A 115,343-nucleotide genomic window follows, 5' to 3' on the forward strand; every position below is an offset into this window, starting at 1 on the left:
CAAAGAGTCCAAGGAGACCGAGCGTTTCTGGTGACAACCAAGCCCAATTTGTACCTACCTGTACAAACACGATAATCAGCGATGATATGGCTATAAAAAAGAAGCTTGTCCCAAGATAATCGATGGTTTTCTGTTCTTTATCCACTTTTTCATGAAAGAATAGGACAACTCCGGCCAAGCCGATAAGGCCAATCGGAATGTTCATCCAGAATATCCAAGCCCAATCAATGTATTGTACAATGACTCCTCCCAGAAGCGGGCCGGCAACAGAGGATATTCCCCAGACACTTGCTAAATAACCCTGTACTTTGGCGCGTTCTTCCAAATTATACATGTCTCCGACCATGGTAGTTACTATCGGATGAATGGCCCCGGCGCCCAGCCCCTGGATAAGCCGGAAGATAATAAGGGCAGTCATCGTTTCTGCTAATCCGCATAATAAAGAACCAATCAGAAAGATAACCACACCAATGACAAAGATTGGTTTGCGGCCAAATAAATCAGCTAATTTGCCATATATCATCGTGGTGACTGCCTGCATTAATAGGAAACTGGAAAAGACCCAGCTGTACAGCGTGAACCCGCCTAAATCGGATACAATGTTAGGCATGGCAGTGGCAATAATGGTTCCTTCAATTGCAGCCATAAACATAGATAATACGAGGGCAATAAGCACGATAGGCCGTTTGGTTTGTTTATGTACCATCTATAATTCCTTCCTTTACTCTAGCTATTTGTTTCTACCCACTGTGCAAGACTCTCTGGCCACAGGTGATTTTGCGAACTATCAAAAGTCTTTTCAAACCGCAGTACTAATCTATAATCCAATTAGCTTTATTGTAGCAGATGCTTTCTTATTTTGTAAGAAATGGAATGCCAGTTTCATAGTTCATTGTCCGAAATGCGTCAGCAGGGGAGGCTCGTTGAACAGATTTAATATTCCTTTGTTGGAAACCGGATAATCTATTCTTTGTTATGATATTTTCATAGAGGGTGAGGAACTATCAGTTAAAATGGATAGCTCCTATATTTTTCGCTTTCATTTTAAGTTGATTATAACTGCCTGCAATAATAAAGAAAACTTGGTTGTCACCTAGACTTTAAGTGACAACCTTAGTTACACTTATGCAGTAAGAAAGTGTAAACTTTCTTAACTGCCAAAAAAAGGCTATTGCAGCCTTTTTACCGTCATTTAAACTAACTCTATTTTATATACTCCACGATCCGTAGTAATAAAAAACTTCTGTCCATTAAATTCAAATAAAGAGTTATCCTCCAAAGGGATTTCATAATTGGATGACGGAAGCGGTTCATCGCTCATCGTTGGCAGCGCTTCGATTTGTCCGTCTCCGTTTAAAAGTAAGCTATGTTTTGGTACATAGTCATCAATTCTGCGGGTATTCTGGTCATAGGATATGCTTTGCAGATGGATTACTGTTTGATCGATATCGTTTATTTCATGCTTTGTAATTTTAATTGTTCTTCCGTTCCACTGTTGTATCAGCGTATTAAACTCCTCAATAGTTAAAAAACCATGCTCCATAGAACAACCCCTCCTGTGTATAATTTTCCTAAATACAACGGAAATATACAGGAAGAAAGTAAATAAAAAATCGTAATATTTGTACGCGGACTTTGAGAGGTAAGAGGTAGAAGTACTAAAGGATAACGTAACGGAGCGATTCGGTTATTGAACCGAATCGCTCCGTTGTACCAATTATTTTTCATGTGCCCGTTTATCAGCAGCGCGGCTTCTTGCTTGAGCTTTTCTGTCTTCTGCATCAGCAAACTCATCTGAAAATTCAACATCTATGCCGTCAGATATTTGATTTTTTGGAGTTTGTGACAAAAAATTATTTTTTCTTTTCTTATGCTCATCTCTGCCCATTGGGAACACTCCTTTTAGGTTGTATATAATTGGTTAGTCGAACATTCGGCCAGACAGATTGAAGATTGCAATACATCGAGCCGCTCTGTGAAGGCAGCTGCTGCACCGCCTTATCCCCTAGATAACATAAGGGAAAACTGTACTGACATATCTGTATTTTTAACAGGTTTACGATACTTATTCATTTTTTCCGCTGGTAAAATTAGAACATACTGTACCGCTTAAACTTGTGGCAGTAATCTGTGACGGTTATTAAAATTTGTTCAAGCAGAAATTTTCGTATAATAATGTTTAGTAATCTGTTTAGAAAGGAAAAGTATTAAAAAGACACAGAGAGGTGGATGAAAATGTCCAACAATGAAAAGCGTTCTTCAAAAAGCGGAAAACCGAATCGGAATGAAGAGCGAAGAACCATGCTGGATGAACATGAAGAGCAGATGTTTGTCGATGACGTTCCATTGGAAGATTTAAAAATAGAAGCTAAGGATGAGAAACGAAAGACGAAATCGAAGGATGATTCGCAAAGTGAAAAGAAGCATAAGGAGAAACAAAATAAAGACAACGACAGTAAAAAACCCTGAGCATTCTTGCTGAGGGTTTTTTTGATATGGAGAGAATCTCTTGAAATTCATTAGAAGCTGCCATCGCAATGGATTAAGTTCTCTATAAATAAATAGACGGGTTTAACTGTGTAGCCAGTTATTCAGTATAATTATTCGTTAAAATGCATAAATATTAGGTATTTTGTTTCATTTATTTTTATCTTTTCCGTGATAGAATAAGGAACATATATTAATTAGCAATAATTTTTATTTTCAATTTATCATGGAGAAAAGCAAAACGCCACTGAATGAAGTTTCGTTATCTTATGAGATGAAATAACTGATAAGGATGTATGTACATATCATTCATACTTCATTCATCAAAGCATCAAGAGAGAAGGAGAGGACAGATGGAGCATATGGGATGGCTATCGCTAGTTCCGCCAATTTTGGCAGTGATTTTAGCGATTCTAACGAAAAACGTTATTATTTCATTATTTTTAGGCGCCTTTGTCGGCGTACTTATTATTGTAGGAGGAAATCCATTAACTGCGACAACAGAAACGATAGGGAATTTTCTTTTTCCGCAACTGACGGACAGCTACAATGCGGCAGTGCTTGTCCTGCTATTTTTTATCGGAGGATTTGTAGCTTTAATTGAAAAATCAGGGGGAGGCGCTGCACTTGCAGCAAAAACCGTCAAATCGATTAATTCCAAAGTGAAAGCTCAATTATCTGCCTGGCTGGGCGGTTTGATTATTTTCTTCTCTGATTTGGGAACACCTTTAATTGTAGGCCCTATTTTTGAAAAAATATTTGATAAAGCAAGAATTTCCAGAGAGAAGCTGGCGTATATCATTGATTCCACGTCATCACCAGTTGCAGTACTGATTCCTTTCATTGGCTGGGGCGTCTATATTATGGGGCTGATAAGAAGTGAATTTGATGCACTGGGAATAACCACATCGGAGTTCGATACCTTTGTTCAAGTCATTCCATTTCAGTTCTACGCTATTTCCGCAGTGTTAATGATTCCATTAATGGCCGTATTTAAATTAGATTTTGGTCCGATGGCAAAGGCAGAACGGAGAGTGAGGGAAACTGGAGAACTGTACTGGAAGGATTCCAAGCCGCTGCGGAGACCGGATAAGGAAGCAGATAGTAATCAAGAAGGCAAGGCTATTTTAATTTGGCTGCCTTTATTGGTCTTATTCGTTACATTGTTTGGCTTGCTTTCCACAAAAGGATTTCCGTTTGAGCCGGTGGATGGAAATGACTTCCGCGTCTCACTGACAACAGCTTATTTATTTGCGGCTATTACTATTTTTATTTTATTAATCAGCTTCCGTCTGAAAAAGTTTGCGGAGATTTTTGATATTTATACTTCCGGGATGCAAAAGATGGTGTATGTTGCTGCGACGTTAGTGCTTGCATGGTCGCTTGGAACGGTTATCAGTGAGATGGGGACAGCGAATTATATTGTAGAATTGATGCAGGGAAGAGTGCCGGCGTTTATCATACCAGCATTGCTCTTTGTTATCGGGGCAATCGTTTCACTTGCTTCCGGCTCTTCCTGGGGAACCTTCGCCATTATGCTTCCAATCGCTATTCCGATGGCAGTTGCATTAGATGCCCAAGTGCTTGTCTGTATCGGCGCTGTATTGTCAGGTGGTATTTTCGGAGATCATAGCTCCCCGATATCTGATACAAGTATTCTGTCATCAACAGGAGCTGGTGCAGATCATATCGATCATGTGAAAACACAGTTCCCTTATGCATTGACGAATGCAATCATTGCGATAATCGGTTTTGTGATTGCAGGTGTGACTGGCAGTCCGTGGACCGTAGTATTGACAATTGTATTGCTTGTGTTAGCAGCTTTTGTTTTATCAAAGTTGACAAAAAATAAATATGAATCGAAAATGAATATATAACAGAAACATGCCTTGCTGGTGAAGTGAGGCATGTTTTATTTCAATTTTTTAAATGGAGGAAGTAATAATGCAATGGAAAAAGCCTGGTAGTGATGATTACGCTGCCTTAATTGAATTATGGGAGAAGTCTGTTTTGGCAACACATGATTTTTTAGCATCAGAGGATAGGGAGGCGCTCAAGAAGGAAATTCCTGCTTATTTTCCGCAATTAGATATGAAAATGTGGTTTGAAGATACTACATTCGTTGGATTTTCCGGTGTGAATGCGTCTCAGTTAGAAATGCTGTTCTTGGACCCGGAGCAAATAGGGAAGGGGCTTGGCAGCAGGATTTTAAATGATTTAATTGAAAAGGACGGTATTAAGACAGCAGATGTCAATAAAGATAATACATCGGCTCTTGCTTTTTACCTGAAAAACAACTTCCAAGTTACTGGAGAGTCAGAACAGGATGACCAGGGGAGGGATTATCCGATTCTGCATTTGTGTTTGAAAGCGGAGTAATATATGGAAGTGAAATTGCAAGGTGAGGAGAGCGAGTGTTCTTTTTAACAATAGCATAGGAAAAAGGACCATTAAATAAAGCCGCTTGCTTCTTCGTGAAGCAGCGGCTTTATCTTATAGTAAATTCTTTTCGTTAGGCAATTTGATGCTTTTTCACTGGTACTGCCTGGTCAAAGCTTGCATGTTTTTCTCTGACGGTAATAAAGCAGACAGCTCCAATCAAGCTTGGTACGGCAAATGCCATAAATGCATGCTGCGGGTCTAAATTGGTTGATAACAGAAGGGCGATGGCTACCGGCGCCATAATACCGCCAATCCGTCCAACGCCGACAGCGATACTTAACCCTGTTGTACGAATCTCCCGCGGGTAAAATTCTGAAATATACGGGTTCACTAAATTTTGTGTGCCTACTGTACAAGCGCCGGTTAAGGTAATGATTAAATACAGTAAGAGCGAGCTTGTAGTGATGCTTAATAAAACAAAGCAGAGTGAACCGATAAAAAACATCAGGATTAAGACAGAACGATGACCAAGACGATTCACTAACATCCCGCCGAATATGGAACCGGAAATTTGTCCGACAGCAAGCATCAGGTTAAAGGATAAGCTGGATGTTAGACCGTGACCGGCGTCCACCATAATTTGCGGCAGCCAGGTTGTCAGTCCGGAAATAACGAGCATGGAGCAGGTAACTGCAATCCAAAATGCAATGGTACTGCTGGTTCGCTTATTAGAGAAGACCTTTTTAATCGGAATTTCCTTCGTGCTTTCTTTAAATGATTCATATTCATAGTTATCAGACGCTTGATAGTTACCGCCAGGATCAACTTTATTGAGAATCTCTGCAATTTTATCGCCTTTTTTCTTGGTCAGATAATAAGAAACGGATTCCGGAAATTGCTTTAAAAACCATGGCAGAGCAAGAAGCGGAATAATACTAATCCAATATAAAAGTCTCCAGCCCATCATTTCCATCAAATACATACCAATCAAGGAGGCAATAATCGCGCCGATGGAATAACCGCAATACATCGTAGCAATGGTTAATGGCCGCTTCTTCACCGGAGAATATTCACCCATAATAGCTACGAGGATTGGCATAATTCCTCCCAAGCCCAGCGCCGCAATCACTCTCATTATCATAAAGAGGGTGGGGTTCTGTGCAAACCCGGCTAAAAAGGTGAAAAGGCTGAACAAGATTAAGCAAATTGCAATCGCTTTTTTACGCCCAATAAGATCCGAAATAGAACCCAGCAGGAAGGTGCCAACCATCGTACTAATCAGCGTATAGCTGCTGATTGCGCCAGCCTCGATTCTGCTGATATTAAAATCCTCCATCATCAATGGCAGCCCAATCCCATAGATCGCCACATCGAAGCCATCAAAGGCAATGGCGAAAAAGCACCAGAGAAAGATAAGTAAATGAAATTTATTAAACTTACTGTTACCTAAAACCTGTGTTGTCTGAACCGTCCGCATGTTTAAAAAACGTCCTTTCCTTTAAATAATCGAAGTGTAATGATTATTTAAAATACTACCATGAAACCATGGTTATAAGGTAATTGTAAAAAGGTATCGTTCGCTATAGGTAAAAGCTATATCAAAAAAGGAGAGGATAGAAGCAGTTGTTTGTAATAAATAAGGTACGTAAAAAAATCCTCTGATAGAAGCTATTCTTATCAGAGGATTTTAGAAAGTAATTTATTCTGTTAAAAGCGGATAATATCCTTCTTTATTATGCGTTTCTGTTCCAACTAACGGCGGGTTGAAGACACATACCATACGCATTTGGGTGCGTGCCCGCAGACGGTGCTTATCATTTTCATCTAGCAGATACATCGTGCCAGGCTTAAGCTGGTGTACCTCTCCGGTGGAGACCTTTTCGACTTCTCCTTCACCTTCAATGCAATAAACCGCTTCAATATGGTTCTTATACCAGAAGAAATTATCTGTCCCTGCTTTGATAATGGTATCATTCATGCTGAAGCCGACACCATCTTTATTTAAAATAAAGCGGCGGCTCTCCCAGTTTTCCGATTTTGTTTCATCTTCTGTTCCAATTAAATCTTCCAGTGATTTTACGATCATTTATAAATTCTCCTCTCCGTAAACCATATCTCTATTTTTTTAAAACATGCTTTATACTGTCTTCCAGAATGTCTAAACCTTTTACCAAACCTTCCTGATCAATAATCAAAGGCGGCAGGAATTTCACCACTTCATCATCTGGACCAGAGGTTTCTACAATAAGTCCGCGTTCAAATGCCTCCGCACAAATTTCACCTGCTAAACCTTCCTTCTCCACAGCAATGCCCTGCATTAAACCTCTGCCTCTAGCTTCTCCGTTTAACTCCGGATAGTGGTCAATCAATCTGTTGATTTCTGATTTAAGAAATGCGCCTTTTTCTTGTACAGCATTGGCAAAATCATCATTTTCCCAATTTTTCAGTGCTTCGGTTGCAGCAAGAAAGGCCATATTATTGCCGCGGAAGGTTCCATTATGCTCGCCCGGTCCCCATTGATCATATTCTGACTTGATTAACGTAATCGCCATCGGCAGACCAATTCCTCCAATGGATTTAGACAGGCAGACTACATCTGGTTTAATTCCCGCCGGCTCAAAGCTGAAGAAGGTGCCCGTCCGGCCATTTCCTGCCTGGACATCATCCACAATCAGGAGAATGTCCCAGCGTCTGCATAGTGCTTCTACTTTTTTCAGCCATTCCATGCGTGCAGCATTAATCCCGCCTTCTCCTTGAACGGTTTCCAGAATGATGGCAGCAGGGAGGGCAACACCGCTTCCGCTGTCTTCTAAAAAGCGATCCAGATAAGCAATCGAATCATTGTCCTCCACATAATTATCAAATGGCATCGAAACGGCATGATGCAATGGAACTCCGGCACCATGTCGCTTGAAGGAGTTTCCTGTCACAGAAAGGGAGCCAATCGTCATCCCGTGAAATGCATTGGTAAAGCTGATAACTGTTTCTCGTCCAGTTATTTTTCTGGCGATTTTCAGCGCGCTTTCTACGGTATTTGTACCGGTAGGGCCAGGGAACATAATTTTATAATCCAGATTTCGGGGCTTGAGAATGACATCAGTAAAGCGTTCCAGAAAATCTTTTCTGGGAATCGTAGCCATGTCCAGGCTGTGAATCACGCCGTCATTTTTAATATATTCAATTAATTTCTCCTGCATCGCATCGTCATTATGCCCGTAATTCAATGTACCTGCGCCTGCAAAGAAATCAATATATTCTTTTCCATCGGTATCCCACAGCTTATAGCCTTTTGATTTTTCAAAAACAGTCGGCCATCCTCTGCTGTAGCTTCTTACTTCAGATTCTAAATTTTCAAACGTTTTCATTTTCGCATCATTCCATGTTGCTGTTGTCAATGAAATCATTCCTTTAATTATTTATTTTCTGTAGCAATCGGTCCAATTGTAAACAGTAGCTCATCTTCATGTTCTTCCTCTTCATCCGGAAAATCATCCGTTACATAGCAGTCACTGATATGACACTCCGTATCAAGCTTTTTAGCGAGACCTTTAAATAAAGACTGAGAAGGTTGATTGGATGGAGAAACGGTTGCTTCTACATAATCAATCTTTTTACAAGCTTCGCGCTTTAATAATTGGCGCAGCATTTTCGTTGCTAATCCGTTACCTCGAGCGGAAGCATCTACAGCAACTTGCCAGATAAATAGTTTATTCGGATTATTCGGATTTTTATACCCGGAAATAAAACCGAGCGTTTTCCCGTTTTTTTCTGCAATGATGGAGGTTCCTGAAAAGATATCGCACCACATTAAGTAACTGTAGGAAGAATTGAGATCAAGCACCTTGGTAGCTTTAATCAGTTCCCAAACAGCTGCCCCGTCATCTTTTGCAGGTTCTCGAAAATAAAAATCGTTTTCTTTTTCAATAGTCATTGTCATATTATTTGTTGTGTTTGTATTAATGCTCTCACCTCCTGAGTGGATTTTTTACTTACCATATTAGATTAACATAAGGAAAAATAACGTCAAAACGCATATAACGGAGAATAACGCGATTATTCGTGATAAGAAGGGGTGAGGGTAAAATGATTGCCATTGGCTATAAATAGCTTTGAATATAACAGAAATAATCCGTTTTATAAACTTTTGGGGAAAATAAAATAATGAATTAAATAGATAAACCATATTGTGGGGATAGAAAAGGATAACTGTAAGCTAAAAATTTATTATTGAAGAACAAAACAGCTGTCCGCTCATTTTTAGGGGAGTAAATGATTAAGGGACAGCAATAATAAAGCTTGAATTGATTAATTTTCTTTTAATTTTTCATCCATTTCCATCATTTCAGATACTGTAATGGTTTTATATTGGTTTTCAGCTAAATAATCAAGAATAAGCGGGAGAGCTTTAACTGTTTGCTCTCTTTTTCCTCCTGCATCATGAAACAGTACGACATCCCCCGGGGAGATATTGCTGATGACGTTATCTGCAATGGTTTTATAATCTACTCCGTCCCAGTCTTTCGTATCTTGATCCCAAGACCACAGTGCAACATGTAATTGGTTTTCTCGGGCTTTCTTTACAATCGCATCATTATAACTGCCGCCGACCGGCCGGAAAAGCTTTGGCCGATTTCCTGTGATGGCGTAAAGGATATCAGAGGTTTCTTTCATTTCTTGACTAAGTCTGCTGAGTTTCATGGTGTGATCATAGGTGTGATTGCCGAGTTCATGCCCTTCCATTACTTGCCGATGGATGATATCTGGGAATTTTTCTGCGTGAGCTCCGAGCACAAAGAAGGTAGCTGCGGCTTCGTATTCAGCTAATATATTGAGAATGGCAGGAGTGTATTTTGAATGCGGACCATCATCAAATGTTAAAGCAATTACCTTTTCCTCCGTTTTTGCATCCCAGAAAATATCTCCGTCTTTCTCAAAATCAAATCTATCTTTCGCATATATCTGCTCTTGGATGAATAGAAAAGCACAAGAAGTCAGAAGCAGGTAACTAATCGCATAAAATATTTTTTTCTTCATTTCACACCTCTCATTTTCAAAAAATAAGTTAAACTTTAAGTATTTATGGACGTAATTAGTTATTAATTAAATCTATTATTTGCTAAGAAGCACGTTTTTATCATAAGCAAATTTTGGAGAAGAAAAGAGGAAGGCTAAACCAACTTCTTCATTTTAAATATACTGTAAGAAAAGCTGTATAAAATGGATGACTTAAAAACGCATGATGGAAAGATGCTTCCAAGAAAAGGTTTTGAAAAGCAGGAGCAGAAAGGTGAAAAAATTAATTACTAAAAAGGCAAAACTTAATTAATTTCTCCAAAAGTTTAGCTATAAAAAGATACCTGAATCAGGATTACTCTCCAAGGATTCAGGTATCTGACAAAAACAGGGCTTAACTATTTGCGGTTGCGGTTATTGCGTCGCTCGTTGTTGTGGTTGTTGTTATCTTCGAAAGCATTCTCGTCGATAAATTCATTTTCATTGGCAAATTCCACGTTATTGATTTCTTGATTATTGCGGTTCTCATTATTGCGGTTTTTGCGTTCATTTCGGTTAAAGTTACGTTTATTGTTATCCATGGAAAGCCCTCCCATTATTCTTTATGAGAAAAACATTCATTTTTGAAGCGTTACTTGAAGCAGAAGCTTCCAGTACAAATGTCGTCCTCGAATTATATTTTACCCCCTTATCAAAAATTCACTCGTTATTTCGAAAGCCATATTTTGTTATTTTTTACCGTCCAAACCCATTGGAACGGCAAGGCTCGGTGTGCCGGTTAAATTAACTGGAACAAATGGCAGACATCTTCTGATAACTTCCAGATTTTGCTCTACCCATTGTTCACTATAGATATGAGGCGTGATAGGTATGTTTGGACCGAGCAATATATCGACCTGTTTAAAAGCTTTCTCAAAACCTTTCACCAATTGTCTCCGGGCCTGCTGCGCCTGATATATTGCGGTGTTTCAGTTAAAGCGCCGGCCAGAAAGAAACTCCGTATGTCTGCAGAATATTCGTTTGAATGGGTCTGGAGCCATTGGTGGTGTAAAGCAGCTGCTTCGCCAGCCGCTATCGTATAGCCGGAAAAGGTTGATAAAGCTAATTCAGGAATTTCTACATCCACTATTTCAGCACCTAAATAGAGGAGTGTTTCCATGGCATGTTTGAAAAGGATTTCTATATCAGGGGCCAGGTCTTGGAGAAAGTATGCAGGGGTACCAATTTTGATTCCTTGGATTCCATTATTTAAATCGGATATATAATTTGGAACGGACACATCCAGACTTCCCGGATTATTTGCATCAAAACCCGCCATATAATAAAGCATACATACTAAATCAGAAACAGATCTTGCCATGGGACTGGCAGTATCTAAAGTCATAGCTGTAGGAAAAATACCATGCGTACTGACTAATCCATAAGTTGTCTTCAGACCGTAAATACCGCAGATGGAAGCGGGTAAGCGAATGTATTAAAATGTATCTGATCCAGCTGCAAGCTCATGCAAATTTTGCTTTCCGAGCATATTGCCGCTTGCTCTTACCAATTTATCTCCGGTTGTCGCATTTTTTTAGAAATAAAATCTATAAAAAGTCTGGAATGGAGTATATTCCGGCGTAAATGGAAGGTAGACAGAGACCGCGTCTCCCTTTGGACGTTCTCTTTAATCATGCTGAGATTTTCGAATATAACTTTCGATGCAGTAATCCAAAGGAATGATGTTTTTAGGAAGTACAAGGGATTTCTCATATTGTAGTAAAAATAGCGTTCTAATTTAAGAAAAATTACGTAAATATAGAAATGGTATGTATACTGAAAGGTTTGAAAGGGTGATTGTGTGGATGAGAAATCGTCAAGAAATCAACATTCTGATAATAGAGATGTTAAGCAGGACCAACTAGATCAGTTTCGCGTAAAGGATTCAGGGAAGCCGATGACAACACAGGAAGGGAAAAAGAGATCACAGGACCAGGACCAATTAAAGGCTGGTATACGCGGGCCTTCCTTACGTCAGGATTATGAGTTTTTTGAAAAAATGTCGCATTTTGTCCATGAAGAAATACCGGAAAGAGTAGTTCATGCAAGAGGCTACAGTGCTTATGGTGAGTTTGAATGTTATCAGTCCATGAAGCATGTGACAAAGGCAGTTTTTTTGCAGGAAGCCGGGAAAAAGACGCCAATAACTGTTCGTTTTTCTACGGTGCAAGGGGCTAAAGGATCGTATGACACCGCGAGAGACTTGCGCTGCAAAGGCGTTAAGCTGTATACGGAAGAAGGAAATGTTGACCTGACAACGATTGCCATGCCTGTATTAATTAATCAAGATGCGATGAAGTTTCCGGATGCGATGCATGCGTACCAATCTAAGCAATCTGATGATATCCCAACGGCAAGCGGAGCCCATGATCGCTTCTGGGATTACGTGGCTAATAACGATGAAGCCCTTCATATGGTGCTTTGGATAATGTCTGACCGCGGGATTTTAAGAAGCTATCGAATGATGGAATCATGGTCGATTAATACGTATTTATTTGTTAATGACCAGGATGTCGCATCCTTTGTGAGGTATGTTTGGAAACCTGTTCTTGGAGTGCACTCCCTGCTGCAGGATGAAGCACTGAAAATCGGCGGGCTTGACCCCGACTTCCATAGAAAGGACCTGCGAGAGGCCATTGATAAGGGGGCTTATCCTGAATATGAACTGGGTGTTCAATTAATTTCGATGGAAGATGAGTTTAAATTCGATTTCGATGTGCTTGACCCTGCAAAGTTTTGGCCGGAAGAGCTGGTTCCTGTTCAAATGATTGGTAAATTGACATTAAATCGAAATATTGATAACTACTTTACAGAATCAGAACAGGTTGCATTTAACCCCGGCAATGTTGTTCCGGGAATTGACTTTTCTAATGATCCTGTTTTACAAGGCAGATTGATGGCATATCGAGAAACCCAAAATCATCGGCTGGGCAGTTCCAATTATGCGGAATTACCAATTAACCGTTCTGTCTGTCCATTTCATAATAATCAGCGGCGGGGCTTTATGAGACAACGTATCGATGTTGACAAGGTAAATTATCATGAAAATTCACTGGCTGATAATACGCCATATACAGTGCCTCCAGAAGAGGGCGGCTACAAAGATTACCCTGGGAAAGTAGATGGCTATAAAATTAGAGCCAGGAGCGAATCGTTTAAAGATTATTATTCACAGCCGAGAATTTTTTGGAATAGTTTAACCCCGATTGAAAAGCAGCATACAATCGAAGGATTAAGTTATCAGGTTGGAAAAGTAAAAAGCGAATCTGTCCGGCAGCAGGTGGTTGATAAACAGCTTGTCCATGTTGATAAGGAAATGGCGTCCATTGTTGCTGATAACATTGGAGTGAATCGTCCAAGCGGATCCAATGTGTCTGTTTCTACAAGCTACCCTTCTCTTAGCCAGTCCAATACCCCTCGTTATGCATACACGCAGAAAGCAGGTGTATTGATTGGTGATGGTTTTGGAAATGAGGTCACTGAGACGCTTAACGTTTTAGAACAAAATGGCGTTTTTGTTGTCATCATCAGTGACAGACTCGGTACTGTTGCTGGTGCTGGAGGAAGAGAACTTAAAGTTGATGACACTTTTATTACGACAAGTCCCTATCTGGTAGACTCTCTTTATATTGTTGGCGGCCGCTCCAAGCATCAGGCAAAATTCGATTCCCAAGTTACAGAATATGTGCATACAGCTTATCAACACTATAAACCAATTGGTGTTGCTTCTACAGGGCAGCCATATATTCAAGCATCCAAAAATAATAATTTAGCTGGTGTTGTTTTTGCTGCGAATAATACAGACTTTGGAGAAGAATTTGTTTCTGCTATTGCAGAGCATCGTTTTTGGAATCGAACATAGTATGGAAAAAGAGCATTGTAAAAAGATGCTCTTTTTTATTCTTAAAATATTTCCTGGACTGAATCCAAAAGTCAGCATTTCCAACGAATATGAAAAGCATAGACCAAAGCAGTTTTGCCATTTGATAAATTGACTATTTGGGACGATTTATTTGTAATTATACGATACGCGTCGAGGTAATGGATTAGAAAATGCCATTACTAAAAGCGTTGATTTATTTAATTTTTATTATGCTCCGTTTCCTGCTGCCGTTCTTCTGAGCAGGTAAAACAATACAAGCGGCCCCGTTCGTTCACACCATCTAAAAAGCCGTCTTTACAGTAAATTTCTTTATTGCATGTTACACATGTACCTATATATTCCTTCATCCGTCTCCCTCATTTCTTCTTTGAATTTTATTTATTTGAACATGAAATCCACCGCTTTGTTTACATCGATATATCTCCATTGTATCTAAAAAGGGAACCAACATGGATAATTTTTAATTAATAGAAGCCTGACAATATGAAATGATTGATGAATGAAGGAGGCAGTTATAAAAACTGTTTCCTTATTAACTATAGATGGAATTTTTATTACGGTGCTCATGTGCCGTAATATGTATACATTCATAAAAAAACAAATACTACTTTTTAAATCGAACAATAAATATAGGGGGGCAACGCGCTAATGCCCAATAAACCAAAATGGCTTCCTCAGAACTCGGTGCTCTATGGATGACATACCAATAAAAAATATTGATTCTTCGATATTTGGAATATTTTATAGAAACAGCAGAGAATGAAAAATCCCGAAAACTCACGTCAGGGTTATGAGAAGCACTTCATCCCAAAGTCGAAGAAATGGAAATGATGATTCAAGCGGAAAGCGCAGCCCCCCAAAGGATTTACGCATGAAGATGTGTACCTGGATGCACCAAGGAACTTTCCAAAGAAATTTTAAATGAGACGGGGGAAATTCTTCTTCGGGATGATATTCAAGCGCCAGGTACCTCCGGGGGGCACTGTGACAAGTTCAACATCCGCACCTTTTTCAGATAAACTTATGATGATAACAACCTTCTTTTTTTGTAACGTATCTCTTGGCACTCAAAGCTTTGGTGCTAATTTCAGTATGCGTAATGATTTGAATGCGAGTCTTTGAATAATGGCTGGATGGAGGAGCCGCCGAGAATGGATGTTTGAACAGCTAAATCAAATTCTTTTTCTTTCCTGCTCTTTAGACTTTGTTTCGGAACAAAAGGTTCAGCAATAAAAAAAGAAATCGTATCATCCGTAATTTATCACGGAGAACCGTCCGTAAAACTCCCGCCTCAAAATAAAGCGTGAAAATAAATTTATTTAGGCGGGAGATAACGGACGCTAACTCTCTGAATCACTTAGGCTAACTCAGTGGGAGAAGAACGGCAGACTAAATTCGCGACATCCTGGGACTGGGGCTGCGATTACTCGTCCCATCGTAAAGAGCTGTGCGTCGAAAGCTCCCACTGAGTGAAGTTTCGTTTTATTGGAAGAAAATGACCCGTGCACCAATCATCTGAAGCGCGGGTCATTATTTTTACTATTAAGATTCTGATTGCTGGGTCATGATGGCACTTTGAACTTGACTTACCGTTGTTTGAGCTGAAGCAATTTCAGTAGAAGCTTGCTTAATCGCTTCTTGAGCCAGTGCTTGATCTGAGGTGCTTTTTTCGATAGCCTGTGTTAACAATTCCTGCGTTAATGTAACAATTGCTTTTGCTTGAGTTAATTGGTTTACATCGATTGGTTGCTGAGCCATTAGAATCTCCCCTTTGTAATAATTATTACTTGTATATCTTGTACATATTAAAAAAATTATAAGCCATCTTAAATCCAATTTTTTCAGCTGTTGTCACATTCGAATGATGTTCAGTTTTATTCTGTAATTATTTGCTTTTCTTTTGTTCCAGCAGGCATTTCCTTTACAATTTCTTTGATGATTTAAAAAAAGCGTATATTTGACCATTATTTTAGCACCATATTATTGAAGGAAAACGAACTAGGAGGATTTTTATGGAAAACAACCAAATGCAAAACGAGCAAATGAATACAAATGCTGTCCCGCCGCAAATGAACCATGGAGGCCATGAAATGTTTGATGTTCACGAGGTATTATCAGGAGCAATTAATACAATGAACACCTTTACAATGCTGAACGAGCATGTCAGGGATCCGGAGCTTCGCGATATTTTAGAACGTCAAAAAGCGTTCATGCAAGAAGAGTATAATATTACGCTGGAATCCTTTAAAACAGGACAAAAGCCTGCACAACCTACACAAACTTATGAAATGAAGCAGGATAATCATTTCACTTATGGGTTAAAAGCTTCGCAGCCGAAAAAGCCAATGCAAGCATCGACTGAAATCAATGATGAAACGATTGCCAACAGCATGTTAAATGCCGTTAAATCAACTGTGCCAGCCAAAGCAGGAGCAGCCCTGGAGGTTACGAATCCCGTAGTTCGCAGAGTGCTTGCAGATTCAGTACCCAATTGTATTGAAATGGCTTATGAAATTTCTCTATATCAAAACAAGCATGGATATTATCAGGTGCCGCAGCTGACACCACAAGACATGATGCAGATGCAGGAAGGGTATGCACCTGCTGCTGTACCATCGCAAAAACCCCCTTTACATTAAAGAACTGGCCCCTCCTTTTTTTGAGGGGCATATTGTTTAGCTGCGATTTTAATCAATTGTCAGCTCAAACAATAATATGACACGACATTTAGAAAGGGAGCTCGACCATATGATAAATGAAGATAAAAAAATAAATGCAAATAGTAAAAATGAACAATTAGAATATTTTCGAAGTGCGGATAGCGAGGATAAAAAGCTTACTACGAATCAAGGTGTGAAAGTATCGGAGGATGAGGAATCTTTAACAGCCGGAGAAAGAGGCCCAACTTTAATGGAAGATTTCCATTTCCGTGAAAAAATGACCCACTTCGATCATGAGCGAATCCCGGAACGTGTTGTGCATGCGCGCGGCTTCTCTGCTCATGGAGAATTCGAGTTATATGAATCGATGAAACCTTATACGAAAGCAAAATTCCTGCAAAATACGAATGTGAAAACACCAGTCTTCACCCGTTTTTCTACGGTTGTCGGTTCACGGGGTTCTAAGGATACCCCCAGAGATGTTAGAGGATTTGCAACGAAATTCTATACAGAAGAAGGAAACTTTGATTTAGTGGCCAATAATTTCCCTGTCTTTTTTATTCAAGACGGTATGAAATTTCCGGATGTTGTCCATGCCATCAAACCTGAGCCGCATAATGAAATGCCGCAAGCAAGCGGTGCACATGATACATTCTGGGATTGGGTTTCACAAAATCAGGAGAGTGCGCATATGGTTATGTGGCTGATGAGTGATCGGGCAATTCCCCGCAGCTTTCGAATGATGGAAGGCTTTGGTGTCCATGCGTTTCGATTTGTGAACGATGAGGGCAAAGCTCATTTTGTTAAGTTTCATTGGAAACCGGTATTAGGGACCCATTCCCTTGTATGGGATGAAGCGGAAAAACTAGGCGGTAAAGATCCTGATTTTAACCGCCGTGATCTGTGGGAATCCATTAATATGGGGAATTATGCAGAGTACGAGTTAGGTGTCCAAATTTTAGAAGAAAAAGATGAATTTAACTTTGATTTTGATATTCTTGATTCCACGAAACTTTGGCCGGAAGAGGATATTCCTGTACGTATTATTGGAAAAATGACCTTAAATCGAAATGTAGATAATGTTTTTGCGGAGAATGAACAAGTTGCTTTTCATGTGGGGAATGTTGTACCTGGAATCGACTTTACGAATGATCCGTTGCTGCAAACACGTTTATTTTCCTACACGGACACCCAGCTGCTTCGTCTTGGCGGTCCAAACTTTCATGAGATACCAATTAATCGCCCTGTTTGTCCGTTTCATAATAATCAACGGGATGGATTTCACAGACAAACAATTAATAAAGGGCAGGTCTCTTATCGAAATAATGCTTTAGCAGGTAATTCACCGCATACAGTAGATGAAAAGAATGGCGGGTTTGCCCACTATCAGGAAAAGGTTGAGGGAAGAAAAATTCAATCCCGGAGTAAAAGCTTTGAAGACCACTTCAGTCAAGCCAAATTATTTTGGAATAGCATGAGTAACGCGGAAAAGCAGCATATTATTGATGGATTTAGTTTTGAAGTTGGAAAAGTACAGTATAAGCCGGTGCAACAAAAGATTGTTGATATGTTTGGGAAAGTGGACCACGGGCTGGCTGCTGCGATTGCGCACAAACTTGATGTGAGCGTACCGCCTGCCAATATTCAAAGCAAGGTAACTAAAACGTCGCCTGCATTAAGTCAGGAGAACACACCAAAGTTGGCAGAAACGCGTAAAACAGCTGTTATTATTTCAGATGGATTTAATGGGGCGGAGGTAAAAAAAGTTATTGAGAATCTGCAAGCAGCCAAGGTTCAAGTTGCGATATTAAGTGACAGACTGGGTTCTATCACGGCCGATGACAACAGTACACTTAAAGCGAAGCATACGTTTCTTACCGATTCATCGGTTGTTTTTGATGCCGTGTATATTGCCGGAGGTATGAAAGCAGATAAAATGTTTGAAAAAAAGGCTAAAATGTTTATGCAGGAAGCATTTGATCATTTCAAACCGATTGCTGTCTCGAACGAAGGGGAACAGTGGTTTAAAGACAAACAATTACCAAGCAAAGCGGGTGTTGTTATCAATAAGCAGCAGCCAGATGATTTTTCCAAGCAATTCATTGATGCAATTGCAGCGCATCGCTTCTGGGACAGAAGTATATTATAAGGAAGAAAAAGGGTTCTCTGCATGTAAGAGAGGCCTTTTTTTCTTTAATAAGTGTCGTGTAGCTGTGTTGCCAATTTGAATTATAAGGAATAAATATCCTCCAAAAATGATCTGACAGTAGCAAGTTCAAGCCTGGTACTTGTTGAATCATTTTCCTTAGCTGCCGCGATAAGATTGTTAATACTTTCATGCAATCCTTCATACTCATCCTCATCACCTATTAATTGGATTTTCCATTTGTGATTTTTGAAAATAGTTTTTAATTCTTCCGCTAGAGTCGTAATTTCATCCCATTTTGGTTCGTCTAAAGATTGTTCCAGCTGATCAATGTGGTCAAAGAAATAATTTCCTCCGACTTGATTTTCGCATCCGGAAAGGACGATGAATAAAAGCGTAAAAATGATTATTTGCTTCTTCATTTCTCATTCTCCTTATTTAATGAATTGTTATCTATAGTTTGTCCGATAATACTAATATATTACGTATTTTAGAAAGGTGAGGGATAGGAGATGCCTGAAATTGTATTGGTACTAATCCGTTCCATAGCTGCTTTCTTTTTATTATTTTTAATGGCGCGGATGATGGGAAAAAAGCAAATTTCACAGCTCACTTTTTTTGATTATTGTGTGGGAATTACTATCGGTTCCATAGCTGCTACGTTGTCAGTGGACCAGAATGTAAAAATTATTAATGGATTAGTGTCACTGACTATTTGGGGGTTTTTCCCGATTATTCTAGCGTACCTTGGGATGAAATCAATTATTTTTTCAAAGATAACAGATGGCAAAGCAACGATATTAATTCGAAATGGCGAGGTATTAGATAAGAATATGAAGAAGAGTCTAGTAACAATTAATGAGTTATTAATGCTATTAAGGGAAAAAGGAACGTTTAAAGTTTCTGATGTAGAAATGGCTGTTTTAGAAACAAATGGAGAGCTGAGTGTTATGTTGAAGACCAATCAACAGCCGGTTACTCCGCAGACATTAGGCGTTCCATTAGAACAGGAGCATGGTCCTGCCATCTTAATTATGGACGGTAAAATAATGAAAAAGAGTTTGGAGAATCTTGGTTACTCGAAGGAATGGTTAATAGGAGAAATCCAAAAGCAAGGAGCTGAAGAGGTAAGAGATGTTTTTTTAGCTCAAATTGATTCTCGCGGCAGCTTGTATGTTGATTTATATGAGGACCAATATACAAAAACGGAGGTAGAAGAAAGACCACTGCTAGCAGCTTCGCTAAAAAAAATACAGGCTGATTTAGAGGGGTTTTCACTACAGACAGATGATTCGGAAGCTAAGAAATTATATACTGAGCAAGCAGCTGAGGTTCAAAAAGTGCTGGATACGATCTTGCCTTATTTGAAGTGAATGAAAAAGAATTTTGATTAAATTATGAATTACTTGTTATACTCTTCTAAGTCGTATAATAATGATTTATCTCTTACATGTTCGTGATAACTTGTCAGTGGAGACTGTAAAGGAGCGGTTAACAATAGAAGGGAGGAAACGGCTAATGTCTATTGCCGAAAAAATAAGAAATGAAGGTATGGAAGAAGAAAAAATAAAAGTAGCTAAAAAGTTACTTCTGTTAAAAATAGATGAAGAACAAATAAAGGAAGCAACAGAACTAACAGCACAAGAAATAGAACAAATTAAGAAAGACCTATAGTCAAGATATGACGAAAAAGACATGGCATTTACTCACGAATATTTAGGAGTAAATGCCATGTTTTTTTATTACACATTAAGAAGTATAAAGAATTCAAGGAATAAAGTATAAGGGCAGTGCTTTGGATGGGGCGAGTAATCGCAGTACTTGCCCCACCTCCAATCCCAACTAAGGCATTCGCAAAAGGCTTGCACTCCAGAGTATAAGGGATTCTAAGAAAGCAAAATACGCTTTCAAGACTCTCTTTAACGAATGCCAAGTTTTCTTTAAAGCCGATTCATTTCATTCGTCTATCGCAAATATCTGTAATCTTTCAGTTAAGACTTTTTCTCTCAATATCATTTCTATAATATTTACTTCAATGAATATGCGGATAAAAAGGTTCATATACAGGATCGGTATAATATGGCGGTCTGATTTTAATCGACGGTGTTTTCCAGCTATAGTTCAAATAGTGCATTTCCAGCTTTTCTGCTTTATTTTCTAATAAGCGTTTGACCTTAGGGTAAAATTCAAATTCCAACTTACTGCCTCCTTCTGTAAAATTCTATGTTGTTTTACGGGGCGTGTTTTACATATGCATGGGAAACGAAAGGGCCTAAATGCCGTATTGCTTCACATATGTAGCCGCCTAATCATAGCCTATGAAAAGGAGGGAGAGATCGTTATGAAAAACAAAAATAATGACCGGGATCTATCCTTATCAGAGGAAGCGCTAAAACAAATTCGGGCATACCAGCAATGGTTTGAAGAAAATAAAATAGAAGATCCTTATCCGTATTACCCGATATACGGTAAAATTACGCAATACGAAGAGGTGCCTCTTACACAACCGGAGCAAAGACAGTTGGTTCAGCCGGGCGTTGAAAAATTAATGGTGCCCAAACCGATTATTGAGAATCCCAATTATAAGGGCAGTGGGAAATTAAAAGGAAAGGTTGCGCTGATAACAGGTGGAGACAGCGGGATGGGCGCAGCGGCAGCAATTGCTTTTGCGAAAGAAGGCGCTGACGTTGCCATTGCCTATTTAAATGAGCACGAGGATGCTAACCGGACCAAAAGAAGGATCGAGGAGCTTGACCAGAAATGCTTATTATTACCAGGAGATTTACGTGAAAAAAAGCAGTGTGAACATATTGTTATGGAAACGATAAATCATTTTAATAAATTGGATGTACTATGTAACCATGTCGGGATTCAATTTCAGCAAAATGATGTGACTGAAATTACCGATGAACAATTTGATCAAACCTTCAAATTGAATATTTACTCGCATTTTTACACTACGAGAGCAGCACTGCCTCATTTAAAAGCGGGCAGCTCCATTATCGGAACGTCCTCTGTAGTTACTTATGCAGGAGAGCCTTTATTAATGGATTATGCGGCTACCAAAGGAGCTATTGTCGGATGGACACGTTCTTTAGCCAAAAACATTGCTAAACGACAGATTCGCGTCAATGCGATTGCCCCGGGACGAATTTGGACACCACTAATTCCAGCAAGCTTTTCTGCAGATGAAAATGCCTTGACTGGAGGGAATTTATTTGGCCGGATGGCTCAGCCTTTTGAAGTAGCGCCGACCTTTGTTTACCTGGCATCAGATGATTCCAGGCATGTCACTGGTCAAGTGCTTCATGTAGACGGGGGAGAATCCACCAATTCCTAAGCGTGGTGTATATAGAAGGAAGATATTAAAAATAAATTTAAAGGATATTGCGGTTTCGGATAATTTTTTCTTGAAAAAATGGAAAAACATAATCAAATTCCAAGTCCTTTAAAACGGTCAAGGTCCTGTAATCTCCAAGGTCTATGAACAATCACTTCAAATTAATGGGAGACATGAAATCTGTTTAGTTAAGAGCTCAAATAAGCTTACTTTCTAATTCATGAAGCCATCAAACCTTAAATGAGGCTTCATGAATATTCATTATTGATTTCCTTTACCGCCCCAATCGTCCCGCTGAGGATGTTCAAATGGTTTGTCTTGCTGCTGCTCATCTTGCGAAGTACCGCATCCAAACAACATTCCCGCAGAAAGGATGCAAGTAATCATACATATAGTCAGTTTTTTGAATTTCATTGCTATCACCTCACTTCAATGATAGGTATCCCATTTTAATGATTTCCTTTTTCTCTAATCTTATGCTTATAAAAATATCATGGAAAATAGAATGCAGTTTCGTTTTATGATTTTCGTCCAGCCCTTTGTGTACAGAAAACGATATTTTAATGAATGTGTACAATCTAACCGATTAAAAAGAACATAAATTATTTTATATCTAAATGAAAGGAGTGTTATTTATAACATGAAACAGACGTTGTTCTGAAAAAGTCCATTCCGCTTCCTATTAAGTAAGGGGAGAGGCTTAAAGAATGTTGCTCTGATATATAGCAATAACGACTCTAAATACTGGGACAAACACTCTGGTATAACTGCTGCATAAGAGGGGATACAGTCTAACCATGGCAAGTAAAGTTACAGCAGAATGGGGAATCATTCAATCTTCGGAATACGTCGAGATTTCATGCGTAGACGCACAAATAGCAAATTCCTTGCAAAGCAGTACCCAAATGGTGAGGACAGCCCGTCTGGGTGGTGACGCTAAAAGGAATAAATGAGGAGGGATATCAGCTGTAAGCAAGGAGCAGTTGATTTCTCAATTATGTTGTGGGTTTTCTAATTACTGAAAAGACGCCCCCAAAAACATCATGGAAAGGAATGAACAAGCTTGGCTAATTTAACAGAACGGCAAAGAAGGTTAGTAAATTTGTTAAACCAGTTATCACAAAATTTAGTTACGGCCAATAGCGCCAATGATAGCAATAATGACAGCACACTAAGTAATAGCTTTTCTCTAAATCTGCCCGGATTTAGTCTGGATTCTAATAATAATCTAAATTTGGGTTTTGGTAACTGGGGAGGAGGAAAACCGACACCGCCCAGCACGCCGACGAACATCAGAGAAGTTCTGCTGGGCTTAGTAAACGAACAAGTGCAGGTCACTACTCCTTTTGACACAATCTCTGGAACGCTGCTTTCCGTTCAGGATGATTATGTTGTAATTATTGAAGCTTCTGGTGCACAGGCGCTGGTCCGAATTGAAAAAATTGAATTTGTCAGTAATTCGTAAAGGAGGAGTTTAAATGTTTCAAGCGACGTTTGCTGCTGAATTGGCAAATCGAATTGGATCAAGGGTCGAAGTAGCTACGGATAATAATTTGATCGAAGGTATTCTTTCCACAGTTACTGCAGATTTAGCCCTGGTTATCGATGTGACAAGCGGTTATGGAGATAATGTCAAAATATATATTTCAGTAGATGCAATCAACTTCGTCCGTTTTCTTGTAGCGGCGTAAAAGATTATTTCACGAAGAATTATTGGTGGAATTTCCACTGAATAAAGTTTTTGTTTGATGAGCTTCCTATTTTAGGAGTATAGAGGGATAAAAAATACCCTGGCTTGCTTGACAGCCGGGGTATTCTATTCCGCTTCATTACTCCATGATATCTGAAAAATTTATTTGGCATCAATTGTTATTTGATATGATGTCATGCGTCAATTCAACCTATACTGTTGTTCAATATATTATTTTAATAAAACTGAAATTCGGAGGTTTTTTTATGGTCAACCAGCCACATGGCGGAAGGTTAGTCTGCCGGGAGTTAACAGGAAAGAAAAGGGAGGAAGCAACCGTAAATGCGAAAAAGCTTCCATTCATAACGGTGAATTCCTGGGTGCTTTCTGATATAGAACTGATTGGAACAGGGGGATTCAGTCCGCTGACCGGATTTATGGGGCAGGCTGATTATGAAAATGTTGTGGAGCATACACGTCTTGCGGACGGCACAATCTGGAGTATCCCGATTACATTGCCGGCAACAGAAGAGCAGGCTCGCCATTTTAACATTGGTGAACAAATTGCTCTTAAAGGGAAGGATGGCATCATTTATGGGACCATCACCTTGGAGGAGAAGTATGCCTACGATAAAAAGAAGGAAGCACTCCATATCTATGGGACAACGGATGCAGCACATCCAGGTGTGAAGAAAGTGTATGAAAAAGGAGCAGTTTATCTTAGCGGACCGATCACACTGCTTCAGCGTCCGGATCACAGCCAGTTTGCAGCGTATTATATGGATCCGGCCGAAACACGGCAAATGTTTGCAGATTTGGGCTGGAAAACAATCGTAGGATTCCAGACACGTAATCCGGTGCACCGCGCCCATGAATATATTCAAAAGACTGCTCTTGAAGCAGTAGATGGACTGCTGTTGAACCCGCTTGTCGGCGAAACCAAGTCGGATGATATCCCGGCTGATGTGCGGATGGAAAGCTACGAAGTGATTTTGAAAAATTACTATGTAAAAGATCGTGTACGCCTTGTTATCTATCCAGCCGCCATGCGTTATGCAGGGCCGAAAGAAGCGATATTGCATGCCATTGTCCGCAAAAATTACGGCTGCACGCACTTCATTGTAGGGCGTGACCATGCCGGTGTCGGTGATTACTACGGAACGTACGATGCGCAACTGCTGATGGCACAATATGAAGAAGAACTCGGTATTCAGATTTTTCCATTTGAGCATGCGTTTTACTGTAAGGTTTGTGAAAATATGGCATCTGGAAAAACATGCCCGCACGGCAAGGAAAATCATGTCCATTTAAGCGGTACAAAGGTGCGCGAAATGCTCCGTCATGGCAAACGTCCACCAAAAGAGTTTTCACGTCCGGAGGTTGCCGATGTACTAATTAAAGGAATGGAGCGAAAACAATAAATCATGTTCAAAAATACGCTTTTTGAACATGTATGAAAAGAGGGTCTGATACCCAATGACATTGGAAATGATGTTTGTTCTGATTATACTTCTGACCATGTTTGCTGCAATGGTTTTCGAAGTTGCCCGGCCAGACATGGTTATTTTTTCCGTGCTGGTTATATTGATGCTATCCGGCATATTGACAGCTGAGGAAGCATTGAGCGGCTTTTCCAATGAAGGAATGCTGACCATTGCGTTATTATTCATTGTTGCGGGTGTGATACAGAAATCCGGTTTAATCCATCAAATGATGGAAAAATGGCTGCAAAACAGCCGCAGTCGCAGAGGTTCAATGATGCGATTTTTCGTGCCGACATCTGCCTTTTCGGCTTTTTTAAATAATACACCGATTGTGGTGACTCTTACCCCCATTATTAAAAAGTGGTGTGAAGATCGCGGAATCGCTCCATCTAAGTTTTTGATTCCATTGTCATATGCCACCATACTGGGCGGGATGATAACGTTAATGGGAACATCTACCAATCTTGTTATTCATGGTCTGCTGCTAGATTTTGGGCTCGAGGGGTTTTCGTTATTCACTTTAGCTGCCGTTGGTATTCCAGTCACGCTGGTCGGGCTCATTTATTTATTTACAATCGGATATAAATTGCTGCCGGATAACAAAGGCTTCAGCCAGAGACTGAAGGAAGAACCGAAGGAATATATTGCGGAAATGAAAGTAACAGAAGCTTTCGGGCAGCCTGGCAAGCGTGTAGAGCAAGTCGGCCTGCGAGATTTAAAAGGACTTTATCTGATTGAGATTATCCGCGGGAAGGAACGGATTTCACCGGTCAAATCCACAACGGTTATTCAAGTAGGGGACCGCTTGATTTTTACCGGCTTGATTTCCACCATTGCCGACCTGCAAAAGATAAAAGGGTTGGAGCTGGAAACAGGGACGAATATTGATCTGGATGATTTGAAGGATGGAACAATCAATTTAGTGGATGCTGTGGTTTCCGACCAGTCATCCCTATTATCCAAGTCCATTAAACAGTCCCAGTTTCGTTCACGGTATGATGCTGGGGTCATTGCAGTACACCGGAATAATGAACGGATTAAGAGCAAAATTGGGGATATCGTTTTGAAGCCCGGAGATTCCTTATTGCTTTTGACCGGAACAGATTTTGTTGAGAAATACCAGCGGTCGAATGATTTTTTTGTTGTATCTTCATTGGATACCCCCGCAGTCCTGAAACAGAGTGCAAAAAAAAGCTGGTTTTCCATTCTCATGCTGCTCGGGATGATTGGGGCAGCTACTCTTGGATGGCTCAGTATGTTTAAAGCGATGGCATTAGCCGTATTAGTATTTTTGGCTGCGAAAATTATTACACCTCAAGAAGCTAAAAAATATGTTCACTTCAATGTTTTATTGCTGATTGCCAGTTCATTCGGGATTGGCGCAGCGATGAGAAAAACAGGACTGGCGGAATGGATCGCAGATGTCTTGTTGGACATTGGTAAGCCGTTGGGGCTGCTGATTATATTGTTTATGATCTATTTCTTGACGAATTTGTTCACAGAAATGATAAGCAATAGCACAGCGGCTGTTATCATGCTTCCGATTGGAATGGAAATGGCACACACACTTCAAGTCGATCCAATGGGAATAGCTGTCCTTATTGCGATAGCCGCTTCGGCAAGTTTTGTTACACCAATCGGTTACCAGACAAATCTGATTGTATATGGCCCTGGCGGATATACGTTTACAGATTACGTAAAAGCAGGACTTCCGCTAAGTCTAATCGTCATGGTGACGTCTGTTTTGATTATTTATCAACAATGGTTTTAGGAGGAATTGTTTATGCCCGAATCAGAAAATATAAAATGGCATCATTCGAAAGTAACAAAAGAACATCGGAGAAATTTGAATAACCATAAAAGTGCTGTCATATGGTTCACCGGGCTATCCGGTTCCGGCAAATCGACTATTTCAGTTGAACTGGAAAAAGAATTGCATCACTTAGGCGTCAGGACTTATCGTTTGGACGGAGATAACATTCGCCATGGGTTGAATAAAGACCTTGGCTTTGGTCCGGACGACCGTAAAGAAAACATCCGCCGCATCGGGGAAGTATCCAAGCTGATGGCAGATGCCGGATTGCTTGTATTGACAGCATTTATTTCACCGTATCGCGCAGATCGTGATGAGGTACGTAACCTGATGGAACAGGGGGAATTTATTGAGGTATTTGTAGATGCAAGTATCGAAACATGTAAATCACGTGATCCCAAAGGACTTTATAAAAAAGTACGCGCTGGTAAGCTTAAAGGGTTTACTGGAATCGATGCACCTTATGAAGCTCCGGGGAAGCCGGAAATTACAGTGAATACGGATGTAGAGAGTGTAGAGGAATCGGTGCAGACAATCATTTCCTATTTGAGAATGAAAGGATACCTCATCAGTGATTCATGTAAATAAAAAATCACGCTGGATATATCACCGGAAATCAGCGGTCTTCTAAACAATCTAATAGTCTTGTTAATCTAGCTGCTTAACCTCGCTAATCTTCCAGCATTTTAATAGGATGGTTCGTCATATGCAAATGGTCATCATCTAATGAAAGGCTCTAATTATATAGACAGCAAATTTGGACCCGCAGCAGCTGCCTCTTTTATCTTTATTTAAACGCCTATCATGTACAGTCTACTAGTTTTTTCATAAATTGATTTAGAACCTATTTGAATGTAATGATGCCAGTTACTAAGCAGGGAATAAACGAACGTTGAAACCTGTTTTAGGGAAATTCCTGTCATCGAAATCATCAGTGGTGTTCGAATATATCTATTATCCTGATGATAAAAATAATAGGCATTATTCCTGGAGGAGTGTTTAAATGTGTTTCAAAATACAACGATATTGATTACCGGAGGAACCGGTTCCTGGGGACATGAACTAGTCAAAAAGCTGCTTTCCTTTCAACCGAAGGAAATAAGGATTTTTTCCCGTAATGAATTTGCTCAGGTGAAAATGAAAAGAGAATTCCTGGATAATCCTTGCTTAAAATTTGTGATTGGAGATGTAAGAGATTTTGAAGCGGTAAACGAAGCAGCAAAAAATGTGGACTATCTATTCCATCTTTCCGCACTAAAGCATGTACCAATATGTGAAGAACAGCCTTTAGAAGCGTTAAAAACCAATGTAAACGGAACGGAGAATATCATCAAAGCAAGTTTAAACCAAAAGGTGAAGAAAGTCATTGACGTTTCCACAGATAAAGCAGTGGAACCAGTTAACTTTTATGGACTGACAAAAGCAATCGGGGAAAAATTAATCATTCAGGCTGACCAATTAAGCAATCATACGCGCTTTGTCTGTATCCGCGGAGGCAATGTTATTGGGACAAATGGCAGTGCGATTCCGTTTTTTAAAGAACAGATTGTCAAGTATCATTCCGTGCCGCTTACATCCAGAGAAATGACGCGTTTTTTCCTGACGGTTTCGCAAGCCATTGATTTACTGATATATGCTTCCGAAAAAGCCGTTGGCGGGGAAATATTTGTTATGAAAATGAAAGCATGTGAGATTGTCGATTTAATTGGTGTTCTGGAAAAACACTTTGCTGAGAAAGCAATTCACATGAAGGAAATCGGCATTCGGCCAGGTGAGAAAATTCATGAGGTATTAGTGTCAAATTCGGAATCCCGGAATGCTTATAAATATGATGAAAATTACTATGTTATTTTGCCAGACAATGCTTCCGAAGAGGTGAAGAAAAGGTATGACGGCTTACCAAAGGCTGGCTTCACCCGATACCAATCGGATGATGAATTAATGTCATTCAGTGAAATTGAACAAATTCTTATCAAGGCAAATGTTATTACAGTGTAAGCTTTTTTTTAATACAACAATCTGTAAAGAGGTACAAAAGGAATGGAACATATTCAAAAACACTAATTTTAGGGATGGACCTGGGACAGCCCCCAGAAAAAAATGAAAAATAGTGAGCTCTCCTGTAAAGGAAGACTCACTATTTTTTTGATGGGTTTTTAAAATAAAAGCTAACGTAAGTCCTTATAATATGCTCCTTATCTGCCGGGATAATTGTTTTGCCCGATGAGCAGTTGAATGATGATTTTGAACAAAGCGCCAGCCAGCTTCGGTTATTTGTTCCCGTTCTTTCGGATGTTGCAGATAGTATGCTGCTTTTTCCGGAAAATTTTCCTCGTTTATATCCACAAAATGCTTTCCTGGTATCAAGCCAATCTCCTCAAGCTCTGGTAAGGCCGGTGCCATTAACAAGGTGCGGCACGCTGGTACCTCAAAATATTTAAAAGTCACAACCTGACGTACGGAGCCGCAGGCAAAAAACAATTTCGCCTGATTGATGGTTCTGGCATAATTTTCGCCAATTAATGATTGCTCCGCCTGTTCGCTTGTAAAATCTCGCCATCCGGGATGAGGACGATGATGAAAATGAGAACTGTCTTGATAATGCTGTAATATCTTATCTCTCAACGGGTAGATCTGCGGGAAGGCTATTTCACCCAGCATCATCAAATCGATTGTTTTCACATTGCCATAGTCTTTAAAGATGGAGGTATTCACGAATTGGGGGAGAAAAAATACCTGATGCTGTTTTTGGTGAGGGTAATGCTGGTAAAAATTATGCCGGCATATGACAAAGAATGTCTTGATTTGATTACGCGCTATAAACCTTCTTCTTTGTTCCACAAAACGATGCGCATCATTTACCATCAGACCTACAGGCGTGTCGATATCGGCTAAGCCTGTAACAACAGGGGCAAATGTTTTCCCTACATCATTTATAATTAAAATAAAATCCGGTTTGTCAGATACTTTACGCAATATTTTTTTTATCGGACCAGATTTTCGATACACCATTAAATTTGTCACTTTTGCTAATTCCTGCTCCAAATCAGCATAATTATTATTCGTAAAGCGAGAAGTATCGGCCGCAATCAATAATAGATTTAGCATTGGTTCATCACCCCTTCCTGAAGTAAAAACGCCTTCTAGATTTAGAAGACGTCTTGATTTAGCGTTTTATCATAGAGAACCGACCGTAAAATTCCCACTGGATGAAGTTTCGTGTTATTTATACCCTAGTCTTGATAAGGTCTTATAAAAAGCTTTATTGATTTGCTGCTGCTGTTCTTGGCTTAAAACCGATTTCCATTTATTTGCCTTGCCTTCTCTTACAAAAGGCAGCGCAGGATTGGTAAATTGCGAAGAACCATTTATATGCTCTTTTTGTTTTTCTTCCAATGCCTTCATATTATCGAAAGAAGCCCAATGGACTGCTTCATTGATTTCTTGTTCGGTTCTGTCTAAGTGTAAAAAGTTTATTATTCTTTTTGCTTCTTTCGCCGCGTCTGCAAGAAGATTTTCATATTTCACAAGCAGAAAACCTTTTTTGACCTTCTCCTGATTATCGAGCCAGCTTTCTATCTGCGTGTCCCACATTCCGGGCACAATATCGCCCTTCATAAAAGCAGCAAAAAAAGCATCAAAGTCACGGCTTTCTCCATGATATTTCTGGAAATGATGATAATAGGAAATAACAACATCCCTTGGATCCCTTACCAGGTAAATTACTTGAGGATAGGATGGGTCATAACTGTCATGGCTCCATACAAGATGCGGGGAAGGGAGATTTTCGATTGGTTCGCTTGCTACATTCTGAATCATCTCTCCTTTCGTGGCCCAGTCCATTTTTTTTCGATATAATAATGTGGCGACGAGAAATAATAAGAAGTTATTTCCCGACTTTGGATAGGCTACAAGACAAATATCGTCTTTATGACATATATATGTTTGATTCGTTGACATGAGGTTATCATCCTTTCTGTTCATCCGTTTTATTCGGCTGAACATCTAATGAGATTGTATCCGGGTTCTCCGGATCAAATATTTCATTGGCCCAAAACAAAACAATTATTTCTTCCTCCGTTATGTTTTCAATGGAATGGGTGTACCCTGGAGGGATGTCTACTATTTCGATATTTTGATCTGTAACCTGATAGGTGATTTGTTTATCCGAATCTATCTTCCTTAATTTAATGCGTGCCGCTCCTTTAATAACACAAAATTTTTCTACTTTTGTATGGTGATAATGGTTTCCTCTTACAACACCCTGACGTGATGTGGATATAAAAACCTGCCCGGCCTGGTTTGATTTGATTAATTCAACTAAGCTTCCTCGTTCGTCCCGATGGACAGGTAATGCATAGGCTAAGTTATCCGCTTCTAAATAAGACAGATAAGTCGTGTAAAGGTATTTCGTAAATTGATCTGACAGGTCCGGGATAATCAGCGATTCTCGTACATTCTTTATTTGGTAAAGCTTTTCGGCCAGTTCTCCTACGGTTGTTTGGAAGGTCTGATCGATATCATAATATAACTTCTTTTCCGGCTTTTTCTGATCAAGACAATCTATAAAACTGTCTATGACATCATCAATATATACGAGGTCAATCTTTTTGTCAGCGTCATGGATTTCAATCTCTTTATCATGGGAAATTTCATGGCAGAAGGTAGCGACTACCGAATTATAATGCGGCCTGCACCACTTGCCGAAGACGCCTGGCAAACGGTAAATGCACACATCTGCACCAGTCTCTATATGATAATTTTGAAGCACTTCTTCTGCAGCTTTTTTACTCAAACCATAAGGTGTATTCCCTTCTGCTTGAATGGATGAGGTAAAAAAGATTTTCGGTGTTTTATGATGTTTTTTTAAATAGTTGACAATGGATTCTGTAAGTCCTCTATTAACACTAGCAAACGCATCGCTGTTTGGGGGCCTGTTCACTCCTGCCAAATGATAGATAATATCCGATTCGTTTAAATACTCGTGCAGCAGTGACAGGTCGTCCCCGTGATGATATTGCCTGAGAGAAACACCTTTTACCCTCTGTAATCTATCAACCAGATTCTTGCCAATAAATCCTCCTGCACCGGTTACGGTTACGTTAATCATGTTTATATTCCTCCTGTTTCTATTACCCGCGCAATGGTCCAATTGGTGATAGCTGGACGATTGTTCAACACTTTTAAATACTTTTCTACATATTATGGAGTACGCTGCGAAATGTGAAAAAATAGGGCATAGGCAAGATTGTTAATTGAAAAAGAGGGGATGTATATATGGTAGATTTATCTATTCATACAAAGGATTGGCTGGAAAAAATAACACCAAAAGCAGATATACATGAAGTTTATAAGGAATTCTATACAGACGAAACGGTAACATATACGCTTCCAAAAGGAGATTCGCCGGAATGGGTCGACTGGGTAAAGCCGCCAACGTTTGGAGAGAAACATAGGTTTGAGAAAGCCTATGTTTCAAAGATAGAGAACGGGAGTGTGTGGATGTGCGATAAAGGAGAGGGCATGGTTTATGCACTGGCGCCTAATCACACATATTTTCACGATATGGTTTTCCATTTATATTGGAATTATTTTGATAAAATTGCAGTTAAATCCATTCCTTCGGTTTCTCCTTATGAGGGAACGCTGGGGGTATTGGCTTGGGCCGGGCATGCCAATTACTGGCATTGGCTGCATGATACGCTGGGACGCTATCATTTATTGCAGCTCAGCGGATTTAAGATAGATAAATATGTTCTACCTCCTCTGACGTTACCGTTTCAACGGGAGACGATTAAACTGCTTGGCATCCCAGAGGAAAAAATCTTACAGCTTACACCGGGAATGCATGTGCAAGCAGAACAGCTGATTTTGCCATCTGTGCCATTCAATGCAGGAACTTGTGTGAAATGGACAATTGAATTCCTCCGGAGCGCATTATTGAAGAAGGATTCCTATCGCTCCGCAAATCCCGAAAAGCGAATCTATATCAGCCGGGAGGATGCTTCGTGGAGAAAGGTTGCCAATGAAGGAAAGCTTTTGGAGCTTTTGACCAGAAAAGGATTTAAAAAAATTGTATTGAGTACGTTGACGGTAGAGGAGCAAATTGCTCTTTTTTCCTCGGCCGACGTAATTATAAGCCCAAACGGTGCCGGACTTGCAAATCTCATGTTTTGTCAACCGCGGACAAAAATCATTCAATTATTTACAGCTACATCAGACGAATTTATAAAAATTGGACAATACCTGGATTTGGATTATCATTTTTTGAAATGCAGGAATGCCAACCCCGTCTCCACAGAGCATGAAGTTATCAAAAACCTCGTGGTGGATGTGAAAAAAATAGCTGAGATTTTGAAGGAGGAAGGGATAGATTAGTAAGGAATATTTTAAAAATGCAGGCGCTCAGAGAAGCACCTGCATTTTTAAAGGCATTGTTATTTCAGCAATCTCAAAAATTCATTCCAGTCTGAACGGCTGGTTCTGGTTATGCTTTCCTTATGCTCTCGTACATTATATACTGTAAAATCATGATACTGAAAACGGTCGCTCTGAATCAATTGATTTAATACGCTCACATCCTCAAAAAGCTTTCCTTCTTTAAATGTTATCACAGGAAATCCTCCAATTCTTTTTAAAGCAGAAGTGCGGTATATCCTTGGTCCGAGAGGAAATCGATAGGAAAGAAGGTCAGCTCTTCCATGGATATGCCTTCCCTTTGCTGTTCCTTTAAAAAGAATATCTCCCGCCAGCTGCTTCCACTTTCGAAGATTTCCATATAATACGGATACATTTTCAGAGAGATTTGCCAGACGTTTTTTTATATTGGAAACAGCGTCCGGATCCAGCCAATCATCTGCATCAAGTTCTAAGATGAAATCGGATGTCACGTGAGGTAATAAATGGTTGAGAGCGACAGCTTTTCCCTCGTTCTTTTTTTCAAAAAGCTTCACCAGCTGTCCGTCGTGCCATCGTTTGAGCCGGTGATAGGAATTGTCTGTTGAGCCGTCATCCATAATTAGTATCTGTTCCGGCAATTCATTTTGAAGCAGGCAGGAGACAACTGCAGTTTCTGCATGATTTTCCATATTATAATTGGAAAGGATGACAGATAGACTTGGATTTGCTGTTTGGATTTTATTCAGCTGGTACTTCTCTATGAATTTTTGTTTTTCTAATGTGCTGGTTGAATTGCTTCTTCTTGACTGCAGCACCAGACCTTCTTCATAGCGTCTTTTTAAACTTGATTTATCAGTAAGCCAGGCTGGCAAGAGAGCCTCCTTAAACGGCAGCTGGGTGTTTAATAGAAATGGCTGGTTTTTAAGAAAAGGAGCAGACACTAGTAATGGCCGATGAATCACACGGTTTCGATTCCGAAAGCCAGTTGTTAAAAATGACTCTGATTGGGAAAGATGAAGGGAATCAGCTTGTATAGCTGGAGAAAGGTAATCTGTATCATACAGAAATAATACATAGGGATTGGTGATTTTTTGAATCACATCATTCAATGTTTTCCCGGGATCATTCTCTTTGCATATAATCGATTGGATTTGCTTGATAGGAGTGAAATCTAGTATTCCTGCTAAAGACACGTTCTGTTCATGGAGAACCATCACAGAATGTAATCTGGATTCAATCCTTTTTAAAGATACTAATGCTTTATGAATTGCTGCTGCATCAGAATAAAGAATGAGAATCGCAGTGATATCCTTCAATCGGAATCCCCCGTTCTTTTACGATATTTCTATTTATCACGGAGAATCGTCTGTAAAACTCCCGCTTCCAAATAAAGCGTAAGAATAAATTTATTTAGGCGGGAGATAACGGACGCTGTCTCCTTGAATCACTCAACTAATCCTTCAGTGGGGAAACGCAAAACACCCGCTGAATAAAGTTTCATTATATATATATGAAGCTAATCTGATTTTATCCCCTGTAAGTAATCAATGGGGTCTTCATGGTATCCTTTTCAAATGAATATGTAATTGAAAAAGGTTTATACAACCATTTTTTTATTCTCCGTTTCCGATAACAGCTTCTCAACATATATTATTATATCTTGTGTATTGGTGGTGTAGATATATATGATAAAAGTAAGCCTTTGTATGATTGTAAAAAATGAAGAAGAGGTGCTGCGGCAATGTCTGGACAGTGTAAATAACCTCTGCGAGGAAATCATCATTGTCGATACCGGTTCAACAGACAAAACGAAAGAAATCGCAAGAGAGTACACAGATAAAATCATTGATTTTAAGTGGATCGATGACTTTTCAGCTGCCAGAAACATTGCCTAATCGGAGAGAATTAATCTGGATGATGATACACTAAGCAGAATCATTTCCTTTCTGGCTTATTCTTTGTACACTTAGCGTATAAATAGTTATCGATTGACTAATGGGGATTTATTTTAATGTAAATAATGCTGCTTAAGTCCAGTTTTGGTCCAAAGGTCTTTTGATTTATGGTGCTGACACAGTCTAAATGAAGTGAGTAAGCACAGCTTATCTTTGTTTAAAAGATAAAAAATTAACTGAATATAGCTTCAGTTTATGAGCAGCTGCTGCGGGAGGAGGAATTAACTTGAAAAAAATATCATCAAGTGTTGTTCAATTTCGGGGAACACATTATGAATTTGGTTATCATCAAGGAACTTTATTAAAAAATCATATCTTAGTAAAGAATCGTGAAAATCAATGGAAGGTAAGAACGCCTTTATTTTCTATTGATATCAAAGAAACAAAAAAGATTTTTCAAGCAATAGCACCGGCAATATGGGAGGAATTATCAGGTTTTGCGGATGCGCTTGAATGGTCAAAGGAAAGAGTGCTGCTTGAATTTGGAGGGTATCGGGTAAAATTGACCCGTTCCGGATGTTCCATTATAACAGGAGCAGATTATATGATCAGAAATTATGATTATCATCCGAAAACATACGATGGCATCTATTCCGTATTTCAGCCGACGGATAAAGGATACGCAGTTATAGGAGTTACACAGAAAGTAACCGGCCGTTGTGATGGAATGAATGAAAAAGGCTTAGCAATGGGATATACCTTTATGCATCGCAAACGCCCAAAGGACGGCTTTGTCTGTCATATGATTGGAAGAATTATTTTAGAAACATGCGCTAATATAGAAGAAGCTGTTTCGTTATTAAAACAAATCCCGCACCGAGGGTCATTTAGTTATGTACTATTTGATAAAGACCATTCGGAATCAACGATTGTTGAAGCTTCTCCAAGAAAGGTAGAGGTAAGAACAGGAGAGGCGTGCACGAATCATTTTCAACTGATGAAGGAGGAAAATCGTCATTATCTGAAGGATTCGATAAGGCGTCTGGAAATTATGGAAAGTAACTCACCTCATTCTCTTCGCGGGAAAGAAGCTTTTCAGCTGTTAAACGGAACAGAGAATGGTGTGTTTTCTAAATTATACGGACAGTGGGCAGGAACGATACATACTTCTGCGTATTTTCCATCGAAATTAGAAGCATGGATTGCTCTTGGCGGTGATCAGCAGCCGGTGAAATTTGATTTTGCATCATGGCTGAAGGGGAATGATTTCCCTGTTTCTGAAGTTACAGGAACGATTGATACAGATATTCCTTTTGTTCATATGGAGAAGGCGGATTGGTATAAAAAATAATTTTATTTATCATGGTGTCCAAATGAGGCAGATTCACGATAGAGAGGGGAACAGCCTCTTTCGTAGGAGGAAGCTGCTGCTCATATGTTCTCACAAACCCTAGTTGACAACTCGGGATAGAATGGGTAGACTTATATAAAATTCAGAATTTATTTCTGAACATGTGTTAGGTAAGTCATATATACTATTGAGATGGGCGGGGATTAAACAGTGAGCACAGTAGATAATAAAATAATACATTCCATATTTAAAGAATTTGATGCGAACTTTGAAGAAGTAAAAGGCTGGAGAAGATATATGCATCAGCATCCAGAATTATCCTTTAAAGAGGAGAAAACAGCAAAATACATAGAAGAAAAATTAAAAAGCTTTGGTTTAGATGTTCAAAAAAATATCGGAGGGCATGGCTTAATAAGTATTTTAGAAGGAAAACAGCCCGGCAAAAAGATTGCTTTAAGAGCAGATTTTGATGCGCTGCCGATTGAAGATGAAAAAGAAACCGCTTATAAATCTACCAATCCCGGTGTGATGCATGCTTGTGGTCATGATGGGCATACAGCAGCTTTATTAGGCGTGGCAAAAGTAGTAAGCCGATATAAGGAAAATCTGAAAGGAAGCATTGTTTTTGTATTCCAGCCAGCAGAAGAAACACCGCCTGGCGGAGCGAAGTTCATGATAGAAGAAGGAATTTTAGATGATGTAGATTATGTATTTGGAGCTCATCTTGCATCAGACATACCAATCGGGAAAGTTGGTGTAGGAGCGGGATATCAAATGGCGGCAGTAGATAAGTTTGCCATTGATATTAAAGGACATGGCGGTCATGGCGCCCGACCGCATGATACTACGGATTCACTGGTAATCGGAACGAGCATTGTCGAGGCTTTGCAAAAAATAGTCAGCCGGCAAATTGATCCGTTAAAATCAGCTGTGGTGACAATTGGTGTTTTTCAGGCAGGGAACGCATTTAATGTCATTCCTGATACAGCACGTATTGAGGGAACGGTGCGCAGCTTCGATCCAGAAGTACGTGATAAAGTAGAAACGGAAATTCGTTCGATATTAGATGGAATCACCAGTGCATTTCATGCGGCTTATGAACTGGACTACTTAAGAGGTTATCCTGCATTATTCAACCATCTAGAAGAAACAGACCTTGCCAGAGATTTATTCAAGAAAGCTTTTGAGCATGAGAATGTAGTAGAATTTTCTCCGGCTATGGGGGCAGAGGACTTCTCCTACTTTTTAGAAGCAAAGCCGGGGACCTATTTTCGGGTTGGTTCTAGAAACGAAGATGTAGCCACACATTACCCGCATCATCATCCTCGATTTGATATTGATGAACGGGCATTGGTGAATACGGAAAAAGCATTTGCAGCAATCATTAATCATTATTTATTGTAGAATAAAAAAATGCAGGAAAGTTTCAGCAGAAAGGAATTTAAGCATGACTCGGCCAAAGATATCTTTAATGGAAGCGTATATGATTGAAACAATGCGCGTAAACGGAATAACAAATGAAGAAATAATAGTAGGTGTAAAAGCTAAAGATGTATCAGGGTGGAAGCAAATAAATGAAAAATTTGATTTTGAACAGCTGATTGCATTAGCGGAAAAGGATTTAGCAGCTTTTGAAAAAGTAATTCATGATGGTTATGCTGTTAAATTTGTAACGGTTGGCGGTTTGGAGAGATTATTGAGTTTGAAATTTGGGAAAGAGGCTGGAAAGGATTATCAAAAACAGCAAGCAGGGGTAATTGATTTGAATTTGGATGAACCAGCTCTGAGTGAGTTAAAGCAGATTCTTTCCCCTAATTGGAAAGTAGAAGATGGAGCAGAAGGTATTTCCGTGTTGTTGAAAGAACAGAAGGATTTTTCTTGAAACTTCCAAGGGAGCGCTATAAACCTATTTTTGGGTTTATAGCGCTTTTCAAAGTGTGCCCTGCATGGGCGAAAACTTGGTGGTGAAAGACCACTACAGGCTTGGCAGTAGGAACTGTAATCAGGTCGGATGAGTCTGCTTTACAAGACAAAGTCCAATACTGCCCTTAACCTATACAGTAAATCTAGCAGTTACGTGGGAGGAAAGTTTTCGTTCTTACCGGGGGAGGTCTTGTGAGGGTGACGTGTGAGTTGAATGATAATGAGCCGACACAACCAAGGTGGTGACATCTTGGTGAATCACAAGAAGTCAGCAGAGGTCGTAGTAGTGTGAAAGGACCAAAACATGAAGGACCGAACAATAGTAATTTTGAAAAGTCTAGGAGGTGTGAAAGGTGCGAGAACTGCAGAAAACAGGAGAATCTGGCTATCGACAGAGAGATAGTGTGGAACATGAAAGGTATGTCGAAGTGCATAGTGCCTTTCACGGTGAGAAGAACAATCAAAATGGTGTATCCAATCTGTTTGAAAGAATCCTGTCAAGGGATAATCTGAATCAAGCTTACCTTCAAGTGGTCAGAAATAAAGGAGCAGCTGGAATGGATGGTATGACATACGACCAGCTGCTTCCATACTTGAGGGAACACAGGGAAGAATTATTAACGCAGCTGCATCTTGGGAAGTATAAACCTCAACCCGTATTGCGGGTTGAAATAGATAAACAAGATGGTGGAAAAAGAAAACTAGGGATTCCTGCCGTTGTTGACCGAATGCTTCAACAAGCAATAAATCAAGTATTACAACCCATATTTGAACCAACGTTCTCCGATAATAGTTTTGGGTTTCGTCCAAAACGTAGTGCACATCAAGCCATCATACGGGCAAAATCGTACTACGAACAAGGGTACAAATATGTGGTGGACTTGGACATGAAAGCCTACTTTGATACAGTAAACCATGATAAACTAATGTACTTTGTGGAAAAACGGATAACGGATAAACGAGTACTACGCTTGATAAGACAATTTGTTAAGTGGAATCATGATTGACGGCACCTTTGAAAAATCAGAGGAAGGAACGCCTCAAGGGGGAAACCTGTCTCCGTTACTCAGTAATATTTACTTAAACGAGTTAGACCAATTACTGGAAAAACGGGGACACCGATTCGTGCGTTACGCAGACGACTGTAACATTTACGTGAAAAGTAAAAGAGCAGGACAGCGCGTAATGAAGAGTGTGATGAAATTCCTGGAGAAGGATTTAAGTCTTACGGTGAATCGGGAAAAGAGCGCAGTAGGAAGCCCCTTGAAACGAAAGTTTCTAGGGTTCTGTCTCCTCGTTACAAAGAAAGGTGTTCAGATTCGTCCGCATTATAAAGCAAAAGTGACCGTTAAACAGAAACTCAAACGAATCACGAAACGCAATCGTGGAAGAAGTATCGATAGAATTCTAAAAGAAATCCGGCAACTTATGACAGGGTGGATAAACTACTATGGCATAGGAGAAATGAAAGGATTTATGAAGAATCTGAATGGGTGGCTCAAGCGTAGAATTAGACAGTACATTTGGAAACAGTGGAAGAATCCACGTACAAAAAGGAAAAATCTAATTTACTTAGGTATCGATAAACAGAAAGCTTATGAATGGTCGAATACAAGAAAAGGTTACTGGGTCATATCGAGTAGCTATGTACTCCATCGTTCATTGACAGATAAAGAACTGGCATCGAGAGGATATAAAGATATCGCTCTTCAATACCAGTTCGTACACTTAAACTATTGAACCGCCGTATACGGACCCGTACGTACGGTGGTGTGAGAGGGGCGGAAAGCTATTTAGCTTTTCCCTCTACTCGATTATCTAAACCTTAAATTAGGAAAGCATTAGGCATATTTGACTTTATACTGTATAGATTCTATGATTAATATAAAGAATAAAGGAAGTTTAATAATTAGTATTTATAAACTGTGAAGAGAGCGGATGTTATGCTAAGTTGGGAAGAACGGCGTTTAATGGTTAAAATTGCGCAATTATATTACTATGAAGGATGGACACAAGCAAAAATTGCAAAAAAGCAAAATGTTTCACGTCCTATCATCTCAAAATTGTTAAATAATGCCAAAAAAGAGGGTATTGTAGAAATTTATATTAAAGATGAAACGTTACATAGCGTGGAGTTGGAAAACGCTATTATGAAAAAATTTGATTTGAAAGAAGTTATTGTGGTATCCACAGCGGGCTTTGCTCCTGAGATGATAAAACGCCAGCTGGGAAAATCAGCTGCTTCTTATATAGCGAATCACTTAACGGATGTAAAAAGCTTAGGGCTTTCTTGGGGAACAACGCTATTATCTTTCGTAGAAGAGTACCCTTATAAATATAAAAAGGACACACATATTGTTCCAATTATTGGAGGAATGGGAAGCGAGTATGTTCATTTACATTCCAACCAATTAGTTTTCCATCTATCACAAAAAATGAATTCAAGCTGCTCTTATTTATATGCTCCAGCGATGGTAGAATCTATTGATTTAAAAGAAAGGTTAGTTGAGTCAAAGGATATTTCTCATGTTTTAGAGCAAGCAAGGAATGTTGATATGGCGGTTGTTGGTCTTGGGAATCCGTTTAAAAGCTCAACAATGGAAAAAATAGGATATCTAAACCAAAAAGACCTCGCATCTTTACGTAAAGCGGGAGCGGTAGGAGATATCAGTTCAAGATTTTATGATGCGATTGGAAAAGAATTAAATCATCCCTTAAACGATCGTGTTATCGGTTTAGACTTAAATGAAATTAAACAGATACCCGAAGTTATTGGGATAGTGGAAGGTTCATATAAATTAGAAAGTCTAGAATCGGCATTACAAGGTAAATATTTAGACGTATTAATTATTGATGATCGAACGGCACAGGAATTGGTTGAAAGCTATATATAAGAAACGACCCAATTATCAGAAATAGATAATTGGGTCGTTTAAAATTTTTATTATTTCCAAGGGGTTACTACGCATTTCAAACCGTTTTTATCAAGAGCGGTTTGAAACGCTTTTTTTGTATTCTGCAAAGAGAATATATCTGTGACAAATGGAGTGAAATCAATTAGTTCTTCATCAATCCATTTCACTGCTTCTACATGTAAATCACGCGGAGCTCCGTGTGTACCAACAACAGTTAATTGTTTATAGATAAAATGATTTGTATTAATTGAAGTTTCAGTAACCTTCTTATTTCCTGAGAAATATAATACTCTTCCTTTTTTTCGTACAATTTCCAAAGCCTCATTTTGAACATAAGCAGAGGGAGCAGTTACAATGGCAACATCAGCACCTAATCCACCTGATGCATCAAGAATGGTTTGCAATGTATTATCCTTAGTTGGGTCGATAACTATATCAGCGCCGATTTGCTTAGCAAGCTCTTGCCTTGCTTTGGAACGCTGTACAGCAATAACTTTCCCGGCGCCCATTTTTTTAGCTGCAGCAATATACATACACCCAATTGCGCCTGCTCCATAGACAACGACTGCATCACCGGCATTGATCTTTACTTCAGTCAGCCCGCTAAGCACACAGGCGAATGGTTCAGAAAGGCTCGCTAATTCATATGATGTAGTATCTGCAATGCGCTGGATAGATCCATATTCAATAAAGTTTCGCGGCAGCACCATATATTGAGCAAAGCCGCCATCGATTTGGTAGCCAATAGATTCTCCTTTTACACAAAAGTGGCTGTCATTTTTTTGGCAATAGTAGCATTCGCCACAAGGGAGATGTGCCCAAAGTGTGACGCGGTCTCCTAATTGAAATGATGAAACATATTTTCCTTTTTGGATGATTTCTCCTGCTATTTCATGTCCGATAATTCTAGGAAAACTTACCCGGCTGTCCCCGTTTTGGAAGATTCGTAAATCGGACCCGCAAACTCCAGTGGCATGAACCTTTAATAATATTTCATGGTCATCGATATCAGGAATCTCCTTTTCCTGATATTCGAGCTTTTCTTTACCAGTTAATGCGACTGCCTGCATCATATTTGATTCCCCCTAATCTTCTTTGAAATGGAGTGCTTTTTTGATTTGGTATTGCATTTGACGGATTTCTTGTTCTTTAACGGCGTCGTTCCACTGAAGAATATCAGCAATCTCTTTAGTAACTATTTCTAATGTTTCTTTAACAAGCTCTAAATCAAATAATAAATAGCTTGTACGACGATCATAGAAATCAGTTAATGTTGAAACCATTTCATGCTCGATTGTATAACGAAGTTCTCCTAAAATGTTCCTGTGTACGTGTTTTAGTTGCTGCCCGTTATAGCTATCTATTGTCTGCAGTAATTTTTCAGTGTTTGATCCATAACGCAATACATAGTTAGTGATGTTCTGCTGTGAAATTTCTAAATGACTATATCGTCCATGAATCCGATCCGCATACTCATAAAGTTCTTTAATATTGTTAAATTGTGATCCGGATAGTTTTAAATTTGCTGTTTTAGTTGTAGGAAGATTTAATTTGTGTTTTTTATCGATATAAGTTAGAATGCGATCTGCCATTTTACGATAACCAGTCAATTTTCCGCCAGCAATGGTAACAACACCAGAATTTGATTCGAAAATTTCATCATGACGAGATAATTCGGAAGGTTTTTTTCCGCTCTCGCCAATAAGCGGCCGAATTCCTGCCCAACTGGATGATATATCCTGAACCTGTAATTTTACATTTGGAAACATATCCTTTAAGCAGCCTAATAAATATTGAACTTCGCTAAGATGCACATGTATATCATCCATATCTTTATTGTACAGTGATTCTGTTGAACCGACATACGTACGGTTTCCTACTGGAATAACGGCTATCATTCTTCCGTTATGTTGAAAATAAACAGAGGATTTCACTGGTAATTTATCATAAGGAAATACAATATGAATTCCTTTCGCAAGAACCATATGCTTCCCGGTTATTTTCTCATCCTTCTTACGAACTTCATCAACCCAGGGGCCAGCAGCATTTACAATGTGTTTAGCATAAACAGTGAATGTCTGGTTAGCACAGTGGTCTCTTCCTACGATTCCTTTAACCATGTTATTTTCATCTTTTAGGAATTCGGTCATTTCGGCATAATTTAAAATTACAGCGCCTTTTTCTTGTGCTGTTTTTGCTACTTCCAGTGCTAAACGGCTGTCGTCTGTTCTATATTCAATATAACATCCGCTTCCTTGAACGATCTTTTTGTTAAAAAGGGGTTCGTTTTGAAGCGTTTTCTTTTTTCCGTATAGGCTATGGCGTTCCTCTTTTTTTACACCGGCAAGTTTGTCATAAAGGGTGAGTCCGGCTTTTAAAGTTACTAAATTATAAGACTCTTTTTTTATCAAAGGAAAATTCATAGTAATCGGGTAAACGAGATGAAGGGCATTATTATAAACAATATCGCGTTCTGATCCAGTTTCTTTTACAACAGGAAAATCAAAGTTCTGTAAATATTTTAAACCTCCATGGATTAATTTTCCTGAGCGGCTGCTTGTTCCTGATGCGAAGTCATAACGTTCTATTAAAGCTACTTTTAGTCCTCTTGTGATAGCATCTAGGGCAATTCCGCTTCCTGTGATTCCTCCGCCAATAATCAATAAATCGAATTGTTGTTCTTCTAATTGGTGAAGGGTGCTGTCACGATGAAGTGTAGAAAAAGAATGATTATGAGACATGTCGAATCCTCCTATATTTTACAAATGTTCAAAAACGAAAATTTTGTAATTTTATAATGAGTATATAATTTGGGGAGTAACAAGTCAATAATCTAGATGGTTAAAAACCTTTATTCATGTTTGTTTATAATGGCGAGATGATTCACACAATTGGAAAATAGCTGTAGTTATACATCAATACACCAAGGATAAAGAGCTGCAAAATGGTGTTTTGCTTCTTTGTAAAGAATAAGTGTCCGCAAAATTTCAGCACAGTGAAATTTCTTCAAATTTGAATGCGTTTGCATAAAATCTGAAGAAATATGATATAATCGTGTTACATTTGTAAGGGGGTTGAAATTATGAATATTGAAGAAAGAAGATTAATGACAAAAGTAGTCAAACTGTATTATTTAGAAGGTTGGACACAAACGGAAATTGCAAAAAAAATTAACAAATCCAGGCCAATTGTCTCTAAACTTCTGAAGCAGGCAAAAGAAAAACAAATAGTTGAAATATACTTGAAGGATAGTACTGTACATACGGTTCAACTAGAGAGAGAACTGGAGCAAAAATATAATTTGAAAGAAGCAATTGTGATTGAATCCGCACATAGCGGCCCAGAATTAATTATGCGCAAACTTGGGGTAGTGACAGCGAGATATATTGAAAAAAAACTGGATCAAATAAATACAATTGGTATTTCATGGGGAACTTCTGTATATGCAGTTGTCGAAGCTTTTCAATATCAAGCAAATAAACCCGTTCATCTTATTCCGCTGATTGGCGGTATTGGACAGAACTATATTGGTTACCATACCAATTCACTGCTTTTTGAGCTTGCTCAGAAGTTAAATTCAACTTCTTCCTATCTGTATGCTCCAGCAGTTGTCGAAAGTGAAGAGTTAAGGAATCATATTGTACGTTCTAAAGATGTGAAAGAAGTTCTTACTAAAGGAAAACAAGTTGATATAGCGATCGTAGGTATTGGGAATCCAGGAATACAAAACACGATGACAGAAATGGGGTATTTATTGGAAGAAGATCAGCAAAGTCTTTTGAATGCTGGGGCCATTGGTGATATCAATTCAAATTTCTTTAATAAAGATGGTGAACTCGTTGACCACCCATTAAATAATCGCACAGTAGGAGTTAAGTTGGAAGATATTAAAAATATTTCAGAAGTAATTACAATTGTAAGAGGAGATTACAAATTATTCCCGTTGCATGTCGCACTTGAAAATAACTTTATCACTACATTAGTTATTGATAGTGATACCGCAGAGAAACTTTTAAAAAAATACAAATAAATGTTGACAAAGTTTTGAAAGCGTTTTATTATTCTATTTACAAACGTAAATTAATATTACATTTGTAAATATAAGAGGGGGATAAGTTATGTGGGGAACTTTCATTTTAATTTTTGCCTTTGTGTGGGGAGTACAGTTTCTAATGACACAACTGCAAGTAAAGCATTATCGTTCAAACATAAAGAGCTTTACCAATCGAAAGTCAGGTTTTTTAGGAACAGGTTATTTTAAAAAAAGGTTTGGAACAGGGGCGTTGGTTTTATTAGTATCTGATGAAAATTTGCAGGTAGTTGAAGCAAAAATAATGAAAGGGATTACCGTTTTTGCTCGCTTTAAAGATAGAAAAGAATTAATCGGCAAGGATTTATTTGAAGTTGAAAATATGGAGATTCTCGATGCTAAAGAGAAAAATGCCGTTCAAGGAGCAGTCAAAATGATTGAAAAAGAGTTTGAGAAGAAAGGGGAGAAAGCAGCATGGATTTCTTAATCAGTATTGCAGAAGGATTTATTGGAATGTTTGAAGAAGGCGGAGAAACTTTCATGGGGCTAGTAACGGGTATTATTCCAATGCTCGTTGTATTAATTACAGCAGTAAATGCTTTAATCAAATTTATTGGGGAAGACAGAGTAAATAGTTTTGCACAAAAGTGTACAAAATATTTTGTTTTACGATATACTGTTTTTCCGTTTTTAGCCGTTTTTTTCCTTACTAATCCAATGTGCTATACATTTGGACGTTTTTTACCGGAGAGACAGAAACCAGCTTTCTATGATTCAGCTGTTTCATTTGTCCATCCAATAACCGGGCTTTTCCCACATGCAAACCCGGCAGAATTATTTGTATATATGGGAGTAGCAGCTGGAATTACAGAACTGGGTTTATCATTAGGGCCGTTAGCTTTAAGATTTCTGTTGGTCGGAATTGTCGTTATGTTGATTAGAGGAGTTGTAACAGAGATGATTACAGCCCGTATGTTAAAAAATAAGCAAGACAGCGCAGCGTAATAGTTGAACAATTATGGGAGGGATAGAGAGTGAGTGAATTTAAAGCGGTAAAAGTTCATAAAGGACCTTCTGGATGGGGTGGTCCATTAGTAATTCAGCCTAGTGAAGAACAAAAATATATTATTTCTGTAACTGGCGGGGGAATCCATGAAGTTGCACAAGCTTTAGCAGAACAAACGGGAGCTATTGCGATAGATGGTTTTGAAAAGTCTGTACCGAAAGAAGAAATAGCAGCGGCAGTTATTAATTGCGGTGGAACGGCGAGAAGCGGGGTATATCCGCGAATGGGAGTAAAGACAATTAACACATTTAGTAATTCGCCATCCGGGCCATTAATGAAGTTTATTAATGAAGGTAATTTCGTATCCGGAGTAGAGAGTCAAAGTCAATTTGAAATTGTGGATGCATCTGGAGAAGCAGTTACAACGGCAAAAGTTGAGAATGATGATGCACCAGATTTAATGGATAAAAAGGTTGCCCAACAGGTAAAAGAAGAAGCAAAATCAAAAGTAGCTGAATCTAAGAACGGTAATGGAAAGAAAAAGAATCCGATAATGAGATTTATTGAGATCCTGGGAAATAAAGTGGGGAATGTCGTAAGTGTCTTCTTCCAATCAGGACGAGATACAATTGAAACGGTTATTAAAAATATCTTGCCGTTTATGGCTTTTGTAAGCGCATTAATGGGTATCATCACATTTACAGGAATCGGTGATATGATTGCTAATTTAGTTGCTCCGTTAGCAACAAGTCTTATTGGAATGCTAATCCTGTCATTTATCGCTGCCATTCCAGTAATATCTCCATTACTCGCACCGGGCGCAGTAATTGCTCAGGTTGTCGGAGTACTCATTGGTGTGGAAATCGCAAATGGTAATATACCTCCACAAATGGCATTACCGGCATTGTTTGCTATTAATCCGCAAGTTGGTACAGATTTTGTGCCAGTTGGATTAACGCTTGGGGAAGCAGAAGCAGAAACAGTTGAGGTTGGAGTTCCGGCAGTATTATTCTCTAGATTAATTACTGGACCAATAGCAGTAGTTATTGCTTATCTTGCTAGTTTTGGACTTTACAGTTAATTAACTCGAGATTTTTTACAAATGTAAACAGATATAACATTTGTAAAAAGATGAGATGTCATGTATAGTGGATTTATAAAATAAAGATTATTAGAAATTCTTACAGAAAATTTTGTGCGTTGAAGGGTGATTTAGATGAGTCAATTACAATTAGATTTAAATGTAACTGAAGTTGGGGAAGATGTAGAGCTGATGAAAGAGGAAGGTATATTGATTTTATTTAATAATACCGTGCCAGAAGATTTGAAAACGATTGCTGTTATTCACGATGGCGCATTTCATCAAGACATTAAGTCTGGCGATAACATGATAATCAACGGTGAACTTTTCCGTATCCTTCATGTTGGAGATAAAGCAAATGAAACGTTGTCACAGCTAGGCCATGCCACATTTAATTTTGAAGGTGAAACGGAATATGATATGCCGGGTACGGTTTATCTGGAAAAAAAAGAAATTCCTCATATAGAGACAGGTTCTACAATTTCATTTCACAGATTATAAATTAGTCATAGAAGGAGTGCGTTTCCATGTTAAATTTAAATAGAAAACTTGAAAAATTACAAAATGAAGGATCTTATATCAAAGTTGGTCTTGTAGGCGCCGGACAAATGGGAAGAGGGATGATTTCACAAATTGAGGGTATGAAAGGGATGCGGGTAGTAATTACTTCCGATTTAGCAGTAGAGAATGTGACAAATGCTTATAAACATGCTGGAATCGATGCTGCCAGTATTCAAGAAACAAATGATAAAGAGGCAGCGTCTAAAGCGGTTCAGGAAGATAAAGTAGTTGCTACAAAAGATATGAAACTTGTAACCTCTCTCCCTGAAGTAGACGTTGTAGTAGATGCTACGGGTATTCCAAATGTAGGAGCAGAAATTGCCTGGGATTCTATTTTAAATAATAAACATATTATTATGTTAAATGTTGAAGCGGATGTTACGGTCGGACCGCTGCTCAAAAAAATGGCGGATTCTGCCGGCGTCGTATATACAGGATCTGCAGGGGATGAGCCTGGAGCAATTATGGAATTATATGATTTTGCGGATGCGATGGGATTTGAAATTGTAGCACTCGGAAAAGGGAAAAATAATCCGTTAAATTTAGAAGCGAATCCGACAACGGCGGAAGCAGAGGCTAAAGAAAAAGGGTCATCCCCTAAAATGCTTGCATCCTTCCAAGATGGAACAAAAACAATGGTTGAGATGAATGCTGTTGCAAATGCAACTGGATTTTCACCAGATAAGCCCGGAATGCACGGTTTTGAAGCCTCTGTTCAAGAATTGCCAAAAGTCTTTCTTGAAAAGGACAAAGGCGGAGAGGTAAATGGAAAAAGAATTGTAGAGTTTATCAACGGAATCGCACCAGGCGTATTTGCCATCATTGCTTCTGATAAAGAAGAAGTTAATGCAGAAATGCAATATTTAAAAATGGGAGATGGGCCAAATTATGTGTTATATCGTCCATATCATTTAACTAGTTTAGAAACGCCATTATCCATTGCTAAAGCATATATTGATCATGAGGCAACGATTGCTCCTTATTATGGATTACAGGCAGAAACGGTTACAGTAGCTAAAAAAGATTTGAAGGAAGGGGAGCATCTGGATTATATCGGCGGCTATACCGTTTATGGACATATTTTAAAAGCTGAAGAAGCTAAAGAACAAAAAGCTCTTCCGCTAGGGTTGGTTGATAGAAATGTTGTATTGAAGAAAGATATTAAAAAAGGTGAGATTATTACCTATGATGCCGTAGAACAAACAGAAGAATCTACTATTTGGAAGCTTCGTTCTATTCAAGATAGAGAGTTTTAATAAACTGGGGTTAATCAGGATGTGTTTTGCGCTTTAGCAAGGCATATTCATTTACACACATTTTTACATTTGTGCCTAATAAGAACAAAAGGAAAGGATGAAATTTATGTCAAAATTAAACGTTCCAGATAAGATTACAAATGAAAAACTGGTAGAACTCTATAAACAAATGTGGACAATCCGTTTTTTCGAAGAGAAAGTAGATCAATTCTTTGCAAAAGGTAAAATCCATGGAACAACGCACTTAGCAGTAGGACAAGAAGCAAGCGCTGCAGGCGTATGCGCTTTACTAGAGAAAGAAGATAAAATTACCAGCACGCATCGCGGGCATGGTCATTGCATCGCTAAAGGAGCTACGCCGGATAAAATGATGGCAGAGTTATTCGGCAGAACAACAGGCTATTGTAAGGGAAAAGGCGGATCCATGCATATTGCAGATGTAGAAATGGGTAATCTTGGTGCAAACGGTATCGTTGGCGGAGGGATTCCATTAGCTGTCGGCTCGGCATTAACAGCATCGATGAAAAAGTTAAATTATGTAACTGTCTGCTTTTTTGGGGATGGCGCTACGAATGAAGGAAGTTTTCATGAAGCAGTGAACCTTGCTGCAGTTTGGAATTTGCCAGTTATCTTTGTTTGCGAAAACAACCAATACGGCATGTCTGGCCCTGTGAAGGAAATGGTGAAGATAGAGGATATTGCAACAAGAGCAAAATCCTATGGCATCCCTGGAGTGGTAGCTGACGGAAATGACCTTATTGAAATGATGAATGTCACAAATGATGCGCTTGAGCGTGCTAAAAACGGGGAAGGACCAACCTTAATTGAAGCAAAAACCTATCGTTGGAAGGGTCACTCGAAAAGTGATGCTAAAAAGTATCGTACCCGTGATGAAGAAACAGAATGGAAAGAAAAAGATCCAATCAAACGACTTAAGGAACTGTTAATCAGTGAATCTATTATCACGGAAGAACAGGCGGAATCACTGCGAAAAGATGCTTTAAAAGAAATTGAAGACGCAGTTGCTTTTGCTGAAGAGGGCCCGATGCCTACGAAGGGTGATTTATTAACGGATGTATTTGCTTAAAGTGGATGTTCAAAGGAGGAAAGAAAATGAGAGAATTAACATATTTAGAAGCAGTTCGTGAAGCAATGAGCCAAGAGATGCGTCAAAATGAAGATGTTTTTATTCTTGGTGAAGATATAGGGGTATATGGAGGAGCTTTTGGAGTTACCCGGGGAATGATTGAAGAATTTGGTCCGGAGCGAATACGAAATACGCCAATCAGCGAATCTGGGATTGCCGGTGCGGCAGTTGGTGCAGCGTTGACTGGGATGCGCCCGATTTTAGAGCTGCAGTTTTCTGATTTTATTACGATTGCGATGGATCAAATGGTGAATCAGGCCGCGAAGATTCGTTATATGTATGGCGGAAAAGGAAAAGTTCCGATGGTTTTACGTACGCCAAGCGGATCAGGTACAGGAGCAGCTGCACAGCATTCGCAAAGTTTAGAGGCTTGGGTGGCTCATGTTCCTGGTTTGAAAGTTGTTCAGCCTTCTACAGCGCATGATGTAAAAGGACTATTAAAAGCAGCGATGGATGATGATAATCCGGTGATTTTTTATGAGCATAAATTACTTTATAAAACAAAAGGGGACGTACCGGAAGAGCAATACAGCATCCCGCTGGGAAAGGCAGATATTAAGCGGGAAGGAACAGATGTAACAATCGTAGCAACAGCTATTATGGTACACCGTGCTTTAGAAGCAGCTGAGGAGCTGGAGAAGGAAGGCATCAGTGCAGAAGTTGTTGATCCGCGCACATTAGTACCGCTGGATACAGAAACAATTATTCAATCTGTTTCCAAAACATCTCGTTTAGTTGTTGTCCATGAAGCGGTAAAAAGAGGCGGTTATGGTGCAGAGATTGCCAGTATGATTGCAGAGAGTGAAGCATTTGATTATTTAGATGCGCCGATTAAACGATTGGGCGGTGCCTCTTCGCCGATTCCATATAACCCGGAATTAGAGAAAATGCATGTGCCGCAGGTTCCAGATATTATCCAGGCAGTGAAGGAAACATTAAATAAAGCATAGAAAGGAGGGATTCAGGTGGCTAAAGAAATATTTATGCCTAAGCTAAGCAGTACGATGGAAGTGGGCACCCTGCTTCAATGGTTTAAAGAAGAGGGAGATTCTGTTGAAATGGGGGAGCCCCTATTCGAAATTATGACGGATAAAATCAATATTGAAGTTGAGTCATATGAAGAGGGCATACTGCTAAAGAAATATTTTAAAGTGGATGATGAGGTCGAAGTAAATGCTTGTATTGGTTATATAGGAGAAGCAGGAGAAAAAGTTCCTGATAATCCGCCGGCAGCTTCCGAAGAATCTGAATCAGTAGAAAATGTCCAGGAAGAAGCATCTGCTGAGGGACAGGAGCAAACAGTTAGTACCGATTCTGATCAAGAAGAAAATAAGGACGGAAAAGTCAGAGCGACTCCTGCTGCCAGACGGATTTCCCGCGAGAATGATCTTTCCTTATCCGCTATTTCCGGCTCTGGTCCAAATGGAAGGGTACATCAACAGGATGTCGAAGCAGCTCTTGTCGCAGGTGTGATAGCTGTGACGCCGTTGGCAGAGAAAATAGCAGCTGACCATGGAATTGATTTAAATCAAATTACGGGTACAGGGGCGCGCGGAAAAATTGAAAAGCAGGATGTACTTTCTTATCTGGAAAAAGCAGATGAAATTTCAAAAGAAACGGAATCTGAGCCAGCAGAACGTATAAAGCTCAAAGGACTTCGTAAAGCGGTTGCTGACAAAATGGTACAAAGCGTTCAATCCATCCCGCATGTAACCTTGACAAGCGACGTGGATATGACGAATGTTATTGACCTGCGTAAATCATTGCTTCCTGTGATTGAAAAAGATACGGGATACCGGTTATCCTTTACCGAAGTGATTATAAAAGCAACTGCCAATGCACTTATGAAGCATCCAAAATTAAATGCCTCTTTAATTGGTGATGAAATTGTGATGAACAATGAAGTCAATATCGGACTGGCAGTTGCTGTAGATAATGGATTGATTGTGCCTTCTATTAAAAATGTAAATCAAAAAGGTCTGGCTGCGTTAACTCAAACTAGTAAAGAACTGGGCAAGAAGGCAAGAGAAAATAAACTAAAACCGGATGAAATGCGCGGAAGTACCTTTACCATCAGTAACTTGGGAATGTATGCCATTGATGCCTTCACTCCTATTATTAATGGACCGGAAACAGCGATTTTAGGTGTTGGAAGAATTGTTGAAAAGCCTGTTGTTGTAGATGGAGAACTGACAGCTCGTCCAATGATGGTGCTTAGTCTGTCCTTTGATCACCGTGCAATTGATGGTGCACCAGCTGCAGCATTCTTAACGGACTTGAAGGCGAATCTTGAAAATCCATACAGTTTATTAGTTTAAGGGGCGGAGTAAATGACAAAATTTGATGTAGCGATAGTTGGCAGCGGTCCCGGAGGATATGTATCGGCAATCCGAGCTGCAAAGCTGGGCTTGTCTGTTGCGCTGGTAGAAGGAAGAGACCTGGGTGGAACTTGTTTAAATCGTGGCTGTATTCCTTCTAAAACATTATTAAAAAATGCAGAAGTAATCAATCAAATAAAAGATGCGAAAAAGTTTGGAATCCAGGTTGATTCATATTCATTGGAATTAAAAACAATGATTAATAGAAAGAATCAGGTTATTCAGCAGCTACAAAACGGGATTAACAGTCTATTAAAAGCGAATAAAATAAAGCTATATTCTGGTTATGGAACAGTGGATAATCAAAAAATAATTACGGTTGATACCGGAGAGAAAACAGAAAAGCTGGAAGCGGAATCTATTATTCTGGCAAACGGCTCCAAGCCTTTTGTTCCTAACCTTTCGGGGCTTAATGAAGTTCCTTATTATACAAGTGATACGATATTCGATATAGAAGAGGTCCCGGAGCATTTAGTTATTGTCGGCGGCGGGGTCATTGGATTGGAAATCGCCTGTATTTTTCAAAGCTTAGGAACGAAAGTAGAAATTGTGGAAATGGCAGATCGTATCATTCCTGCAGAAGACAAGGAAGCAGCTGATTATCTAGCAAATGAGCTGAAAAGAAAAGGGATAGGCATGCATACCAGTGCAAAGGTGCTGGAATTGAAGAAGGATAAGAAAACGGTGGTCAAATTAGAAAAGGACGGAAAAGAAACGAGTCTGGAAACAGATAGTGTCCTTGTTTCTGTGGGACGCGAACCTAATTTGACCGGATTGAATGACCTTTCTATTAACTATGAAGGCAAATTTGTCAAAGTGGATAAATCGATGCAGACCAATGTAAAAGGGATTTATGCTATCGGAGACTTAATTGGCGGATACCAGCTTGCACATGCAGCGAGTGAAGAAGGAATTCGTGCAGTCAGTCATATTTTAGGTGAAACACATCCAAAAGATTTCATTATGCCACGCTGTATTTATACATTTCCTGAGATTGCAAGTGTTGGGATGACAGAAGAGCAGGCGAAAGCAGCGGGCTATCAGGTGAAAGCTCAAAAAGTAGACTTAGCCGCTAATGGAAAAGGAATAGCTTCTGCCGAAAACAGCGGATTTATGAAAATTATCTCCGAAGAAAAGTATGGTGAAATCCTCGGTGTGGTGCTTGCTGGCGCCCATGTGACGGAAATGATCAGTCAGGCAACTTCTTTCATGTACTTAGAAGGGACGGTAGAAGAGTTGGAGGATATGATTTTTCCGCATCCAACCTTAGCGGAGGGAATGTTTGAAGCAGCTGCAAAATGGCTGGATAAAGGGATTCATTATTAAAAAAAGAAAAGTGCTGTATATTCCATTTGTAGTCGTAATTTCATGTAGTATAGCAGCACGATTTCAACAGGATATACCATGCCTTTATAAGAGTTGATTTAAAATACAGTTGGTAACTAAACCGATCCGAAGAGCTGGATATATTTCCAGCTCTTCGGATCGGTCTTTTATTTTCGTAATGCGTTTGATTTCCCTTCTAGTCATCGTTCTAACTATACTGTTTGTTTTCAATTGTTAAGCATTTACGCCCTTATCTACAATATCCACTTTTTTTCTCTTATTTGCAATCAATGTAATCGCAAAAGATAATATAAAAGCTGCAAGCATGGCGATGATAAATCCGTATGGATTATCAGATAAAAATGGTGTGGTGAATGTTGGAACGTAGGCGGTCCCGCGAACGTCGAACAGGCCGACTAGGGCGCCGCCGACTCCGGCAGATAAAATGGCACCGGCGAATACGATTTTATTTGAGAACATGAACGGATAGGCTGCTTCCACAAATGTTCCGAATCCCATATTGATCAAGAATCCTGGGGTTGCAGCAGCTGCTTCTCCTTTCTCCCTCGGAGCAACGATGTTTGCTAAGTTGATTCCAGCAGATACCATAACTAAACCAACCATATCAATGGCTCCTAAGAAGCTTACGCCTGTTTTTTCCATTTCTAATAATACGATTGGCAAAATAGCTGCATGGTATATCCCGCCTAAAATGGCCGGCCAAATAAGCAGACCGCCTAGTAACCCCGCTAAAATAGGGTTATATGCAATGGCTGCCTCGATTGCAATTTTAATTCCATCCCCGATGAACAATGCGATCGGCGCGAATAAAAAGTAGACTAACAGCCCTGCGAATAAACCGGCTAGGCCTCCAGTGACGATATTTACGGTTGTCATCGGAAATTTCCAGCTGATGCATTTTTGAAAGAAATAATGTACGAAAACTCCTGCTAAAATACCACCAATGAGACCGCCAATAATACCGCCATTAACGGATAATACACCAGCTACAACCCCGGCTACAATTGATACCTCGTCTAAATTAGACACTTGTTTGGCGGCAATTGCAGCGATAATAATCGGAAGTGCTCCAATCATTATATCAAAAATATCTTCTAGACCACTGAATATCGGAATCTTACTTAACGCAAGAACAAGTGCCATCGCAATAAAACCAGGCAATGCAGAAACCATGATACCGCGGATATTCATATTTTTCCAAATGCTTCCGCTGTTTTCCGCATTCATTTTACTCGTGGTTCCAATAATTGGTTTATATGTTACATCCCAATATTTTGCAAGGGAGCTAGTGAAAGAAATTGCTCGCGTTCGGTTCGTTGTACCAGTTGTTCCTGATTTAGCAATAACATTCGCACCTTGTGCGCTGATGGTTGCCATGGACGTTCCGCCTGTTCCGACGATCGGTATGTTCCTTTGAATGGCTGCGTTAATGACATTTTGATTGGCGCACTTTGGATCCGCACTCATGACGATTAACCCATCAACTGTTTGATTAAGTATAAGCGCAGCTATCTGCTCGTCTGTCTGTTTTGCTTGTTCGTTTATTTGTTCTAATGTATTTGGAGGGCTTTGTGTAACTTGCCCTTCTTCATCTAGACTAAAAAGGCTTGTTTTCGAGCTTGCTTTTGCTTGGTCCATGGAAACGTCAGAAGCAATAAATTGAACGGCAGCGATGTTAAAATCTGCAGCACTGCATTGGTTTTCAATTTCGTCTAATAATTTCCTTGGATTTTTTCCTCCTAAATTGTACAGGTTGCCGCCGGAGCTACCTATGATAGCTATAGTTTTCAAGATTATTCCCCCAGTAGAAAATTTCAATAAACAGGTTTTTAACACATTAGTATTTTATCATACTAAAGCGATAAAGTCTTTAAAGATTTAAAAGAAAGTGATTTGAGCGGCTAGGGAATAGATTTCTAAGATTCTGTTTAACAGATATCTTCATATTAAATGTTTTGTATTTGTTGAAATGAAATTTAACGCAGTGTAACTGGCTGGGGCTGGGGCTGCGATCACTCGCCCCACCGAAGAACTGTTGTGCGTCGAAAAATCCCCATTGAAGGAAGTTTCACTTTATCGAATGCTGTTTTTGTTGATTGAATGATTTCATCGAATTTTGTCTTATTTTACTTTAGATTCCTCTTTTGATATAATCATCAATCATTGAGAGCAGTAAAGGAGAAGATGAAATGGATTGGATAGAAAATATAAATTGGGAGCAGCTTCTATTAGATACTGGATTTATTCTTTTAAAATTGATTGGAACGCTTATTGTATTTTATATTGTACGTGCTATTGGAAAGCGATTTATTCGGAATTCCTTTTCCAAAGCACAAGTGAAGAAAAAAATGTCGGCAGGCAGAACGAAAACGCTGCAGTCTTTAACCATTAGTACGTTTTCTTACGCTTTACTATTTGTTACGCTAGTAGTTGTTCTTGGTATTTTTGATATTAATGCCACTGGTTTAGTTGCCGGGGCTGGTGTGGTAGGACTGGCTATTGGCTTTGGTGCGCAAGGATTAGTCAGTGATGTAGTTACAGGCTTTTTCTTACTGCTGGAGAAGCAGGTGGATGTTGGTGATTATGTAACAGCTGCCGGATATGATGGGGTTGTAGAAGATGTCGGGCTCAGAACAATGCAAATTCGCGGCTTTGATGGCACGTTAAACTATGTACCTAATCGGGAAGTTACCTCCCTAAGCAACCACACCCGCGGGAATATGCAGGCTTTAGTGGATATTGTCATTCCATATAGTGATAATATTGATGAAGCAGTTGGCATTATTCAAACCGTCTGTGATGAAATGAAAGAAATGAATTCTAAAATCGTAGAAGGGCCCAATGTAATTGGTGTCCAAACGTTTGATACAGCTGCGGTAACTTTACGGGTTATTGCTAAGACAGAAATGATGGAGCAATGGGCAATAGAACGTGATTTACGAAAAGCGATTAAAGAAGCGCTTGATGCAAATCAGGACGATCCTGAAAAAACATATGCCGAACAGCCTCAGGGATAGGTGAAGGCATAAGGGAATAATTTAGTATGAAGAATAATGTTATTTTAAAACAAAAAGGCTTTCGATTAATCGATGCCTTTTTTGTTTGATTTTATTTAAAAGGGGGATAAAAGATGAAACAGGAGTGGTCTGGTGATTATAAGGAATAATCGCTGTTTATTTTCTTAATAAAAGAAATAATCTTAATTTTATAATAGGACTTTTGAATCAACTTTATTTCTGAAGCAGATGTTTTTTATTTAGACAGTCATAGATGCACGCACATCCTGTATAATAGTGTCATGATAAAGATACATATACAATTTTCTTTTACTAAGAAATAGAGAACAAACAAAATTTTGATTGCTGAGCAGGTAAGAAATAATGAGCATTTGCAAAATAAGCTTTAGGAGTGAGTTGGTTGAGAAGTATTTTTCGTAAAGATGAGAGAGAAGAGAGTTTATTGGAAAGCAGTAAAGAAGTAACTGTGGTTTTAGAGAAGCTGCAGCAAACCGATTTAGCGTTACAGCTGAAAATATCCAGGTTAACAAAGCAGGATTTGGCTGTTGCCAGATTATTGAAGCCGGTGATTCAAGAAAATATTGATATTATTATCGATGCTTTCTATGCTAATTTGGCACTTTCTCCAGAGTTAATGGATATTATCGAAGACAACAGTTCGGTCAGCCGATTAAAACAAACATTGGCAACACACGTTATAGAAATGTTTTCCGGAGAAATTAATCAAGCATTTATTGACAAGCGCCGGAGGATTGCCCAGGTGCATGTACATATTGGTTTGCAGCCTAAATGGTATATCGCTTCCTTTCAAGAGCTGTTCTTTCAAATATCCAAGCTAGTATCAGATACATATCAGGACAAAGAAAACTTTTTGTATGCGATACAGGTGGTAAATAAGCTGTTGAATTTCGAGCAGCAGATCGTCTTAGAAGCATATGAAGCAGATATTGAAGAGAAAAGAGCTGTGATGGATGAAAAGAATCAAAACCTGATTACTTCCATGAGAGAAACAGCTGAGAACTTGAGCTTCTTGTCTTCGGAAACGAATCAGTCTGTGATAAAAATGGTAGATCAAGCAAATCGAATCAATCAAATATCCAAGCAAGGGGAAGAAATTGCTGCCGCCACAAGTGAATCAGCACAGCAGGGGATGGAGCAGACACAGACAACGAATGCAGGCATGTCCCATTTGGATAAGCATATGGCACTTGTCGTAGAAAGGTTGGAACAATTAACAGGCAGTGCCGAAAAAATCAAATCGGTGATTTCTATTGTAGAGTCGATTGCGGGGCAGACAAATTTATTAGCTCTAAATGCGTCTATCGAAGCAGCAAGAGTTGGTGAGCAAGGAAAAGGCTTTGCTGTGGTAGCGGATGAGGTGCGTAAACTTGCGGAGCAATCAGCGAAAGCTGTTGCTGAAGTAAGCGATTTGATCCTGGAGACAAACGAACAGGTTGCAAATAGCCGGGAAGCGATTAGAGAAACACAGGAAGAAGTAACATCCGTCCGTGAACAAACAGCGAAAACAGCAGAAATATTAAGGAAGGTTTCGGAATCTATGGCCCGTATTTCGCAAAACAGCAGTCAGATTCAACAATCATTGGAAGAAAATCAGCACAGTATCAGTGAAGTAGAATCTTCCATGGGTGAGATTGAGAATTACTCTCTGAAATTTAATGAAATGGAATGATAGCTTGTTATTACCGCAATTTTAAAAACGCTTAAAGAATCTTGACGGAATGAGGAATATACATGAGACAATCCTATTTTTATTTAAAGCTGGAATCCCACGAGCTGCCAATGGCTTATAAAAAAGAGAACCGTCGTGTGCGGGTATTATTGCCAAAGGATTATGGGAAAGAAAAGGATCGGCATTATCCTGTTGTGTATATGCATGACGGGCAAAATGTTTTTTACAGCAGTGAAGCCTACAGCGGTTATTCATGGAAGGTGATTCCGGCAATAAAACGGAATCCGGATTTGCCCAAAATGATTATTGTCGGGATTGATAATGGCGAAAGAGACCGCATTAATGAATATACACCATGGAAAATAACGGAAAGCCCGCTCCCGGAGGATATTGAATTGGGAGGAAGAGGCGCTGAATTTGCTGAATTTATTATGACAGTAGTAAAGCCTTTTATCGATGAACATTATCGAACTAAACCAGATAAATACCATACGGCAATGATTGGCAGCTCCCTTGGCGGAAATATTTCTGCTTTTATGGGAATTGAATATAAGGATCAAATTGGCGGCCTGGGGATTTTTTCGCTTGCTAACTGGATTACTAACAAAGCATTTGACCATTATATGGAAAGAGAAACGTTAGATCCGGAACAGCGTGTGTATGTCCAAGTCGGGACAGAGGAGGGTGACGACGCGGACCGGCAATTAATGTATGGTAATATGAAGCAGGCGTATATCGACTGTTCGCTAAAGTATTATAAACAGCTGGTCAAAGGCGGTATTCCTATCGACCATATCGATTTAAATATTTTTTCGGATGAGGAGCATAATGAGGAAGCCTGGTCAAAGCATCTTCCGGAATGTTTTCGATTCTTAGGTGCAAATTGGTGATAGAGATAGCTGTTTAAAAATTGATAGAATCCGTCGGAAATCATTGTGAGTTTGAGTTGGTTCATGGTTGATTAACTTCATCAAATTGGATGAAACGGCGGTTTCTTTCGAGTATTTTTTAATTATCTAATCTTATTTGACAATTTTCTAAAAATTATATTGATTTTAAATTGAAAAAATGGTATTTTAACAGGTAATCTAATGATTTTTACCTAGGTAACGAAAGGAGAAATAATATGAATTATATCCTAATTTCACCATATTATCCCAAGAATTTTCAGACTTTTGCGCATCGTTTAAAAAGTGCAGGCGTTCAAGTATTTGGAATTGGGGAAGAGCCTTATGATCAATTAGGTTCAGAATTACAAAAATCGTTAAGCGAATATTATCGGGTCAATAGTTTAGAAAATGTTGATGAAGTAAAGCGTGCTGTAGCGTTTTTGTTTTTTAAGCATGGCCCGATTGACCGAATTGAGTCTAATAATGAACACTGGTTAGAGCTTGATGCGCAGCTTCGTGAACAATTTAATGTGTATGGGAATAAAACAGCTGACTTGAAAAAGGTAAAGTTTAAATCGGAAATGAAAAAGCTGTTTAAAAAAGCTGGTGTGCCAGTGGTAGAGGGCTATGTCGTAAAAAATAAAGAGGATTTGTCGAAAGCTGTGGGAAAATTAGGGCTTCCTGTAATTGCGAAGCCGGATAGTGGTGTCGGCTCGGCTGCGACCTTTAAATTGAGTTCAGATGAAGATATACGTCATTTTGAAGCGGAATGGCAGGAAACAACCGTTTATTTCCTGGAGCCTTATGTGGAAGGCGGAAAGCTGTGTACGTTTGATGGCCTGACGGATCAAAATGGAGATATTGCTTTTCAGACAAGTTTTACATATAATGTGCCGACATTAGAGCTCGTTCAGGGGCAGCTGGATCTATTCTATGTTATTCAGAAGGAAATTGATCCGAAGCTTGAAGCATACGGGAAAGCGATTGTGAAAATCTTTGGCATGAAGGAACGTTTTTTTCATATTGAGTTTTTCCAATTAGAAAATGGAGATTACGTGGCGCTGGAGTATAATAACCGTCTGGCTGGCGGCTACACCATTGATATGTATAACTATGCTTACTCGATTGATTTATTTGCACAGTATGCTTCTTTGGTAACAGGAAGCGGATTTAAGAAGCCGGATGTTCCGAATCAATATTGTATTGGAGTTACCCAGCGGGACGCCTATCAATACCAAAACAATACCAAAGCAATCCGTGATAAATTCGGAGACAGGGTAAAGTTTGCTGAGCGTATGCCGGAAGCATTTGCCCATCTGCAGGGAAATCAATTTTATGCAATCAATGCGGATACGGAAGAAGAGGTTAATGAAATTACTCGTTTTGTACATGAACGAAAAAAATAGAGACAGGGGATTTGACAATGCAGATGGAACAGTTAAGCCATTGGAGCGGAGAATTAGGAAGGGAGATGCCATTAAACAGATATGGACACAGCGGTACACCAATTATTGTGTTTCCATCATCCGGCGGGTCACATTATGAATACTATGATTTTGGAATGATTGATGCGTGTCAGGAATTTATTGAAGCGGGAAAGGTGCAATTTTTCGCGTTAGCCAGCGTGGATAGCGAGAGCTGGTTGCATGATTCCAAGCCGCCGCATGACCGCGCATTAGCTCATGAGGCGTACGATCGTTATGTCATTTCAGAAGCAATTCCATTTATTCAACATAAAACAAACTGGTTCCATCCAATGATGACAACCGGCTGCAGCATGGGGGCTTATCATGCGCTCAACTTTTTCTTAAGGCACCCGGATGTTTTTCAGACGACGGTGGCCCTCAGCGGTATATACGATGCACGCTTCTTTTTCGGAGATTATGGAAATGACCCGCTTGTCTATGAAAATTCACCGAGTGATTATATCTGGAATCAGAATGATGGCTGGTTTATCGATCATTACCGTTCAGCCGATATTATTGTCTGTACCGGCCTTGGGGACTGGGAGCAGGATGGACTGCCTTCATTTTATACATTGAAAAAAGCGTTTGAAGAGAAGCAGATTCCTGCCTGGTTTGATGAATGGGGCGAAGATGTTTCCCATGATTGGATTTGGTGGCGGAAGCAAATGCCTTATTATCTGGAAAAATTGTTTTCCTAAAATGCTAAAACACTAGTACAATAAAAGTGCTGGTGTTTTTTAATGGGGAAAATTTGGTAGAGGGAGCAGTTATATGCTCCCTGCTGAAAAATAGATGGATAAAGAGGTTAAAAGATGAAACGAACTAAGAAAACCAAAAACAATTTAAAAAGAGGGATTATATTAAGCGTTCTCCTGCTGGCAATGCTTTCATTGCTGATTAAAGTATATTTTGATACAAACACTTTTAAGATTAATAGAGAGCAGTTTTCCAGTGTGAAGCTGGAGGCTGGTACAGAGCTATCCGTGCTGCAAATAACGGATGTACATAGCCGTGTATTCAGAGCAGGGAATGAACAGGTGCTTGAGAAGGTAAGTGAGCTGGATACGGATATCATTGTGCTGACAGGGGATTTGATTGACCGTAAAACAGAAGATCTGGAGATAGCCTTTGAACTGGCAGAGGCTTTAGTACAGGTAAACCCGGATACCTATTTTGTCACTGGCAATCATGAGCATGAAAATCCGGAGAAAGAGGCTTTCTTGGCCGGATTAGAGAAGAGAGGAGTACGCATTCTAAGCAATGAACATACACAATTTGAAAAAGATGGCCAGCTGTTTAATATGGTTGGCGTGAATGACGTATCCACAAATCATGAAGATATGTCTTCGGCTTTTTCCGGCTTAGATACGGATAAATATACCATTCTACTTTCTCATGCTCCCGCCGTTATTCAGAAATACCCGGAGGTTGATGCGGATATCGTGTTAAGCGGTCATACCCATGGCGGACAGGTAAGACTGCCGTTCATAGGGGCGCTTGTTGCTCCGGATGAGGGACTGCTGCCGGAATTACAGAAGGGCGTATATCCATTAGGTGATGCGCGTTATTTGTATATTGACAGCGGTCTGGGGACTTCAGCATTGCCAATACGATTTCTTAACCAGAGTCAGATCAGTTTGATTACGATTCAACCGGAACAATAGCATGAAAGAAGCAATGCCTGTTTTTTTACGAAGGTATTGCTTCTTTTTATGCTAAAAACCTGTCATTTAATTTACGGAATATATAGTGATATAATAGAAAACAAATCGCATTTACATAAAATAAAGACAGTTTAAGGGGGATTTTCTTTTTCATGGGCAATCAACAAGGGCTAAAGACAGCTAAAACGGTAAATGAAAGAAGAGAGGAGTTATTGGAGGCTTATCCTGTTTGGAATCGGGATACTATCGCTGCTCATTTTCAAAAAAGTGTGGAAGCTTATGCGGATCAAGCTTTCATGCATATTAACGGGATGACGTATACCTATCAAAATGTATGGGACCATGCTGTAGAAATAGCAAAAGCGCTTATACATAATGGAGTGAAAAGGCGCGATCATCTTGCTGTTTTGATGGATAATGATGTGGCATATCCGTCACTGATGATTGCTTCATCCATGGTCGGAGCTGTATTCATTCCGCTGAATTCCATGCTTTCGAAAGCGGAATTAACCTATATATTACGGCAGTCAGATACGAATCATTTAGTTGTGCATGAGACAGTGAAGGATAAGCAACACGCTCAAACAGTCGCAGCGTTATGGCAAACAAAAGAATTTCAAGATAATGCTTCACTGGAAAAAGTAATCTGCATGGAGACAGAAGGAGATACGGAAATCTTGGATTCCTTTATTAAATGGGAGGATTTCCTGCACGCAGGCCAGGAGGTTTCTGATAAAGAATGGAAACAGCGTTGGAATGCCTCCCTATATCCGGATGAAGCAGCTATTATTATGTACACTTCTGGTTCCACGGGAAGTCCTAAAGGAGTCATGCTGACACATGATATGCTGCTCCGCTGTGCATTTAGTACATGCTACAGCCGGGCTATTGAGAAAGGCCGGATTACATTTGCACCATTGCCGTTCTATCATTGCTTTGCCATTGTTGAAGCGATACTGGCTATGTCTTTTGTTGGCGGTTCTTTTATTTCTGCGCTTGGAGCATCCCCGTTAAAATCACTGGAATTAATGGAAAAATATCGTGCGAATGATTACTTATGTGTTCCATTTACCCTGGTAGCCTTATTAAATCATCCAAAGGTGTCAGCATTTGATTTGTCCTCGCTTTTTGCGATGTGGTGCGGGGCTGCACCTGCTCCCGTTCCCGTATGGAAAAAAGCCATGGATACGCTGGGGTTGACGGAAATGATTACCGGGTATGGACAGACGGAGGTAAGCTCCTCGGGAGTGACAACAGAACTGGGGGATTCTTTAGAAATGATTTCGACAAGAGTAGGGCGTCCTAAATTAGCAGGTTCCAGCGGGCTTTCGGAGTTCCAAGGACATGCAACAGAATATAAAACCATCGATCCGCAAAATGGAAAGGATTTAGAAGCGGGAGCTGTTGGGGAATTAACTGTCCGCGGCCCATCTGTGACGAGCGGATACTATAATAAGCCTGAAGAAACAACGGCAGTTATTGATAAAGATGGCTGGCTGCGTACCGGCGATGTCGGAAGAATAGATGAAAATGGCTATGTACAGCTTTTAGGTCGCAGTAAAGAAATGTATAAGGTTTCTGGAGAGCTGGTTGCTCCAAGAGAAGTAGAGGCGGTTATTTCCGAACATCCAGCCGTTGCACAAGCGGGTGTGATAGGGGTTCCTGATTCGATGACAACAGAAATTGGGGCTGCGTTTATTGAAGTGTATGATGGAGAAGCTGTTACGAGAAAAGAAATCGTCCAGTGGTGTGCAGATAAGCTGGCACGTTTTAAAATACCTAGATATGTCTGGGTTATATCAGCTTCTGCTTGGCCGCTGACAAGCACTGGAAAAATTCAAAAATTTCGTTTGCAGGAAATGGCGGAGGAGAAGTTAAACCGCCCATAATAAGTAAGATAGAGAAACGTATAGGAGGAAATAGGAATGGCACAAGAATGGCATCAGCACCAAATGCGAGTGCAATACAAGGATACAGATCAAATGGGGGTTGTTCATCACGGGAACTATATTACCTGGTTTGAGGTAGCGCGGACAGAGTGGATGAGGCATTTTGATATGTCCTATCATGCGATTGAAGAAGAGGGGCTGCTTTTACCGGTATTGGACGTGAATGCTGTATATAAAAGCTCAGCAAGATTTGATGATTTGGTTGTATTGTTCACACGTATTGAGCAGTATTCCCCGATCCGTTTAGTTTTTGAATATGAAGCGAGAAGAATAACGGAAGAAGATTGGAAAGCTAACGGGTTAAATCATGCTACAGCGGATGAACCTTACGGGGAATTACTCACCACGGGAAAAACAACACATATGTGGGTGAATAAGGAGTGGAAACCGGTGAAGCTTCGAAAAACACATCCAGAACTGTATGAAAAAATACAGCGAATTGCTGACTAGAGGAATAGGGAGGAAGCTCAAAATGGAATACGATGTGATTATTATTGGTGCGGGATCCATGGGGATGTCGGCAGGCTATTATTTAACAGAAGCGGGCCAAACAGTGGCGCTTATTGATTCCGATGACCCTCCGCATGAAGAGGGTTCTCATCACGGGGAAACAAGACTGATCCGTCATGCCTACGGAGAAGGCGGAAATTATGTTCCATTGGCATTACATGCACAAAAGCTGTGGGAAGAGCTGGATGAGAAAACGGAGGAACGCATATTTTTAAAGACTGGTGTTCTAAATTTTGGTGCAAAAGGAAATGTGTTTTTGGAGACCGTTCAAAAATCAGCAGAGGAATATCAGCTTCCGCTGGATGTCATGACAGCAGAAGAAATTAACAATCGTTGGCCGGGATTTCAATTAGATGCTGGCGCTGTCGGCTATTTTGAGAGAAATTCGGGCGTATTGTTCAGTGAAAATGCTGTTCGCGCTTATCGGACCTTAGCAGAAAAAAATGGTGCGGATTTATATACAAACAGATCTGTTCAAGCAATTGAAACAACAGCTGATCAAGTTACAGTAAAATTAACCGATGGCGAAATAAAAGGGAAGAAGCTGCTTATTTCTGCCGGAAAGGGTACCAATCAAGTGACAAAGCTGCTCGATATCTCGCTGCCTCTTACGCCTGTGCGGAAGACATTTTCCTGGTTTACGGCAGCTGAAGTAGCGAATTATACGGAAGAATCGTTTCCGGGCTGGGGACATGTTGACCAGGAAAGTACATATTATGGTTTTCCGAGTATCGATAGCGCCGGATTGAAAATTGGCAGACATGATGCAGGGCATCCTTTAGAGGACCCGGGAGAGCTGGCTCCGTTTGGAACATATTCTGAAGATAAACAGGAGACACTTGCCTTTGCGCGTAAGCATTTCTCGAAGGATATAGACCTTAAAGAAGGCAGGGTGTGTACATATACAAACACACCTGATGAAGATTTTATTATAGATTATTTGCCGGGGCATACCAATATTGTCGTTGCCTGCGGATTTTCCGGTCATGGTTTTAAATTTGCCAGCGGAATTGGGGAAAGCTTAGCCAGGTTATTAACGGATAGGGAACTGGCAGTGAGTTTAGAAAGCTTCCAGCTAAATAGATTTGATGGGTATCAATAGAATGAAAACAAAGGTGCATCCGCTTGTTTAATAGGATACACCTTTGTTTTTAAGTATTTGCTTTCTCTTGATCTACTAAATGACAAGCTACAAAATGCCCTGGCTCTCTTTCCTTGAATACAGGTGTTTCATTTTTACAAATATCCATAGCAAATGGACAGCGAGTATGAAATTTGCATCCGGAAGGGGGAGATGCGGGATTAGGCAAATCTCCTTTCAACAAAATACGTTCCCGCCGTTTGGTCGGGTCAGGAATAGGAACCGCAGACAGCAATGCTTTTGTATAAGGATGCTGCGGGTTCTCGTATAATTGATCCCTGCTGGCCAGTTCCATCATGGTACCCAAATACAGTACACCTATCCGGGAGCATAGATGCTCTACCACACTTAAATCATGAGAAATAAATAGATAGGATAAGTTTCTTTTTTCCTGCAGTTCTTGAAAAAGGTTAATAATTTGCGCTTGTATGGATACATCTAGTGCGGAAACTGGCTCGTCCGCTACAATAAATTCCGGGTTCATAATCATCGCACGGGCGATGCCGATTCGCTGACGCTGACCGCCGCTGAATTCATGCGGATATTTATTGATATGGTACGTCGGCAGTCCGCATAGTTCCATTGTTTCCATCACTTTTTCCTTCACATTCTTTTTTGTTGCTAAGCCGTGGTCCAGTAAAGGCTCTGCAAGGGCATCGCCAATCCGTAACCGCGGATTTAAAGAGCTGAATGGGTCTTGAAAGACAAATTGCATCTTCGTACGCAAGTGACGCATTTCTTTTTTATCTAATTCAAAAACATTTTTTCCATGATATTTGATTTCTCCATTGGAAATATCTTGAAGGCGCAGAATTGATTTACCAATGGTGCTTTTCCCGCTGCCAGATTCTCCGACTAGTCCAAATGTTTCTCCTTCTTTAATATGAAAAGTTACATTATCAACGGCTTTGATATACTCATTGTTTTTACTAAACATTTTTTCTTTTGTTTTATATTTTTTCTCGAGCTGATGGACTTGAATAAGCGATTCCTGCGTCATTTGTGTACCACCTCATTTTCGTAAAGCCAGCAGGCGACTTTATGTTCACTGCTGTCATCGCTTTTTAGCTCGGGTGTTTGCTGTGTGCAAATCTTCATGCAGTGTTCACAGCGGTCAGCAAAGTAGCAGGAGGGCTTTAAATCAACCAGCTTCGGAACCTGCCCTGGAATGGTATACAGTTTTTTCTTTCGGGATCCGAGGACGGGCTTGGCTTGCAATAAACCCTTTGTGTAAGGGTGCTTCGGATTAGCAAATATCTCTTCCACCGTGCCTTGCTCAACTACTTTACCGGCATACATTACTACAACCCTGTCTGCTACTTCAGCTACGACACCAAGATCATGTGTGATCAGCAGCATGGACATATTTGTTTCTTCCTTTAAATCCTGTAATAAATTCAATACCTGTGCTTGTATCGTGACATCGAGCGCTGTTGTCGGTTCATCTGCAATAAGCATCTTCGGGTCGCAGGCAAGGGCAATGGCAATCATTACGCGTTGAAGCATGCCCCCCGACAATTGATGCGGATAGGATTTGATAATTTGTTCACCGCGTCCAATACCAACCATTTTTATCAGTTCAAGTGATTTCTTTGTTGCTTGTTTTTTGGAAATCGCCTGATGCTCTAATAAGACTTCTGTCATTTGTTCTCCTATTGTCATAACAGGGTTTAGGGAAGTCATTGGCTCTTGAAAAATCATAGATAGCTCATTTCCCCGAATTCTGCGCATATTTCCTTTCGAAAGCTTGGTGAGATCTTTACCTGCTAAATTTATTTCTCCTTCTACCTTTGATGTATCGGGAAGCAGCCCCATAATAGACATGGCTGTAACACTTTTTCCACATCCTGATTCTCCGACGATGCAGACAGTTTCTCCTTGATAAACGTCAAAGTTGATTCCATCCACAGCTTTTACCAATCCGTCTTCTGATTGAAAGTGTGCTTTTAACTGATGAACGGATAAAAGCGGTTCTTGTTGTGCCATGTAATTACCTTCCTTTCATGTTTGGATCAATGGAGTCGCGCAGTCCATCGCCTAATAGATTTACCGCAATAACCGTAATGAAAATGGCTACACCAGGAGGAATCCAAAGCCATGGTCTGTTGGTAAAATCGATTAACGTATTCGCTGTATTAATCATGTTTCCCCATGAGGCAGTCGGCGGGACAACACCCAATCCGAAGAAGCTTAATACCGATTCGCTTAAAATAGCTCCCCCGACACTTAATGTAGCCGTTACAATTAATAAAGGAACGACGTTTGGGAGAAGATGATTTAATACTTTTCGTTTATCACGCAGCCCCAATACTTCGGTTGCTACCATAAACTCTCTTTCTCTTAAACTGAGAACCTGGCTGCGGATCAATCGCGCGAGGCTCGGCCAGTTTACCAGACTTAACATAATCATAACAATATATAATCTTTGCTCTGCCGGCACCTGCCACTCTGACATAATAGCAGCCATGATAAAAAGAAGCGGAAGGCCGGGTAAAGTCATTAAAATATCAGCAATACGCATTACAATTTGGTCGATAATACCACCATAATATCCTGCTAGAATACCAAGAATGCCGCCAATTGTTACGGCCAGGAACATTGCCCCGATTCCGACAGTCAAGGAAATTCTGCCGGCCAGCATTAATCTGGTAAGTACATCTCTTCCTAAGTGATCCGTTCCAAGCCAGTGTGATAAATTAGGGGCCTGGTGAATAGCTTGCGAGTTAGTGCCAGCGGTCATATATGGGGAAAAGAAAGGCCCGACGAAACTGAATAAAAACACTAATAAAAGAATAAGTAATCCGGCAATAGCCATTTTTCTTTTTAAAAAACGTTTCAAAACTTCTTTCCATAAAGAAGATTTTTGAACAGTGTGACCTGATTGAATCATTTCATTACTTGAATAAGCCATTGTGCTCGCCCCCTCTACTATTTAACTCTGACACGAGGGTCAGCAATTCCATATAGAATATCTGCGATTAAATTACTAATAACAGTTAGTACAGCAATAAACATGGTAAAGCCCATTAATAAAGGGTAATCCCTTACAGAAAAAGCCTGCATATAGATAGCGCCGATTCCCGGCCAGTTGAAAATCTGCTCTGTGATAATTGCTCCGCTGAATAGTGCCGGAAGCTCAAAAGCAAATAAAGTGATGGCGGGGAGAAGGGCATTTCTTAATGCGTGTTTATAAATAACAACTTTTTCCTTCAACCCTTTTGCTCTTGCGGTACGCACAAAATCCTGTTTTACTACTTCCAGCATATTTGTTCGGAAATACCTGGTCAGGCCGCCAATTCCAAGCATGGTCAAAACAATGACAGGAAGCACCATATGCTCTGCGATATCTTTTATACGGGCCCAACCAGTATAATCCGCTCCTGAAGTTGTCATACCGCCGGCAGGAAACCAGCCTAGGTCAACAGCAAAAAATTTAATAGCGATTAGACCGAGAAAGAAAGAGGGGATGGCCATTGCTCCGAAAACAAGAATCGTCACAAAGGAATCAAAAAAAGAATATTGTTTCGTTGCTGAGATAACCCCGATAACAAGTGCGATTCCCCATGTTAAGAATAAAGATGCAAAAGCAACGATAAAAGAGCTCCATATGTAATCATTAAGAACTTCCGTAACAGGTCGCTGGAATTGAAGGGAGTAACCTAAATCTCCCTGAAATAAATTTCCCAGCCAAATAAAGTAGCGGGTAATGGTAGGCTGGTCAAAACCGTACAGGGCATATAATTCCGCTTTTCTTTCCGCTGTTAAATTTGGATCTGTATCAATGAAATTACCTGGAATCAAGGAATACAAAAAGAAAATAAGAATAGATGCGCCAATCAGCGTTGGGATTAAATAAAGCAACCGTTTGACAAAATAATTGTTCATGTTGATGCCCTCCTTTTAACTCATGATTGATATAAGGCTGCAAATTTTAAAAAACAATATGTAAAAAGTTTTTATTTCTATAAAAAAGCAAGAAGATTCCTATCTAAGATGAAGACAGGAATCAACTGCTTTATATCATTGGACCTGTATGAATAATCACTGCTTAACTATTTATTCCGGTTTTATTATTCCGCGATTCGCAAAAGCTCCAAGCTTGGTGCAATGCCGCGAATGCCATTTGGTTCAAAACCTTCTACCCGTGCATTTGTACCTGCTAATACTTTATTATAATTAAGCAGGATCATCGGCGGATCCTCTTGCAGTTTTGCATACAATTCATGATAAGCTTCTGCGCGTTCGTCAATATCGCTGACAGCTACGGCAGCATCAATCAATTCATCCACTTCTGGATTATCATAACCTCGAAAGGTGCTGTCATTATATTCTGAGTGGAATGCCTCTACACCAATATGCGGATCTGGCTGCATCGTAGTGGAGAAAGATACAAGATCATGGTCTCCGTTATCTACGCGAGATAATAATGCATTGAAGTCCATTTGTTCAATTTGCAGGTCAACTCCAATATCACGGTAGTTTTCCTGTGCTAAAGTGACAAAAATATCATTTCCGCCGCTTCCATCTGTTGTAAAGAAATAAACTCTTAATTTCTCACCATCTTTTTCACGAATGCCATCAGATCCTTCTTCCCAGCCTGCTTCTTCCAGCAATCGTTTTGCTTCTTCCGGATCATATGGGAAAGCCTCAATCTCATCTGTGTGAGCCCAGGAAACAGGTGCAACAGGAACATTAGCTAATTCAGCATAGCCTTGGAACCGTGTATCGATGTACGCTTGACGGTCCAGCCCAAGATTGAAAGCAATACGGACATTAGGATCCTGGAAAATTTCAGATTCATGGTTAAATGCAACATAGCTGTAATTAGAAGACGTGTAAAGGTCAATATTTGCATAACCTAAAGACTGTAATAATTCGAAATTATCCTGATCTGCCGGGAAAGTACTATAATCTAATTCCCCAGTTTGGAAGAATTGCTGTGAATCTCCTTCAGAGGTTCTATAAATAAATGTATCTATTTCCGGCTCGCCATTATAGTAATGCCCGTTAGAAGTGAAGCGGATTTCTTCCCCTGGATTATAAGCTTCAAATTTAAACGGACCAGCACCGACTGGTTCTAGATGATAATCACTAATATAATCTAAATCACCTTTTGAATAATCAGCACCATAGTATTCTTCGCTGAGAATTTGACCGCCAAGCATGGTTAATGCTCTTGCATTGGGCTCCTCCAGCTGGAATTCGATTGTTTGGTCATCAATGACGTTTATGCCTTCAATTTCTTCTGCATTGCCTTCTTTGTAATCCAGTCCGCCGACTACATTGGCTTCAGTGATATCCGTGGAACCTGGATAGGATGGGTCATGAAGAAGCGTGATAGTAAATGCTACATCCTCTGCAGTAAAATCTGATCCATCATCAAATTTTAAATCATCTCTTAAATGGTATGTATAAGTTAGTTCATCATCAGAAATTTCCCAATCTTCAGCTAGACGAGGGTAAGGTTCACCCGTTTCATCAATATCAACCAAGGGAGGGAACATAACGGATTGTACATTGCCATCATAACCGCTTGTATTAAAATATGGTGTAAATACACCGCCTGGTTCTTGCAGACCGACAACTACTGTATTGCCTCGATTAAGTGCTAGTTCTGGAGAGCTGTCCGGATCACTTGCTTCAATTTTTGTATCTTCTACAACATCTAATCCTTGTTCACCTTCTTCGGTTGGGGCAGCTTCACTTTCTTCGTCACCTCCCATTTCCGTATTACATGCTGCTAAAAATAAAATAAGTGCGGTAAACAAAATTAAATAGTACTTTGGAACTTTCATTGAATTTCCTCCCTGCATATAGTTTTAATGAATAACTATAATTTAACCTCATAAACCCGATAAGTCAACAGGGGATTTAAAGTCAGATTTTTCTGTTAATCTGATTTTTTATGAAAATATTGGGAGAAGCTAAGTATCGAAAGGTTTTCCGATTCAGAATAATTTTTAATTAGAACAGGAGAAGCAGTAGTAATACTTGTTTCAACAAGCCGGATTATTATATGCTTAACGCAGATTATTTTTTACTTAAACCACACGAAGCATAGAACGAGAATAATAGAATATAAAGGAGAAGAAGGATGTTAGAGCTCGGATTTCTGGATTGGATGCTGATTGGCCTGTGTGCCTTTATCTGGAATGAAAGGGTGGAGAGAATATGAATAGCAAAGATTCCGTAGTGAAAACTGGAATTGGGTTCGGTTCTGTATTGGCTATAACTATCTCTTGGAGTGTAAATCAATCTATTCTATGGGCTATTATTCATGGTGTTTTTGGATGGCTCTATGTAATTTATTATGCATTAGTGAGATAAAAGAGACATGTATTTATGCAAAATATCACTTTATCAAAAATACGAAATCATTCAAATAATGAGTATTTTGGTATTTTTTAATGGATTTATGATTATAGGTATTGTTCAATTCTTAAATCGTTTTGAACACCACACTAACAGCCGATATCACTAACTCAAAAGGAGAGAGAAGACAAGATTTTTTCTTGTGTGAGAGTAAATGAAAATGGTCTGTCCTTTTTATTCAGTGATTTTTTACAAAAGGTCTAGACGTATTTATTTGATATTTGGTATGATAAAGAAATATCTTTTATTTCTTGCTAAAAAGGAGAAATGCAATGTGGCTTCCATTGAGTTCTTTCTTTCAGGGGATAGAAGATTGAATTATTTGAATTTTTATGATAAGAAGCCATTAATGAACGTATTTTTAGGAGGATTTGGAAGTGAAGATTTTAGAAAGAATCAGTGCCTTTGCAGGTAATACCTTTGCTTTATGGGTTATTTTATTTGCCATCGTCAGTTTTCTGTTTCCAGGCGGATTTACTTGGATTGCGCCGCATGTAAGTATTTTATTAGGAATTATTATGTTTGGGATGGGGTTGACACTTACACCTCAAGATTTCAAGGATGTATTAAAAGCTCCTAAAAGTGTATTCATTACTGTACTTGCACAATATATTATCATGCCGCTCTTAGCATATGGTTTGGCTGTTGTTTTTCAGTTGCCGCCTGAAATTGCAGTCGGTGTTATTCTTGTAGGGTGTTCACCTGGCGGAACGGCATCCAATGTCATTACATACTTAGCGAAAGGGAATACGGCCTTATCTGTATCCGCAACAACGGTATCCACTTTATTGGCGCCTGTGTTGACCCCGGCATTAACACTTCTATTGGCGAACCAATGGATGCCGGTTTCATTTAAGGATATGTTTATCCAAATATTACAGGTTGTCCTTGTTCCAATTATTTTAGGGTTTGTGATTCGGTTATTATTCAGTAAACAAGTAGAAAAAAGTATTTCTGTACTGCCGCTTGTTTCTGTGATTGGTATCGTCGCCGTCGCCGCAGCAGTTGTATCTGTAAATAAAGAGGCCGTAGCAACATCTGGATTACTTATTTTTGGTGTCGTTGTGCTGCATAATCTATTAGGATTGTTGCTTGGTTTTTCGATTGCCAGACTGTTTAAATTGAACTTTTCAGATCGAAAGGCAGTCTCTATTGAGGTTGGTATGCAGAACTCTGGACTTGCCTCCACCTTAGCATTAACATTCTTTTCCGCTACGCCGATAGCTGCTGTGCCAAGTGTGCTCTTTAGCATCTGGCACAATATTTCTGGTCCGGTGCTTGCCACATTCTGGTCAAAATATGATGATAAAACGAATCATTAACAAAAAATCTCTAGCAGATAGATATTCTATCTCTAGAGATTTTTTAATGTAAAGCGTTCATTTCATTCTTATTTATTTTTTCTCCATAGGCGGTTACCGTTCCATCAGATATTGCTTTTAATAGAATTTGTCCGTCCTCTAATGCACTGCTGGGGAGGATGGACGGAATAGGTCCTGAAATTGATTTTCCTTCTATATCATAAAAAAGGAATCCTTCTTTTTCATCCTTAATAAAAGCATTTACTTTCATGTTTGGGGGAATAAGCAGCGTTAATTTATCTGTATCATTCCAGATTACCTTCACTAATAATTTTTTTCTCTGTTTATTTTCAACAAATGCTTTCCATTTCAAAATGGAGATACTTTCTTCCATACGGATTCTTTCCTCCTGTGTAAATTGCCGGATCATTCACTTTCAAAAACAGTATAACAGATTCCGGTTATTTTTGCTTGAGAAACCTGAATTAGGGGATTTACCTATGAAAAAGAAAGGATTTCCGATGAATTCCAAGTTTAAAGAACGTAATCAGCGGGTGATGAGGTGAAATCACAAAATTTGCATATATTTTCTGAAATATGGGTTAATAATGAATTTTTAATAAAAATAGAATTTTGTTATACTTAGATGTATGGTACTTTATTTTATCCATATAAATGAAACTAATTCGTAGGGGGTATTTTTGGATGTTTAGTAAAAAGAAAACTTGGGTTTTCATGCTGGCACTTATTTTATTACTAGTTTTAGCTGCGTGTGGTGGTGGAGATGATACTTCAGGAGATGATGGGGAAGCAGACGCAGACAACGGTGATTATGATTTAAATGATTCGTACACTGTTGTAAGTGATAATTCTTTCGTTCCATTTGAATTTATGGAGGATGGGGAGCTAGTTGGTTTTGATATTGAATTAATTACTGCAGTTGCAGAAGAAGCGGGATTCGAAATTGATGGAGAAATTCAAACAACGAATTTCGATGGGATCATTCCAGGTTTACAAACAGGGCAATTTGAAATTGCCGTTGCTGGAATAAGTATTACGGAAGAACGAAAAGGTACAGTGGATTTCAGTGATCCTTATTATGAATCCGGTATCACCATTGCTGTCCCAGAGGATAATAAGGATATTAATAGTTTAGAGGATTTAGAAGGAAAAACAATTGCAACCCGGTTAGGATCTACCAGTTCACAATTTTTAGAGGAAAACCTGGAGGATAAGACCATTGATACTTATGAACAGCTGGATCAAGTATATATGTCAGTTGAAAATGGGAGTGCTGATGCAGCCGTATATGATCTTCCTAACGTAGAGTACTATATTGCAACAACTGGTGATGGATTAAAAGCAGTTGGTGATACTTATCAGGCAGAAGATTATGGTATTGCAATTTCAAAAGGAAATGATGAATTAGTAGCTGCGATTAACGATGCATTGGCAACGTTACATGAAAACGGAACATATGATGAGATCTATGATAAATGGTTTGGCGCTTCGGAGTAAGAAATAAAGCAACAAATGCTTAATTGAAAAGCGAACTATTAGTGCAGTTGACTTGGCAGGGATAAAATAAGGAGCTGGCAATCTTATGCACGGCTCCTTATTTTATGTACCAGAGAGGTGAGGAAATGTTTGATTTTACACAGGTAATTGATTTTTTACCGCAGTTAGGTAAAGGCTTATATTATACGCTATTAATTTCTATTATTGGCTTATTAATTGGTTTTGCTTTAGGCGCTATATTCGGTTTAGGCAGGATATCAAAAAATAAATTCTTTTTTATTATTGCATCTATTTATGTAGAAGTTATTCGAGGCACACCGGTACTTGTTCAAGCTATTTGGATTTTCTTTGCATTACCAATTATTACCCAGTACAATATGGATTCCATTACTGCCGGAGTTGTTGTTATTGCGATAAACTCTGGAGCATATATTGCAGAAATCGTTCGCGGATCGGTTGATTCGATTGATAAAGGGCAAATGGAGGCTGGACGTTCTTTAGGACTAAATAAACACCAGACAATGCGTTATATTATCTGGCCACAGGCTTTTAAGCGAATGATACCGCCGCTTGGTAATCAATTTATTATCAGTATTAAAGATACCTCCTTATTGTCTGTTATATTAGTTCCAGAATTAATGTTCCAGGGCAGATATATAGCATCGAATCATTTTAACGCAGTAGAGATTTATACAACAGTAGCTTTGTTTTACTTAGTAATTAATTTCAGTCTGTCCTTATTGCTGCGTTATATAGAAAGAAGGTTGAAGTATTGATGATTACAGTGCAGGATTTACACAAGCGTTTTGGAGATAATGAGGTTTTAAAAGGAATTCATTGTGAAGTGGAAGAAAAAGAAGTCGTGTGTGTGATTGGGCCCAGCGGATCAGGTAAGAGTACGTTTTTACGGTGTCTTAATTTATTAGAGGAAATTACAAGCGGAGATGTGATTGTAGACGGCTACAATATAAGGGATAGGGCAACAGATATTAATATGATTCGAACAGAAGTTGGAATGGTTTTTCAGCAGTTTAATCTGTTTCCGCATAAAACGGTGATTCAAAATGTGATGCTTGCACCTCAAAAGGTTCGGAAGCTTTCTCCAAAAGAAGCAAGGCAAAGGGGAGAAGCTTTATTAGAAAAGGTGGGACTTGCTGAGAAAGCAGATCAGTATCCGTCCCAATTATCCGGAGGACAGCAGCAGCGTGTAGCGATAGCAAGAGCTCTTGCTATGGAACCGAAAATGATGCTTTTTGATGAACCAACCTCTGCACTTGATCCGGAGCTTGTCGGTGAGGTTTTGGAGGTAATGAAGCAGCTTGCGAAAGAAGGCATGACAATGGTGGTGGTCACACATGAAATGGGATTTGCCAGAGAGGTTGCGGATAGAGTATTATTTATGGATGAAGGTATTATTATGGAAGAAAATACACCGGATATCATTTTCAATAATCCAGAGTCTGAGCGAACTAAAGACTTCTTAAATAAAGTTTTATAATTATAGAAGAGAGCTGGTTTCATGATTCCTCCAATCATCGGTAAACCTGCTCTTTTTATTTCCTCCCAAAAAGCGTATACTTATTATAATTATGGATATATCCTCAAGAATTATTTCATCTGGAAAGAAGGGAGCTTATTTTGGTTAAATCATTTCGATGGTTATTTTTTTTGCTGGGAATAATGATTTTCAGCGGCGGTATTTCACTGACCATTAATATGCAGCATTTAGGCATCCACCCGTGGGATGTATTAAATGTCGCGATGTTTGAAAGGGTCGGGTTTACAATTGGAACATGGAATATTATAATTTCCATGATTTTGATTGTTGTCTGTTTTATTTTAGACCGCAGATATATAAAGGCAGGTACTTTTTTTAATGCCGTTCTTGTAGGGTCATTTGTGGATTTCTATCATTGGACAGGAATTCTTCCGGAAGCGACCAATACGTGGGTGGACATTCTATTTATATTAGCTGGTATTTGTATCATGGGGTTTGGCGGAGGACTGTATAATGCGGCAGGTGTCGGATCCGGCCCGCGTGACGGCTTTATGCTTTCGCTTGCAGATAAATTGAAAGCGCCGATTGGCAGAGTCCGGATTATCACGGAATGCAGTGTGCTTGTTATAGGGTGGATTATTGGTGGACCGGTATTTATCTTTACATTTATTTTTACATTCATTCAAAGTCCGATATTTCAAGCTACTTATTTAAAAATGGGGGAGTTTGTTTTAAAGGTAGAATACAACCAAAATAAGAAAAGAAAGGAAACCCATGTTTCCTAAGGATAAAAAAAGAAAGCGGCTTGATACAGAGCAGAGGCAGGGAAATCGTATGTGCGTATTAGAAAAATAGATATACTTGTGTCAAAAAAAGGACCGGCTCAACCGGTCCTTTTTCCAATATTTATACTAAGTAATCAACTAAAGCTGCAATACTTTCTTGATTCTCATTAAAGTTCTGCAGCCATAACCAGGTAAAGAAGCCTGTCAGGAGAATCAGAAGAAGAATAATAAGAACAACATAAGATCCCTTCAAATGAGCCACCTCTTTTCATTACTGACGCTTTAATGCAGATGATACATCATAATGCTCTAAAATGATATCTGTTTCTTCATGTAAAGCTAATTTTGCAAGCTGCTGTCCAAGATAAGGGCCCATTGTCAGTCCGGATGAACCGAGTCCGTTTGCTAAAAGAATATTGGAATATGCAGGCAGTTCGCCAATAACCGGCAAGAAACCGGGTGTGTACGGGCGAAAGCCGACCCGGGTTTCCAAAATGGTTGCTTCTGCTAACTCTGGTGCAATCTCAAGCCCTTGATCTAAAATTTCATGTACGGCTGCTGCGGTGACGCGATAATCAAAATTAACCTTATCCTCATGAGTTGACCCAATGACGAAGCGGTTGTCATCCTGCGTGAGTAAATATTTTGTTCCAGGAGGCATAACTACCGGCCAATGTGCTGTGTGTAAACATGGAATTTCCAGATGCATAATTTGTGCCCGCTGGAACGAAACATCCAGATGGATGTCCAAAGGGTCTACGGTTTCCTTCATCCAAGCTCCGTTCGCCAAAATGACTTTTTCGGCATCAATGACCTCATTATTATACTCCACACCGGTTACCGTATTACCAGCTGTGTATAATTTGGCATCTCCAGATAGAAGGGAAGCCCCATTTGCTTTGGCAGCATTTCTTAAAGCCTTTACTAATTTTCTTCCATCGACCCGCGCTGCTCCACTGATAAAGACAGCCTGGTAATCCTTTTGCAAAATGGGAAAGCGCTGATATGTTTCTTCGGCATCCAGACGGATAATATCACCGATTTCTGGAGCGTCTTCCCGGCGTTTATACGCTCTTTCTTCCATACCGTCTACTTTTTTGGAGTCTGTATGGAGGCTGAGTGCTCCTACCTGTTTATAACCGGTATCCTTCTCGCCGAGATTTTCTAAATCCGCTATAAGCGATGGATATATCCGGGCGCCATTTTTAGCAAGATGATACCACTTTTTGTTACGGCGCTGGGAAACCCACGGGCAAATAATTCCTGCTGCTGCGTCCGTTGCTTGACCTTCATCGTGCCGGTCAATCAGAATGACCTCTGCACCTTGTTTTGAAAGATAATAGGCGGTGCTGGAACCTAAAATGCCGCCGCCAATAATAATATAAGGTTTACTCATTTTTATCCCTTGAAATAACCTGATACATGCCTTTGATTTTACCCAAAAGCTCTGCTTCGCGGAAGGAAAGCATAATCAGCAAATCGCCCTGAGTCTCAACGCTGCCGAATGGAACTTTAAATTGTACATTCGATTTCCAGAATAAATCATTAAATTCATTAATACGCTGTTGTTGCAGCTCTAATGCTTCTAATAACGTTTCTAAACTGGGCGGTTCTTCCGTCCAATCCTTTGGGCTTGTCCCAGAGCTGAAAAGTTCAGCATAGCCAGCTGGTATATTTTCTGATTTTACAGGGTAGCGGAATAAGAATTTTTCCATGGTTACGAGCGCGTGGCCTAAATGCCAGCGGATCGTTGTATCAAAATAGTCTGCCTGCACATCGATACTATTATCATCCAGCTCGGAAGCAAAGGTGAGCAAAGCAGTACGTGTTAAGTTAAATTGTTTTCTTGTCATTTCATCAATCCTCCAATGATACTAATTATAATCTAATAATGATTATTTTTACAGTATTTTGAGGCGGAATCAATAATATTTCCAGCATTTTTTTACAGAAACAAGATTAGGGCTGGAGCATAGGACATTAAATGTGATAATCTATATATGGAAAGTTTGTCGAGGGAGGAAATCAAAAATGTCAAAAACACTTATTTTCGGACATAAAAATCCAGATACGGATACTATTTGTTCCGCATTAGCTTACGCTGATTTAAAAACAAAATTGGGGGAAGACGTAAGTCCTGCACGCTTAGGTGAAGTAAATGGGGAAACAAAATTTGCTTTAGAGCAATTTGGAGTAGAAGCTCCAGCACTTGTTCAGAAATTAGAAGATGGCGCTGATGTTATTTTAGTAGACCATAATGAATTCCAGCAAAGTGCTGATAACATTGAAAACGCGGTTATCCACGAAGTAATCGATCACCACCGTGTATCCAATTTCCAAACCAAAGAGCCGCTTTATTTCCGTGCCGAGCCAGTGGGATGTACCGCAACTATTTTAAACAAAATGTACAAAGAAAAACAAATTGAATTAGATAAACACATTGCAGGATTATTATTATCCGCTATTATTTCCGATTCTTTATTATTAAAATCACCGACGTGTACAGAAGAAGATGTAAAAGCAGCGCAAGAATTGGCTGAAAAGGCTGGAGTGGACCTGGAAGAATACGGTTTAGAAATGTTAAAAGCCGGTGCAGATATCAGTGATAAAACGGTTAAAGAATTGATTACCATGGATGCTAAGGAATTTGCAATGGGCGATGCAAAGGTAGAAATCGCTCAGGTAAATGCAGTCGATGTCAGTGAGATTTATCAGCTTCATGATGAATTAGTAAGTGAAATCACGGCAACTGTAAATGAAAAAGGATTGGATTTATTCTTGTTTGTTGCAACTGATATTCTAAATAATGATTCCGAAGTATTAGCAGTAGGACCAGAAAAAGCTAATGTTGAAAAAGCATTCCATGCCACTTTAGATGAAAATGATCGTGCTTTATTAAAAGGTGTTGTTTCCCGTAAGAAACAGATTGTGACAGCTTTAACAGAGCAATTTTAAAACGGTATATAAAAAAGTGAAATCCCCTTACCTGATTGGTGAGGGGATTTTGTTGATATCGATTTACTAGTAGAAGGATGTTGAGCAATTGATAAGAAATTTTAAGCGTTTTGATTTGATAAACTGAAAAAGAGGAGGGATTTTGATGAAGGAGGAACCGATAAAAAGAAGGGTAGACACTGCATCAAGAGTGATTATGGCATCCCCACAAACCATTTATCAAGCATTTATAAACCAGGAAGCACTGATTTCATGGCTGCCGCCAAAAGGAATGTCAGGTCATGTGGATGCATTTGACCCTAGGCAGGGAGGAACTTATAGGATAACTCTTACGTACGAAATGGATAGTGCGCATTCTGGTAAAACTACAGATAATACAGACGTAACGCAAGGCAGGTTTTTGGAGCTGGTTCCAAACAAGCGCATCGTTCAATCCGTCAATTTCGATTCCGGAGACTCGTTATTTTCAGGAGAGATGATTCAAAAATGGCTTTTTGAAGACGCTTCAGAAGGCACAAAAGTTACTGTCATTTGCGAGAACGTACCTGAAGGAATACGAAAGGAGGATCATGATATAGGTTTAAAATCCACATTGGAGAATCTTGCTGTCTTTACGGAATAAAAAAAGTAACCATTGTTTTAAATCCTCCCTATAGAAAAATGATAAATAAAAAAAGCTGATCAATGATGATCAGCTTTTTTCGATTATCTGCTTATTAGTTTTTAACAACGTTAGCAGCTTGTGGTCCGCGGTTTCCTTCTTCGATATCGAAAGTAACTGTTTGACCTTCTTCTAAAGTTTTGAAACCTTCGCCTTGGATTGCAGAGAAATGTACGAATACATCGTCTCCACCTTCAACTTCGATGAAACCGAAGCCTTTTTCAGCGTTAAACCATTTTACAGAACCTGTGTTCATTCTTTTACCTCCACGTGCAATTGTTGCACTGTTTATTACTATTTAGTTCAAAGTTAAATTTCAAGACGAAAGATGTATCCCATCCTGTATTTCTACCGAATCTAAATAAGTATCCTTATTATAGCATCTACAATGATAAAAGCCAACCTTTTTAGGAAAAAAGTTTCTAAACCTGCTTATACACAAATTTTTTAACCGATTATTTTTCTGAAATCACTTAAAGAGCGGGCTTTCCGGCTATTATTAAAAATCAAAATAAATCTGGGTATCTGTCTTGCTCGACTTGTACGTTTATCACATATAGTAAAAAGAGAGAACAAAAAGGAGGAAGAAACGATGCAAGGTAAAGAGCGATTTCATCCGCAGCGATCGAATGAAAAGACCATTGTGCATCCGACAAAGCATCAATATGTCCACACGTCATCCGAATCTGTTGTTAATCATATTCATCCTGTCCATACAACGTATGTAAATCACCATAGTATAAAAAAGCAGCATCCGCACCCGTATGGAAAAAATGCCTTTATGGGCAGACCGCAAATTGGACCACGTCCGCCATTCCCTTCTGCGCCGTTCGCTTTACCAGGACAAATGCCTCCTGGACACATGGGAGAAATGAGAAATCACCCAGGCATTCGTCCGCCGAGAAGACCGGGAATGTGGTGAAAATAACAATGGGCAGTGCGGACTGCCTTTTTGTTAAACAGAGACAAGCTTTCAAATCAAGTATTCCTGCGTTAAAATAGGAGATAACTTAAGCTTGTAAAGAAGAAAGGATATTACTGTGAAAATTTTACATGTAACAGGCTATAAGCCGACGGAATTAGGCATCTTCAAAGAAAATGATCCCAGAATTGTTTTTATTAAGGCAGCTTTAGAGAAAAGGCTGCGCACCTTTATAGAAGAAGGATTAGAATGGATTATTATTTCTGGACAGATGGGTATTGAGCTGTGGGCTGCTGCTGTGATAATGGATTTAAAAGAAACCTATGAGGTACAAGTAGGTGTTTTTCCGCCGTTTGAAAATCAGGATGAACGTTGGCCGGACCCGATCAAGGAAAAATATGAAGAATTAATGATGACAGCCGATTTTTTCAAACCGCTGTATAGAGGTGGGTATCAGGGGGCGTACCAATTTCGGGCGAAGGATTTATGGCTGATTGATAAAAGTGACGCTGCTTTACTCCTCGTGGATGAAGAATATCCCGGCAGCGTTCGCTATTTTTATGATGCTGTGAATCGGACGTCCAAGGAGTACCCCGTTTTTACGATTACACCTCAGGACTTAGAGGATGTTGTCGAAGAACTGCAAATGCAGGACCCCGATTACTGGGATTCTCCGGATAATTATTGAATGGTACAGCCCTTATACAACATAGGATGGTATGAGGGAGGGATGTTCGCAATGTATTATACTTATGGACCGCCTAATTATGGGCATAGAATGTATGAGCGACAAAATAATCAGCAGGGGACCATCACGGTCACTGGCGTGGGCACGGTTATAGTTTCGCCGAGTATTGCCCGTATTCAATTGGTTGTTTCCACCGTCAGCAGCTCTTTAGAGGAAGCGCAGAAAGAAAATACAGGACGAATGAATCAGGCTCTGGATACCTTGCAGCAAATTGGTGTTCCTAGAGAGCAGATTCAAACTACCAGCTTTTCTGCAAGACCGATGTATAGCTATCAGGATGGCAATCAGATATTACAGGGCTACGAGGTTCGAAATGAAATCACTGTAGTTACGGATGATATGGATCGAATTGGAGAAATCATTGATCGTGTCACCGAAAATGGCGTAAATGAAGTTGTTTCGATTGAGTTTTCGGTAAATGATCCGGAGAACTTTTATATGGAAGCATTAAGCTTTGCACTTACAGATGCAAAGAAGAAGGCAGAAAGCTTAGCTGAACAGCTTGGCGCTAATTTAAACACGGTTCCATTAAAGATTAACGAACAGACTGCTTCGCCAGGGGTTGGACCTGCGCAGGTATTCAAGATGGTGTCTACGCCAATTGAACCGGGAAATCAATCGATAGAAGCACGCCTGGAAGTAGTGTATCAGCTTTAAGAAAGGAAATATAAAAAAATACAAATCAAGCATGTTGAAAGTACTTGATTTGTATTTTTTTATTGTAAGCGTGGCATTCCCTATATACAAATAGAGATAATGTATAAAATGATTGCCGCTATAAACAGCAGTCCGTTAATCATTAAAAATAAGCCATAGTATTTTAACATTTCTTCCAAAGCCTGCTTGCTTTTTCTGTCCGACCTCAAAAGACGGCCTGCTTCCATTCCGCTTTTATACAAATAAACACCCAGCAAAATAGATGCGAGCCCGGGAACAGGCCCGATAATGGACGGGAAATTCTGAATGATGATGAAAATTCCGTACAGAATGATGATAATACCGAGAAATTTGCTTAAAATATGAATCCATTTAAAGTATTTTGGGTGCAAGTATTCCAAAAAAATGCTCCTTTCCGAAAGTGATGTTTTTTATTTAACATCTTTTCTAAAGCTCCAAATCGCTTAAGTATCCTTCCCCTGTGTGAATATATTGGTATATCTCGTATAAATCCTTATCCAATTTGTTATCTGTAACGGTTTCCTCCATATTCTCTGACATGTAGTCCGTCGCTTTGAACCATTCCTCATTCTCGAGTGCTCCTTCCGGATAGGGAATGTCAGGGGAGATAGCGTGAACTTCCTCGAGCCTTTCTATCATTTGATACGTACGCCAACTTGGATATAATTTGATATCCCGCCAGTTCTCTTTCTCTCTTAATAGATTTTGTTCCTTTATATCTCCATCAATAATAATGGCATATAAATGCCAAAAATCAGATGCTTCTGCGTTTTTATCAAGATCTGGCTCCCATTCTTCAAGATCTTTTTCTTCCAGAATGTCGGGAATATTGTGGAATGCAGCATTCAGCGGATTTTCCAATCCAGAAAAGGCCCTGTCGATAAAATCCTCTTTGATGGCAGAAGCATATAATTCTTCCAATGATCCAATAACGGCTTCTTCGTCTAACCGCTGTAAAACATCACCGGAATATGTAAGAGGGTCAAAGCGAAAAACATTTGCTTGACGCCCGTCATCCAATACGATATTGAGTGCATAATCATTAAAAGAACGTCCTTTGTAGTTTATTTCCTCTATTGTCAGGGATTCCTCTTTTTCCGATATCATGAAAGCATAAAAATATTCCAGCATTGAAAAATATAATTTGTCATAGCTGTCATTATACGATTCTTCCTCATTTATACAGGTGGAGTAGACGGCGGTTGCGAGTTCTTCTTCTAAGTTCTCCTTAGAAACCAATACATCCTCATTAAGCTTTTCCTTTAAAGGTTCATACGTATCCCTTTCAAAAAGAGAAACTCTTTCCTCCAGCGCTTCTTCTGTACCTGCTTCCATAGAGCTGCAAATTACTTCCACGTCAAATGAACTTTCTTCTAGGTTGTCTGTTCCACAAGCTGAGAGGATAACGGTCAGAATCAGGATAAATGATAATTTTTTCATATTAATTCCCTCTCTCCTATGTAATAAAAATAAAAAAGATAAGATAAAACAAAATAATCAAGCTGGCCAATATGCTAGTCAGCAGCAGGAACCAAAGGTGATTTTTGAAAAAATTTTCTAATACAAATATTCTTGATGCATCTTTTTTGAGTTCTCTCGCAAACTTTCCCGTTTTAAATAAAAAGCTTCCTAATATCATCAGGATAATCCCAGGAACAGGAGCAACAAGAGCAGAAGAAAAACCGGTGAAGAATAGAAGCAATCCATAGATAAATAAAATAATTCCGACAAACATTCCCCAAATCTGGATGCGTGTCAGGTATTTTTGGTTTAGCGTTTCGATACCTATCCCTCCTTATTTTTTGATACACCTCTGAATTATTAGTAGATAATGAAACATATTACCATAATTTTGTTTTAAAATGGAAGAGCAGTACTATCATTAAATGAAGTTTCGCTTTATAATAAAAACATCATTTTGTTCAAAGGGAGTGAGCTGTATGAATTACCATGTAAGATTGGCAGAAGAGACAGATATTGGTGCTGTTCAGCGTATTGTTTACCAAAGCTGGCATGATACATATGAAGGCATTATACCCAGAAGCATTCAGGATGCATTTTTAAATAAATCATATAGTAATCAAACCATGCTTCAGCGTATCGAGCTTTCCAGTCTATATGTTGTGGAGTCGGATAAACGAATAGAAGGGTTTGCGAATTTTAGCCGGGTATCAGAAGAAGGAATCAGTACGCTTTATGCTATTTACTTGTATCCGGATACACAAGGGAACGGAATGGGAACAGCGTTATTAGAATATGGGATAGAGGATTTGAAACCTGCGTTTATTCAGCTAAATGTAGAAAAGGAAAATGCAAAAGGAATGGCGTTTTATAAAGCAAGAGGTTTCAAGATTATTTCTGAATTCACCGAAGACCTCAGCGGGCACACGTTATATACTTGTACAATGGAATTAGAAGTAAATCGTTCCTCTGATTAATCATTAGAACACGCTTCTGATTTTTGCTATACTAAGGAACATAACCGAATTGGAATAGGAGAAGTTGACATGGCGACAACACTACTAACTAGAATCAACGAACGGCTCCATCAATTTTCTAAAACTGAGAAAAAGATTTCGAAGTATATTTTACATCATGCAGAGCTTATTCCAAATATGACGACGAAAGAATTAGCGAATAAGGCGGATGTGAGCGAAGCAAGTGTTATTCGTTTTGCAAAGACAATCGGAATTGGAAGTTTTAAAACCTTTAAAATTTCCTTGGCACAGGAGTTAGCGGTAACAGATGATTATATCACTGACTTTTCTATTTTACAGAAAAAAGATTCTCCCTATGAATTGTTTCAAAAAGTCGTTCATGTGAATAAAAATGCGATTGAGCTGACGATGGAATCTTTAGAAAAAAAAGAGCTGGATGATGCAGTAAACGTGCTAAAAAATGCTCGTAAGATTATATTTTATGGTGTAGGCGGTTCATCGATTGCTGCGCTCGATGCGGTATATAAATTTACGAAACTCGGATATGAAGTGGAGTTTAATGCAGATTTTCACTACATGCTGTCAAAGGTGCCTCATTTTAACAGCCAGGATGTATTTGTAGCTATCAGTATGTCTGGAAAGACGAAGGATGTTTTAGATTTAGCACGATTGGCTCAAGAAAAAGGAGCTAAGGTTATTGCAATAACGAACATGAATAAGTCCCCGCTATATAAAGAAGCAGATATTCGATTAGCGACACCGAATGTAGAGCAGGATTTCCGGATTGGAAGCATTACTTCAAGAATGACCCAGCTGACGATGGTAGACAGCTTGTATATCAGTATTTTTAATATCATCGGTGAAAATGTGCTGGATGAATATCAAGAAGCTAGAGATTATGTTGTGAAATTAAGAAGATAGCTTCTTTTTTTTATTATAAGATGAAATTTAATTTCATAAAATATATAAAACTTATTGACTTTTAATTTCAAAAACATTTAAAATAGAGTTATAAGCGAATAGAGGAGAGTGATGATATGCTCGATAAGTTAACAACAGAAATGCGAAATCAGCATTCGATGCATTTAGATGAGATGTCGACAATGGAAATTTTAGAGACAATGAATAAAGAAGATGAGCAGGTTTTAACAGCAATCAAGGAGCAGCTGCCGCAAATTGAGAAAGCTTCAAAATATGCGATTGAATCGTTTAAGAAAAATGGAAGACTGATTTATGTCGGAGCTGGTACAAGCGGCAGGTTAGGCGTTTTAGACGCAGTGGAATGTGTTCCTACATTTGGTACGCCGTCAGAGATGGTTCAGGGAGTTATTGCGGGTGGTATGAAAGCGCTTTACGAAGCCGCAGAAGGTGCGGAGGATAATCCGGAGCTCGGCGCTGCTGACCTTAAAAACATTCAGCTCTCAGAAAACGATACAGTAATTGGAATAGCTGCGAGCGGACGTACACCGTATGTTATCGGCGCTTTGCAATATGCTGATTCGAAAAAAGCGAATACAGTCAGCGTATCCTGTAATAAAGATGCTGTCATGAGCCAGTATGCTTCTGTAGCAATTGAACTGAAAACAGACGCGGAGGTGCTGACTGGTTCTACAAGATTAAAGGCCGGGACTGCTCAGAAAATGACTTTAAATATGATTTCGACTGCAGCAATGGTAGGCATTGGCAAGGTTTATCAAAACTTTATGGTGGATTTAAAGCCGACGAATGAAAAATTATTGGAAAGGTCTAAACGAAACATAATGGAAATCACTGGAGCCGACTATGATACAGCAGCCTCCTATTTTGAAAAGGCAAACAACCAGGTGAAGGTTGCGATTGTGATGATACTGCTGGAATGCTCCTATGATGATGCGGTGAATAGATTGAATAATTCGGATGGATTTGTTCGACATGCGCTGACAAAATAAAGGGAGGGTTTACCATGAAGAAAGAACAGAGAATGGCCGCGGAAATTTTAGAACAGGCAGGCGGTAAAGGTAATCTCCAGCGGATTGCTCACTGTATGACACGGCTGCGCTTATCTTTAAAGGATGATTCGAAAGCTGATTTGGCAGGGTTAAAACAGTTTGATGGCGTAATGGGCGTGGTTGAAGATGAGACACTGCAAATCGTAATCGGGCCTGGTACTGTCAATAAGGTTGCTGCAGAAATGAGCCAGCTGACTGGATTTGGCATCGGGGAAGACGCAAATGCGGATGATTTAACGTTTGAAGAAAAAGCAGCACTGGATAAACAAAATATGAAAGCAAAGAACCGGACCCCCTTTAAAAACTTTTTACGTAAGCTTGGAAATATTTTTATACCTTTAATTCCGGGCCTTGTAGCATCAGGAGTTATTAATGGCGGAGCGAACTTTGCAGTCAACGCAGGGGTGGATCCAGAGCAAAACTGGATGCAGATATTGCTCTTGTTTGGCGGCGTTATCTTTGCTTCCTTAGGAATCTTAGTAGGCTGGAATACTTCAAAGGAATTTGGCGGAACTCCGGTATTAGGTGCTATAGCAGGAATGATTTTATTTAGCCCGCAGCTTGAAAATATTGCGATTTTTGGAGAGGAATTAACTCCCGGCAGAGGCGGTTTGTTTGGTGTTATCTTTGCTGCCTGGCTGATGACGGTTGTTGAGAAAAATGTGCGTAAAGTGATGTGGAATGCAGTTGATATTATTTTTACTCCTTTAATTACCGTGCTGGTTGTTGGATTTGTATCCTTATTTGCCATTATGCCGGCAGCAGGTTTATTATCCGATGGAATCACTAAAGGGTTGATTGCCTTGATTGAGACGGGCGGCGTTCTAGCAGGGGCCGTTCTGGCAGGGTTCTTCCTGCCATTGGTTACGGTTGGCCTGCATCACGGTTTGACACCGATTCACTTAGAGTTGATTAATGCATTTAATGAAACGGCACTGTTGACCATTTTAGCGATGGGCGGCGCCGGGCAGGTTGGCGCAGCGATTGCGATTTATGTAAAAACCAAAAATAAGCATTTAAAAAATATTATCAAAGGAGCTGCTCCGGTTGGCTTTTTAGGGATTGGTGAGCCGTTAATGTACGGGGTGACACTGCCGCTTGGAAGACCGTTCTTAACCGCTTGTTTAGGAGCATCCATCGGCGGAGCGTTCCAGGCAGTGATGAATACAGCAGCTGCAGGAATTGGCGTTTCAGGCTTATCATTGATACCATTAATAACAAATGGGCAGTATATAAGCTATTTTCTAGGACTTGTTATTTCGTATGTATTTGGTTTCTTATTTACGTATGCGTTCGGCTTTAAGGATAGTATGGCAGATGGAATTTAAGAAGAAACAGGAGGCTGCGGCCTCCTGTTTCTTCTTAATATAATAGATGGAGGGATAGTTATGTTAGGAATTTCTGTTTATTTAGGGAATACACCAATAGAACAACAGATTCCCTATATTCGAAAAATGAAGGAAAGTGGATTTCATTCCATTTTCACCTCTTTGCATATTCCGGAGGATGATCAGACAATATACAAAGAGCAGCTTCAGGCGCTTGGTAAAGCAGCGAGTGAATTAGATATGGAACTCATGGCGGATATTTCACCAAATTCGTTGCAGGCATTAGGCTTTAACTGGGAGAATGCAGATCAATTACTAAACTGGGGACTCTCCGGTCTAAGGATTGACTACGGTATTGATGACCAGACAATCATTGATTTATCACATGAAATGCGGATTGCATTAAATGCCAGTACCATTGACGTGGACGCGTTAAATCATTTGAGGGCGAAAGGTCTCCATATGGAAGCAGTAGAAGCATGGCATAATTATTATCCGCGTCCGGAAACCGGGTTAGGGTCCGTAGATTTTATTCAAAAAAATAGGGCATTAAAAGAAGCTGGTTTAACCGTAATGGCTTTTATACCGGGAGATAAGCAATCACGGGGCCCGCTATACGAAAAATTGCCAACCTTGGAACAGCACCGCGGGTATTCCCCATTTGCTGCATATCTGGAATTAGAAAAATTTGGTGAAGCTGATAAAATCGTTGTTGGTGATGTTGAAATAGGAGAGGATTCTCTGGAACAATTTCAGGCCTATATCGAGAAGGATGAAATACTAATCCGGGCTGTTTCTGATAAACGAGCAGACTCTGAAATAATCCGTAAAGCAGCGGCTGCAATGACCAACCGGGCGGATTATGCAAGAGATTGTATCCGTGCCGTTGAATCGAGAAGCTATGCGCAATTTGGAGAATCAGGTGTTCAGGCTCAAAATAATGCGGAGCGTCCTGTAGGTTCTGTAACGATAGATAATGAAAAATATTTGCGTTACCAGGGTGAAATTCAAATCACCTTAGCCGATTTACCGGCGGATGAAAGGGTAAATGTGCTGGGGCAGGTAATTGAAAATGATTTACCGCTGCTTCCATGGATTAAGGGGAATCAGAGATTTCGGATTGAATGGCTGTAACGGACTAAATCCTGCAGGGATATCCATTAACTAATGATGAGCTTTTTCATTTTATACAGAGAGGGGAGAGCTGCGGCCTTTCATTTTCCTAGCCATATTATTTCTATAACAGATTAGGAGTGCATCTTATTTTATTTGATAATCAGATGATATGAGATATTTATTCACCTCGAATGAAAAATGTGAAATAATATAGGAAGGTTACAGGAAAAGTGGGGATGCTTAGTGGATATACATATTGTTCGGATGACACAAAAGTATGCAGTGGAGGCACTTTGCTGGAAGTACGAAAAACCGTATGACTTTTATAATAATGTGTTAACGACTAGTGCGATTGTAGAATTGCTTGGCGGCGGCTATTACGCAATGGTAGATTCATCTCACAGGTTAATTGGTTTCTTTTGCACTGGCCGTTCAGCCAAGGTTCCTGCCGGAGATAGAAATGCAGCTTATATAGAAGATTGTGTTGATTTAGGTTTGGGAATGAATCCACAGTTGACTGGAAAAGGAAACGGAGATTCATTTTTAAAAAGAATTCTTCATTTTATTGAGCAGGAGCATAGAGGCAAGGCGATTCGGCTTACCGTTGCGTCTTTCAATAAACGAGCAATCCAATTATATGAGAAAAATCACTTTATTAAAGAACATCAATTTCGATATAAAGGAATAGAGTTTATAACGATGAAACGTAACAATCCAGCAATATAGACAAAACGTACATTTATCGGATTAATAGTTATTTGCGTAGGACAAAACCGCCTTCTTTCATAAGATGTATTATGCATTGGAAAGGAGGGAGTCCGAATGAGCCGAGATAAATGTCAATGTAGCCGTTGTCGCAATTCGAACCGGGATGAGGATGTACGTGTTCATCCAACAAGGCATGAGGTTCGTACTACTAATAGCGTGAAAACTGTAAAAAACATTCATCCGACAGAAATTAAAAATGTGCATCGCACAATTGTCCGCAATGAAAATTATTATCCAGTCAGAGAATCCAATGTGAACGAAACGGTTGTTGAAAATTATGATTGTGGCAGCGACGTAAACGATTCAAGTAACTGCCGCAGAGTAGGTGGTTCAAATAATGGCGGGGGTGGAAATCACCATCATTCCGACCATTGCGGCAAACGTTCTGAGAACCGCTGCGAAAGAAAACGTTCCTGCGGTTGCGGCAGAAACCGTAATTGGTTCTTCTAAAAATTGAAATATTATTAGCTGGAGAGCCTGCGCTTCTCCTGGTTATCATGATGTCGTAAAATAACTCTTATTAAGAAAGCTTTTTCAATGGGAAGAAGATAACCCGTGAAAGGCTTCTTAATAAGAGTATTTTTTGTGTTTTAGAAAGGCGTTTTTCTTGAGCAGATATCTTGAGGTAGATAAATGATTATGGTAATAATATTAATTGTGTTTAAAAAACGACAAGCATTTGTGATAAACATAACATTTTAAACGAAGAAATATTGGAGGTATACGAATGAAAATTGCAGCAATGATTGGAAGCAACCGCGCAGAATCTTACAACAAACAACTTGTTGAATATATGAAGGACCGTTATCAGGAAAAAATAGAAATTGATATTTTGCCGATAGAAAAATTACCTTTCTATAATCAGGATGAGGAATTAAATCCGCCAGAAATTGTAAAAGAAATTCGTCAGCGTATCAAAGATAGTGACGCTATTTTATTTGCTACACCTGAATACAATGGGTCTATTTCGGGTATGTTAAAAAATGCAATTGACTGGTTCTCCCGTGTTGATTTAGTTATGGTAAATAAACCTGGAATGGTAGTAGGAGCTTCAATGGGAGCCCTTGGTACAGTAAAAGCTCAACTACAGCTTCGTCAAATTTTAAATTCTCGCGGAGTCGGGGTATTGACTCTGCCAGGAAATGAAGTATTAATTGGTTCCGTTCAGAACAAAATGAACGAGCAAGGAAATCTGACGGATGAACAAACCATTGATTTTCTTGATTCCGTTGTTCATAACTTTATCGAGTGGTGCGATACGTTAAAGAATTAATTTTATTGCGGTCCCGTGAAACTGCGGGTCGGCCTTTGTTCTTTTTAAATTTCAGCAGGGGTAACTCCCGCTGAATAAAGCTTCAGTTTATGCCGGTGATTTTACAGTCACCGGTTTTGTCTTTTTTCACACTGAAACCATTCAATTGGAGAACCGAAAGCTCCGGCTGAATAAAGTTTCGTTTTATAGTGAAGCAAAATTGGGAAAGAAATAACTATATGAAAAATAATGACTCACCGATAGCTAAATAAAAATATATTTTTAATGAAAGAAGGGTCGTAAATGGATGAGAGTCATGAATCATCAATAGATACAAAAAATATTAGCCGGGCGCCCATTCTGATTGTTTTATTATCCGGAGCCTTTGTAGCTATTCTGAATCAGACGTTACTAGGAACGGCATTGCCTCATATGATGGCGGATTTAGATATTGATGCAAATACAGTACAATGGCTGCAATCTGCTTTTATGCTCGTGAATGGGATTATGATCCCGATTACAGCCTTTTTAATTGGGACGTTTACGACGCGAAGTTTATTTCTAACCGCGATGTCCTTGTTTACAATAGGTACACTGGTTTGTGGCGTTGCACCAGAGTTTTTCTCACTACTATTGGGGCGTGTTCTGCAGGCAGCGGGTGCCGGAATTATGATGCCGCTGATGCAGACCATTTTGATTTTAATTTATCCAAAGGAAAAACGGGGCAGTGCAATGGGAATGTTCGGTTTAGTTATTTCCTTCGCACCCGCCATCGGACCGACGCTATCTGGGTATATTGTAGAGCATTTTCCTTGGAGAACATTATTCTTCATGGTTCTGCCAATTGCTATTTTAAACATAATTATCGCTTACTTTTTACTTAAAAATGTGACGAAACGAACCTTTCCTGAATTAGATAAGTTATCCATTTTATTATCTACACTTGGTTTCGGCGGTATTCTATACGGATTCAGCACCGCTGGAAATGCAGGCTGGTTAAGCTATCAGGTTATCGGTTCCTTAGTCATCGGCGGAGTTATGCTGGCATGGTTTATTACCAGACAAATGCATTTGAAAACACCTATTTTAGAATTTCGGGTATTTAAATATCGGATATTTACAATTACTACGGTATTAGGTATGGTTACGTTTATGACAATGATCGGAGCTGCTGTCATTTTGCCGCTTTATATGCAGCAAATGTTAGGATTCAGCGCCTTTCATTCAGGACTGGCTCTGCTGGCAGGTGCTGTTATACAAGGGTTAATGAACCCGATTACCGGAAGGCTTTTTGACCGATACGGTGCCAGGTATTTGGCAATGATTGGTTTAGTGCTGATTGTCGGTACGACCTTTATGTTAAGCACGTTAACGACAGAAACAAGCTTTATATTTATCGCAACGATTCATGCCTTGAGAATGCTGGGGGTGGCTATGGCGATGATGCCTGTTACAACAGCAGGTCTCAATGTATTGCCCGAAAAGTATATTTCGCATGGCACAGCAGTGAACAATACTTTAAGACAGGTTTCCGGAGCAATCGGTACAGCATTGCCAATTACCATTATGTCTACAGCATCTATCCCTGAACAGGGAATCCAAGGGATGGTTCATGGTGTCAATGTTTCTTTCCTTGTCACTGGAATAATCTCTATCATTGCGCTGGTATTGACATTCTTTATCCATGATCGGGATTAACTATTTAATATAATGAAAAAGACCTTAGAACACCGGATGTTCTAAGGTCTTTTTCATTATACGCTGAATACTTCTACTTTTTTGCTGTCTGTTTTGTTGTAAGCTCCGTGCATCACAGGACCAACATACTCGTTTAGCTTCCAGCCGTTAGCAATAGCAGCTGCAACGAAGGTTTTTGCTGCTTTTACGGCATCGTGCACGTTTTCACCGTGAGCTAAGTTTGCAGTGATTGCCGCAGCGAAAGTACATCCTGCTCCATGGTTATAGCTTGTTTCTATTTTTTCGCTTTCTAATAAGTCAAAGTCTGTTCCGTCATAGAACAGGTCAACAGCTTTATCGTGGTCAAGCTGTTTTCCGCCTTTAACGACAACATTTTTTGCACCTAAGGCGTGAATTTTTTTAGCAGCTTCCTTCATTTGCTCTATGGTCTTAATTGGAGCCATTTGAGCTAATTGCGCTGCTTCAAACAAATTAGGCGTTACAACCAGAGAACGAGGCAATAATTCTTCACGCATCGCGTCTGTGTTTTCCGGCTGAAGCACTTCATCTTCCCCTTTACATACCATGACAGGGTCAAGAACATACTTCTCAATATTGTATTCATCAATTTTTTTTGCGCCTAAATTAATAATATCTACAGATCCCAGCATTCCGGATTTCATTGCATCTACGCCGACAGAAAGGATCGTGTTCAATTGTTTTTCAACGACTTCTGCATCAATCGGTGTAACGTCATGTCCCCAGCCTTCTGGATTCATTGTCACAATGGAAGTCAGAGCGGTCATGCCATATACATTATGCTCCTGAAAGGTTTTTAAATCTGCAGCAATCCCGGCTCCGCCGCTAGAGTCAGAACCAGCAAGGGTTAATGCTTTTTTCATAGTCATTGGTTTTCCTCCTTAAAGTCAGTTATACTCATAAATTAAATGATGCTGACTCTCTAAAAATTACTTTTCCTTTGTTGCTAGGATAATCCTTTCTAACTCAATTGTAAAGCCATCGAAATGCGACAGGCAAGATGCCGCTATACGTTAATAAACGAATCGGTTGCATTAATCTGTCCCTTTATCTTCGTTGCATGTAATTTTTCTCCCTGCAGCCATTTTTGAAAAGAGAAAATAAATGGCTGACGATTGCCTCCCAACGCAAACCAAGCAGCTTGTTCTTTTGGCAAGTACAGTGCTGTATGCAGTGTCCCTGCCCATGCACCGTATTTTTCAGAAAAGATTCCTTGTTCGATATCATTTAACATACGAAACGCTTCATAAGGTGTATGAATATCCCTCTGCTTTGTTAGGATTCTCTCCAGCCGTTCCATTGATTCATCTGAACGGTACCGGTTCTCTTCTGTTAATGCATTGAAATGGTTTGTACAGCTGCTATCTTCCCGGACAAAGAAAGAGCGGGGGGAAACCTCCACAACGAGTGATTTTCCAGTTGTATCTAATAATACATAGTTGAAGGTATTCCGGTGCGGGATCTCACGAAGTAATTGAACGGCTTCTTCCACAGTGGCACAGTTTTCTAAAAGCAGTCTGCCAATCATATTGCAGACAAAGCCATCGCCGGATTTTTTACGGTTGACGAAATTATAGCCCATCGTCAGCCCTTTTTCATTGATTCCGTCCGTACGCCCGGTGATTTGCATGGAAGGACCGGCACTGGCATATCCGGAATCAGAGGGAGCGAATAAAACATAACGGCCTTCATAGGAATGGGGGGCATTATCATAATTTCGTACCAGGTAATCCTGCTTGGTATTAATGGAACAGCCGCTGCGGCCGTATTCATAATAGTAACCGCCAAATTCGCGAATGGCATCATTCCAGAGGACGCCTAATCCATCACTTAATCCTTCTATTTCTTCCCAAATAGCCGGAGAAAATACTTTGAATACTGCTTTTACTTCTTCTTCATCAACAAGGAAGTTTCTCCAGCGTTTGCTGAGCAGTGCTTTCCGATGGTTGATTATGGGTGAATTCTTTAGTTTTTCCGCCTGAAAAAGTCCGAATTGATAATGGCCTCCACGGAATTGTATAATATCAGCATGAACAGATTTCATTGTTGCTCTCCATTTCTTTCGTAAATGTATTGCTAGTGTATCTTGTTTAGAGTGATTAGAAAAGAAATCAGCTTTATCATGGAGAATCGTTCGTAAAACTCCTGCTAAGTGAACTTTCGTTTAATGGAAAAAGAGGAGATTCAGATGACAGAAAAGATAAGCTATACGGAATTATATCAAAAATTATTTCATTACTATGGCCCTCAAGGGTGGTGGCCAGCAGCTTCTGATTTTCAAATGCTGATCAGCGCTATTTTGGTTCAGCGGACAAATTGGAAAAATGTCGAGTTGGCTCTGGCGAACCTGGGGAAAGATGCAGCTGCTGAGCGTTTAATACAAATGGAAGAAGCAGTGCTTGCCGAAAAAATACGCCCAAGCGGCTTCTATCGAATGAAAGCGAAGAAAATTAAGGCCTGGCTGCATTGGTTTCAAAAATATGACTTTCAGGTAGAGAGGATTCAAAGCGTTGATCAAGCTGTTCTCCGTAAAGAACTGCTGGCAATCCATGGAATCGGAGAGGAAACTGCGGATGCGATGATGCTGTATGCTTTTGATAAAGCCGGTTTTATTGCGGATAACTATGCGATGCGGTTGTTTCATCGAATCGGCTATCAGCTTCCCAAAACCTATCATGCGCTTAAAATTGAAGTGGAAAATTTCTTTCCGCATGACTTAAAAATGCATCAGGAATTTCACGCATTAATTGTGGAGCATGGAAAACAATATTGTAAGAAGACGCCGTTATGTGAAAACTGTCCGCTTCTTTCGTTTTGCTGGACGGGGGAGAAAAAAACAAATGGAGAACGGAATCTGTTAAGTTAAGAAGAATAAACTTTTAAAAAGGTGAATCAGGGACAGGAAATGAATTATCTACTGCCCTTGATTCTCTAATCGATCTATTTTTTTCTGTAAAAGGTCAAGCTGTTGCTGCATTTCTATCAGCTGGCGGCTCGTAACAGGTGAATTTTCTTCAAAAGCTGCTTCTTCCTCTTCTACATCTTCATTGTATAGAATCGTTGATCCGACGAGGGACATAATACTTCCTAATGTAGTAACCACTCCGCCATAATAAAGTAATTTATCACCAAGGCTTTTCTCGTTCACATTAAAATTTGTTGGGGTGTTAAGGAAAAAATTAGACATGATAGGACACTCCTGTAAATCTTTTTATTATTGCCTTATATTCATGGAATAGTTATATATAGGTTAATATATGTGTTTCCTAAAAAAACTCTACAAATAGCGGATGTTCATAAAATATTCATTTCTAAATGGTGCAGCGCACTGTGTGGTGAGCGGCGAAAAGCATGCTGTTGTATAATGGAGTAGAGGATATATTGTAATTGATTATGTTGTGTTTAAGGGTGGTGATTCGTTGTTAAAGGAATTTACAAAAGATTTTCGGAGCAGGATGATTTGGATGGGGGTGGCGTCCCTTTTTATGGCACTGGCCATCGTAGGGCAGAGCTATCTCGTGGTAACGATTATCCAGCAGCTGTTTTTGGATAATGCGGCATTTTCATCTATTCTTCCTGCTGTTTTTATATTGATTGGCATGCTTTTGGTACGAACGGTTTTTCAATATATGATAAAAGGCTCCGGCATAAAAATGGCTCAGACTGCGAAGGTTTCGATACGGGAAAAATTGCTCCGTCATTTTACCAGCCAGCCTATGATCGATGCAGATAAAGGACAGTCTGGCCGGAAGACAAGCTTATTTATGGATACGATCGATGAAATAGACGGCTATTTCAGTCAGTATCTCCCTCAGGTTATTCAATCTGTCGGCATTGTTCTGATTGTCTGGTTAGTTATTTTTATTCAAAATTGGACAAGCGGACTGATTATTCTTGTTTCCGCTCCCTTTATTCCTGTCTTTATGATGATTATTGGTATAAAAACAAAGGATAAATCAAAGGAACAGCTGTCTGAATTAGCAGCTTTTTCAGGAACGTTCCTGGATACATTACAGGGTCTGCCGACGGTGAAATTATTTGGCCGGTCTCAAGAGCAGAGAAATAAAATTGATCAGGATAGTACAAGCTTCCGGGATGCAACGATGGGTGTGCTGAAGGTTGCCTTTACAAACTCCTTAGCGCTGGAATTTATCGCTATGCTGAGTATCGGTCTGATTGCTTTAGAGATTGCAATCCGGATGATTATTTTTCAAAATCTCAGCTTTTTTACGGGCTTTTTTGTTTTACTTCTTGCGCCGGAGCTGTTCAGTCAATTGAAACAGTTGGGCTCCGCTTTTCATTCCGGACGCGCAAGTATGGGCGCAGCCTCACGGGTGGAGGATGTGCTTGATGAAGAGACGACTCCAGTTTCTTGGGGAACTGCTTCATTAAAAACCGATAAAGCACCCGAATTAAGGCTGGAACAGGCTTCCTTTCATTATGAAGAGGGAAACTTTCAATTAGCGCCGGCTTCGATGCGGATTTTACCGTATGAGCAGGTTGCCATTATTGGTAAAACCGGTGCAGGTAAGTCAACCTTGCTGCATGTATTAGCTGGTTTTCTGCCGGCGAAAGAAGGAAACTTTCTAATTGACGGTATTGCGCAAGAAAAGGTAGAAAAAGCAGATTGGTTCGGCCGGATTGGTTATTTATCGCAGCAGCCCTATGTGTTTTCTGGAACCGTACGGGATAATATATTACTCGGCTCTCAGGAAGAACAGCATGATAAAGTCATACAGGAGGTTGCGGAGCATGCAGGAATCTGGAAGTGGATTACTGCTTTACCAGACGGATTAGATACAATCATCGGAGAGGGAGGCAGAGGCTTATCGGGAGGAGAGAAGCAGCGGATTGCGATTGCCCGCACCCTTCTGAAAAAACCGCAAATTCTATTCTTTGATGAGCCGACAACCGGTCTCGATATCCAGACGGAGCATATTTTGCAAAAATCGTTAGATACCTTAAGAAACCAAACAACGATGATTACCGTTGCGCACCGCCTGCATACAATCCGTAACGCCGATAAAATCTTTCTGCTGGATCAGGGAGAAATAGCAGGAGAGGGGACACATGAACAACTTTACAAAAACAATGAAATGTATCGAAAAATGATCCATACACAGCAAGGAGGGCGGGAAGCATGAAGGATATCAGTCTGGTCTTAAAAATGATGTTGAAAGAAAAAAGGGATATTCTGATTTCTATCTTCTTTGGATTTTTAGCGGGGATTACCGCTGTCTCCTTATTTGCAGCAAGCGGTTATTTGATTTCACAAGCCGCTTTTGCACCGCCGATCTATACCTTGATGATTCTGGTAGCGAGTGTGAAGCTGCTGGGGATTACCTCAGCTGTCAGCAGATACGGGGAACGCTATTTTTCTCATCGCGGTACCTTTACGATTCTGAAAAATATCCGCCTGAAGGTTTATGATCAGATAGAGCCGCTGGCAAGCAGACTTTTGCAAAAATACAGAAGCGGGGATATTCTGGCACGGATCGTCGGTGATGTAGAGAGCTTACAGCATTTCTTTTTACGTGTGTTTTATCCGCCGGTGGTATTGGCAGCTGTTTTTACAGCTACGATTTTCTTTACGATGTATTTATCCATAGGGGTGGCTATGACAATGATTGGCGGTGTGATTATCGTACTGGTTGTTTTCCCATCCATCTTTTATCTGTTTCAGAAAAAGACAGCTGTAACGATGCGGGAAAAAAGAGGTGCATTGTCCTCGGAATTTACAGACTATCTGTACGGGTTCCGGGAATTGACAATCTTTCAACGGGCGGAAAGGAAAAAACAGCAGCTCGATAATAATATGAAGCAATACGAAGAAATAAAGGCGAAAGAAAATCGCCAGCTTGCTATCCGGGAAGCCGTTGTTATCTTCTTTTCTTTTTTCATTGCAGTAATTATTCTCGTGCAGGCAGGGTTTTATGTATCAGAGGGAAACCTTGCCGGAACACTGTTAGCGATGCTGTTTATGATTGCCATTACGGTGTTTGAGGATACGCCATCGATGGCAGTGCTTCCTGCGCATTTAGAAGAAAGCAAAGCTTCCTCTAAACGTCTCACCGAGGTTTGGGAAAAGGAGACGCAAACCGAAGAGGCTGTTCATGAAATTGAAACGGATGTACCGATTCAATTTGATTTTAAGGATGTTTCCATTCAATATCCCACTGAAAAGAAGCCGGCTGTGCGTCTCGCTGCTTTTCAAATCAAGCCGGGAACAAATATCGCCATTGTCGGGCCAAGCGGCTCAGGGAAATCGACGCTGATGCAGGCGATGCTCACTTTTGCTCCCATCCAATCCGGTCAACTTTTAGTAAATGGGGAAGAGCTTGATAAAATTGCTCCAGACAGTCTTTGGAGACAATTGAATGTATCCCTGCAGCATAATCATTTTTTCTACGGAAGTATTTATGAAAACCTGCGATTTGCGAATAAAGAGGCGGGGGAAGAAGCCTGCCAGGAAGCATTAGAAAAGGTTCAATTAAGCCATTTTTCATTAGAGGACCAAGTATTGGAAAAGGGAACGAACCTGTCTGGCGGAGAAAAACAGCGTCTGGCACTTGCCCGTCTGTTTTTACGGGATGCTTCTGTCTGGCTGCTGGATGAGCCAACCTCATCTTTAGATGCGATTACAGAGCAGGAAATAATGGAGGAAATAGAAAAGGCAACAAAATATCAGACGGTGGTAACCATCAGGCATCGTTTAACAGGCTTGGAAAAGATGGATCAGATTATTGTCATGAACCACGGAGAAGTCGTTGAACAAGGCACTTATATGGAGCTGATGGGGAAGAAAGACGGCTACTTTAAAGCGATGAAGGAGCTGGAAAATAGTCAACTGGTGTAACGGCAATAAACAGTCGTATCTAAAACGGATATTTTGTATTTTTCGCTTATATGGGGAACAAAAAAATGCCCTCAGCTAATCCGATTAAAAAATCGGTTAGCTGAGGGCATTTGTGCATTATCTATCCTTAGCTGCAGCGACAAATGCTAAAGCAATTGCTGCAATCAGGACGATGAAAGGAGCGATGAAAATCAGAAATTGGTTCAACATGTTATCACTTCTTTCCTTTAATATAGTTTTTATCAAACAGGAATAGCTTTAACAATAAATACAGAGACGGAACTAAAAGCGCCATACCTAAGATAAAGACAACGATAAGCGAGATGGCCATTGCCGGATTGGTAAACCCTTCATGAATGCTGATATGAGGGTATAAAAGGTATGGATAATGGGCTATCCCGTAACCGAAGAAAGCAAAGGCAAATTGTCCGGTAAGGAGCCAAAATGCTATTCCATAATTTCGGCGCTTCCAAATCAGGATGACGGTCAATATCCATAACACAAAGGAAACGGCAAACATCCACCAGAGACTTAAGAGATTTGCAAAATGAGCTTCGTTATGGAAGTAAAGCTCGACAATTATTCCTGAAGCGGCAATAATCAAAGGAATGGACCAGCCTAATGCGTACTTTCTCATTAAGTTTGTTGCATCCATATCGCCTGTTTCATTTGCATACCAGGTTAAGAACACTGCTGAGATATATAGCACAGCCACAATACTTAAAACAACAATGGACCAGGTTAACGGGCTGAAAAACAGGGCGCTGTAATCTAAGACCGGATTTCCATCCTCCATAAAGACAAAGCCGCCCTCCGAAATGGTCAGAACAATCGACAGGGAAGCCGGAATAAGCAACCCGGACAGCCCGTACATAATGGCATATCCTTTATGCCCCTGTTTTCCGTAGGATTCAAATGCATAATAAGAACCCCGTATTGCCAGTAAAATCAGTGCCAAGCTGCCCGGAATCAGTAAAATGGTTCCGAAATAGTAAGCAGACTGCGGGAAGAAGCCGACGATTCCGACAAAGAAGAAGACAAAGAATACATTGGTAACCTCCCAGACAGGGGACAGGTAACGCTGAATGATTTTCGAAAGAATATGCTGCTTTCCGGTAACGATGCTGTAGGCATTGAAAAAGCCAGCTCCGTAATCAATGGATCCAACAATGATATAACCAAATAAGAATAACCAGAGTACGGAAATACCGATAATTTCTAATATCATGATTCGTCACCACCTTGCATACGTTCTAAATCTTTTTCAACCGGGTTTTTCCGGAACATATACGTTAATACAACAACCGTTCCGACACCCAGAATAAGGTAAAGGATGGCAAATAACACAAACATCCAGCCGACATAATCACTTGTTGTAGCAGCTTCCTCAATGGTCATCAGCCCTCTTAAAATCCATGGCTGGCGCCCGACTTCCGCCATCCACCAGCCGGCTTCAATGGCTAAGAAGGAGAGCGGTCCGCCTGCGACGATCAGCCAGCGGTACCATGTTTTTTCAACGAACGCCCATTTTCTCCGCATTCCAAACCAGTAAAGCAGAGATAAGGCAATCATAAACATCCCGATGGTGACCATCGTATCAAAGAAATAATGGATGACGAGCGGAGGCTGTTCTTCCGCCGGAAATTCCTCCAGACCGGTTACTTCTGAACTCGGGAAGCCATGTGCAAGAATACTCAAGGCATAAGGAATATGCAGGGCATAATTGGCTTCATTATTTTCATCTAACACGCCCCACATCACTAATGGCGCTTCCGTGCTTGTCTCAAAATGCCATTCTGCCGCAGCCAGCTTTTCGGGCTGATATTCTGCTAAGTATTTACCGGATAAATCACCGATCAAAGCTGTTGCGATTGCAAAGATTAAACCAATCTTCATAGCCATATGCAGGGACTTTTTATGATACTCCTGATTTTTCTTTTGAAGCAGCCGGAATGCCGCAATCGCAGCGAACATAAAGGCAATCGTCATATAGGCTGTAGACAGCACATGAGCAACCTTAGTCGGCATGGATACAGTAAACATGGCCAGAACCGGATTCGCATTAACCAAATCTCCGCCTATGATGTCAAAGCCTGCCGGGCTGTTCATAAATGAATTCACCACGGTGATAAAATAAGCTGACATACCGCCGCCGGCAGCTACCGGAATCAATAAAAGCAAGTGTTTTTTCGGATTGTCAAAACGATCCCATGTATATAAATAAATTCCTAAGAAAATCGCTTCAAAGAAAAAGGCGAACACTTCCATAAATAATGGCATCGCGATAATATTTCCTGCTAATTCCATAAAGCTCGGCCACAGCAGAGATAATTGAAGTCCGATAATCGTACCTGTTACTACTCCGACAGCAACGGTAACAACAAATCCTTTCGCCCAGCGTCTGGCCATCAACAGGTAATGATTATCGTTATTTTTGATCCCGATCCATTGGGCGATCATAATCATTAAAGGAACACCGACACCGATTGTGGCATAAATAATATGAAATGATAATGTCAACAGCGTCAGCATTCGGCTGGCATACGCCGGATCCTCAAATAAGGTCATGGGTCAACCTCCTCTATTATGTGTTTTTTTACTCTATTTTTTTAACATTCCCTGTGTATACAGTTTTAATCAGATTCTGTCAAAAATTCATATTGCTGAAGAAATTCCTCCTGATCATACGTTTTTTCAATAAAGGTCAGCTTGTTATGGTGATCGATGAGTACAATAGTGGATGCTCGGGTGCCATAATCAGGTGTTTCGATAAAGATGGAAGACAATGCTTTTTCTAAATCTGCACGAATCCCTGTCTGGGGCAGAAGTTCGCTGTCAGCTTGTGTCCTGTTTTGTAAGCTGTGTAATAAATCTTCTGTTTTCATTTCCGGGTGTGACTGAATATAATCCGTCAGTTCCTTTTTAGAATGTTCGACTTTTGGCCAGGGGGTATTTAGCGTATCGTTGCTTAATCCATGAACCCCTGCTTTTATCTTAGAACCCTGATTATACACATTATTATAGTGATACAAAGTGTCCTTGTCACCGAAAAGAATGTTATATCCGGCGTAGTTATGACGATTTTTTGAAAGGTGCTCTAAAAACAATTCCCCGTCAAAATTCTGTAACAAAAAATCTACCGGGAGTTCTCCGCGGGAAAATGTCTTAGATGCTGGAAGAGAAGGGTCCCGATAATTGGTCACCGCAGCAAATTTCCCCTGCTTGGAAACGGCCAGCCAGGTTCCCAGCTGGAGCAAATCTCTGCCGGCCAGAATATCCGGCATGTCATCCCAAAAAGCTGCCGGGAGCGTTGGTCTATGAAAAAATTCATCCCGGTTACTGAGTAAAATGAATTTATATTTTGGATGTGCATGATAGGCAAAGGTGATTAAGCACATGGAATAGCTCCTCCTTTTTCTTTTAATATCGAATGAATAGCTTGTCTTCAGTATACTTTTCTGATATTTTAGAATCAATGTTATCGCATTCCCTGAAATAAAATGCATTTCTCTATTGACAACGAGAAAAAATCTGATAATAATTAATATCAATACATCGAACGTTATGGAAGGACTAGTAAGTAAGCCGTCACAATGACAGAGATGGAATCAGAGGATAGAAGCAAATTTTAATTGCATTTGTCCAATGCTGTGAGATTCCTCATTGTTGATTTACTGAACCTGCCTTTATCAGTCTTATGCAAAACATAAGCGTCTTCCGAACGTTATCTCGGAATAAGTGAAATACGGTTGTCCAGGCGGGCGCAGTTAAAGAATCGTATTTAAGTTGTGGTGGTACCGCGGAAGTAAACTCTTTCGTCCCTTCTGTTTATAAGGGATGGAGGAGTTTTTTTATTGCCTGGTTGAAATGTTTTTAGAAAGTGAGAGGTGGGATGACAATGGCAGCAAAACGTATTGTCGTTAAAATAGGAAGCAGCTCGTTAACTAATACGCATGGGGAAATTGACCAACAGCAGCTGGAGGATCATGTGCATGCCCTCGCGCTGCTTCATCAGAATAATATGGAAGTGATTTTGGTTTCCTCGGGAGCAATTGCTGCAGGGTTTAAGCAGCTGGGCTATTCTTCAAGACCTGTTACGCAAAAAGGAAAGCAGGCTGCAGCGGCAGTCGGTCAGGGTCTGCTGATTCAGACCTATATGGAAAAGCTAAAAGAATACAATATTACTGCTGCTCAAATCCTTTTGACCAGAAGTGATTTTTCTGATCAGGGGAGATATCGAAATGCTTATGCGACAATGGAAGAATTGCTGGAGCGGCGGGTCATCCCGATTATCAATGAAAATGATACGATTGCCATTGACGAGCTTACGTTTGGAGATAACGATATGCTTTCTGCATTAGTAGGCGGTTTAATTCATGCGGATCATTTAATTCTTTTAACTGATATCAATGGCATATATGATAAAAATCCCACTAGACATCCGGACGCAACACGCTATGACCATTTAATGAAGCTCAGCACAGAGCTGATTGCACAAACAGACGCGACTGGCTCCAAAGTAGGGACAGGCGGGATGAAGTCGAAGCTGATGGCTGCGAAAATGGCATCTTCCGTGGGCATTCCGGTATTTATTGGACGGGGTTACGGAAAAGAGAAGCTGGCAGCTATTTTAGATGGGAAGGGCGACGGCACCTATATCGACAGTGAAAGAAAAGCGCATTTACCGGCGAATAAACAATGGATTTCCCTGCATTCGGATTTAGATGGCCGGGTAGTTATAGATGAAGGGGCAGAAAAAGCCTTAATGTATCATGGCAGCAGTTTGCTTTCCCCAGGTATTACGGCGGTGGAGGGCTATTTTGTAAAAGGGGATGTTGTCGAGGTTTATGGAAAGTCCGCTTTATTAGGGAGAGGACAGGTGAAATGTTCCTCCGAAGAATTAGATGCCGTTATGAAATTGCGTGAATCAGATTATATTCACGCTGTACCGACAATTGAGGTGATCCACCGTGATAAGTGGGTATCATTTGAGACAATGAAAGGGGAATTATCATGAGTGAAGTAATCGAAAAAGGAAAGCTTGCTAAAAAAGCCAGTTATCAAATTGGAACATGCACGACGAAGGAAAAAAATGAAGCATTATTAAAAATTGCCAATGGTTTGAGAGAAAATGAGGAAGCGATTCTTGCAGCCAATCGATTGGATATCCAGGCTGGAAAAGAGAAAGGTTTGTCTGCGTCACTGCTTGACCGTGTGGAATTAAATCAACAGCGTATTGCTGACATTGCGGATGCGATTCTGCAAATTATTGATTTAACTGATCCAATCGGCGAAGTACTTGAAACGATTGAAAAGGATAATGGCCTAAAGATTATTAATACACGTGTCCCAATCGGCGTTGTCGGCATGATTTACGAAGCAAGACCAAATGTCACTGTTGATGCAGCAACACTTGCTGTTAAAACAGGAAATGCCATTATCCTACGAGGCAGCTCATCTGCGATTCATTCCAATTTGGCAATTGTCAAGGTAATCCATGAAGCATTGGAAGACAGTGCGGTTATTCCTGATGCGATTCAATTAATTGAGGATACAAGCAGAGAAACCGCAAGTGAACTATTTCGATTAAATGCATATTTAGACGTGCTTATCCCGCGTGGAGGGAAAAACCTGATTGATACCGTTGTCAGAGAGTCACGTGTTCCAGTAATCGAAACAGGTGCCGGAAACTGCCATGCTTATATTGATGATACAGCAAATCCGGAGATGGCAAAGGAAATTACTTTAAATGCGAAGCTGCAGAGACCATCTGTGTGTAATTCGATTGAATCGCTGCTTATTCAATCAGATTGGTTTGAACAGCACGGAAATGATTTAATCGCTTCCTTGATGGAACAGGGCGTTACAGTTCATGGCGATGCACGTGTTGTAGAAAAGATACCTTTTGTTCAAGAGGCGGCAGAGGAAGACTGGAGAACGGAGTATCTTGGTTTAGAAATCAGTGTGAAAACCGTAGCGGATGTGCATGAAGCAATTGATCATATTAATACGTATGGCACGAAGCATTCAGAAGCAATTATTACAGAAACGGCAGCTCACGCTGAAACTTTCAAGCAAAAAGTAGATGCAACAACGGTGTACCATAATGCTTCTACGCGCTTTACGGATGGCTTTGAATTCGGGTTTGGTGCAGAAATTGGCATCAGCACACAAAAGCTGCATGCGAGAGGGCCAATGGGCTTAAAAGCATTAACATCGAATAAATTTATTGTTTCCGGTGAAGGGCAAATTCGGGAATAAGAGATAAATGTAGAAGGGAGCGGTTTTCGCTCCCTTTCTTTTGTGAAGAACACTAAATTAAATATGCTAAAATGAACTGCTTTTATTTGAATTTCAACATTATTTTTCACAGACTACGGGAGACCAGAGCCCTTCTTTTTCCAATGTAACACTTTCTTCTTCATGCAAGTTCTCCATACACTTTTCAATAATCAGCTCGTTCGCTTTATGATTGTTATTAATTTGTATAGCCAAAATACTCCCAATGGTAATAATCGTAGTGCAAACGATAATTGCAAAGATAATATTCAATGTATCTTTTTTCAATTTTATCCGCTCCTTTCACCTTATTTAGACTACCAGTAATTGGTTATTCTTTAAAGGCTGGACACCAAGTCATTGCCAATTGTCAGTATCTTTCAGTTTGCAAAAGCAGGAAATCGCGATAGAATAACAATATAAAGGATGCAGAAAAGAGAGGTTCGACATGCTAGAGCAAATAACAGATGACATTTACCGTCTTGTTGTCCGGTTTAAAGGGGCTATGGGAGAGGTAAACAGTTATCTTATCAAAGGCGACAATGGTTATACCGTGATTGATACAGGAATCCATGCACCAGAAACAAAAGCTTTATGGGAGCGTGTTCTAAGTAAGTATAAAATTGAAAAGCTTGTGCTAACACATACGCATGAGGATCATATCGGCTTAGCTCGCTGGTTTCAAGAAATCTATGAAATTCCTGTGTATGTGTCCAGGCGCGGTTATGAAGAAATGCATAAGGGAAGAGATGCGAAAGCTCGTAAAAATCGAATAAAGCGTTTAATCAAAAAACATGGAGCTCCGCCGATTCCTTTAAAAATAAGAGATGAATCCCATATTTATAAATTTGAGCCGAATGGATTTTTTGAAGATAATGATGAAATAACACTCGGAAACCGGTCATACCAGACGATATGGACGCCTGGCCACGCACCTGATCATTATTGCTTCTATCAGCCGGAAACAGAAATGATGATTATTGGTGATCATGTATTAAACCATCTTTCCCCGGTAATCGGGTTATGGATGGGAGAGGAACACAATGCGCTGGAAGCTTATTTTGAAGCACTGGAGCTATTGAAGGGCTATCAGGTACGCCAGGCGTTGCCGGGGCATGGTGATATCATTGAAGACCTAAATGAACGGATAACAGATATATTCCAACGTCATGAAAAACGGCTGCAGCAATTATTGGAGCTGATGGAAGAGGAAGAAATGACTGCTTTTAAATTAACAACAAAAGCGTATGGTCCGATGAAAAGTCTTGCCTTTGCCAGTCAATTTATGGCGACCTTGACACGATTGATTTATTTAGAGGAACAGTCAAAAATAAACGTGCAGACTAAAAAAGGGAAGAATTTTTACGAACTACCGGCCAAAGATTTACAAGCTATTAGGAGCTGATAACAGATGAAGTTTGCAGCAATTGATTTTGAAACAGCCAATGAAAAAAGAAACAGTGCCTGTTCAATAGGTGTGGTCCGTTTTGATGAGCAGGAGATTTTGGACGAGTATTACTCCCTGATCAACCCGATGAGTGATTTTCGCAGTATGAATATCCGGATTCACGGTATCAGAGAGGATGACGTGCAGGATGCGCCTACTTTCGAAGACCTGTGGCCTGCCTTGTATGAAAAACTGGAAGGGCATATTATAGTAGCGCATAATGCCAGTTTTGACATGAGTGTGCTGCGTCAATCGCTATTAAAATATGATTTAAGACATCCTGACTTTACTTCCTTATGCACTGTGAAAATATCCCAGCGTGTATGGCCACATTTAGAAAATCACCGCTTGCATACAGTAGCTGATTATCATGATATTCCATTAATTCATCACCACGCTTTAGAAGATGCAAAGGCTTCTGCGTTTATTTTGATGAAGGCTCTGGAAGCACAGCAGGATGGGAATGCGGAACACTTTTTAGAAAGATGGCTGGCGTCAAAAGCTAGCAAACGCCGAAGCTATCCCAAAACAGGCTCTAAAAATAAGACAGGGCGGGGATCAACGAAGCTGTATTTATAAAAAATAGAATTTGATTTCACAGGAATTGATATCAGAAATCAAAAAAGATGGTTACTTTTTAACTGTTTAAAAAGAAAAAATTAGGCTATCCTTATCATTGCTTTTTTTAGAAAAAAGGCGTATGATAAATTCTACAAGCTACATTGTTCGTATCAATAAAAGTTTTAACCTCTAATGTTGGAATAGGGAGTTTTACATCGAAATTGAAATGTCGAGCCGTCATAAAGGAATGGAAGACAGGAAGGTTTCTGCGGACACCCACTTTGCGAAGTGGTGGTTTAAAACTTTTTATTGCATGGTACGGCAAATGTGGCCTGTATACATAATTTATTATCCTATCCCGGCAGCGGCCTCGCTCCCGGGATTTTTATATTTTTAAATAAGCTCTCTTTCATTAAGGTGAAAGAGAAAATTTGCATTGTCATTAGCATCAGTTTGGAAAAAATGGTTATCTTTTTCCGACTTGGAAACAATACGATTTAATGAATTGAACTGAAGTACAGAAAGGATGTATTGAAAATGACAAGTCGATTTGATGATAAGGTAGTGATTGTAACAGGCGCAGCAAGCGGGATTGGAGAAGCAACTGCGGTGAAATTTGCTGAACAGGGTGCCAAGGTAGTACTCTCTGATATGTCCGAGAAAGGGAGACAGCTGTCAGATGAACTCAATCATAAGGGACTGAAGACAACTTTTATCCAAACGGATGTGACTAATGAAGTGGATATTCAAAAATTAATACAGGAAACAGTTGCCGCATATGACCGTCTAGACATCGTTTTTGCAAATGCAGGAATCGGGAACAGCACAATCCTGCATGAATTGTCTTTAAAGGATTGGCAGAAGGTAATCGACGTTAATTTAACAGGCGTATTTCTAACGAATAAATATGCGATTAAGCAAATGTTAAAACAAGAAAAGGGCGGCGCCATTGTAAATAACGATTCAATCCATGGCTTTGTCGGCAAAGCCGGGGTCAGCGCCTATGCTGCTGCAAAAGGCGGGGTGAAGCTGCTGACTCAGACAGCTACAGCAGAATATGCAGCAAAAGGAATCCGAATCAATAATGTCAATCCTGGCTATATTGATACGCCATTACTCAAAGATGCGCCAGATGAAGCAAAGCAAGATTTAATAAGACTTCATCCTATTGGAAGACTTGGGAAACCAGAGGAAGTAGCGAATGCCGTTCTATTCTTGGCAAGTGAGGAAGCTTCTTTCATTACAGGGGCAAGCTTGCTGGTTGACGGCGGATATACAAGTGTATAATTTGAATAAAAGTCTCCTGATACAGGGAGATTTTTTTCATTGGGGGGAGATTAGCAGCTTTTATCCAATAAGTAAAACAAATACAAATAGATTCAAAAATACGATTTTTACTTTTCGCCTCATCCTGCTATGCTTGATATAAGCTTTCAATCCAAAGGAGGAAGAGCAAACATGACATTTCAATTAGAAAAATTAGATCATATTCAGCTTTCTGCACCAAAGGGTTCGGAGGAAACAGCGAAAAAGTTCTACCGTGATATTTTAGGGTTTGCAGAAGAAGAAAAACCGGAGTCGCTAAAGGCAAATGGAGGGGTCTGGTTTAACAAGGGAGACATCGCGCTTCATATTGGAATCGAGGAACCATTTTCCCCTATGAAAAAAGCACATCCTGCTTTTAGTGTATCAGGAATCGACGCGTTGCAAACTTATTTAGAAAATGCCGGCTTTCCGACAAAAAGAGACAGTAAACTTCCGAATGCGCGAAGATTCTATATCAAGGACCCGTTTGGAAACAGGCTGGAATTTTTGGAATGGGAGAATAAATAAGAAAGGCATTTTTTAATCGGAATTATTAGAAAGATTTTAATTTTTCCCTTATGCTTGTTTTTGTGATTGTACGTGCTATACTATAGGCATTCTTTATTTTTTAACTCAACCCAAAAATGAATATTTTTCATATAATCGTGGGGATACGGCCTGCAAGTTTCTACCGGTTTACCGTAAATAAACTGACTATGGAAAAGTATTAAAAAGCTTGTATTATGTCTGAAAACAATGCACGCTTGCTTGATTATTCGACAAAAAGCTCGAAAATCTACTTTTTCCATGGTAGATTTTCGGGCTTTTTAATACTTTAGGAGGAATCATTCATGGATTTACTAAAAGAAAAAATTGTAACAGAAGGAAAAGTATTATCAGATAGCGTGTTAAAAGTAGATGCTTTTTTAAATCATCAAGTTGATCCTGTATTAATGCAGGAAATCGGGAAGGAATTCGCGAATCGATTCCGTGACAAAAAGATAACTAAAATTCTTACGTTGGAATCTTCAGGCATTGCTCCTGCGACGATGGCAGGGCTGGAGCTTGGTGTTCCGGTTATATTTGCAAGGAAACGTCAATCGTTGACGTTAACAGATAATCTCTTAACTGCTGAGGTTTATTCATTTACAAAACAGACGACAAGCAAGGTTTCTGTTTCCCATGATTTTATTAAAGAGGGCGACAACCTGCTGGTTATTGATGATTTCCTGGCTAATGGCCAGGCAGCACTTGGGTTAATAGATATTGCAGAGCAGGCAAAGGCGGATGTTGCCGGTATCGGCATCGTCATTGAAAAAGGCTTTCAAGAAGGTGGACAGGCACTTCGTGATAAAGGAATTAAAGTAGAATCGTTGGCTATTATTGACTCCTTAGAAAATAATCAGGTGGCTTTTAAAGAGGAGGCTCTCAGGCAATGAAAATGGCAGCATTAGGTTTCCAGCACCTATTAGCAATGTATGCAGGAGCAATTTTAGTTCCGCTGATTGTCGGGGATGCTCTCGGACTGAGTACAGAGCAATTAACGTACTTGGTAGCAATTGATATTTTAATGTGCGGCGTGGCGACACTGCTGCAAGTATTAAACAGCAAATTTATCGGTATCGGACTTCCGGTTGTCTTAGGGTGTACCTTTACCGCAGTTGCTCCTATGATTGCTATCGGCGGACAGTATGGCATCACGGCGATATACGGTGCGATTATTGTATCCGGGTTATTTGTCGTCGTCGTGAGCGGATTTTTTGGAAAGCTGGTTCGCTTTTTTCCGCCAGTCGTTACCGGTTCCGTTGTAACGATTATCGGAATTACCTTGATTCCTGTAGCCATTAATAATCTGGGCGGCGGAGAAGGAGCAGGCGATTTCGGATCAACTGCGCATATCGCGCTTGGATTTGGAACATTATTATTTATTATTTTAATGTACCGGTTTACAACAGGATTTTTAAAATCCATTTCCATCCTGATTGGTTTAGGTGCAGGAACGATTGCAGCTGCATTTATGGGAAGAGTTGATTTTTCAGCTGTTGCAGAGGCTTCTTATTTCCATATGGTTCATCCATTTTACTTTGGGACACCGACCTTTGAATGGTCGGCAATTATTACAATGATTTTAGTTGCGATGGTGTCACTGGTCGAATCAACAGGTGTTTATTTTGCATTAGGTGATATTACGGATAAAAAATTAAATGAAAAAGATTTATCCAGAGGGTATCGTGCAGAGGGATTAGCGATTTTCCTTGGAGGAATCTTTAACGCATTTCAGTACACAGCCTTTTCTCAAAACGTCGGTTTGATGCAGATGACAGGTGTGAAAAAAAGACGTGTCATTGTGATTACCGGGGTGATGCTGATTGTATTGGGATTTGTCCCTAAGATTGCTGCCGTGACAACGATTATTCCGACCTCTGTGCTGGGCGGAGCGATGTTAGCGATGTTTGGAATGGTTGTTGCACAAGGCATAAAAATGCTTGGTGCTGTAATATCCGAGTCGCCGGAGAATTCCATGATTATTGCTTGTTCAATTGGAATGGGTCTCGGTGTGACAGTCGTGCCGGAATTATTTGATGTACTTCCAAACTCATTGCAAATTTTAACCAGCAACGGCATTGTTGCAGGAAGTGTTACTGCGATTGTATTAAATATAATTTTCAATATGACACCGCGGCGTAAAAAAGAAAAGCAGGTTACTGGAACAAGAGAGCTTGCTGAAGAAGTATCTTAAATAAGCATTAAAACTGTCACTTCGGTGGCAGTTTTTTAATTGTTGTTTCAAAGATTACTGGAATTCAAGACCGGGTTACGCTAAAATCGAAGTATATATTTTCATGTATTTTAAGAATGTATAGAGAATTTAAGGAATAACGTATGTTGGACATGATATGAAGCGTATAAGGGATTCTAAGAAAGTAAAAATATGATTTCAACGCTCCTTTAATGAATGTCAAGTTTTCCTTGAAAAATGGAAGGAGGAGTCATCGGGATGACTGATTTATCAAACGGCACGCTCCTTATCTACGGTCTGGTTATATCAGCTGCATTGATGATTGGTATTATCCAATGGGTGAGAAGACGATTTGAAGTGTTGGCCGTTCTAGCTATTATTTTATCTCTGTTATTACCGCTTGCAGGCTTTCTATATAGCATTAATCGTCCAGAGGGTATGAATGAAATAGCATATATATGGCAGCAGGCCAGAGGAAGAAGCGGTATAGGAGTCTTTCTCTTATTAGGGCATCTGTATATCCTTTTTTGGGTCTTATTTGGTGCAGAATTTAAGCGGCTATATGAGTTTCTGTTCCCCAAAGTAAAAAGAATGATTCAATGGGTTAAAAACCGTGTTCGGAAACAGGACAAAAACAAAATGAAAGAGGAGATGTAATGACAACAGAAAGAGAGAAGATGCAGGCAGGGGAAATATATAATCCGGGAGATAGTGAATTAGTAAAGGACCGGCTGCATGTCAGAAAGATGATGCGTTATTATAACGGGCTGACAGAGGATGATACGGTAAGACGGACAAGCTGTCTGAAAGAAATATTTGGCTCAACAGAGGGATCTCTGTTTATTGAACCTGATTTTCATTGTGATTATGGTTTTAACATTCATGTTGGGGAAAATTTTTATGCAAACTTTAACTGTGTTATGTTAGATGTTTGCCCGATACGAATTGGTGACAATTGCATGCTGGCCCCAGGTGTACATATTTATACAGCAACGCATCCAATCAATCCCGTAGAGCGTAACTCCGGAAAAGAATTTGGTAAGGCAGTAACCATAGGTGATAATGTATGGATTGGCGGCGGGGCAATCATTAATCCTGGTGTAACGATTGGAGATAATGCAGTGATTGCTTCAGGCTCTGTCGTAACAAAGGATGTTCCTGCAAACGTTGTTTACGGAGGAAATCCGGCTAAGTTTATTAAAAGTGTAGAATTGTAAAGATGTGTTTGTTAAACAATCTTTTAAAAACAGGGTTCAGGGGGAGGGCTATCATGGATAAGCTTCAATCATTTGCGCCGGTTATCGGTAATCAGCCTAGAGTGCTGATTGTCGGTTCCATGCCAAGTAAAAAGTCATTAAAAGAACAAGAATATTATGGAAATCCCAGAAATCATTTCTGGCCGATTATGTATCATATTTTAAATGAAAGAGCCGCAGATACGTATTCTGAAAAATTACATTTAATGAAAAAGCATCACTTGGCGTTATGGGATACTGTCGGCTATTGCTATCGGCAAGGAAGTCTGGATATGCATATTGAAGAAGAAGAGCCGAATGAT

Annotated in this window: 118 protein-coding genes, 1 other RNA gene, 2 pseudogenes and 1 riboswitch (2 of these 122 cut by a window edge); of the genes and pseudogenes, 78 read left to right on the forward strand and 43 right to left on the reverse strand. The window is 39.8% G+C overall.

Going from position 1 to position 115,343, the window contains the following annotated elements:
• The 3 genes from ACFO3P_RS19990 to ACFO3P_RS20000 form a co-directional block, all read right to left on the reverse strand.
• Positions 1-706: the 5' end (the start) of an MDR family MFS transporter gene (locus ACFO3P_RS19990; protein WP_289584625.1), read on the reverse strand. It extends 770 nt beyond the left edge of the window; 706 of the gene's 1,476 nt are visible here — the first part of the coding sequence; its start codon is at positions 704-706; its stop codon lies beyond the left edge, outside the window.
• Positions 707-1,192: 486 nt separating this feature from the next.
• The gene (locus tag ACFO3P_RS19995; RefSeq protein WP_042533608.1) at positions 1,193-1,543 is read right to left on the reverse strand and encodes a hypothetical protein; all 351 of its coding nucleotides are present in this window, start codon (positions 1,541-1,543) and stop codon (positions 1,193-1,195) included.
• 174 nt (positions 1,544-1,717) lie between these two features.
• A complete protein-coding gene (locus tag ACFO3P_RS20000; RefSeq protein WP_084612954.1) occupies positions 1,718-1,888 on the reverse strand; it encodes a YfhD family protein in 171 nt (56 codons plus the stop codon).
• Between the two features lie 347 nt (positions 1,889-2,235).
• On the opposite strand from ACFO3P_RS20000, the gene ACFO3P_RS20005 reads away from it, so the two are divergent.
• From ACFO3P_RS20005 to ACFO3P_RS20015, 3 genes are all read left to right on the forward strand, one after another.
• Complete coding sequence (locus ACFO3P_RS20005; protein WP_042533609.1) at positions 2,236-2,469, forward strand: hypothetical protein; 234 nt, start codon at positions 2,236-2,238, stop codon at positions 2,467-2,469.
• A gap of 371 nt (positions 2,470-2,840) precedes the next feature.
• Entirely contained in the window at positions 2,841-4,364 is a 1,524-nt protein-coding gene (locus tag ACFO3P_RS20010) for a Na+/H+ antiporter NhaC family protein (RefSeq protein WP_289584624.1), read from the forward strand.
• A 67-nt stretch (positions 4,365-4,431) separates the two neighbouring features.
• A complete protein-coding gene (locus ACFO3P_RS20015) occupies positions 4,432-4,866 on the forward strand; it encodes a GNAT family N-acetyltransferase (protein ID WP_289584623.1) in 435 nt (144 codons plus the stop codon).
• A gap of 133 nt (positions 4,867-4,999) precedes the next feature.
• On the opposite strand, the gene ACFO3P_RS20020 is transcribed toward ACFO3P_RS20015, so the two are convergent.
• From ACFO3P_RS20020 to ACFO3P_RS20055, 8 genes are all read right to left on the reverse strand, one after another.
• A complete protein-coding gene (locus tag ACFO3P_RS20020; protein WP_289584622.1) occupies positions 5,000-6,346 on the reverse strand; it encodes an MFS transporter in 1,347 nt (448 codons plus the stop codon).
• Positions 6,347-6,568: 222 nt separating this feature from the next.
• Positions 6,569-6,955 carry an ectoine synthase gene (locus ACFO3P_RS20025; protein ID WP_042533613.1) on the reverse strand — a complete coding sequence of 129 codons (387 nt, stop codon included), beginning with the start codon at positions 6,953-6,955 and terminating at the stop codon, positions 6,569-6,571.
• A 31-nt stretch (positions 6,956-6,986) separates the two neighbouring features.
• Positions 6,987-8,234, reverse strand: coding sequence for a diaminobutyrate--2-oxoglutarate transaminase (gene ectB, locus ACFO3P_RS20030; RefSeq protein ID WP_193064157.1), 1,248 nt, complete (start codon positions 8,232-8,234; stop codon positions 6,987-6,989).
• A gap of 47 nt (positions 8,235-8,281) precedes the next feature.
• Positions 8,282-8,800: a diaminobutyrate acetyltransferase gene (gene ectA, locus ACFO3P_RS20035; RefSeq protein WP_319022553.1), complete on the reverse strand. Its 519-nt coding sequence runs from the start codon at positions 8,798-8,800 to the stop codon at positions 8,282-8,284.
• Positions 8,801-9,174: 374 nt separating this feature from the next.
• Entirely contained in the window at positions 9,175-9,903 is a 729-nt protein-coding gene (locus ACFO3P_RS20040; RefSeq protein ID WP_042533616.1) for a polysaccharide deacetylase family protein, read from the reverse strand.
• A 377-nt stretch (positions 9,904-10,280) separates the two neighbouring features.
• Entirely contained in the window at positions 10,281-10,463 is a 183-nt protein-coding gene (locus tag ACFO3P_RS20045) for a hypothetical protein (protein WP_042533617.1), read from the reverse strand.
• Between the two features lie 147 nt (positions 10,464-10,610).
• Entirely contained in the window at positions 10,611-10,808 is a 198-nt protein-coding gene (locus ACFO3P_RS20050) for an amidase family protein (protein WP_052485043.1), read from the reverse strand.
• Positions 10,805-11,353, reverse strand: a complete 549-nt coding sequence (locus ACFO3P_RS20055) for an amidase family protein (RefSeq protein WP_341173479.1) — start codon at positions 11,351-11,353, stop codon at positions 10,805-10,807. Before ACFO3P_RS20055 ends, ACFO3P_RS20050 begins: the two co-directional genes overlap by 4 nt.
• A gap of 369 nt (positions 11,354-11,722) precedes the next feature.
• Here ACFO3P_RS20055 and ACFO3P_RS20060 point away from each other — a divergent pair, with 369 nt between their 5' ends.
• Positions 11,723-13,783, forward strand: a complete 2,061-nt coding sequence (locus ACFO3P_RS20060) for a catalase (RefSeq protein ID WP_289584621.1) — start codon at positions 11,723-11,725, stop codon at positions 13,781-13,783.
• A 218-nt stretch (positions 13,784-14,001) separates the two neighbouring features.
• Here ACFO3P_RS20060 and ACFO3P_RS20065 read toward each other — a convergent pair whose 3' ends face one another.
• Entirely contained in the window at positions 14,002-14,151 is a 150-nt protein-coding gene (locus tag ACFO3P_RS20065) for a hypothetical protein (RefSeq protein ID WP_193064080.1), read from the reverse strand.
• A gap of 679 nt (positions 14,152-14,830) precedes the next feature.
• Between ACFO3P_RS20065 and ACFO3P_RS20070 the strand changes: the two genes are divergently transcribed.
• A complete protein-coding gene (locus ACFO3P_RS20070) occupies positions 14,831-14,926 on the forward strand; it encodes a hypothetical protein (RefSeq protein WP_379542613.1) in 96 nt (31 codons plus the stop codon).
• 420 nt (positions 14,927-15,346) lie between these two features.
• On the opposite strand, the gene ACFO3P_RS20075 is transcribed toward ACFO3P_RS20070, so the two are convergent.
• On the reverse strand, positions 15,347-15,562 hold the full coding sequence (locus ACFO3P_RS20075; protein WP_193064078.1) for a hypothetical protein: 216 nt from the start codon (positions 15,560-15,562) through the stop codon (positions 15,347-15,349).
• Between the two features lie 254 nt (positions 15,563-15,816).
• On the opposite strand from ACFO3P_RS20075, the gene ACFO3P_RS20080 reads away from it, so the two are divergent.
• A complete protein-coding gene (locus ACFO3P_RS20080; protein ID WP_193064077.1) occupies positions 15,817-16,443 on the forward strand; it encodes a spore coat protein in 627 nt (208 codons plus the stop codon).
• A gap of 109 nt (positions 16,444-16,552) precedes the next feature.
• Positions 16,553-18,613 carry a catalase gene (locus ACFO3P_RS20085; protein WP_193064076.1) on the forward strand — a complete coding sequence of 687 codons (2,061 nt, stop codon included), beginning with the start codon at positions 16,553-16,555 and terminating at the stop codon, positions 18,611-18,613.
• 80 nt (positions 18,614-18,693) lie between these two features.
• On the opposite strand, the gene ACFO3P_RS20090 is transcribed toward ACFO3P_RS20085, so the two are convergent.
• Positions 18,694-19,032, reverse strand: coding sequence for a DUF4363 family protein (locus ACFO3P_RS20090; protein WP_042533620.1), 339 nt, complete (start codon positions 19,030-19,032; stop codon positions 18,694-18,696).
• A 90-nt stretch (positions 19,033-19,122) separates the two neighbouring features.
• On the opposite strand from ACFO3P_RS20090, the gene ACFO3P_RS20095 reads away from it, so the two are divergent.
• Positions 19,123-19,983 carry a DUF421 domain-containing protein gene (locus tag ACFO3P_RS20095; RefSeq protein WP_042533621.1) on the forward strand — a complete coding sequence of 287 codons (861 nt, stop codon included), beginning with the start codon at positions 19,123-19,125 and terminating at the stop codon, positions 19,981-19,983.
• Between the two features lie 145 nt (positions 19,984-20,128).
• The gene (locus tag ACFO3P_RS20100) at positions 20,129-20,284 is read left to right on the forward strand and encodes a hypothetical protein (RefSeq protein WP_175297050.1); all 156 of its coding nucleotides are present in this window, start codon (positions 20,129-20,131) and stop codon (positions 20,282-20,284) included.
• A 358-nt stretch (positions 20,285-20,642) separates the two neighbouring features.
• On the opposite strand, the gene ACFO3P_RS20105 is transcribed toward ACFO3P_RS20100, so the two are convergent.
• A complete protein-coding gene (locus ACFO3P_RS20105; protein WP_175297051.1) occupies positions 20,643-20,807 on the reverse strand; it encodes a hypothetical protein in 165 nt (54 codons plus the stop codon).
• Between the two features lie 144 nt (positions 20,808-20,951).
• On the opposite strand from ACFO3P_RS20105, the gene ACFO3P_RS20110 reads away from it, so the two are divergent.
• Positions 20,952-21,950: an SDR family oxidoreductase gene (locus ACFO3P_RS20110; RefSeq protein WP_042533622.1), complete on the forward strand. Its 999-nt coding sequence runs from the start codon at positions 20,952-20,954 to the stop codon at positions 21,948-21,950.
• A 261-nt stretch (positions 21,951-22,211) separates the two neighbouring features.
• Here ACFO3P_RS20110 and ACFO3P_RS20115 read toward each other — a convergent pair whose 3' ends face one another.
• Entirely contained in the window at positions 22,212-22,364 is a 153-nt protein-coding gene (locus ACFO3P_RS20115; RefSeq protein WP_175297052.1) for a hypothetical protein, read from the reverse strand.
• 649 nt (positions 22,365-23,013) lie between these two features.
• On the opposite strand from ACFO3P_RS20115, the gene ACFO3P_RS20120 reads away from it, so the two are divergent.
• The 6 genes from ACFO3P_RS20120 (at position 23,014) to ACFO3P_RS20145 (ending at position 28,935) form a co-directional block, all read left to right on the forward strand.
• A complete protein-coding gene (locus ACFO3P_RS20120; RefSeq protein ID WP_193064075.1) occupies positions 23,014-23,415 on the forward strand; it encodes a DUF2642 domain-containing protein in 402 nt (133 codons plus the stop codon).
• A gap of 13 nt (positions 23,416-23,428) precedes the next feature.
• On the forward strand, positions 23,429-23,641 hold the full coding sequence (locus ACFO3P_RS20125; protein WP_193064074.1) for a hypothetical protein: 213 nt from the start codon (positions 23,429-23,431) through the stop codon (positions 23,639-23,641).
• 265 nt (positions 23,642-23,906) lie between these two features.
• Complete coding sequence (sat, locus tag ACFO3P_RS20130) at positions 23,907-25,061, forward strand: sulfate adenylyltransferase (protein ID WP_193064073.1); 1,155 nt, start codon at positions 23,907-23,909, stop codon at positions 25,059-25,061.
• A 55-nt stretch (positions 25,062-25,116) separates the two neighbouring features.
• The gene (locus ACFO3P_RS20135) at positions 25,117-26,895 is read left to right on the forward strand and encodes an SLC13 family permease (protein WP_193064072.1); all 1,779 of its coding nucleotides are present in this window, start codon (positions 25,117-25,119) and stop codon (positions 26,893-26,895) included.
• Between the two features lie 12 nt (positions 26,896-26,907).
• The gene (gene cysC, locus ACFO3P_RS20140) at positions 26,908-27,525 is read left to right on the forward strand and encodes an adenylyl-sulfate kinase (RefSeq protein WP_193064071.1); all 618 of its coding nucleotides are present in this window, start codon (positions 26,908-26,910) and stop codon (positions 27,523-27,525) included.
• A gap of 417 nt (positions 27,526-27,942) precedes the next feature.
• Complete coding sequence (locus ACFO3P_RS20145) at positions 27,943-28,935, forward strand: polysaccharide biosynthesis protein (RefSeq protein WP_193064070.1); 993 nt, start codon at positions 27,943-27,945, stop codon at positions 28,933-28,935.
• 183 nt (positions 28,936-29,118) lie between these two features.
• On the opposite strand, the gene ACFO3P_RS20150 is transcribed toward ACFO3P_RS20145, so the two are convergent.
• From ACFO3P_RS20150 to ACFO3P_RS20160, 3 genes are all read right to left on the reverse strand, one after another.
• Positions 29,119-30,045: a glycosyltransferase gene (locus ACFO3P_RS20150; RefSeq protein WP_256706165.1), complete on the reverse strand. Its 927-nt coding sequence runs from the start codon at positions 30,043-30,045 to the stop codon at positions 29,119-29,121.
• 114 nt (positions 30,046-30,159) lie between these two features.
• A complete protein-coding gene (locus ACFO3P_RS20155; protein WP_256706166.1) occupies positions 30,160-30,897 on the reverse strand; it encodes a sulfotransferase domain-containing protein in 738 nt (245 codons plus the stop codon).
• 7 nt (positions 30,898-30,904) lie between these two features.
• A complete protein-coding gene (locus ACFO3P_RS20160) occupies positions 30,905-32,047 on the reverse strand; it encodes a polysaccharide biosynthesis C-terminal domain-containing protein (RefSeq protein WP_256706167.1) in 1,143 nt (380 codons plus the stop codon).
• A gap of 167 nt (positions 32,048-32,214) precedes the next feature.
• On the opposite strand from ACFO3P_RS20160, the gene ACFO3P_RS20165 reads away from it, so the two are divergent.
• A complete protein-coding gene (locus tag ACFO3P_RS20165; protein ID WP_256706169.1) occupies positions 32,215-33,315 on the forward strand; it encodes a glycosyltransferase family 61 protein in 1,101 nt (366 codons plus the stop codon).
• Positions 33,316-33,374: 59 nt separating this feature from the next.
• Here ACFO3P_RS20165 and ACFO3P_RS20170 read toward each other — a convergent pair whose 3' ends face one another.
• Positions 33,375-34,652 (reverse strand): glycosyltransferase family 2 protein, encoded by a 1,278-nt coding sequence (locus ACFO3P_RS20170; protein ID WP_193064065.1) that lies wholly within the window; start codon positions 34,650-34,652, stop codon positions 33,375-33,377.
• 369 nt (positions 34,653-35,021) lie between these two features.
• Between ACFO3P_RS20170 and ACFO3P_RS20175 the strand changes: the two are divergent.
• The 7 genes and pseudogenes from ACFO3P_RS20175 to ACFO3P_RS20200 form a co-directional block, all read left to right on the forward strand.
• Positions 35,022-35,222: pseudogene (locus tag ACFO3P_RS20175) on the forward strand (glycosyltransferase); the annotation flags it as partial.
• A 295-nt stretch (positions 35,223-35,517) separates the two neighbouring features.
• Positions 35,518-36,582, forward strand: a complete 1,065-nt coding sequence (locus tag ACFO3P_RS20180) for a C45 family autoproteolytic acyltransferase/hydolase (protein ID WP_256706170.1) — start codon at positions 35,518-35,520, stop codon at positions 36,580-36,582.
• A gap of 231 nt (positions 36,583-36,813) precedes the next feature.
• Positions 36,814-37,986: a M20 metallopeptidase family protein gene (locus ACFO3P_RS20185; protein WP_379542614.1), complete on the forward strand. Its 1,173-nt coding sequence runs from the start codon at positions 36,814-36,816 to the stop codon at positions 37,984-37,986.
• 43 nt (positions 37,987-38,029) lie between these two features.
• Entirely contained in the window at positions 38,030-38,464 is a 435-nt protein-coding gene (locus tag ACFO3P_RS20190) for a hypothetical protein (RefSeq protein WP_289584619.1), read from the forward strand.
• Between the two features lie 394 nt (positions 38,465-38,858).
• Positions 38,859-39,512, forward strand: coding sequence for a reverse transcriptase domain-containing protein (locus tag ACFO3P_RS22880; protein WP_289584618.1), 654 nt, complete (start codon positions 38,859-38,861; stop codon positions 39,510-39,512).
• Positions 39,505-40,245, forward strand: a complete 741-nt coding sequence (locus ACFO3P_RS22885; protein WP_289584617.1) for a reverse transcriptase domain-containing protein — start codon at positions 39,505-39,507, stop codon at positions 40,243-40,245. The genes ACFO3P_RS22880 and ACFO3P_RS22885 overlap by 8 nt, the downstream gene beginning before the upstream one ends.
• A gap of 203 nt (positions 40,246-40,448) precedes the next feature.
• Positions 40,449-41,399 carry a sugar-binding transcriptional regulator gene (locus tag ACFO3P_RS20200; protein WP_212929110.1) on the forward strand — a complete coding sequence of 317 codons (951 nt, stop codon included), beginning with the start codon at positions 40,449-40,451 and terminating at the stop codon, positions 41,397-41,399.
• A 50-nt stretch (positions 41,400-41,449) separates the two neighbouring features.
• On the opposite strand, the gene ACFO3P_RS20205 is transcribed toward ACFO3P_RS20200, so the two are convergent.
• Together ACFO3P_RS20205 and ACFO3P_RS20210 are read right to left on the reverse strand one after the other, a co-directional pair.
• A complete protein-coding gene (locus ACFO3P_RS20205) occupies positions 41,450-42,493 on the reverse strand; it encodes an alcohol dehydrogenase catalytic domain-containing protein (protein ID WP_212929111.1) in 1,044 nt (347 codons plus the stop codon).
• A gap of 12 nt (positions 42,494-42,505) precedes the next feature.
• Complete coding sequence (locus ACFO3P_RS20210) at positions 42,506-44,161, reverse strand: glycerol-3-phosphate dehydrogenase/oxidase (protein WP_379542602.1); 1,656 nt, start codon at positions 44,159-44,161, stop codon at positions 42,506-42,508.
• A 341-nt stretch (positions 44,162-44,502) separates the two neighbouring features.
• On the opposite strand from ACFO3P_RS20210, the gene ACFO3P_RS20215 reads away from it, so the two are divergent.
• The 10 genes from ACFO3P_RS20215 to lpdA all read left to right on the forward strand — a co-directional run bounded on the left by ACFO3P_RS20215 (position 44,503) and on the right by lpdA (position 54,205).
• On the forward strand, positions 44,503-45,450 hold the full coding sequence (locus ACFO3P_RS20215) for a sugar-binding transcriptional regulator (protein WP_052485049.1): 948 nt from the start codon (positions 44,503-44,505) through the stop codon (positions 45,448-45,450).
• 88 nt (positions 45,451-45,538) lie between these two features.
• Positions 45,539-45,937 carry a transcriptional regulator GutM gene (locus ACFO3P_RS20220; RefSeq protein ID WP_052485050.1) on the forward strand — a complete coding sequence of 133 codons (399 nt, stop codon included), beginning with the start codon at positions 45,539-45,541 and terminating at the stop codon, positions 45,935-45,937.
• The gene (srlA, locus tag ACFO3P_RS20225; protein ID WP_042533638.1) at positions 45,925-46,455 is read left to right on the forward strand and encodes a PTS glucitol/sorbitol transporter subunit IIC; all 531 of its coding nucleotides are present in this window, start codon (positions 45,925-45,927) and stop codon (positions 46,453-46,455) included. The genes ACFO3P_RS20220 and srlA overlap by 13 nt, the downstream gene beginning before the upstream one ends.
• A 29-nt stretch (positions 46,456-46,484) precedes the next feature.
• On the forward strand, positions 46,485-47,537 hold the full coding sequence (gene srlE / locus ACFO3P_RS20230) for a PTS glucitol/sorbitol transporter subunit IIB (protein ID WP_256706172.1): 1,053 nt from the start codon (positions 46,485-46,487) through the stop codon (positions 47,535-47,537).
• 135 nt (positions 47,538-47,672) lie between these two features.
• Positions 47,673-48,038 (forward strand): PTS glucitol/sorbitol transporter subunit IIA, encoded by a 366-nt coding sequence (locus ACFO3P_RS20235; RefSeq protein ID WP_042533640.1) that lies wholly within the window; start codon positions 47,673-47,675, stop codon positions 48,036-48,038.
• Positions 48,039-48,064: 26 nt separating this feature from the next.
• The gene (locus ACFO3P_RS20240; protein WP_193062002.1) at positions 48,065-49,354 is read left to right on the forward strand and encodes an NAD(P)H-dependent oxidoreductase; all 1,290 of its coding nucleotides are present in this window, start codon (positions 48,065-48,067) and stop codon (positions 49,352-49,354) included.
• Positions 49,355-49,460: 106 nt separating this feature from the next.
• Complete coding sequence (locus ACFO3P_RS20245) at positions 49,461-50,441, forward strand: thiamine pyrophosphate-dependent dehydrogenase E1 component subunit alpha (protein WP_042533642.1); 981 nt, start codon at positions 49,461-49,463, stop codon at positions 50,439-50,441.
• 26 nt (positions 50,442-50,467) lie between these two features.
• A complete protein-coding gene (locus ACFO3P_RS20250; RefSeq protein ID WP_042533643.1) occupies positions 50,468-51,451 on the forward strand; it encodes an alpha-ketoacid dehydrogenase subunit beta in 984 nt (327 codons plus the stop codon).
• A gap of 15 nt (positions 51,452-51,466) precedes the next feature.
• Positions 51,467-52,819, forward strand: coding sequence for a dihydrolipoamide acetyltransferase family protein (locus ACFO3P_RS20255; protein WP_042533644.1), 1,353 nt, complete (start codon positions 51,467-51,469; stop codon positions 52,817-52,819).
• A gap of 12 nt (positions 52,820-52,831) precedes the next feature.
• Positions 52,832-54,205 carry a dihydrolipoyl dehydrogenase gene (gene lpdA, locus ACFO3P_RS20260; protein WP_289584616.1) on the forward strand — a complete coding sequence of 458 codons (1,374 nt, stop codon included), beginning with the start codon at positions 52,832-52,834 and terminating at the stop codon, positions 54,203-54,205.
• A gap of 234 nt (positions 54,206-54,439) precedes the next feature.
• Here the strand turns inward: lpdA and ACFO3P_RS20265 are convergent, their stop codons facing one another.
• The gene (locus tag ACFO3P_RS20265; protein WP_193062004.1) at positions 54,440-56,017 is read right to left on the reverse strand and encodes a PTS sugar transporter; all 1,578 of its coding nucleotides are present in this window, start codon (positions 56,015-56,017) and stop codon (positions 54,440-54,442) included.
• A gap of 398 nt (positions 56,018-56,415) precedes the next feature.
• Between ACFO3P_RS20265 and ACFO3P_RS20270 the strand changes: the two genes are divergently transcribed.
• The 9 genes from ACFO3P_RS20270 to solA all read left to right on the forward strand — a co-directional run bounded on the left by ACFO3P_RS20270 (position 56,416) and on the right by solA (position 66,514).
• Entirely contained in the window at positions 56,416-57,243 is an 828-nt protein-coding gene (locus ACFO3P_RS20270) for a mechanosensitive ion channel family protein (protein ID WP_193062005.1), read from the forward strand.
• A gap of 400 nt (positions 57,244-57,643) precedes the next feature.
• The gene (locus ACFO3P_RS20275) at positions 57,644-58,933 is read left to right on the forward strand and encodes a globin-coupled sensor protein (RefSeq protein WP_052485051.1); all 1,290 of its coding nucleotides are present in this window, start codon (positions 57,644-57,646) and stop codon (positions 58,931-58,933) included.
• A gap of 62 nt (positions 58,934-58,995) precedes the next feature.
• Positions 58,996-59,823, forward strand: coding sequence for an alpha/beta hydrolase (locus ACFO3P_RS20280; protein ID WP_042533648.1), 828 nt, complete (start codon positions 58,996-58,998; stop codon positions 59,821-59,823).
• A gap of 236 nt (positions 59,824-60,059) precedes the next feature.
• Positions 60,060-61,229 carry an ATP-grasp domain-containing protein gene (locus ACFO3P_RS20285; RefSeq protein ID WP_289584615.1) on the forward strand — a complete coding sequence of 390 codons (1,170 nt, stop codon included), beginning with the start codon at positions 60,060-60,062 and terminating at the stop codon, positions 61,227-61,229.
• A 17-nt stretch (positions 61,230-61,246) separates the two neighbouring features.
• Complete coding sequence (locus ACFO3P_RS20290) at positions 61,247-61,987, forward strand: esterase family protein (RefSeq protein WP_042533650.1); 741 nt, start codon at positions 61,247-61,249, stop codon at positions 61,985-61,987.
• A 114-nt stretch (positions 61,988-62,101) separates the two neighbouring features.
• A complete protein-coding gene (locus tag ACFO3P_RS20295) occupies positions 62,102-62,953 on the forward strand; it encodes a metallophosphoesterase (RefSeq protein WP_289584614.1) in 852 nt (283 codons plus the stop codon).
• A 152-nt stretch (positions 62,954-63,105) separates the two neighbouring features.
• Positions 63,106-64,842, forward strand: a complete 1,737-nt coding sequence (locus ACFO3P_RS20300) for a class I adenylate-forming enzyme family protein (protein WP_289584613.1) — start codon at positions 63,106-63,108, stop codon at positions 64,840-64,842.
• A gap of 36 nt (positions 64,843-64,878) precedes the next feature.
• A complete protein-coding gene (locus ACFO3P_RS20305; RefSeq protein WP_256706179.1) occupies positions 64,879-65,352 on the forward strand; it encodes an acyl-CoA thioesterase in 474 nt (157 codons plus the stop codon).
• A 22-nt stretch (positions 65,353-65,374) separates the two neighbouring features.
• Positions 65,375-66,514: an N-methyl-L-tryptophan oxidase gene (gene solA, locus ACFO3P_RS20310; RefSeq protein WP_289584612.1), complete on the forward strand. Its 1,140-nt coding sequence runs from the start codon at positions 65,375-65,377 to the stop codon at positions 66,512-66,514.
• Between the two features lie 49 nt (positions 66,515-66,563).
• Here the strand turns inward: solA and ACFO3P_RS20315 are convergent, their stop codons facing one another.
• From ACFO3P_RS20315 to ACFO3P_RS20335, 5 genes are all read right to left on the reverse strand, one after another.
• Positions 66,564-67,553, reverse strand: a complete 990-nt coding sequence (locus ACFO3P_RS20315; protein WP_042533655.1) for an ABC transporter ATP-binding protein — start codon at positions 67,551-67,553, stop codon at positions 66,564-66,566.
• A complete protein-coding gene (locus tag ACFO3P_RS20320; RefSeq protein WP_042533656.1) occupies positions 67,550-68,539 on the reverse strand; it encodes an ABC transporter ATP-binding protein in 990 nt (329 codons plus the stop codon). The genes ACFO3P_RS20315 and ACFO3P_RS20320 overlap by 4 nt, the downstream gene beginning before the upstream one ends.
• Before the next feature lie 4 nt (positions 68,540-68,543).
• A complete protein-coding gene (gene opp4C, locus ACFO3P_RS20325; protein ID WP_042533657.1) occupies positions 68,544-69,464 on the reverse strand; it encodes an oligopeptide ABC transporter permease in 921 nt (306 codons plus the stop codon).
• Between the two features lie 17 nt (positions 69,465-69,481).
• Entirely contained in the window at positions 69,482-70,438 is a 957-nt protein-coding gene (locus ACFO3P_RS20330) for an ABC transporter permease (protein ID WP_042533658.1), read from the reverse strand.
• A 185-nt stretch (positions 70,439-70,623) separates the two neighbouring features.
• Positions 70,624-72,348 carry an ABC transporter substrate-binding protein gene (locus ACFO3P_RS20335; protein ID WP_226894660.1) on the reverse strand — a complete coding sequence of 575 codons (1,725 nt, stop codon included), beginning with the start codon at positions 72,346-72,348 and terminating at the stop codon, positions 70,624-70,626.
• Positions 72,349-72,724: 376 nt separating this feature from the next.
• On the opposite strand from ACFO3P_RS20335, the gene ACFO3P_RS20340 reads away from it, so the two are divergent.
• Positions 72,725-72,880, forward strand: coding sequence for a hypothetical protein (locus ACFO3P_RS20340; protein ID WP_193062013.1), 156 nt, complete (start codon positions 72,725-72,727; stop codon positions 72,878-72,880).
• Between the two features lie 422 nt (positions 72,881-73,302).
• On the forward strand, positions 73,303-74,247 hold the full coding sequence (locus ACFO3P_RS20345) for a bile acid:sodium symporter family protein (protein ID WP_193062014.1): 945 nt from the start codon (positions 73,303-73,305) through the stop codon (positions 74,245-74,247).
• Positions 74,248-74,290: 43 nt separating this feature from the next.
• Here ACFO3P_RS20345 and ACFO3P_RS20350 read toward each other — a convergent pair whose 3' ends face one another.
• Positions 74,291-74,620, reverse strand: a complete 330-nt coding sequence (locus ACFO3P_RS20350; RefSeq protein ID WP_042533662.1) for a hypothetical protein — start codon at positions 74,618-74,620, stop codon at positions 74,291-74,293.
• Between the two features lie 311 nt (positions 74,621-74,931).
• On the opposite strand from ACFO3P_RS20350, the gene ACFO3P_RS20355 reads away from it, so the two are divergent.
• The 4 genes from ACFO3P_RS20355 (at position 74,932) to ACFO3P_RS20370 (ending at position 78,027) form a co-directional block, all read left to right on the forward strand.
• Positions 74,932-75,744 carry a transporter substrate-binding domain-containing protein gene (locus ACFO3P_RS20355; RefSeq protein WP_193062015.1) on the forward strand — a complete coding sequence of 271 codons (813 nt, stop codon included), beginning with the start codon at positions 74,932-74,934 and terminating at the stop codon, positions 75,742-75,744.
• A gap of 125 nt (positions 75,745-75,869) precedes the next feature.
• Entirely contained in the window at positions 75,870-76,520 is a 651-nt protein-coding gene (locus tag ACFO3P_RS20360; RefSeq protein ID WP_175297054.1) for an amino acid ABC transporter permease, read from the forward strand.
• The gene (locus ACFO3P_RS20365; RefSeq protein ID WP_042533665.1) at positions 76,520-77,242 is read left to right on the forward strand and encodes an amino acid ABC transporter ATP-binding protein; all 723 of its coding nucleotides are present in this window, start codon (positions 76,520-76,522) and stop codon (positions 77,240-77,242) included. Before ACFO3P_RS20360 ends, ACFO3P_RS20365 begins: the two co-directional genes overlap by 1 nt.
• Before the next feature lie 140 nt (positions 77,243-77,382).
• Complete coding sequence (locus tag ACFO3P_RS20370; RefSeq protein ID WP_052485052.1) at positions 77,383-78,027, forward strand: YczE/YyaS/YitT family protein; 645 nt, start codon at positions 77,383-77,385, stop codon at positions 78,025-78,027.
• Between the two features lie 121 nt (positions 78,028-78,148).
• Here ACFO3P_RS20370 and ACFO3P_RS20375 read toward each other — a convergent pair whose 3' ends face one another.
• From ACFO3P_RS20375 to ACFO3P_RS20385, 3 genes are read right to left on the reverse strand one after another with little or no spacing between them, the layout of a single operon-like run.
• Positions 78,149-78,280, reverse strand: a complete 132-nt coding sequence (locus ACFO3P_RS20375; protein WP_256706186.1) for a hypothetical protein — start codon at positions 78,278-78,280, stop codon at positions 78,149-78,151.
• An 18-nt stretch (positions 78,281-78,298) separates the two neighbouring features.
• Positions 78,299-79,423, reverse strand: a complete 1,125-nt coding sequence (locus tag ACFO3P_RS20380) for an NAD(P)/FAD-dependent oxidoreductase (protein ID WP_042533669.1) — start codon at positions 79,421-79,423, stop codon at positions 78,299-78,301.
• Positions 79,416-79,880, reverse strand: a complete 465-nt coding sequence (locus tag ACFO3P_RS20385; protein WP_042533670.1) for a DinB family protein — start codon at positions 79,878-79,880, stop codon at positions 79,416-79,418. The genes ACFO3P_RS20380 and ACFO3P_RS20385 overlap by 8 nt, the downstream gene beginning before the upstream one ends.
• A 178-nt stretch (positions 79,881-80,058) precedes the next feature.
• On the opposite strand from ACFO3P_RS20385, the gene ACFO3P_RS20390 reads away from it, so the two are divergent.
• Positions 80,059-80,982 (forward strand): manganese-dependent inorganic pyrophosphatase, encoded by a 924-nt coding sequence (locus ACFO3P_RS20390; protein ID WP_193062016.1) that lies wholly within the window; start codon positions 80,059-80,061, stop codon positions 80,980-80,982.
• Between the two features lie 145 nt (positions 80,983-81,127).
• A complete protein-coding gene (locus tag ACFO3P_RS20395; protein ID WP_042533672.1) occupies positions 81,128-81,604 on the forward strand; it encodes an SRPBCC family protein in 477 nt (158 codons plus the stop codon).
• Between the two features lie 94 nt (positions 81,605-81,698).
• Here the strand turns inward: ACFO3P_RS20395 and ACFO3P_RS20400 are convergent, their stop codons facing one another.
• On the reverse strand, positions 81,699-81,899 hold the full coding sequence (locus ACFO3P_RS20400; RefSeq protein WP_040982314.1) for a cold-shock protein: 201 nt from the start codon (positions 81,897-81,899) through the stop codon (positions 81,699-81,701).
• Between the two features lie 336 nt (positions 81,900-82,235).
• Between ACFO3P_RS20400 and ACFO3P_RS20405 the strand changes: the two genes are divergently transcribed.
• From ACFO3P_RS20405 to ACFO3P_RS20415, 3 genes are all read left to right on the forward strand, one after another.
• A complete protein-coding gene (locus tag ACFO3P_RS20405; protein WP_052485053.1) occupies positions 82,236-82,565 on the forward strand; it encodes a CotD family spore coat protein in 330 nt (109 codons plus the stop codon).
• Positions 82,566-82,683: 118 nt separating this feature from the next.
• Positions 82,684-83,253: an SLOG family protein gene (locus tag ACFO3P_RS20410; RefSeq protein ID WP_042533674.1), complete on the forward strand. Its 570-nt coding sequence runs from the start codon at positions 82,684-82,686 to the stop codon at positions 83,251-83,253.
• A 51-nt stretch (positions 83,254-83,304) separates the two neighbouring features.
• Positions 83,305-83,970: an SIMPL domain-containing protein gene (locus ACFO3P_RS20415; protein ID WP_042533676.1), complete on the forward strand. Its 666-nt coding sequence runs from the start codon at positions 83,305-83,307 to the stop codon at positions 83,968-83,970.
• Between the two features lie 80 nt (positions 83,971-84,050).
• On the opposite strand, the gene ACFO3P_RS20420 is transcribed toward ACFO3P_RS20415, so the two are convergent.
• Together ACFO3P_RS20420 and ACFO3P_RS20425 are read right to left on the reverse strand one after the other, a co-directional pair.
• On the reverse strand, positions 84,051-84,371 hold the full coding sequence (locus tag ACFO3P_RS20420; protein ID WP_042533677.1) for a DUF5362 family protein: 321 nt from the start codon (positions 84,369-84,371) through the stop codon (positions 84,051-84,053).
• A 46-nt stretch (positions 84,372-84,417) separates the two neighbouring features.
• The gene (locus tag ACFO3P_RS20425; protein ID WP_289584610.1) at positions 84,418-85,431 is read right to left on the reverse strand and encodes a hypothetical protein; all 1,014 of its coding nucleotides are present in this window, start codon (positions 85,429-85,431) and stop codon (positions 84,418-84,420) included.
• 500 nt (positions 85,432-85,931) lie between these two features.
• On the opposite strand from ACFO3P_RS20425, the gene ACFO3P_RS20430 reads away from it, so the two are divergent.
• From ACFO3P_RS20430 to ACFO3P_RS20470, 9 genes and pseudogenes are all read left to right on the forward strand, one after another.
• On the forward strand, positions 85,932-86,429 hold the full coding sequence (locus tag ACFO3P_RS20430; RefSeq protein ID WP_289584609.1) for a GNAT family N-acetyltransferase: 498 nt from the start codon (positions 85,932-85,934) through the stop codon (positions 86,427-86,429).
• Positions 86,430-86,498: 69 nt separating this feature from the next.
• Positions 86,499-87,350, forward strand: a complete 852-nt coding sequence (locus ACFO3P_RS20435; protein WP_042533681.1) for a MurR/RpiR family transcriptional regulator — start codon at positions 86,499-86,501, stop codon at positions 87,348-87,350.
• Between the two features lie 116 nt (positions 87,351-87,466).
• On the forward strand, positions 87,467-88,357 hold the full coding sequence (gene murQ, locus ACFO3P_RS20440) for an N-acetylmuramic acid 6-phosphate etherase (RefSeq protein ID WP_042533683.1): 891 nt from the start codon (positions 87,467-87,469) through the stop codon (positions 88,355-88,357).
• Between the two features lie 14 nt (positions 88,358-88,371).
• Positions 88,372-89,745 carry a PTS transporter subunit EIIC gene (locus ACFO3P_RS20445; RefSeq protein WP_379542605.1) on the forward strand — a complete coding sequence of 458 codons (1,374 nt, stop codon included), beginning with the start codon at positions 88,372-88,374 and terminating at the stop codon, positions 89,743-89,745.
• A gap of 60 nt (positions 89,746-89,805) precedes the next feature.
• The gene (locus ACFO3P_RS20450) at positions 89,806-90,879 is read left to right on the forward strand and encodes a DUF871 domain-containing protein (protein ID WP_289584608.1); all 1,074 of its coding nucleotides are present in this window, start codon (positions 89,806-89,808) and stop codon (positions 90,877-90,879) included.
• A gap of 225 nt (positions 90,880-91,104) precedes the next feature.
• Positions 91,105-91,587 (forward strand): GNAT family N-acetyltransferase, encoded by a 483-nt coding sequence (locus tag ACFO3P_RS20455; protein ID WP_042533689.1) that lies wholly within the window; start codon positions 91,105-91,107, stop codon positions 91,585-91,587.
• 96 nt (positions 91,588-91,683) lie between these two features.
• A pseudogene (locus ACFO3P_RS20460) lies at positions 91,684-91,911 on the forward strand (CotD family spore coat protein); the annotation flags it as partial.
• A gap of 445 nt (positions 91,912-92,356) precedes the next feature.
• Positions 92,357-92,902 (forward strand): NADPH-dependent FMN reductase, encoded by a 546-nt coding sequence (locus ACFO3P_RS20465; protein WP_042533691.1) that lies wholly within the window; start codon positions 92,357-92,359, stop codon positions 92,900-92,902.
• A gap of 282 nt (positions 92,903-93,184) precedes the next feature.
• The gene (locus ACFO3P_RS20470; protein ID WP_042533693.1) at positions 93,185-94,579 is read left to right on the forward strand and encodes a DHA2 family efflux MFS transporter permease subunit; all 1,395 of its coding nucleotides are present in this window, start codon (positions 93,185-93,187) and stop codon (positions 94,577-94,579) included.
• A gap of 56 nt (positions 94,580-94,635) precedes the next feature.
• Here ACFO3P_RS20470 and pdxK read toward each other — a convergent pair whose 3' ends face one another.
• Both pdxK and ACFO3P_RS20480 read right to left on the reverse strand, forming a co-directional pair.
• Positions 94,636-95,466, reverse strand: a complete 831-nt coding sequence (gene pdxK / locus ACFO3P_RS20475; protein WP_193062019.1) for a pyridoxine/pyridoxal/pyridoxamine kinase — start codon at positions 95,464-95,466, stop codon at positions 94,636-94,638.
• 137 nt (positions 95,467-95,603) lie between these two features.
• On the reverse strand, positions 95,604-96,641 hold the full coding sequence (locus ACFO3P_RS20480; RefSeq protein ID WP_289584607.1) for a C45 family autoproteolytic acyltransferase/hydolase: 1,038 nt from the start codon (positions 96,639-96,641) through the stop codon (positions 95,604-95,606).
• Positions 96,642-96,785: 144 nt separating this feature from the next.
• Between ACFO3P_RS20480 and ACFO3P_RS20485 the strand changes: the two genes are divergently transcribed.
• On the forward strand, positions 96,786-97,463 hold the full coding sequence (locus ACFO3P_RS20485) for an endonuclease III domain-containing protein (protein ID WP_212929119.1): 678 nt from the start codon (positions 96,786-96,788) through the stop codon (positions 97,461-97,463).
• 48 nt (positions 97,464-97,511) lie between these two features.
• Here ACFO3P_RS20485 and ACFO3P_RS20490 read toward each other — a convergent pair whose 3' ends face one another.
• Positions 97,512-97,784, reverse strand: coding sequence for a hypothetical protein (locus ACFO3P_RS20490; protein ID WP_289584606.1), 273 nt, complete (start codon positions 97,782-97,784; stop codon positions 97,512-97,514).
• A 232-nt stretch (positions 97,785-98,016) separates the two neighbouring features.
• Between ACFO3P_RS20490 and cydD the strand changes: the two genes are divergently transcribed.
• Together cydD and cydC are read left to right on the forward strand one after the other, a co-directional pair.
• Positions 98,017-99,741 (forward strand): thiol reductant ABC exporter subunit CydD, encoded by a 1,725-nt coding sequence (gene cydD / locus ACFO3P_RS20495; protein WP_052485054.1) that lies wholly within the window; start codon positions 98,017-98,019, stop codon positions 99,739-99,741.
• Entirely contained in the window at positions 99,738-101,453 is a 1,716-nt protein-coding gene (gene cydC, locus ACFO3P_RS20500) for a thiol reductant ABC exporter subunit CydC (RefSeq protein ID WP_289584605.1), read from the forward strand. Before cydD ends, cydC begins: the two co-directional genes overlap by 4 nt.
• A gap of 117 nt (positions 101,454-101,570) precedes the next feature.
• On the opposite strand, the gene cydS is transcribed toward cydC, so the two are convergent.
• From cydS to ACFO3P_RS20520, 4 genes are all read right to left on the reverse strand, one after another.
• Positions 101,571-101,663: a cytochrome bd oxidase small subunit CydS family protein gene (gene cydS / locus ACFO3P_RS20505; RefSeq protein WP_374705745.1), complete on the reverse strand. Its 93-nt coding sequence runs from the start codon at positions 101,661-101,663 to the stop codon at positions 101,571-101,573.
• Positions 101,664-101,667: 4 nt separating this feature from the next.
• The gene (locus ACFO3P_RS20510) at positions 101,668-102,681 is read right to left on the reverse strand and encodes a cytochrome d ubiquinol oxidase subunit II (protein WP_193062024.1); all 1,014 of its coding nucleotides are present in this window, start codon (positions 102,679-102,681) and stop codon (positions 101,668-101,670) included.
• The gene (locus ACFO3P_RS20515; RefSeq protein WP_379542606.1) at positions 102,678-104,021 is read right to left on the reverse strand and encodes a cytochrome ubiquinol oxidase subunit I; all 1,344 of its coding nucleotides are present in this window, start codon (positions 104,019-104,021) and stop codon (positions 102,678-102,680) included. Before ACFO3P_RS20515 ends, ACFO3P_RS20510 begins: the two co-directional genes overlap by 4 nt.
• Positions 104,022-104,086: 65 nt before the next feature.
• On the reverse strand, positions 104,087-104,851 hold the full coding sequence (locus ACFO3P_RS20520) for an NRDE family protein (RefSeq protein ID WP_289584604.1): 765 nt from the start codon (positions 104,849-104,851) through the stop codon (positions 104,087-104,089).
• Between the two features lie 500 nt (positions 104,852-105,351).
• Here ACFO3P_RS20520 and proB point away from each other — a divergent pair, with 500 nt between their 5' ends.
• A complete protein-coding gene (gene proB, locus ACFO3P_RS20525; protein WP_042533711.1) occupies positions 105,352-106,470 on the forward strand; it encodes a glutamate 5-kinase in 1,119 nt (372 codons plus the stop codon).
• Complete coding sequence (locus tag ACFO3P_RS20530) at positions 106,467-107,714, forward strand: glutamate-5-semialdehyde dehydrogenase (protein ID WP_256706203.1); 1,248 nt, start codon at positions 106,467-106,469, stop codon at positions 107,712-107,714. Before proB ends, ACFO3P_RS20530 begins: the two co-directional genes overlap by 4 nt.
• 99 nt (positions 107,715-107,813) lie before the next feature.
• On the opposite strand, the gene ACFO3P_RS20535 is transcribed toward ACFO3P_RS20530, so the two are convergent.
• Positions 107,814-108,020, reverse strand: coding sequence for a hypothetical protein (locus ACFO3P_RS20535; RefSeq protein ID WP_212929126.1), 207 nt, complete (start codon positions 108,018-108,020; stop codon positions 107,814-107,816).
• Between the two features lie 160 nt (positions 108,021-108,180).
• Here ACFO3P_RS20535 and ACFO3P_RS20540 point away from each other — a divergent pair, with 160 nt between their 5' ends.
• From ACFO3P_RS20540 to ACFO3P_RS20585, 10 genes are all read left to right on the forward strand, one after another.
• Positions 108,181-109,137, forward strand: a complete 957-nt coding sequence (locus ACFO3P_RS20540) for an MBL fold metallo-hydrolase (RefSeq protein WP_256706204.1) — start codon at positions 108,181-108,183, stop codon at positions 109,135-109,137.
• Positions 109,138-109,143: 6 nt separating this feature from the next.
• The gene (locus ACFO3P_RS20545) at positions 109,144-109,758 is read left to right on the forward strand and encodes a 3'-5' exonuclease (RefSeq protein WP_042533719.1); all 615 of its coding nucleotides are present in this window, start codon (positions 109,144-109,146) and stop codon (positions 109,756-109,758) included.
• A 132-nt stretch (positions 109,759-109,890) separates the two neighbouring features.
• Positions 109,891-110,078: non-coding RNA, 6S RNA (gene ssrS / locus ACFO3P_RS20550), on the forward strand.
• A 199-nt stretch (positions 110,079-110,277) separates the two neighbouring features.
• Positions 110,278-111,027: an SDR family NAD(P)-dependent oxidoreductase gene (locus tag ACFO3P_RS20555; RefSeq protein WP_042533721.1), complete on the forward strand. Its 750-nt coding sequence runs from the start codon at positions 110,278-110,280 to the stop codon at positions 111,025-111,027.
• 171 nt (positions 111,028-111,198) lie between these two features.
• On the forward strand, positions 111,199-111,573 hold the full coding sequence (locus tag ACFO3P_RS20560) for a VOC family protein (protein ID WP_042533722.1): 375 nt from the start codon (positions 111,199-111,201) through the stop codon (positions 111,571-111,573).
• A gap of 107 nt (positions 111,574-111,680) precedes the next feature.
• A riboswitch (purine riboswitch) is annotated at positions 111,681-111,782 on the forward strand.
• Positions 111,783-111,896: 114 nt separating this feature from the next.
• Complete coding sequence (locus ACFO3P_RS20565; protein WP_042533723.1) at positions 111,897-112,484, forward strand: xanthine phosphoribosyltransferase; 588 nt, start codon at positions 111,897-111,899, stop codon at positions 112,482-112,484.
• A complete protein-coding gene (locus tag ACFO3P_RS20570) occupies positions 112,481-113,785 on the forward strand; it encodes a nucleobase:cation symporter-2 family protein (RefSeq protein WP_042533724.1) in 1,305 nt (434 codons plus the stop codon). Before ACFO3P_RS20565 ends, ACFO3P_RS20570 begins: the two co-directional genes overlap by 4 nt.
• Before the next feature lie 258 nt (positions 113,786-114,043).
• Positions 114,044-114,442: a hypothetical protein gene (locus ACFO3P_RS20575; RefSeq protein WP_042533726.1), complete on the forward strand. Its 399-nt coding sequence runs from the start codon at positions 114,044-114,046 to the stop codon at positions 114,440-114,442.
• Positions 114,442-115,002: a maltose acetyltransferase domain-containing protein gene (locus ACFO3P_RS20580; RefSeq protein ID WP_256706206.1), complete on the forward strand. Its 561-nt coding sequence runs from the start codon at positions 114,442-114,444 to the stop codon at positions 115,000-115,002. The genes ACFO3P_RS20575 and ACFO3P_RS20580 overlap by 1 nt, the downstream gene beginning before the upstream one ends.
• Positions 115,003-115,055: 53 nt before the next feature.
• Positions 115,056-115,343, forward strand: the 5' portion of a protein-coding gene (locus tag ACFO3P_RS20585; protein WP_193062028.1) for a DNA-deoxyinosine glycosylase. Its footprint extends 228 nt past the window's final position; the window shows 288 of its 516 coding nt (coding positions 1-288); the start codon lies at positions 115,056-115,058; its stop codon lies beyond the right edge, outside the window.

The sequence above is a fragment of the Oceanobacillus aidingensis genome, assembly GCF_042654105.1.
In the GTDB taxonomy this organism is placed as follows: domain Bacteria; phylum Bacillota; class Bacilli; order Bacillales; family Amphibacillaceae; genus Oceanobacillus; species Oceanobacillus oncorhynchi.

What these genes read in the sequence shown, in the direction of transcription:
- ACFO3P_RS20350 (WP_042533662.1), bottom strand. Translation starts at nt 74,620, where the DNA reads ATGGAAGAAAGTATCTCCATTTTGAAATGGAAAGCATTTGTTGAAAAT.
- ACFO3P_RS20385 (WP_042533670.1), bottom strand. Translation starts at nt 79,880, where the DNA reads ATGACAAGAAAACAATTTAACTTAACACGTACTGCTTTGCTCACCTTT.
- ACFO3P_RS20470 (WP_042533693.1), top strand. Translation starts at nt 93,185, where the DNA reads ATGGATGAGAGTCATGAATCATCAATAGATACAAAAAATATTAGCCGG.
- ACFO3P_RS20430 (WP_289584609.1), top strand. Translation starts at nt 85,932, where the DNA reads ATGAATTACCATGTAAGATTGGCAGAAGAGACAGATATTGGTGCTGTT.
- ACFO3P_RS20450 (WP_289584608.1), top strand. Translation starts at nt 89,806, where the DNA reads ATGTTAGGAATTTCTGTTTATTTAGGGAATACACCAATAGAACAACAG.
- ACFO3P_RS20165 (WP_256706169.1), top strand. Translation starts at nt 32,215, where the DNA reads ATGGTAGATTTATCTATTCATACAAAGGATTGGCTGGAAAAAATAACA.
- ACFO3P_RS20220 (WP_052485050.1), top strand. Translation starts at nt 45,539, where the DNA reads ATGTGGGGAACTTTCATTTTAATTTTTGCCTTTGTGTGGGGAGTACAG.
- ACFO3P_RS20560 (WP_042533722.1), top strand. Translation starts at nt 111,199, where the DNA reads ATGACATTTCAATTAGAAAAATTAGATCATATTCAGCTTTCTGCACCA.
- ACFO3P_RS20445 (WP_379542605.1), top strand. Translation starts at nt 88,372, where the DNA reads ATGAAGAAAGAACAGAGAATGGCCGCGGAAATTTTAGAACAGGCAGGC.
- ACFO3P_RS20015 (WP_289584623.1), top strand. Translation starts at nt 4,432, where the DNA reads ATGCAATGGAAAAAGCCTGGTAGTGATGATTACGCTGCCTTAATTGAA.
- solA (WP_289584612.1), top strand. Translation starts at nt 65,375, where the DNA reads ATGGAATACGATGTGATTATTATTGGTGCGGGATCCATGGGGATGTCG.
- ACFO3P_RS20215 (WP_052485049.1), top strand. Translation starts at nt 44,503, where the DNA reads ATGAATATTGAAGAAAGAAGATTAATGACAAAAGTAGTCAAACTGTAT.
- murQ (WP_042533683.1), top strand. Translation starts at nt 87,467, where the DNA reads ATGCTCGATAAGTTAACAACAGAAATGCGAAATCAGCATTCGATGCAT.
- ACFO3P_RS20285 (WP_289584615.1), top strand. Translation starts at nt 60,060, where the DNA reads ATGAATTATATCCTAATTTCACCATATTATCCCAAGAATTTTCAGACT.
- ACFO3P_RS20405 (WP_052485053.1), top strand. Translation starts at nt 82,236, where the DNA reads ATGCAAGGTAAAGAGCGATTTCATCCGCAGCGATCGAATGAAAAGACC.
- ACFO3P_RS20515 (WP_379542606.1), bottom strand. Translation starts at nt 104,021, where the DNA reads ATGACCTTATTTGAGGATCCGGCGTATGCCAGCCGAATGCTGACGCTG.
- ACFO3P_RS20520 (WP_289584604.1), bottom strand. Translation starts at nt 104,851, where the DNA reads ATGTGCTTAATCACCTTTGCCTATCATGCACATCCAAAATATAAATTC.
- ACFO3P_RS20240 (WP_193062002.1), top strand. Translation starts at nt 48,065, where the DNA reads ATGTTAAATTTAAATAGAAAACTTGAAAAATTACAAAATGAAGGATCT.
- ACFO3P_RS20570 (WP_042533724.1), top strand. Translation starts at nt 112,481, where the DNA reads ATGAAAATGGCAGCATTAGGTTTCCAGCACCTATTAGCAATGTATGCA.
- ACFO3P_RS20485 (WP_212929119.1), top strand. Translation starts at nt 96,786, where the DNA reads ATGACAGAAAAGATAAGCTATACGGAATTATATCAAAAATTATTTCAT.
- ACFO3P_RS20315 (WP_042533655.1), bottom strand. Translation starts at nt 67,553, where the DNA reads ATGACGCAGGAATCGCTTATTCAAGTCCATCAGCTCGAGAAAAAATAT.
- pdxK (WP_193062019.1), bottom strand. Translation starts at nt 95,466, where the DNA reads ATGACTATGAAAAAAGCATTAACCCTTGCTGGTTCTGACTCTAGCGGC.
- sat (WP_193064073.1), top strand. Translation starts at nt 23,907, where the DNA reads ATGGTCAACCAGCCACATGGCGGAAGGTTAGTCTGCCGGGAGTTAACA.
- ACFO3P_RS20415 (WP_042533676.1), top strand. Translation starts at nt 83,305, where the DNA reads ATGTATTATACTTATGGACCGCCTAATTATGGGCATAGAATGTATGAG.
- ACFO3P_RS20020 (WP_289584622.1), bottom strand. Translation starts at nt 6,346, where the DNA reads ATGCGGACGGTTCAGACAACACAGGTTTTAGGTAACAGTAAGTTTAAT.
- ACFO3P_RS20135 (WP_193064072.1), top strand. Translation starts at nt 25,117, where the DNA reads ATGACATTGGAAATGATGTTTGTTCTGATTATACTTCTGACCATGTTT.
- cydS (WP_374705745.1), bottom strand. Translation starts at nt 101,663, where the DNA reads ATGTTGAACCAATTTCTGATTTTCATCGCTCCTTTCATCGTCCTGATT.
- ACFO3P_RS20480 (WP_289584607.1), bottom strand. Translation starts at nt 96,641, where the DNA reads ATGAAATCTGTTCATGCTGATATTATACAATTCCGTGGAGGCCATTAT.
- ACFO3P_RS20555 (WP_042533721.1), top strand. Translation starts at nt 110,278, where the DNA reads ATGACAAGTCGATTTGATGATAAGGTAGTGATTGTAACAGGCGCAGCA.
- ACFO3P_RS20490 (WP_289584606.1), bottom strand. Translation starts at nt 97,784, where the DNA reads ATGTCTAATTTTTTCCTTAACACCCCAACAAATTTTAATGTGAACGAG.
- lpdA (WP_289584616.1), top strand. Translation starts at nt 52,832, where the DNA reads ATGACAAAATTTGATGTAGCGATAGTTGGCAGCGGTCCCGGAGGATAT.
- ACFO3P_RS20245 (WP_042533642.1), top strand. Translation starts at nt 49,461, where the DNA reads ATGTCAAAATTAAACGTTCCAGATAAGATTACAAATGAAAAACTGGTA.
- ACFO3P_RS20065 (WP_193064080.1), bottom strand. Translation starts at nt 14,151, where the DNA reads ATGAAGGAATATATAGGTACATGTGTAACATGCAATAAAGAAATTTAC.
- ACFO3P_RS20580 (WP_256706206.1), top strand. Translation starts at nt 114,442, where the DNA reads ATGACAACAGAAAGAGAGAAGATGCAGGCAGGGGAAATATATAATCCG.
- ACFO3P_RS20205 (WP_212929111.1), bottom strand. Translation starts at nt 42,493, where the DNA reads ATGATGCAGGCAGTCGCATTAACTGGTAAAGAAAAGCTCGAATATCAG.
- cydC (WP_289584605.1), top strand. Translation starts at nt 99,738, where the DNA reads ATGAAGGATATCAGTCTGGTCTTAAAAATGATGTTGAAAGAAAAAAGG.
- ACFO3P_RS20210 (WP_379542602.1), bottom strand. Translation starts at nt 44,161, where the DNA reads ATGTCTCATAATCATTCTTTTTCTACACTTCATCGTGACAGCACCCTT.
- ACFO3P_RS20320 (WP_042533656.1), bottom strand. Translation starts at nt 68,539, where the DNA reads ATGGCACAACAAGAACCGCTTTTATCCGTTCATCAGTTAAAAGCACAC.
- ACFO3P_RS20100 (WP_175297050.1), top strand. Translation starts at nt 20,129, where the DNA reads ATGTCTATTGCCGAAAAAATAAGAAATGAAGGTATGGAAGAAGAAAAA.
- ACFO3P_RS20075 (WP_193064078.1), bottom strand. Translation starts at nt 15,562, where the DNA reads ATGGCTCAGCAACCAATCGATGTAAACCAATTAACTCAAGCAAAAGCA.
- ACFO3P_RS20070 (WP_379542613.1), top strand. Translation starts at nt 14,831, where the DNA reads ATGATAACAACCTTCTTTTTTTGTAACGTATCTCTTGGCACTCAAAGC.
- ACFO3P_RS20510 (WP_193062024.1), bottom strand. Translation starts at nt 102,681, where the DNA reads ATGATATTAGAAATTATCGGTATTTCCGTACTCTGGTTATTCTTATTT.
- ectA (WP_319022553.1), bottom strand. Translation starts at nt 8,800, where the DNA reads ATGACTATTGAAAAAGAAAACGATTTTTATTTTCGAGAACCTGCAAAA.
- ACFO3P_RS20305 (WP_256706179.1), top strand. Translation starts at nt 64,879, where the DNA reads ATGGCACAAGAATGGCATCAGCACCAAATGCGAGTGCAATACAAGGAT.
- proB (WP_042533711.1), top strand. Translation starts at nt 105,352, where the DNA reads ATGGCAGCAAAACGTATTGTCGTTAAAATAGGAAGCAGCTCGTTAACT.
- ACFO3P_RS20010 (WP_289584624.1), top strand. Translation starts at nt 2,841, where the DNA reads ATGGAGCATATGGGATGGCTATCGCTAGTTCCGCCAATTTTGGCAGTG.
- ACFO3P_RS20155 (WP_256706166.1), bottom strand. Translation starts at nt 30,897, where the DNA reads ATGTCAACGAATCAAACATATATATGTCATAAAGACGATATTTGTCTT.
- ACFO3P_RS20390 (WP_193062016.1), top strand. Translation starts at nt 80,059, where the DNA reads ATGTCAAAAACACTTATTTTCGGACATAAAAATCCAGATACGGATACT.
- ACFO3P_RS20380 (WP_042533669.1), bottom strand. Translation starts at nt 79,423, where the DNA reads ATGAGTAAACCTTATATTATTATTGGCGGCGGCATTTTAGGTTCCAGC.
- cysC (WP_193064071.1), top strand. Translation starts at nt 26,908, where the DNA reads ATGCCCGAATCAGAAAATATAAAATGGCATCATTCGAAAGTAACAAAA.
- ACFO3P_RS20395 (WP_042533672.1), top strand. Translation starts at nt 81,128, where the DNA reads ATGAAGGAGGAACCGATAAAAAGAAGGGTAGACACTGCATCAAGAGTG.
- ACFO3P_RS20335 (WP_226894660.1), bottom strand. Translation starts at nt 72,348, where the DNA reads ATGAAAGTTCCAAAGTACTATTTAATTTTGTTTACCGCACTTATTTTA.
- srlA (WP_042533638.1), top strand. Translation starts at nt 45,925, where the DNA reads ATGGATTTCTTAATCAGTATTGCAGAAGGATTTATTGGAATGTTTGAA.
- ACFO3P_RS20340 (WP_193062013.1), top strand. Translation starts at nt 72,725, where the DNA reads ATGAATAGCAAAGATTCCGTAGTGAAAACTGGAATTGGGTTCGGTTCT.
- ACFO3P_RS20110 (WP_042533622.1), top strand. Translation starts at nt 20,952, where the DNA reads ATGAAAAACAAAAATAATGACCGGGATCTATCCTTATCAGAGGAAGCG.
- ectB (WP_193064157.1), bottom strand. Translation starts at nt 8,234, where the DNA reads ATGAAAACGTTTGAAAATTTAGAATCTGAAGTAAGAAGCTACAGCAGA.
- ACFO3P_RS20080 (WP_193064077.1), top strand. Translation starts at nt 15,817, where the DNA reads ATGGAAAACAACCAAATGCAAAACGAGCAAATGAATACAAATGCTGTC.
- ACFO3P_RS20040 (WP_042533616.1), bottom strand. Translation starts at nt 9,903, where the DNA reads ATGAAGAAAAAAATATTTTATGCGATTAGTTACCTGCTTCTGACTTCT.
- ACFO3P_RS20150 (WP_256706165.1), bottom strand. Translation starts at nt 30,045, where the DNA reads ATGCTAAATCTATTATTGATTGCGGCCGATACTTCTCGCTTTACGAAT.
- ACFO3P_RS20290 (WP_042533650.1), top strand. Translation starts at nt 61,247, where the DNA reads ATGCAGATGGAACAGTTAAGCCATTGGAGCGGAGAATTAGGAAGGGAG.
- ACFO3P_RS20575 (WP_042533726.1), top strand. Translation starts at nt 114,044, where the DNA reads ATGACTGATTTATCAAACGGCACGCTCCTTATCTACGGTCTGGTTATA.
- ACFO3P_RS20190 (WP_289584619.1), top strand. Translation starts at nt 38,030, where the DNA reads ATGACTCGGCCAAAGATATCTTTAATGGAAGCGTATATGATTGAAACA.
- ACFO3P_RS20200 (WP_212929110.1), top strand. Translation starts at nt 40,449, where the DNA reads ATGCTAAGTTGGGAAGAACGGCGTTTAATGGTTAAAATTGCGCAATTA.
- ACFO3P_RS20115 (WP_175297052.1), bottom strand. Translation starts at nt 22,364, where the DNA reads ATGAAATTCAAAAAACTGACTATATGTATGATTACTTGCATCCTTTCT.
- ACFO3P_RS19995 (WP_042533608.1), bottom strand. Translation starts at nt 1,543, where the DNA reads ATGGAGCATGGTTTTTTAACTATTGAGGAGTTTAATACGCTGATACAA.
- ACFO3P_RS20095 (WP_042533621.1), top strand. Translation starts at nt 19,123, where the DNA reads ATGCCTGAAATTGTATTGGTACTAATCCGTTCCATAGCTGCTTTCTTT.
- ACFO3P_RS20400 (WP_040982314.1), bottom strand. Translation starts at nt 81,899, where the DNA reads ATGAACACAGGTTCTGTAAAATGGTTTAACGCTGAAAAAGGCTTCGGT.
- ACFO3P_RS20025 (WP_042533613.1), bottom strand. Translation starts at nt 6,955, where the DNA reads ATGATCGTAAAATCACTGGAAGATTTAATTGGAACAGAAGATGAAACA.
- ACFO3P_RS20090 (WP_042533620.1), bottom strand. Translation starts at nt 19,032, where the DNA reads ATGAAGAAGCAAATAATCATTTTTACGCTTTTATTCATCGTCCTTTCC.
- ACFO3P_RS20280 (WP_042533648.1), top strand. Translation starts at nt 58,996, where the DNA reads ATGAGACAATCCTATTTTTATTTAAAGCTGGAATCCCACGAGCTGCCA.
- ACFO3P_RS20465 (WP_042533691.1), top strand. Translation starts at nt 92,357, where the DNA reads ATGAAAATTGCAGCAATGATTGGAAGCAACCGCGCAGAATCTTACAAC.
- ACFO3P_RS20540 (WP_256706204.1), top strand. Translation starts at nt 108,181, where the DNA reads ATGCTAGAGCAAATAACAGATGACATTTACCGTCTTGTTGTCCGGTTT.
- ACFO3P_RS20565 (WP_042533723.1), top strand. Translation starts at nt 111,897, where the DNA reads ATGGATTTACTAAAAGAAAAAATTGTAACAGAAGGAAAAGTATTATCA.
- opp4C (WP_042533657.1), bottom strand. Translation starts at nt 69,464, where the DNA reads ATGGCTTATTCAAGTAATGAAATGATTCAATCAGGTCACACTGTTCAA.
- ACFO3P_RS22885 (WP_289584617.1), top strand. Translation starts at nt 39,505, where the DNA reads ATGATTGACGGCACCTTTGAAAAATCAGAGGAAGGAACGCCTCAAGGG.
- ACFO3P_RS20005 (WP_042533609.1), top strand. Translation starts at nt 2,236, where the DNA reads ATGTCCAACAATGAAAAGCGTTCTTCAAAAAGCGGAAAACCGAATCGG.
- ACFO3P_RS20250 (WP_042533643.1), top strand. Translation starts at nt 50,468, where the DNA reads ATGAGAGAATTAACATATTTAGAAGCAGTTCGTGAAGCAATGAGCCAA.
- ACFO3P_RS20435 (WP_042533681.1), top strand. Translation starts at nt 86,499, where the DNA reads ATGGCGACAACACTACTAACTAGAATCAACGAACGGCTCCATCAATTT.
- ACFO3P_RS20360 (WP_175297054.1), top strand. Translation starts at nt 75,870, where the DNA reads ATGTTTGATTTTACACAGGTAATTGATTTTTTACCGCAGTTAGGTAAA.
- ACFO3P_RS20365 (WP_042533665.1), top strand. Translation starts at nt 76,520, where the DNA reads ATGATTACAGTGCAGGATTTACACAAGCGTTTTGGAGATAATGAGGTT.
- ACFO3P_RS20530 (WP_256706203.1), top strand. Translation starts at nt 106,467, where the DNA reads ATGAGTGAAGTAATCGAAAAAGGAAAGCTTGCTAAAAAAGCCAGTTAT.
- ACFO3P_RS20085 (WP_193064076.1), top strand. Translation starts at nt 16,553, where the DNA reads ATGATAAATGAAGATAAAAAAATAAATGCAAATAGTAAAAATGAACAA.
- ACFO3P_RS20295 (WP_289584614.1), top strand. Translation starts at nt 62,102, where the DNA reads ATGAAACGAACTAAGAAAACCAAAAACAATTTAAAAAGAGGGATTATA.
- ACFO3P_RS20270 (WP_193062005.1), top strand. Translation starts at nt 56,416, where the DNA reads ATGGATTGGATAGAAAATATAAATTGGGAGCAGCTTCTATTAGATACT.
- ACFO3P_RS20300 (WP_289584613.1), top strand. Translation starts at nt 63,106, where the DNA reads ATGGGCAATCAACAAGGGCTAAAGACAGCTAAAACGGTAAATGAAAGA.
- ACFO3P_RS20045 (WP_042533617.1), bottom strand. Translation starts at nt 10,463, where the DNA reads ATGGATAACAATAAACGTAACTTTAACCGAAATGAACGCAAAAACCGC.
- ACFO3P_RS20000 (WP_084612954.1), bottom strand. Translation starts at nt 1,888, where the DNA reads ATGGGCAGAGATGAGCATAAGAAAAGAAAAAATAATTTTTTGTCACAA.
- ACFO3P_RS20160 (WP_256706167.1), bottom strand. Translation starts at nt 32,047, where the DNA reads ATGATTAACGTAACCGTAACCGGTGCAGGAGGATTTATTGGCAAGAAT.
- ACFO3P_RS20330 (WP_042533658.1), bottom strand. Translation starts at nt 70,438, where the DNA reads ATGAACAATTATTTTGTCAAACGGTTGCTTTATTTAATCCCAACGCTG.
- ACFO3P_RS20235 (WP_042533640.1), top strand. Translation starts at nt 47,673, where the DNA reads ATGAGTCAATTACAATTAGATTTAAATGTAACTGAAGTTGGGGAAGAT.
- ACFO3P_RS20545 (WP_042533719.1), top strand. Translation starts at nt 109,144, where the DNA reads ATGAAGTTTGCAGCAATTGATTTTGAAACAGCCAATGAAAAAAGAAAC.
- ACFO3P_RS20125 (WP_193064074.1), top strand. Translation starts at nt 23,429, where the DNA reads ATGTTTCAAGCGACGTTTGCTGCTGAATTGGCAAATCGAATTGGATCA.
- ACFO3P_RS20355 (WP_193062015.1), top strand. Translation starts at nt 74,932, where the DNA reads ATGTTTAGTAAAAAGAAAACTTGGGTTTTCATGCTGGCACTTATTTTA.
- ACFO3P_RS20425 (WP_289584610.1), bottom strand. Translation starts at nt 85,431, where the DNA reads ATGAAAAAATTATCATTTATCCTGATTCTGACCGTTATCCTCTCAGCT.